Here is a 93,188-nt window from a genome sequence, read left to right as displayed (position 1 = left end):
AACTGGCCGTCCGAAGGGGGTTATGGTCGAGCATCGCAATGTGATCAGACTGGTGAAGGACACCACCTATCATCCCTTCGAGCGGGGAGAGCGCATCCTTCAGACGGGCGCGCCTGTATTCGATGCCTGTACGTTCGAAATTTGGGGGGCGCTCTTAAACGGCTTGTCCCTGTACATCACAGATCACTTCACCCTGATTGATCCTGACAAGCTGGGAGCCATGATTCGAACCAGCGGGATTACGACGATGTGGCTGACGTCCCCGCTGTTTAATCAGCTGGCGCAGCAGCAGCTGGCCCTGTTCGAGCCGCTGAGGTATTTGCTGGTTGGGGGAGATGTCTTGTCGCCCAAGCACATCCAGGCCGTACAGGCACAGTGTCCGCAGCTGCGCATCACCAACGGGTACGGGCCGACCGAAAATACGACCTTCTCCTGCTGCCATGCGATCAAGGCGGAAGAGGCAAAGACGGGTGCGTCGATTCCGATTGGCAAGCCAATCTCCGGTTCCACCGCCTATATCGTGGACCGGGGCGGTCGCTTGCTGCCGGTCGGAGCCGTCGGGGAGCTATGGGTTGGCGGCGAAGGAGTCAGCAGAGGGTACCTCCATGACGAGGAGCGGACGAGGGAGACGTTTATACCGGACCCTTTTGCAGCAGGCAAACGGATCTACCGGACAGGCGATCTGGCGAAGTGGCAGCCTGACGGGACCCTCGTCTTTATGGGCCGCATGGATCATCAGGTGAAAATTCGGGGCTTTCGTCTGGAGATCGGAGAGATTGAGCAGGTGCTGATAAAGCATGAGGGGATTCGGGAAGCGGTGGTGATCGTCAAGGAGAGCGAGGATGAAGCGAAGCAGCTGGTGGCGTACCTGGCCTGTGCCGAGGAGATTCAGGAACAGGAACTGCAGCAGTATGCGGTGAAGCAATTGCCAGAATACATGGTTCCAGCGTGCTGGGTCAGACTGGAGAAGCTGCCGCTGACCCCTAACGGAAAGGTTGATCGACAGGCGTTGCCAGAACCGAAGTGGACGCGTGAAGACGAGCAGATCGATACGCCGTTCCACAATGACAGGGAGTCGCTCATCGCATCGATCTGGGAGTCTTTGTTGCAAGTACCCAAGGGCTCCATTTCCCGAAAAGACAACTTTTTTGAACGGGGCGGCCATTCGCTGCTGGCGATGCAGATGGTCTCACAACTGGGTCAATACGGATGGAACGTCAGCATCCAGCATGTCTTTCAGGCGCAAACACCTGCTACCTTGGCCGAGATTCTGCACAAGCAGGAACAAACCGTCGAAGATAAAATTCGAGACTTCGCGCTAGCTGAAAACGTGTTATCTGAGCTTCTCCGTCGTCCTTGTCGATTCAGAACCTATTCGGTTGCCGAGCGTGATGAACGTGTGCTCTTTATCGGCAGAGACGGTTCCTCTTCCTCTACAAATGACGGAGATATGCGACCAGTAAGGGCCTGGATTCGATGGAAACTGGATGCCGCCCTTCACCCGCATCATATCGTAGTCGGGGATGAAGACTTCTCTCCGAACGATGAGAATGAGGCCGAGTGGGGAACGTACCTGAACTTGCGATCGGGGTGTGAAGACGCAGAACTGGATGTGATGCTGGCTGATGTGTGCAACATGCAGGAGCAATTGGCAGCCTGCTTGATGGCGGAAGGTATCGAGCAGGAATATGAGCCTTCACCCTCGCAAAGGTATCATATGAAGCACAGCGATGTATCGGGAACTTATCTTGTGTTTGACCATGCCATCGACGAGCTTCGATTGCGTGACGCCTTGCAGCTGACGATTCAACAAGAAGCGGTCATGCGGAGCAGATGGGCAACGGCAGAACATGAGCGCGCAGCGCACAAAGGTTGCTGGCAATTGTATCGAGCGCCCAAATCGCTACTGCTGCCGACGCTGGACTTGACCCCATTCACACGAACGGTACAATCGCACATATTGAAGCAGCTGATGGCCCGCTTTTTTATCAAGCCTTACCATCTGACCGATTCCATGTTGTACAGGCTGCTGTGGGTGAAGTTGAATGAAAGAGAGTCTGTGCTGCTGCTGCCTTTCTCACATATGCTATTTGATTATATGAGCAGTGAAGTGCTTCGAAATGCCATTCTGACCCGTTACGAGGAGCTGCATACAGAGACAGACAGGAAATCTGAAAAGCCGAACAAACCTGAAAAGGCCAATGCATACTTGCGTTTTATTGAGCAAATTCGCAAAGGCCCGCAGCACACTCATGACAGTGAGCTGTATGAAAAGTTTGAGATCGATTTGTTTCAGCAATCTGTCAATGAATTGAATGCGCGTGTACAGAATGGTTCATTTGACACGTCAACGGTTGTCTATGTGGAGCTGGACGTGCGCCAGGAGAAAGAAGAACCGGATGCGACATGGATGTGGGAGAAGGCGCTGGACGTCTATACGGCATTTTTTGAGACGTATCTGGGACTGTCTGTCGTACCGACGTGGCTCACGCATTATGGCAGAAGCTACGAGGATCAGACTTTTTACGAAATGGTGGGAGAATGTGTGGACTATCTGCCTGTGTGCCTCAAGCATGCCCATGCATCCAGAGAGAACGCAGCAGAAATCAAAACAAAGTTGGACTGGATTTCCCGGCACAATACCCATTTCACTGGCCTGATCTATGATGAATCGATCCGTTCGCGATTCCCCGTGAGCGGCAAGGGATTGCATGATGCCTTTCAACAGTTACCGATCAATTTGAACTATCTGGGTGAAATGAAACCGGAGGACGGAAATCTGGACGGTCTGGACATAGGCGGGGTGAACAGCCATGAATATGACCGGATATTGTATATGACATGGCATCATCAAACGAAGCTCTGTATCTCCTTGATCCTGCCATTCAGGGAAAGCAGGGAAAAGCTTGAACAATTGTTGAGAAAAGCGTCCAAAGCTCGCATGTTCAGCTCATGATACTTCAACTAATGGGAGGCAAGGATTGATGAGAGATACACGCAACATCATATTGTTCAGTCTCAGTCGTTTAATTTCCGAAATTGGAACCTCTGTTTTTCGTTTCGCCTTGAGTTTGTATATTCTGGATCTCACCGGATCGGCGACCATGTTTGCACTGATTCTCAGCTTTACATTTATTCCGGGTGTGCTGGTGAATATTTTTGCCGGGGTGTTCGTAGACCGGGCAGACAAGAAAAAAGTGCTCATTTACAGTGATTTGTTAAGCGGGATTTCCATTTTTCTGTTCATGATCCTCTATCATTTTCAGCCGACTGAAATTTGGCTGTTTGCGGCCTATGCCATTGTACTGAGTACGTTTCAGGCCTTCTTCACGCTGGCTGTCAATGCGTCTGTTCCGAATCTGGTATCGGAAGAAAAGGTGGCTGCGGTCAATTCGAGCAACCAGAGTATCGGAGCCTTAATCAGCATTATCGGTCCGGTAATGGGGGCGGTGGCCTACAGTATGCTCGGGCTCGGCATGATTTTTTTGCTGGATGCCATATCCTTTATCCTCTCCGGCTTTCTAAATATGCTTCTGCTGTTTAGAAAATCCGAAATCGATCCGGATGAACCACAGAAATCGTATATGGAAAGTATGAAGGAAGTGTATCGCTACATTCAGGATCGGGCTGCAATCAAGTACATTCTCGGTATTTTCGTGGCATCCAATTTTGTCATTACCCCTGCGGTATCGCTGGTTCTTCCGTATATTGTGTACAATCAGCTGAAGCTGTCGGCTTATCATCTTTCCTACATTGAGGCCGCGCTGGCAGTCGGGATTATTGTTGGGGCGCTGATTGTCGCGGTACACAAGGTCAATCGATTTGTCATCAATAAAATCTTTATCCTGATTCAGCTTCAGGCGCTTATGATTGTGTTGTGGGTCTTTCCGAAATTTTCATTTTTACCGGACGGAGCAGTGTGGCTCACCTTGGGATATATGGGGTTGCTGGCACTGACAGGTATCTTTAATGCCATGGGCAATATCCCGATGATTTCGTTCGTACAGCTGCAAATTCCAGAACGCATTAGAGCGAGCATTTTCGGCGTCGTAGGAACCGTGACCACGCTGGCTGTTCCGATCGGCATGTGGGTGTACGGGGCCATGCTGGACATCTTTGATTATTCCTACATTCTGGTTGCTTCCGGGCTGTCACTCATTGTGCTGGGTGCTCTCGCGCATCGAAACCGGGATTTACGAGAATTTTTCAGACAGACTCCGCCAGCAGAACCTGCTCCAGCGGGTGGTCAGGTGGAATCCAAGACGGTGGAAGTGAATTAGCTGGCGCTGGTCGGTGTCCATCATTGTTCGGTGATAGATATGGAAAGGGAGGGAAGGAAGATATGCACATTTTCGAACAAGTTGAATCCAATGTTCGTTCATATTGCAGAAGCTTTCCGGTTGTTTTTGACCGGGCAAAGGATGAGTGGCTGTACACCGATTCAGGTGATCCATACCTTGATTTTTTCTCAGGTGCAGGTGCGTTGAATTATGGTCATAATCCGTCTTATTTGAAGGAGCATCTGATCGAATATGTTCAATCAGACGGTATTGTCCATGGTTTAGATATGTATACGAGAGCCAAGGAAGCATTCCTGGAAGCGTTCGTATCCGGTGTTTTGGAACCGTCAGGACTGCATTATAAAGTCCAGTTTTGTGGAGCCACCGGGACAAATGCTGTAGAAGCCGCCCTGAAACTGGCACGAAAAGTGAAGGGGCGAAACGGCATTTTCTCATTCATGGGTGGCTTTCACGGGATGTCCCTGGGGAGTCTGTCTGTCACGAGCAACCAAGCTCATCGGGCCGGTGCGGGAATGCCGCTTCATGATGTTACGTTTTTTCCCTATGATGACGCGGCCCAGTTAAACGGGCTGGATTCTATGGCATACATGGAATACGTTCTGACGGACAGTCATTCCGGAGTGGACAAGCCCGCTGCTGTTATTTTTGAAACGATACAAGCAGAGGGTGGTATTCGTGTAGCGAGTGCAGCTTGGATGCAACGGCTTAGAAAGCTATGCGACGATCATGATATTTTGCTCATTTGTGATGATATTCAGGTTGGCTGCGGCAGAACAGGCCCTTTTCTTTCGTTTGAACGAGCAGGGATTGTGCCGGACATCGTGATGCTGTCCAAATCGATTAGCGGTTATGGGTTGCCGATGTCCATGCTGCTGATGAAGCCGGAGCTGGACATTTGGAAGCCCGGGGAGCATAACGGGACTTTCAGGGGCAATCAACTCGCCTTTATAACCGGGAAAGCTGCACTCGAATGGCGAAAAGAAGTCAATCTGCAAGCCCTGACGGTACATAATGAAACCGTCATTCGTGAGTTTCTCTCCCACAACATTCAGTCGCTGCATCCAGACATTGAAGTTCGGGGTATGGGCATGATTTGGGGCATTGACTTGGCACGCCTGGAGGGTGAGGATCGGTATCATGTGTTGACAGCCTCTATTGCAGCGGCCTGTTTCGAGCAGGGTTTGGTGATCGAACGAGCAGGCAGAAACGGAAGTGTGCTGAAGATCATGCCTCCGCTGACGATTGAGAAGGAGTCGCTGAAGCAAGGCTTGACCATGATCGAGAGCGCGATCACACTGGTGATGAACGAGCGAAGCCTGCCTCATCTGCACCCGGAACCATCGATAAACATGTAACGGATATGAATAAGGTTCATTGACCTCCTCTTCTCCTCTTTACAGAAAGGTGAAGCAGGAGGTTTTTTTATTTGGCATAACTTTTCAGTCAATCGCTTATCCTAACGGAAATAGGAGGAGGTGTGGCCGATGAATGCCAAACGTCCAGCCGGACAGGCAACGCAGGAGCAAAAGCTCCCCATTTCCAAAAATGAAGATGTTGAATTTTCTATGGATCAGGCGGACGCAGCAGATTTGGAAGCGTTGAAGCGGGCAGATGCTGCGGACAAGCGTCAGGAGGAAGGATAACAGGAGGTGGAGAGAATAATGGCAGATAAACCGATTACCGCTTTTTTTACTGACAAGGATGCCGCAGAAGGAGCAGCCACCGACCTGCATACCCTGCGGGTGCGAGATATCTCGATAGAGCGAATGGAAGATGATCGTCCGGAGGGCTACCATCCATTTGTGGCCGGTACTTTCGGCGTGCCCCAAGGAAGTGCTCCGATGAATATGGGGGCGTATAACGGACAGAATCTGGTCATGATGAGTGCGGGTATCGACGGGTATCTGGAGGAAACCTCGTACAAGAATGAAACGGGGGATCGCAAGGATGAGCAGCGGAAGGTCATGCTGTCCTTCCATGTCGATGAGCAGGATGCCGATCAGGCGATTGCGATGATCCAAAAGGCGCGAGGAGACATACAGGATATCTAGCCGAGCCGCAAACAGACAGGGGGACATCGATGGAAAAAAACATATTGGCTTATTTCAAAACGCCGGAAGAAGCAGAAGGGCTGATGCGCAAGCTGCAGGCATTGAGAGCAGCAGACGTTCGTATCGATCGCTTCAGCAAATATCCGGGGGGTGGCGGAGACAGGGTGATGAACACGATGGCAGGGAATGACGCGAGCATTGGCAATCTCACGAGTGATGCCAGCTTTACGAATCCGTCTGCCGGAATCTTATCCGCAATCGATCCGAGTGTCAGCGGAATGAGTGACGGCAGCCACGATGGACCTACCGGACGGGATGTTTTGCTTACGGCGGTCATGCCGGAGGCAACGTTTCATCAGGCGCTGCAACTGGTCGAGCAGTCTGGCGGGCTGGTTTAAGCCTTATTACGGGGTGCTGTTCGTCATCGAAGTTTTTCGGGATCGAATGCAAGGGTAAGGTCGAATGCAAGGGCAACTGTCCGCTTGTATTCGGCCTTTTTGCCGTGTTGTGATCTTTATTATAGCAACGCGTTAAATGAAAAGATAAAATGCTCCCTATATACCTATCCATATTCAGCACTGGCTGGAAAGGGGGAGGCTATGCGGTACAAATCGCTGGAGCTTGAACCGGCCGATCGGCCCAGCCTGGAGAGTCTGGAGATTGGCCTGACCTCAACATGCAATTTTCGCTGTTCGTTTTGCTGTGCCCATGAGCGAAACCGGGAAGAACAGAAGCTTTCTTTTACCGTCATTCAACACATGATCGAGCAATTGCCTGATTTGAAGCGCATCAAACTTTCAGGGGGAGAGGTGCTTCTCTATCTGGAAGACTGCATTCAGGTGGTAGACTATTGCCGTCGCAAAGGGCTGGAGGTACAGATCAATTCCAATGGCAGCATGCTCAATGCATCAAGTATATCTGCACTGGAGCAGGCCGGGCTCAACACCCTGCATATTTCCTTGCATGTAGAATCAGCACCTCAATTTTCCGAATTTTCAGGCATGAGCAGCGAATGGTATGCACGTGTATTGGCGGCCATCAAGCTTGCAGCGCAGAGTGAGATTGAATGTGTCGTAGAGACCATCATTAGTCAAGATACAAAACCGCTGCTAGTTGAGGTCTATCAATTGGCTTATGAGCTGGGAGTTCGCAAGCATGAATTTCAATACGGCATCTCTGTTGAACAAGAACAGCGAAGGTGGAAGCAGCAGTTGAAGCCATTCGATACCGAGCAGACCCTATGGTCTCTGATACAACACAAGGCTTACGATTCCGAGATGTATTTCACCTGTGTAGACCTTGATCCTTCACACCCCCTGACTCCGCTGATCCTGCGTACAGAAGGGGTGAATTTCCCGCGCTGCATGGAGGGTATGAAACAGCTTCATATACACAGTAACGGGGATATTCTCATCTGTGAGCTCGGCTATCCGAAGAAAATCGGCAATGTCTTGGAGGGGACGCGTCTGGATCAGTTATACACGCAGATGCCGGAAGCGCTGTCTTCCTTTTTGAAACATCATCGATGTCAGAAGTATACGGATCATTTTGCTTGAATCGGGACCATTCAAACCAAATGGGAGGGGATGTATAAATGGGACACCCGTATGGATTTTTGGATTATGAGCGGGAGAAGCCGTGTGAGGTGGAACCGCAGCAGCGCATTTACAGCTGGAATGAGTTTACGTTGCCGCTTGATGAGGAGCGGATGACCCAACAGGGAGCAAGATGTATGGATTGTGGCGTGCCCTTTTGCCAGATTGGACAGCTGTCGGAGATGTCGATTGGCTGTCCGTTGAACAATCTCATTCCGGAATGGAATGATCTCGTTTATCGCAAACAGTGGCGGGAGGCGTTGAAGCGACTGCACAAAACGAATAATTTCCCGGAATTTACAGGCAGTGTATGTCCGGCCTTGTGTGAAGGTTCCTGCACCCTCGGTTATGTGGACGCAGCGGTAACCAATAAACGGATGGAGAACGCGATCGTCGATAAAGGCTTTCGGGAAGGATGGATTGTGCCGAAGCCTCCTGCACAACGAACCGGAAAAAAGGTGGCGGTGGTCGGATCGGGTCCCGCGGGATTGGCCTGTGCAGCCCAGTTGAATCAGGCAGGCCACCAGGTCACCGTCTATGAACGGGCAGACCGGATCGGGGGACTGCTCACGTATGGCATACCGAATATGAAGCTCGACAAGAAAAAGGTTTGGAGAAGAGTCAATATGCTGATCGCGGAAGGGATTAAATTTGTGACCAATACCGAGATTGGCAAGGATATTCCGGCAGATGAGCTGGAAAGGATGTTTGATGCCGTGGTGCTCTGTGGCGGGGCTACCCGGGCGCGTGAGCTGGACGTAGAGGGACGGGCCCTGGCAGGGGTTTATCAGGCGATGGACTATTTGACGGATACGACCAAGAGTTTGCTCGATTCAGGTCTTACCGACGATAACTACATTTCAGCCCGGGACAAGGATGTGATCGTCATCGGTGGGGGCGACACCGGAAATGATTGTGTGGCTACGGCGATTCGTCATGGATGCCGCAGTGTACAGCAGTTTGAGATCATGCCCCGGGCCGGTACGAGCAGACTCGCAGGCAATCCCTGGCCCGAGTATCCACGCATTCACAAGGTAGACTATGGGCAACGGGAAGCAGAGAGCCTATACGGACATGATCCGAGAAGGTACGCAATTTCCACGAAACGATTTGCAGGGGAAAATGGACGTGTCAGCGACGTGCATACCATTCAAGTAAAATGGGAGCCAAATGAAGAGGGGCGCATGGTCCCGGTGGAGGTTCCCGGCAGCGAACAGGTTCACCCGGCTCAGCTCGTTCTGATTGCCACGGGATTCACAGGCCCTGAAGCTGTTCTGATCGAGCAGCTCGATTTGGAGCAGGATCAACGCTCCAATGTACAGGCAGAATTCGGTACACACATGACCAGCCGCGAAGGGGTGTTTGCAGCAGGTGATATGCGCAGGGGCCAGAGTCTGGTCGCCTGGGCGATCAAGGAAGGCAGGCAGGCTGCACGGGAAGTGGACCGCTACCTGATGGGCTTCACCCATCTGCCTTAATCCGTCATCTCTGGACTGCGTTGTATGCATGACGATCATTCTGACAGGCGAAGACCAGTTTGGGTTTATCGCAATCACGCTATGGGGCTGTGCCACAAGATCTGAAACTTGTGGGCGGCCCCATTTTTGCCGTTCCTGCAAGTAATCCTTTTCTCTTCGTGAACAGACCTTCTGTGCAGATCGTACGATTGCGCAGACCAGTTGAGACCGTACTGTCGCGCAGGCCTGTGTGGCTCATCCTGAAATGATGGAAAAAGGGTTGAAAAAGAGGGGGAATTAGTTATACGATAGGTTTTGCAGCAGGAAAAACACGACAAATGATACAGGGGATAAAGAGATGCGATTTACACCCATCCAGCACTGCTCGGAAGGCATGGTGCTGGCGAAAACGATATTCAGTGAAAGCGGCCAAACTCTCATTCGCGAGGACGTCAAGCTGACCCGGCGTATGATTGATACCCTGCAACATTTGGGGATCAATTTTGTGTATGTTCGGGATGCGCGCACTTCCGATGTGGAAGTCAAGGAAATGCTCACCGAGCAGACTAGAATGAAGGCAATGAAAACGATCAAGGAAGAGTTTCACAAGATCGGGATCAAGGATCGCAAGTTTACGTCCTCGATCATCAGTCCGGAATTCACCAAATCGTTCAAATCGACCGTACAGGATATTTTGAATGACATTATGAACAGTGAAGGCGCTGTTCATTTTCTGACGGATATTTACATATTCGATCATTATATTTTTCAGCACTCATTGAATGTGACCTGTTATACTCTGCTATTGGCCCGTTCCCAGGATTACAATCAGCAGCAGCTGGCAGAGATCGGACTGGGTGCAATTTTGCATGATATCGGCAAGCTGAAGTTGCCCATGGACATCTTGCAGAAGCCGGGCAGCCTGACGGATGAAGAATATGCCCTGGTGAAGGAACATACGGTTATCGGGTTTGACATGCTTCGCAAAATGCATGATATTCCGCTTCTGTGCTCGCACTGTGCCTTTCAGCATCATGAGCGCATGGATGGAACGGGGTACCCGAGAGGAATTAAAGGGGATGAGATGCATCCTTATGCAAAAATGATCGCCATCGCAGATGTGTTTGATGCGCTGACCACCAACCGGTCTTACCGCAAGGCGATGCTGCCTCACGAAGCCATTGAGGTTTTGTATGCCGGGGCAGGAACGTTGTTCGATCTCGATTTGGTAGATGCCTTCAAATACGTCATCACGCTGTATCCAACCGGCATTCCGGTAAAGCTCAATGACGGCACGGAAGGCATTGTCGTCGGACAGAACAAGGGCATGCCGAGCAGACCGGTCGTACGGGTATTCAAGGATGAATCCGGACAAGAGCTGGACACCTACTATGAGATCGATCTGGGCAAACAATTAACGATGACGATTCAGGACTGCAATCTCGAATTGTATGGGAATGAAGCAGGGACTGACGAATCCGGGCACTGACTCGCATTCGCCGGTCTCTTTTCTTTTCCAATGGCTTTGTAGTAAAATGAAGGTTATGGTTTCCGCTCGAAAGTGTGGCTAGGCTGGCATTCGAACGGATAGAAAAATGGAGGTGGCTTCATGCAGTGGCATGAGATAACCATATACACGACCGAGGAAGCGTCGGAGGCGATTTCTCATTATATGCACGAGCTTGGTGCCGGAGGAGTGTCGATTGAAGAGTCCGGTTCGCTGGATCGGGAGCGGGATACCTCTCTGGGACAATGGTACGAAAAACCGCTGAACAATATTCCGGAGGGTGAGGCGGAAATCAAGGGGTATTTCTCTGATCTGTCCGATGTTTCCGCCATTGTCGATCAGTGCAAAACCTTTGTCGCATCCCTCCAGGAATTCGAGCTGGATGCCGGGAAAGGAACGGTTTCCGTGCGTCAGGTAGATGAAGAGGACTGGGCGACTGCATGGAAGCAATACTACAAGCCGGTTCGCGTTTCAGAGCGCTTGACGATCAAGCCGACCTGGGAGCAGTATGAGCCGGCACCAGAGGAAATTGTACTGGAGATGGACCCGGGCATGGCATTCGGAACCGGTACACATGCGACAACTTCCCTTTGCTTGCGGGCGCTGGAGCAGGTGGTTCAGCCTGGTGATCACGTCATTGACGTAGGGACTGGCTCGGGCATACTGGCTGTTGCTTCGGCGAAACTGGGTGCTGCACATGTTCTGGCCATCGATCTGGACCCGGTAGCGGTGTCTAGTGCAAACGAAAATGTGCGTCTGAATGGTATGCAGGATCACGTGACGGTCAGAGAGAGTGATTTGCTTCAAGTCTTCCATGATCAGACGGAGGAACAGGCGTCTTCCACGCTGGGAGTACGTCTGCCGGTGCGTGTCGTCGTTGCCAACATACTGGCTGACATCATCCTGCGCTTTGTAGATGATGTCCATCAGGTACTCCAGCAGGATGGCGTATATGTCATTTCCGGCATTATCGGGAGCAAGGAAGCCGAGGTGTGCACCGTACTGGAGCAAAAGGGATTTCATATTGATGATGTACAGCGCGAAGAGGACTGGGTTGTGCTGATAGCAAGAAAAGGATAGGGGAGAGCGACGATGGCCTTTCTTCATTTTGATCTGGACGTCTTGCCGTTTATATTCCTGGTCATTCTGATTGCCTTTACCCTGCATGAATTTGCCCACGCCTACGTAGCCTACCGATTCGGAGATGACACGGCGTACCGTCAGGGGCGTGTGACGCTCAATCCGATGGCTCATCTCGATTTACTCGGAACGCTGCTGATTTTTTTAGCGGGATTTGGCTGGGCGAAGCCCGTGCCCGTCAACCGCAGCAACTTCCGCAATCCCAGGATGATGAGTGTCATCGTATCGGCTGCAGGACCTCTCAGCAATTTGATCATTGCGTTTGTGGGCCTAATACTTATGTATCTCTATTTTCAGTTCGGGTGGAACGACGCGCTGTCACCTGGCGGGGCTGAAGCGATTGAAACCTTTCTCGGCTATTTGATTGATCTGAATTTGCTGCTGTTTGTATTTAACCTGATCCCGCTTCCTCCGCTGGACGGATTTCGTATCTTGGAGGATGTGGTGCCCAGATCGGTTCGATTGCAGCTGACACAGGTATCGCAATGGGCGGTATTTATTTTTCTGCTGGTGGTATTTATTCCGCCTCTCAACACCAAGGTGCTGCAGCCGATTCTGAGCTTGCGATATGATATTTTTAACGCCATGAACGTGGTGATGGAGTCGATATTCGGATTTGTTATATTTAACCGTATCTAGTGGATCATGACAATCACTGGCGAACGGCTGTTTTGGGGTGTAAGATAAGGGGTAGCCGATATATGTCATGGTGATTTTGATGGAAAGGAAAGCGGAACGTATGCAGCGATATATGATTGCACCGGAACAATGGGTAGCGGATACCGTGACCTTGACCGGAGATGACGCCCATCACCTGATGAACGTGATGCGTGCGGCTGTGGATGAGAAAATATGGGTCAGTGACGGTGAACAGCGCGAGGGGCTTGTGATCATTACCGACATTCAAAAGGGCAAGGTAACCGGACGAGTGGAGGAAGAAAGAGCGCTGGAAGGCGAGCCGCAGATCGAGGTGTGGATTGCCCAAAGCTTGCCGAAAGGGGATAAGCTGGAGACGGTCATCCAAAAAGGCACCGAGCTTGGAGCGACCCGGTTTATTCCGTTTCAGTCTGCCCGCACGATCGTGCAGTACGATGCGAAGAAGGAAATCAAACGCCTGGAACGATGGCGTAAAATTATAAAAGAAGCTGCAGAGCAAGCTCACCGAAGCTGTATCCCGGTGATGGAGCGACCGCTGAGCTGGAAGGAAATGCTGGAAGCTGTTCAGCCTGCAGATGCGATCTATTTCTGTTATGAACGGCCGGACGGGGCGGGATTGCGCACGATGCTGAGCGAGCTGCGCGCCAAATGGTCGAACAGCGGGTCCGCGACAGAACGGCTGAAAGTGGCGGTGATCGTCGGTCCTGAGGGCGGCTTTACCGAAGCGGAAGCAGAGGAAGCGAAGAGGCACCGCGCCAGCTGGATTACACTCGGCAAGCGTATATTGCGAACCGAGACTGCGGCGATGGCCGCTTTAGCGTGTATCCTGTATGAATTTGATGAGATGGGAGGACCTGAGTAATGCCAACAGTTGCATTTCATACATTGGGTTGTAAAGTGAATTTTTATGATACGGAAGCCATTGGCCATATGTTCAAGGAAGCGGGCTATGAGCAAGTCGATTTTGAGGCAGAGGCCGATGTGTATATTATCAATACCTGTACCGTGACGAATACCGGAGACAAAAAAAGCCGTCAGATCATTCGCAGAGCGATCAGACGAAATCCGGATGCGGTTATTGCCGTAACCGGATGCTATGCCCAGACGGCACCCGCAGAAATCCTGGATATTGCCGGGGTCGATCTTGTCGTCGGTACCCAGGATCGAGACAAGATTCTGACCTATGTGGAGCAGTTTCAGCGTGAGCGTCAACCGATTAACGCCGTGCACAATATTATGAAAAACCGGGAATTTGAAGAGCTGCACGTGCCGGAATTTCAGGATCGCACACGCGCTTTCCTGAAGATTCAGGATGGATGCAACAACTTCTGCACGTTCTGCATCATTCCATGGACACGCGGACTGAGCCGCAGCCGCAAGCCGGAAAGTGTGCTGGAGCAGGCGAGGGAGCTGGTTGGCAACGGGTTCAAGGAAATCGTGCTGACCGGCATCCACACAGGAGGATACGGGGATGATCTCGAAAATTATGATCTGACCGATCTGCTGTGGGATCTGGACAAAATTGAAGGGCTGGAGCGCATTCGGATTAGTTCCATCGAAGCCAGTCAGATTGACGAGCGGATGATCGAGGTGCTGAACAGCTCGGAGAAAATGTGCCGTCATCTACACATTCCGCTTCAGGCAGGCCATGATGAGGTGCTCAAGCGCATGCGCCGCAAATACACGACCGCGGAGTTTGCAGAGAAGATTCAGCGCATCCATGAAGCGATGCCGCAAGTTGCCATTACGACGGATGTGATCGTCGGCTTTCCAGGTGAGACGGAGGAGATGTTTGAAGCGGGCTACCAGTTCATGAAAGAGCTGCAGTTTGCAGAAATGCACGTCTTCCCGTATTCGAAACGGACCGGCACGCCTGCCGCACGGATGGAGGACCAGATCGACGAGGAAGAGAAAAATCGTCGGGTCCATGAACTGATCGACTTGTCGGAGCAAATGCAGCTGGCTTATGCGCGCAAGTTCGAGGGCGAGGTTGTGGAAGTCGTTCCTGAAAGAACATACAAGGGAGCGCCGGACAGTGGCCTGATCATGGGAACATCGGACAACTATCTGAATGTCGTCTTCGAAGGATCAACAGACCTGATCGGACAAATCTGCCGCGTGAAAATCGAGCAGACAGGCGTCAATGAAAATAGAGGTGTGCTGGTACGAGTGCTGGAGCACCCGTCCAAGTCCGCAGCCGGACAGACCAAGCAAATGATCAGCTAAGGATGACTGAAAATGATACCGCCCGTTGTGGCGGTATTTTTGAATTTGAATTCAAATTCTGGATGCAGCTTCCTTCCGCCAAACGGGCAAATAGCACAGGGGTAGCACAAGCAGAGAAGAGATGACGTTGAACAACGTCTGGAAATGAGCGAGTTGATCGGAGGGGCTGTCTGCTGACCACATAACCTGCTGGCTGAGCAAAGGAATGAGCGGAAAGAAAAGGAGGGCCCCGCCAGCATTAAGAAAAAAATGAGACCAGGCGACAAATTGACCGGAGCGGCTGCCGCCAATACTGGCGATAAATCCGGTCACACAGCTCCCGATATTGGCCCCCATGATGATGGCCATGCCCAGCTCGAAGGAGATCGCCTGCACGGAGGCAAGTCCCATCGTAATCGCGATGGAAGCCGAACTGCTCTGAATGACGGCAGTCAGACAAATGCCCGCGAGCAGGCCGAGCAGCAGACTGCGCTGGGCAAGTTCCAGAAACCAGATAAAAAAACCGGTATGCTGCAAGGCAATTCCAATCGTGCTCATCTGTTCCATACCCAGCAGGACACAGGAAAAGCCTGCCAGTGCAATGGAGCCAAATAAACTGGCATGAACGAATGAGGAGACGGGAAGTCTGTGTGGTCTTCGAGCGGACAACAGCTGGTGGAGCACAGACAGTACGATGGCGACCGTGCAGCTCCCGCAAGCAAAGAGCAGCAGCGGCACCGCAGAACGGCTGACCGGATGGCCGATCAGTTCGGTTGTGATGGCGGCTCCAATATTGGTACCGAGAATAATGCCCAGTGTACGGGGGAAGCTCAGCAGACCCGTATTGACCAGACCGATAGAAATAGCCGTAATGGCGCTGCCGCTTTGCAGGAGGGCCGTCATGCAGCCGCCTGTGAGCAGGCCTCTCAGCGGTGTGGCAGTGAATCGTTTCAATACGTATTTCAGGATGTTGCCTGCCCAGTAGAAGAGGGCAAGTTCCATCAATTTCATCCCGAACAAAAAAACGGACAATCCCATACAGAGTGGGATCATGATAGAATGGAACATAGCGGACAGGCTCCTTTATCAGCGATTGCCACAGGCAAGGTTTGGTTCATATATATGAATGTGCATGTCCAGCCATGCGGCTGAAATGTACATAGCAGAAAAACAAAGTTTTTATCTCATTCGAAACGGCACGATGTCCAGCATACTTTGAAAAGGAGAATCGATGACAGATGACAACAATGGCACAGGTCATGATGAAACAAAAACGCAAAAAGAGAGTGGAGCAGGGACATCCCTGGATTTTTGGCAATGAGATCGAGCAGATCACCGGAGAGGCAGAGCCAGGTCAGTTGGTCCATGTGTACAATCATCACGGACATTTTCTGGCGACAGGCTATTACAACCCCCATTCACAGATCCGGGTCCGTGTCATCAGTTATGAGCCGCTTCAAGAGATGGATGCTGCTTTTTTTGAAACCAGAATTCGGGAGGCCAAGCGTCTGAGAGAGCGTTTCTTGCCAGATCAGACTTCCTTCCGCGCGGTGTATGGCGAGGCGGATTTCCTGCCGGGTCTGGTCGTGGATAAATTTGCAGACGTGCTGGTCGTTCAGATTCTGTCGATGGGCATGGAAGCGCATAGAGAGATCTTGCTGAAAGCATTCGTGAATGTATACGAACCGAAGGGGATTTATGAACGAAGTGATGTGCCGGTGAGAGAGCTGGAAGGACTGGAGCAGCGAACCGGATTGCTGTATGGCACGGCTGAAAGATGGGTGGAGATTGAAGAGAACGGCATCCCGATGCAGGTAGACATTGAGCAGGGACAGAAGACAGGCTATTTTTTCGATCAGCGGGAAAATCGCGCCTTTTTGCAGCATCTGGTTCGCGGCTGGGGAGAACGCAGCGGCATTCAGTTGCAGGAGATGGAGATCGATGGGGACATACAATCGGTCCCTGTCAACAAAAATGGAAAAGTGGTGCAATTTCCTTACTGGGATGGCGCTACGGTCCTGGAATGCTTTGCCCATACGGGCAGTTTTACGCTGCACGCCTGTCAGTACGGTGCGAAGAAGGTCACTTGTCTGGACGTGTCGGCTCACGCCATTGAGACGGCCAAGCAGAATGTGCAGCGCAACGGGTTCGAGGATCGGGTTGAGTTTGTGGTGGAGGATGCCTTTGAATATCTGCGCCGTCATGCAAAGGTGGTCGATGAGAAGCAACGCAGAGCAAGACTGCTTCAGCAGGGGGCAGAAAAGGTGGATACGTCCAAGCCTTTGACGGAGGAAGGCAGAACGTGGGATGTGGTCATTCTCGACCCGCCTGCCTTTGCCAAAAACCGAAAAGCGATAGAGAGTGCATGCAGAGGATACAAGGATATTAATCTGCATGGCATGAAGCTGGTGAATGAGGGAGGCTATCTGGTAACGGCCAGTTGTTCCTTCCATGTCGCGCCGGATGTATTTTTAGCAACGATTGAAGCGGCGGCCGTGGATGCGGGCAAGCAGCTGAGACTCATCCATTTTGATGGGGCTGGCAAGGATCATCCGAGAATTCAGGGTGTCGATGAAGGCCATTATCTGAAATTTGCAGTGTTCGAGGTGCGAACCCGAAAATAATCAGGCAAGAAGGGGGAATAACCGTGACGGTTCAATTGATTGCGGGGAGAGCCGGCAGCGGCAAGACCTACACGGTGCTGACGGAAATAACGGAAAAACTGAAGGACAAGCCTTTAGGCAGCCCGCTCATCTATCTGGTACCGGAGCAGGCGAGTTTCCAGGGTGAGCTTGCACTGACGGCACGGATGGGTCTGCAGGGTATGGCACGGGCCCAGGTGCTCAGCTTTCGTCGTCTGGCTTACCGGGTTATGCAGGAGACGGGGGGCATTGCGCAGCCGCCTATTGATGATCTCGGCAAGACGATGCTGCTTCATTATGTGATGAAACAGCATGAGCAGGAGCTGGTTCATCTTCGGACTTCTTCCGAGCAAATGGGTTTGCTGGAGCAAACGCTGGAACTGTTTGATGAATGCAAGCGATATGCGGTGAAACCGGATCGTCTTCATGCCCTGCTGGACAAGCTGAACCAGTCATCGGATATCACCCGCAGACAGGATGCCGGATTCGCACGCAAGCTCCAGGATCTTGCGCTGATCATGGAAAAATATGAATCGCTGCTCGTCTCCTCCTATCTGGACGGAGATGAAGCACTGAACCGACTGACCGAGCAAGTAGGGGATTCGGCTTATCTCCAGGAAGCAGAGATTTGGATCGACGGTTTTCACGGCTTTACCCCACAGGAATATGCCGTCCTGCTCGCACTGATGCAGACATGTCGCTGCGTGACGATCACCCTTTGCACGGACAAGCGGTATGAATCAGAAGCGCAGTTGCATGAACTGGATTTGTTTCACCCCACCGCTGTGACGATGCTGCGGCTGAAGCAGATGATGCAGGAGCATGGCATTGCGGAAAAGCCGATTCGATTTCTGTCTGATCCGGGTACGGTTCCACCTCGTTTTCGCGATGAACCGCTGCTTGCTCATCTGGAAGCGCATTATGACGCACGCAAGCCCTATCAGGGACAGGCGTTGCTAGGAGCGGATCAGATCGGCGAGCAGAAGCTGCCGATTCAGATTTATGCGGCTGCCAATCCGAAGGCGGAAGCAGAGGCGGTTGCGCGGGAGATGGTTCGACTGGCCCGTGAGGAAGGGATGCGCTGGCAGGACATGACGGTTCTCTCCCGAAACTTGGCTCATGACGAGGATTTGCTGACAGATGCGCTGGACAAGTATGATATCCCGTATTTTCTGGATCAGACGCGATCGGTGATGCAGCATCCGGTCATTGAGCTTATTTTGTCTGCGCTGGAGGTCATTCAGCGCAACTGGAAGTATGAAGCCGTATTTCGCTGTGTGAAAACGGATTTTTTGCTGCCGCTAAACCGGCATGAATATGAACAACTGGCTGCAGAGGAGCCATCGTCCACCGGGCAGCAGGCCTGGTTTGCCTCGTTCGAGGACAAGGAAGCAGGCAGTGAGAATTTGGATTCCGATTCGTGGGAACTGATGGCCCGCAGAGGAATGGACGAGCTGGAAAACTATGTGCTGGCTTTTGGCATTCAGGGCAGTCGCTGGCTGGATGATGACCCGTGGCGTTTCCGTTACCGGATGTCCGCTATCTCAGATGAGTCGGATGAGAAAGAACAAGATGAAGCCGAGCGCAAGTTTCTCTCTCGCATTCATCGCTACCGGGAACAGGTGCGTCTTCCCCTTCTTGCTTTGCAAAAGCGGATGAAGCGGGCGAAAACCGCGCAGGCTCAAGTTCATGCGCTGTATGTGTTTCTCGAAGAGGTACAGGTGCAGGCCCGACTGGAGAGATGGAGCCATCAGGCAGCCGAGCAGGGCATGCCGGAAAAAGCCAGAGAGCATCTTCAAGTATGGAACAGTGTCATCGATGTCATGGATCAGATGGTTGAGGTGCTGGGAGCCGAGGAAATGACGCTGGAGTGGTTCTCCCAGCTATTGACGACAGGACTCGAGAGCATGAAACTGGCGCTGGTGCCGCCCGCGCTTGACCAGGTGACACTGGGCAGTTTTGACCGGACTCGCCCAGGTGAGGTACAGGCTGTGTTTATTATCGGGGCCAATGACGGCGTGCTGCCAGCCAAGCTCACGGAGGATGGCATGATCAGTGAGCAGGAGCGGGAGTGGTTGCTGGAGCAAGGGGTGGAGCTGGCTCCAACGAGCAAACGCAGATTGCTTGATGAACAGTTTCTGATTTATACGGCGCTGACGGTTCCTTCCCGATGCCTGTACATGTCTTACCCGTTTGCTGACGGGGAGGGCAAGTCCCTGCTCCCGTCTGAGGTTATCAGACGGTTGCAGCGCATGTTTCCGATGGTGGAGACCCAACTGAAGGTGCAGGAGCCGGATATGAATGAAACACTTCACCAATTGTTGTCCTTCCTGTCCAGTCCCGATTCAGCCATGTCCTTTCTCGTCGTTCAGCTGCGCAGATGGATGCGGGGAGAAGAGATTCACGATCTGTGGTGGGATGTCTACAACTGGTACGCCAGCGATCCGCAATGGCAAGAGAGGCTGCGTCAGAAAATGATCGGACTGTTCTATGCCAACCAGGAGAAGCCGCTTGCCAGAGAGACCAGTCGCAAGCTCTATGGCAAACGACTTCGTGCCAGTGTGTCGAGAATGGAGCGATTTGCTTCCTGTCCGTTTGCTCATTTTGCGAGCTATGGATTGAAACTGAAGGAGCGGAAGGTTTACCGGCTCGAGGCACCGGATATCGGGGAGCTGTTTCATGCGGCGCTCACTTATATTGCCGTCGATCTCCAAAAACGCGAGATTGAATGGGGACAATTGACGACAGCGCAGTGTTATGAAGAAGCTGTCAAGGCGGTTGAGCATCTGTCTCCGAAGCTGCAAAGTGAAATCCTGCTAAGCTCCAAACGCTATCATTTTATATCCAAGAAGCTGAAAGAAATTGTCGGCAAGGCATCCGCTGTACTGGGGGAACAGGCGCGCAGAGGCTCGTTTTCACCAGTGGGCATGGAGATCGGATTTGGGCCCAATCAGGCGTTGCCTCCACTGGTATTTGATCTGGAAAATGGCGGTCAGGTGGAGCTTCTCGGACGAATTGACCGTGTAGATATGGCACAGGGGGATGGCAAGCTGTTGCTGAGAGTCATTGATTACAAATCCAGCTCCCGATCTCTGCTTCTGCCCGAAGTGTATTATGGCCTCTCCTTGCAGCTGCTGACGTATCTGGATGTGGTCGTCACGCATGCCCAGCAGTGGCTTGGCCAAGAAGCAGACCCGGCAGGCGTGCTGTATTTCCATGTCCATCATCCCATGCTGCAAAAGCAGAACGGCCTGAATGCGGACGAGGCGCGTACGGAAATTTTCAAGCGATTCAAAATGAAGGGGCTGGTGCTGTCCGATCTGGAGGTTGTGCAGAAGATGGACCAGCAGCTTGACAAGGGGCATTCGGACATGCTGCCTGTTGCGGTAAAGGCGGACGGTGCGTTCTACAAGTCGTCTTCTGTCTTTAGCCTGGATCAGTGGGAGCAAGTACGCTCATATATTCGGGGACAGATCAAGGAGATGGGAGAGCGCATTCTGGACGGTGAGGTCGGTATTGAGCCGATCAAATTCGGCAAAAAAACGCCATGTCAATTTTGCCCGTATCACGCAGTCTGCCAGTTCGATCCATTGTTTGAGCAAAATGACTATCGTTCGCTGTATGGCCTGCAGCGTGAGGAAGTGTGGGCGAAAGTACAGCTGGACCCATCAGAAGGAGAGGCAGGTGATCGGTAATGGAGACGGGAAACAGGCTGACCAGGCCGGAAAACAGCATATGGACGGATGATCAGTGGCGGGCTATTGCCACCAGAGGTCATGATCTGCTTGTGGCAGCGGCGGCGGGATCGGGGAAGACAGCGGTCCTTGTGGAACGGATCATTCGCACCATCACCAATCCCGATGATCCTGTCGATGTCGATCGATTGCTCGTAGCCACCTTTACGAAAGCCGCTGCCGATGAGATGAGACAGCGTATTCGTGAAGCGCTGGAGAGCCGCTTGGACGAAGAGAAAGCCGGCTTGCCAGAATATGAGCATATTCGCAGACAAATCGCCTTGATTCATCGGGCTCCCATCACGACGCTTCATTCCTTTTGCCTCGATGTGGTGCGCAAGCATATTCAACAGCTGCAACTGGACCCCAAGTTTCGCATCGCCAACGAAACGGAGATCGAATTGATCCGTCGAGAGGTGATGGAGGAACTGTTTGAGGCGAAGTACGAGGAATTTGCCGAAGATCTGCAAGCCCCCTTTTGGGCATTTGTGGATCGCTACAGTTCCGAACGCAGTGATGAGGGGCTTTATTTTCTTGTAGAGCAAATCTATGATTTTGCCCGCAGCCATCCGGACCCGACTGGGTGGGTGACAGAGACAGCTCGCGCATTTGGCTCAGCGGGAGCGGCAGACGGGGAACAATGGCTGAATAGCTTGCGGCTGGATATGAGGTTGCAGCTGGAACAGGCAACGGATGGACTGAAATCGGCCCTCCTTTTATGCCAGAAGCCCGCTGGCCCTTTGCCATACAAGGAACAGCTGGAGCAGGAACTGCAAGACCTTCAGCGTCTGATGAACCTCGCTGACCCGAATAAGGGAGAGGACTGGGATACGCTTCATGCAGCTTTCCAGCAAAATGTGTTTGCCAGACTCCAGGCTATTCGCGGAGATGAGTATGATAAAACGTTGCAGGAAAAGGCAAAAAAGCTTCGCGATCAGGCCAAGGAAACGATGGCCAAGCTAAAGGAACAGCTCTTCGAGCGAACGAGGGAGCAGTACATGCACGAAATGGAACAACTGGCTCCGCTGATGGAGGTGCTGTCCGGACTCGTGCTGTCGTTCGCTGACCGTTTCCAGGAGGCTAAGCGGGAACGGAATATCGTCGATTTTAATGACTTGGAGCATTTTGCGCTGGCTATACTTCGCGAAGAGGAAACCGCAGGGAAGGACGTCTTGCCTTCTTCGGTGGCTCTTACGTACCAGTCTCACTTTGTAGAGATTTTGATCGATGAATATCAGGATACGAATCGCGTGCAGGAAACCATTTTACAGCTTATTGCCAAGCCAGCGCCGGGCAACCGATTTATGGTGGGGGATGTCAAGCAGAGCATTTATCGTTTCCGGTTAGCCGAGCCGTCTCTGTTTCTGGCAAAGTATCGCAGCTACCGCTCCGCGGCACAGGAGCCGTCCGATCTGCCATCAGGCAGCGTGACAGAGGGCGAGAAGATTGATCTCTCACGCAATTTCAGAAGCCGTCACGAGGTGCTTGATGCGGTCAATTACGTTTTTCGGCAGCTCATGAACGAAGGGATTGCCGAAATTGCGTACGACAAGCAGGCCGAGCTGGTGCCGGGTGCAGATTATCCGCTTGATGAGGAGGGTACGTTCGATACGGAATGGTTGTTGCTGGAGCGCGATGGCGCAGCCGAGGAAGCAGACGATTCGATTGAACCGGATGAAGACGGGAATGAAGCAGCATCGAATTCTCTGGGCCTTGCACAGGAGGCACAGAAACCTGAGGCCGGCGAAATGGAAACGGCGCAAATGGAAGCAAAGCTGATGGCCATGCAGATACGGAGGCTAGTGGGTACAGACGGCGAGCCGTTTATGGTGTATGACCGCAAGTTGAAGGGCAAGCGTCCCGCTACGTACCGGGATATTGTCATTTTGATGCGCGCCACTCAGAGCTGGGCCCCCTTATTGATGGAGGAATTCCGGCAGGCTTCCATTCCTTGCTATGCGGATCTGAACGCGGGGTATTTCTCAGCAGGAGAGGTGGAGTTCATGCTTTCCCTGCTGAAGGTGATCGACAATCCGTATCAGGATATTCCGATCGCAGCCGTTCTCCGCTCACCGGTGTATGAGCTGAATGCAGAAGAACTCGCTCAACTTCGGATTCATGTTCCGAGCGGGCAGATGTTTGATGCTGTGGTGGCGTCCGCACGTGATGACGCGCCGCTCTCTCCGGAACTGAAAGGCAAACTGGGCCGCTTCCTGGCTGATTTGGAACGGTGGCGGGATGCTTCGAAGACCCAGACGGTCTCTCAGCTGGTAACGGATATATACCGGAGAACCGGCTACTATGACATGGTTGGCGGATTTCCGGGTGGCACACAGCGGCAGGCGAATCTGAGAGCGTTGTTTGACCGGGCCAAGCAATATGAGTCTACTTCCTTTCGGGGATTGTTCCGATTTTTGCGTTTCATTGAAAAAATGCTGGATTCCGGCGGTGACCTGGGCACTGCTCGTGCACTCGGAGAACAAGAAGATGTGGTCCGCATCATGTCCATCCACAAGAGCAAGGGGCTGGAGTTTCCTGTCGTATTTGTGGCGGGATTGGGCAAGAAGTTCAACCAGCAGGACCTGAACGGTCATTTTATCTTGCATAAAGAGCTCGGCTTTGGACCGAAGTTTGTTGATCTGGCGCATCGGGTCAGCTATCCTTCGCTGCCGAATCTGGCGATCAAGCGCAAGCTGAGATGGGAAATGCTGGCCGAGGAAATGCGTGTGCTGTACGTCGCGTTAACGAGAGCGAAGGAAAAGCTGTATCTGGTCGGCACAGTTAGACAACTGGACCGACACATTGAAAAATGGGCCACGGCACGGCAACTGGAGACCCTCCCGCTGGAGCAGGGGAGGCTGGCGAGAGCCCAGACCTATCTGGACTGGCTCGGACCAGCCCTGATGCGTCATCCCGCCGGGGAAGGATTGTTGAATCGTCTGGCTTCCTCAGAGGGCACCCATTCTTCCGGCTTCCAGCAGGGGGCTTGCAGAGAAGCGACGGATGATCGATCCAGCTGGCGGGTGCATCTGCTGGATGCCCAGCAATTTCTCCAGGCCGCTGCGGCGCTGGAGGATCGCACCCAAACGATTATGGACAGTCTCAAATCGGCTTCTCCGCTGCCGCACATGAGCGGTGGGCTGCAGGCAGAAGTTGGTGAGCGGCTTGGATGGACCGATCCGAATCGCCGGGCGGCAGAGCTGTTTGCCAAAACGTCGGTCACGGAAATGAAGCGAATGGCCGAGCTCCATCATGAACCCCACGATTCCGCCGTGGAACTGGACTGGGATGAAGATAGAGGTTCTTTTACACCGAAAACCCAGACGGGCCGACTGCTCAGAAGACCCCGCTTCAAGGAAGAAGCCGGGATGACCGCTGTAGAGCGCGGAACGCTGTATCATGCGGTTATGCAGCATATTCCTCTTCAGGGGACGGTCGATGAGCAGGTGGTGCAGGAAACGCTGGCGATGATGCTTCACAAACGGCTGATCCATCGCTCCCAACATGATGCGGTTGAGTTGAATGAAATTACGGGATTTTTCCGGCATGAGGTAGGCAGAAGACTAATGGAGAGCAAGCAGGTTTATCGGGAGCTGCCGTTCAGCTATCTGCTCAAGTCGGGAGAGGTTTATGATATAGAGGAAGCGCATATGCGGGCCGAACCGGTATTGATTCAAGGGGTCGTAGACTGTCTGTTCGAGGATGGAGACGGCGGCTGGGTGCTGATCGATTACAAGACGGATACCCTGGCGAGAACAAGCCCTGAGCAGCTGCAGGAGCGGTACCGCATTCAGATCCAGCTTTACCGCAAGGCGCTGCAGGATATCATCAGGGAGCCGATACACCAAGCCTATTTGTATTTGTTTGACAGTGGCGAAGTGATCGAGATGCCATAAAGTGTCCATAGAGTGCCTATAAAGCGCCGTCTGGTGGAACTCGCTAAGGGTTTTGAACAACGATCAGACAAGGCAGATGGTCTTGGGCAGGTATCGGAGAGAAGAAAAGAAAATGCCAGGGAATGAAGATTTCTGAGATAGAAGAAAAGGATATCTCTGAGCATGCAAATAGCAGGAAATGAAAGTAACAAGAAATGAAAGTAGATAGTAAGAAAAGAAATTGGCAGGGGAGAAAGGGGGAAATCGAGTGCGAATACTGCACACCGCAGACTGGCATCTGGGCAAGACGCTGGAAGGACGAAGCCGTCTGGAGGAACAGGCTGCTTTTCTGGATGAACTGGTGCTGTTGATCAAGGACGAGCAGATTGATCTCATCTTGATGGCAGGGGATGTCTACGATACCGTGAATCCGTCAGCTGCGGCTGAACAGCTGTTTTATGATGCGATCGTGCGAATGACGCAGGATGGCAACGTACCGATCGTCGCGATTGCGGGCAATCATGACAATCCGGACCGATTGACCGCGGCTCATCCGCTGTCTCAGCGCTATGGCATTCACCTTAGCGGCCTGCCGTCTATCCAGCCGGTCGAACTGGAAGTAGGTGCTTATGGGGAGCGGGCGGTCATTATTCCGTTTGCATATCCTTCCGAATCCAGGCTGAAAACATTGCTTGCCAGAGAAGCAGACGAGGCACAGCTCCAGCAAGCGTACGCGGATCATGTGGGGATGCTGATGCAGCAGGCGTCGCGTTCTTTTCAACCTCAGGCGGTCAATGTGATTATGAGTCATTTGTTTGTGCTTGGCGGTCAGGAAACCCAATCCGTCGAACGACCAATCCAGGTAGGGGGCGCCTATACGGTTTCTCCGCGTGCATTTGAGGTGGGCGCACACTACACGGCACTTGGGCACCTGCACAGGCCGCAGACGATGAAAAGTGAGACCCCGATTCGCTACAGCGGCTCGCCGCTTGCCTACAGCTTTTCGGAAGCAGGTCAGGCCAAGTCTGTGACGATTGTGGAGGCGGTGGCGGGCAAGCCCGTACAGGTATCGGAGAGGGTGCTCAGTGCGGGCAAGCCTCTTGTGAAATGGCATGCGCCAGAAGGCCTGCCTCAGGTCTATACGTGGCTGCTGGAAGGCAGAGATGCTGAAGCCTGGATCGATCTGAGCGTTCATGTGACAGAAGCGCTCCATATGGAAGAGATCCATCAACTTCGCAAGAGTCATGCCGGACTGATTCACATTCGACCCATTTTCCCGGAAATGGTTGCTTCATCCAGGGAGCAGCAGCGTACCGGACTCCCCTTGCCGGAGCTGTTCCGACAATTTTACCGGCAGCAGACGGGTGGCGCGGAAGCAGAAGATGCCTTGGTCGATCTGTTTTTGGAACTGATTGATGAAGAAAATGAGGGTGAAGAACGATGAGACCGGTCTATCTGAAATTGAGCGGACTGCAGAGCTATCGACAGGAGCAGGAGATCGATTTTTCCATGCTGTGTGACGGCGGTGTCTTCGGCATCTTCGGTCCGACCGGAAGCGGGAAATCGACGATTCTGGATGCGATGACACTCGCGCTATATGGCAAGGTAGAGCGTGCGATCAATGGCACGCAGGGGATTATGAACCAGAATGAGAAGAAGCTGATGGTTGCATTTACATTCGAGCTCGCTTCTGCGTCGGGCAGAGACCGGTATACGATCGAGCGGCAATTCAAGCGTACAGGTGAGATATCGGTGTCTACCGTTCTCTGCCGCCTGATCCGGGTGACGGCCAATAGGGAAGAAGTACTGGCTGACAAGCAGACAGAAGTCAATGCAGAGATTGAACAGCTCATTGGCTTGACCATGCACGATTTTACGAGGGCGGTTGTGCTTCCGCAAGGAAAATTTGCTGAATTTCTGTCACTGAAGGGCAGTGAGCGCAGGCAAATGCTGCAACGATTGTTCGGACTGGAACGCTATGGGGATCAGTTGCAGCAGCGTCTCAGTCAGCGTCTGAAAGACAGCGATGCACGTCGCAAACAATGGACAGCCAGGCTGGAAGGTTTGGGAGATGCGTCCGCAGTCGCTGTGGAAGCAGCCAGGGAACAACTGCGGACAGAGGAACGAGCGTTGACCCAGGTCCGGACCGAGCTGAAGAGGCTGGAAACCGACATCGAAGAAAAACGTGAGGTGCGAAGGCTGCAGCAGGAGAGGGATGTCCATATACAGAGTTTGGAACAGCTGAAGCAGCAAAAGCCGGAGATGGACACGCGCAAGCGGCGATATCAGCTCGGTCTGGAGGCCCGGCAGCTGGAGCCGGCATGGCGGCAATGGAAGGAAGAACAGGAACGGCACAAGGAAGCGGAACTGCGGCTTCAGCAGCGGCAGGAAAGACAGGAAAAGCTGCATCGGCAACTGGAAGAGTTCGAAGGCAAGGCAAAGCGTGTCAGACAGCACTGGACAGAACAGGAACCGCTCATGACCGCCAAGATGAACACCTTCCAGCAGGCTATCAAGCTGGAATCAGAGATTGCTGACATGCAGGAGCAGATCGCCAAATGGACAGAGGACCAGACCGTTTGGCAGAACAGACAGCGCATGCAGCAGCAAGAAATGGACAAGGCCGCAGAGATGCTGCGGCGGGCAACAGAGAGACAGGAGCAAATCAAGCAAGAGTTGGTGCAGACCCGGATGCCCCAGGATGAGAAACAGCGATTGAAACAAGCTTGGCAGCAAATGAAAGAGATGCAGCCCCTGCAGCAGCAAGTGGAAGCATGGGGACAAACGGTCGAGCAGGCTCAACAGGCCTGTAGGAAGCAAGAGCAGGCGTGTGAGTCGCAAGGTCGTCTGCTGGGTGAAACTTTTGCACAGGTAGTGCGGCAGTCTGCGGAACTGGCTGAATGCCGTGATCAGGGACTGCTGCTGGTACAGACGACCGCCTTGTCTGTCACGCGATTTAACGAGTGGATCGGGATGCAAAAGCAGTTCCGGGAAGAAAGAGGCCTGCAGGCGGCAGCGGTTCAGCTAGCCGAACGATTGAAACAAGATGAAGCCTGTCCGGTATGCGGTTCGATTCACCATCCTCAACCGGCGACGGAGGAAGAGCAGGAGGAAGTGCCTGCTACGGGGGAACAGATGGATGCTGCCTATCAGGCTCTGCGTGAGCTTGAACACGTCCAGCATCAGTTGCAAACTCAGGTGGAGGCCTGGCAAGCAAAGCTGGATGAGGTGCATAACCTGGCCGCACGACTGAATCAGGCATCCTCGGCTTTAGGAGAACAAGCAGATGCAGAAGATCAGACTGATCGTACGCCTGCCTGGCTAGCATCCATACGGGAAGCTGCGGCGAATCGTATACCTGCTTCGCTTCAGGAAAAGGACCACCTCGAAACAGTTGGCGCCATGTATGGCTGGGGCTCCTGGATGGACCGCCTCGCTCATTTGCAGAACGAAATGACGCAATGCATGCAACGTCCTGCCGCTCAGCTGTCTGTAAAATCGCTGGAAGCAGAGCTACGCACCTATGAGCAGAGTGTATGGCAACTCACTCAGTTCACGGACAAGCTAACTGCCGATCAGATGAAGGCAAGGGAACTGGATCGCCAGCTCCTGGAAGCGAAGGAACAGTGGCGAACTCGTTTTGTGGATGACGAACTGGAAACGATCGATCAGGCTCACAGAAAATGCGAGGAGCGTGAACAACAGGCTGAAGAGCTTCAACAACGCCTGGATAAAAGCTACAGCTATATCGAGGAGCAGCGTAAACATTCAGAGCAGGCTACACAAGCGCTTCATCAGCTGGAAAGACAGCTTATTGAGACGGAGACGACGTTATCCAATCGCAAAGAGCTGTCTTCTGAAAAGAAAGAGCGACTTCATGCCCTGTGCGGGGATCGCGATCCGCAGGAAGCCTATCAGGAGCTTCACGAGCAATATCAAAGGATGAAGCAGGAAAATGAGCAGGTGGCCCAGTCACTTGAGCATCATAAGCTGGAAATGGCAAAGGTCAGTACAGAGGTACAGCATGCCGATGCGGCTTGCAAGGAATATGCAACCAGAGCTGAAAAACTGACGCAGCAGTGGCAGCAGCGTTTAACCGAAAGCTGCTTCGAGACGGAGGAAGACATGATCGACGCGATGGCAGATCCTTCCGAGCTGTCCGTCTGGTCTGAAGAATTGGAGAGGTATGAAGCCCGGTGGCAGCAAGTAGAAGGCTTACTGTCAGAGCTGCTACAGCAGCTTCAAGCACGTTCGATTGATGAAACAGCCTGGACAGAGCTGCTGGACGAGGCAAAGGCGGTCAAGGCTCGATTTGAGGAAGGCCTGCAGAAACAGGGCAAAGCGGCCCGGGATTATGAAGAATTGACCAGACGGAATGAGAGTTGGGCGGAGGCTCACCAGCAGCTGGAAGCAGAGGAGCAAGCCTGGAGACAGCTGACTGCCCTGCAAAGCGTGTTCAGAGGAAACGGTTTTGTCGAGTTTATTGCGGAGGAGCAGATGATGCATGTCAGTCGGGCAGCCTCAGAGCGGCTGGGTGAGCTCACGAGACAACGGTATGCCATTGAGGTCGATTCCAGCGGAGGATTTGTCATGCGGGATCAGACGAATGGCGGGGTGAAGCGTCCGGTCAGCTCGCTAAGCGGAGGCGAGACGTTCCTGACCTCTCTTGCGCTTGCGTTGGCATTGAGTGCACAGATTCAGCTAGGTGGAAAATATCCGCTTGAATTTTTCTTCCTGGATGAGGGATTTGGTACACTGGATGGTGACTTGCTGGAGACTGTTGTGGATGCACTGGAGAAGCTGCAGCTTCAGAAGGTGAGTGTCGGTGTGATCAGTCACGTGCCTGAAATGAGAGCGCGACTGGCCAGAAAGCTGGTTGTGGAACCGGCAGCCCAAACCGGTCAAGGCAGCAGGGTTTATCTGGAGCAGATGTAGCGGCTCCGTAAATTTCAAGAAATATAGGGAACAGACCGAGGGGTGTCCGACTGGACACCCCTTTTGCTCCTGTGGCATCAAAAAAAGGCTCGGAGTGTTTCGGCTAGAGCGTTGTAGATAAAATTTAGCTAATGAGATTGACTTTCGGCTAAGGAGTTTCAACTAGCGTTTCTTGGTTTTTGCAGTCAGATCATCATCGTTGTTCCCTTTTTCTTTTTGTTTAGCGCGATGATTTACATTTCGGCTCAAGGAAACCCCTCCTTGACTCAATGTCCGGGCAGGGTGCCCAGCCATGTTAGTATGACCGTTTTTGCTGGTTTTGTTTCTGGCTAAGCATGCGGATTTCCTGCTGGATCACATCTGCCAGATCGGTATTGCCATACAGATCGAGCACGCCCAGCAGGGTGGCGTCTGCGATCTCTTCCGATTCATGCTTGGGCACAGCGAGCTGGATCATGGCTTGCAGCCTGGCATTGGGCAATTGATCCGGATAGGCTTTTAGATAAACTTCCATCGGGTCCAGATCGTGATTGACACACCACTGGGCGAAAACGAGAATCATCATTTCCTCGTCCTGCTGAAACTGCTCGATAATCTGTTTTTCAATTTCTTTTTGATTCATGTGATTTCCCCTTTTCAGTACCCGATGATCGAGTAGGCGAATATACTGCTGTTGGAGGTGATCATATGCACAAACAACAGGCATATGAAATGTGCAAGCATCATTTGAACCAGATGGTGATGGTGCAAACAAAGGACGGTCACATGATCCAGGGCATGATCGCCCACGTCGATCATGAGCATGTATATTTGATGACAAATCCATACGCAGACCACAACCAATCCCCGGCTCTACAGGCAGCAGCGATGCAGCCTCAGGCCGATCAGAGACCGTTTATGACAGATGAGCAGGGTACGCCACAGTCCGGCACGGGTGACAGACAGCCCTACGGAGGGGGCTATGGTGGCGGATATGGCTACCCATACGGTGGTTATGGCGGTTACGACGGCGGTTTTGGTCCTTATGGCGGTGGCTATGGATATGGCGGCTATCCATATGGCTACGGTTATTATAACCCCTATGCCTATGTATTGCCATTGGCTGCTCTCACCGCACTTGCGGTGACACCGTTTTTCTTTATTTGATCTATTAGCCTGGCTATTAGCCTAGCCCTTAGCGTAGCCCTTGGCTTGGCTCCTACCTTGGCCCTTGGAACATGCCGGGCGAATACATTCAGAGGCTGCAAAAAACGGATGGGAGCGAATAAGCCCCATCCGTTTGCATGGTATTTGCATATGTGTATGATGACGGTCAACTGGCTGCGTTTCGATTGTTCAGCCACTGCTCCATTTCGTCAACAGGCATCGGCTTGGCGAACAGGTAGCCTTGAATTTCTCTGCAATCGTTTGCTTTCAGAAAATTCAGCTGACCTTCCGTTTCTACTCCTTCTGCCGTAACATGAAGCTCCATCGTTTTGGCAAGCGTCAGCATCGTATGAACAATCGCCGCATCCTGAGTGCTGTTCTCTACACCGTGAATGAAACTGCGGTCAATCTTGAGGGCATCAATCGGAAAGGTTCGCAAATAATTGAGGGTAGAATGACCGGTGCCGAAATCATCAATACTGATTCGAACCCCAAGTGCCTTGAGCTCCTGCAAAATTTCAATGGTGGTCGTCATATCCTGCATGGCTGCATTCTCGGTAATTTCCAACTCCAGCTGGTTTCCTTCTACACCCGTTTCATCCAATATGGCTTTAACCTTTTGCGGCAAATCCGGTTGCAGCAATTGTCGCGGTGATAAATTCACGCTTACGGCACGCAGCGGGTAGCCGCTCGTCATCCAGCCGCGTAGTTGGCGGCAAGCTTCTGCAAGCACAAATTCTCCGATGGGTACAATCAGCCCGGTTTCCTCGGCAAGCGGGATAAATTCAGAAGGAGGAATCAGACCCTGCTCCGGATGAATCCAGCGAATGAGTGCTTCCATCGAGGCAATGTCTCCGGTCTCCGCTACGATACGAGGCTGAAAATATACTAGAAACTCCCGGTTGTCCAACGCTTTGCGCAGCATGGTTTCCTGCTCGACACGGTTGTGATGTTTCTGGAGAATCGGACTGTAAAACTGGAACTGGTTTCTTCCGCGATCCTTGGCGTGATACATGGCGGTATCCGCATTTTTCAATAAATGCTGCTCGTCCCGGCCATCGTCAGGAAATACGGCGATGCCGATACTGGCTGTGGTGTACAATTCCTTGCCATCTATGTATACCGGTCGATTTAACAGATGAATGATTTTGCGTGAAACATCGAGCGCTTCCTGTTCATCCTGAAAGTGGGGGGTGAGCAGAACAAATTCATCTCCTCCCATGCGGGAGATGAAGTAATCATGAGGCAACTGCCGGGTCAATCGCTGAGACACCTGCCTGAGCAATTCGTCTCCAGCCCAGTGACCGAGTGTGTCATTGACGTATTTGAACTGGTCGAGATCCAGCAGCAGCAGGGCGAAACGTCTGTTCTCCCGTTCGGATTCATGAATCAGCGTTTCCAGTCGAATATTGAGGTCGTACCGATTCGGCAGTCCGGTCAGGGTATCCTTATAGGCCAGCTTTTGCAAGCGGTCGGTATTGATGCCAATTGAAAATACATAACTGAACATCCCGATGCTGATGAAGAGCGTTTCCAGCGACCAGAATGATCCTTGCTGGAAGAAATCAAATAAATAAATATTCCCGATACCTAGCAAGGAATACCATAATGCGGATCTAAATCCGATTTCATAACAGTAAATGGGCACATAGAACAAAACGAGCCAGATGGGAAGACGATAGTCCTGCCAGTCAGGAAAGATAAAGATCAGAGAAAGAATCGCGTGGTCAATCAGGAGAAAACACCATAGATTTTTTTGCTTGAGCAGCGCGTACAGATTGGATTGAATAAAGGCATGCCAAATCACATACAGGCTCCATAAAGAGGCGAGTCCAAACAGATACAGCAAGCTGGACTGACCGAGGGAGAGGTAGAAAATAAAGAGCACAACGGGTGTGGCAATATGGGTTAAGGCGAATAGCTTAGCGTTTCTTTGATTCATGTCGCACCTCATCTGAAACCGCACAAAATATGAAACGATCGCTTATCACCTACAAGTATAGTATAAAAATTGTCGATCGCCTAGCAAAAGATACTAATCAATAGACAATTGCAACAATAAACAGGAAATAAAAAGAAGTGCCGGAAAGAAATATTCGGCACTTCTTGTCAGCAGGCTTATTTTTATGAATCTGCATGGAATTGCTTGGGTATTTTCTTCGCTGCACCAGATCGAATGGCCGCCTTGATGACAGCCTGGCGAATGGAAGGGACGATCTTCTCATTGAATACACTCGGAATGATATAGGACGCATTCAGCTCATGCGGCTGAACGACATTGGCAATCGCCTCGGCGGCTGCCAGCTTCATCTCCTCGTTGATGGTTGAGGCCCGGCAATCGAGTGCTGCGCGGAATATGCCCGGAAAACACAGTACGTTATTGATCTGATTCGGATAATCGGAGCGTCCCGTCGCGATGACGGCTGCAATGTCTTCGATCAGATGCGGCTGTATTTCTGGTACCGGATTAGCCATGGCAAACACAATCGGATCGTTTGCCATCTGCATGACATCCTCGCGCTGGAGCAATCCTCCCCTGGACAGGCCAATGAATACGTCTGCTCCCTTGATTACTTCTTGCAGGGAACCGGTCTCTTGATGCGGGTTCGTATGCTGGGCATACCAGTTCCACATTTCCTGTTCGTACGTCTCCCCGCGGTGGATAGCCCCGTGGCGATCGACACCGATCAGGTTCTGAACCCCGCCGGCAAGCAAAATCTTGCTGCACGCCACACCGGCTGCTCCCACGCCGTTTACGACCACCTTGATTTCATCCATTTTCTTGTTGACGGTACGCAGGGCATTGATCAATGCGGCGTACAACACGACAGCGGTACCATGCTGATCATCGTGGAAGACCGGAATATCGAGCTCCTGTTTCAATCGTTCCTCGATTTCAAAGCATCTCGGAGAGGCGATATCCTCAAGGTTGATGCCGCCAAACGCCGGGGCGATATGACGAATCGTTTGAATGATCGATTCTGTATCCCGGGTATCCAGGCTGATTGGAAAAGCATCCACGTCTGCCAGCTGCTTGAATAGCATGGCCTTGCCTTCCATGACGGGCATTGCGGCACAAGGGTGTATGCTGCCCAGACCCAATACGGCACTGGAGTCGGTAATGACAGCCACCGTATTGCGCTTGATCGTGAGACTGAAGGCCTTGTCCGGTTCTTCTTCAATCGCCTGACAGACCCGGGAAACTTCTGGCGTATAAACACGGGAGAGATCATCACGATTTTGAATCGGCGTTTTCGGCCGGGTCTCAATCTTGCCGCCCAGATGCAGTAAAAAGGTGCGATCCGAGACATGCACCAGCTTGGCTCCCCTGAGCTGCTTGACCTGCTCGACAAGTGGATCGATATGCTCGGAACTGGTTACGTTGACAGTCAAATCCCGTACACTTGTCGTGGAGCTTGTGGAAATGACATCGATTGCAACAATATCTCCGCCGGCTTGTGCGATCGCGGCTGTAATCTCAGCGAACTTCATTTGCTCGCCATTCAGTTCAATTCGCAAAATGATGCTTTTTCCTCCTAGTGCGTGCATAGGCGTGTTGCCTCCTTCGTTAAGTTGATCCGCCGGGCCAAAATGGACGGGGCATTAACTTTAGGGTAAAATATTCCTTATCAAAGATAAAGGGGTAATTTCAAATGAGTGATTGTCTTTTTTGCAAAATTGTAAACGATGAAATTCCTGCGAGAAAAGTGTTTGAAAATGAACATGTCCTCGCTTTTCACGATATTGCACCACAGGCGAACGTACATATTCTCATCATACCCAAAAAGCATCTGGCTACCATGAATGATCTGACAGCTGAAGATGCACACTTGATGGGAGAGATTCATTTGGCTGCCAAACAGCTGGCCGAAGAAACCGGCATCAGCGAAAGCGGCTATCGGCTGATCAACAACTGCGGGGAAGATGGCGGGCAGGTTGTGTTCCATATTCATTACCACTTGATGGGCGGGGAAAAACTGGGACGTTTAAATGGTTGACCTGCTTGCTACTTTCACATATAATATGGTTTGATATACCGTTTTTCTTTGGACGGTCTGCTCGGAGGGAGGGAAAGCTGGTGTCTGAAACTAAAGTTCGCAAAAATGAATCTCTTGATGCCGCACTTCGTCGCTTTAAGCGCACGATCGCGAAAGATGGAGTTTTGGCAGAAGTGAAAAAGCGCAAACATTATGAGAAGCCTAGTGTGAAACGTAAGAAAAAGTCTGAGGCTGCTCGTAAGAGAAAGTTCTAGGAGGATCAACCGGTCATGAGCTTAAGCGAACGATTAACTGAAGATATGAAGCAAGCGATGAAGAACCAGGATAAATTCAGGCTCTCTGTAATCCGAATGATTCGGTCCTCGGTGAAGAACGTGGAAATCGAGCAAAAGAAAACCCTGGATGACAACGAAGTGCTTGATATTCTGAATCGCGAACTCAAGCAAAGAAAAGATTCCCTCCAAGAATTTGAAAAAGCAGGACGAGATGATTTAACTGAAAATCTCCACAAGGAGATCGAAGTTATTACTCAGTATATGCCCGCGCAATTAACGGAAGAAGAAATTAAAACGATTGTACAACAGACCATCCAAGAAGTCGGTGCCTCTTCCAAAGCGGACATGGGTAAGGTCATGGGCGCTGTTTTACCAAAAGTGAAAGGCAGAGCCGACGGCAAATATGTCAGTCAGCTTGTTCAGCAGTCACTTTAATCGACTATTTACATGCAGGAGCATTTCCCTTACGGGAGGTGCTCTTTTTATTATCTGCAGACGTGCACGCTAGTGAGGAGGGATTGCATGCATCACCTGTTTCGTGTCGGAGAAGTGGCGAAGCTGTTCCAGATTTCGGCCTCCACTCTCCGTTATTATGATGAAATCGGCATTTTCAAGCCGAAACATACCGATCCGGACAGTCGCTATCGCTACTATACGGTTGAGCAGTTTATCGTGCTCGATACCCTTATTTTTTTGAAGAAGAACGGATTTTCCATCCAGGAGATCCAGCAGCAATTCCAGCAGCGCACACCGGAAAACACGCGGGAGCTGTTTGCAGCAAAATTGGCCGAAACGGAACAGGAAATTGAGAGACTGAAAAAAGTGTCCGCTAAAATCGAGCATAAAATGGCTACGATTGAAGAAGGACTCTCTTTGCGTGCTCAATCTAGCTTAAAGGTTCAGTGGTTTCCAAGACGCGCCATCTCTTATCTGTACAATGATGCGCCGATCGATTTGAAGGAAGATTCAGAATCGTTATATGTGCAGGATTTGCAGAAATGGTTCGCGTCCGGACTGGGTTATGAGGGATTGTTTACAGGTGATTTCGGTGCGGTTGTGGACATAAACAGTCTGTTTACGGAGGGAACAGTGAAATTTGGGGCTGTTTTCGAACTTCTTTATGCTGACAAACCCTCTTTAAACAAAAGCTATTTGGAAGAGGGAACATACGCCTGCTATCCGCACCATGGGAATTACGAAACGATGAAGAAAAGCTGCTTGTATATGCTGGGTACACTGGAGGAAGAAGGCTACCAGATGATCGGTCCTCCATTAGGCATTGCGATGCTGGACGAGTCTGTCACTCAGCATAAATCAGATTTGCTCACCTGGGTACAAATTCCCGTCAGCAAAACCAGAGAAAACCATTGACCTTCAAGTTGCTTGAACCTTTATCATTCGCTTATAGAGATTTGCTGGAGGAATGAATGATGAAGGGTACACATGACAACTTGAAGCAATTACCAGTTAAAAAAGTGTTTATGCAATATTTTGTGCCGTCCCTGATCGGCATGATGCTCATGTCTATCAATATATTGATCGACGGGATATTTGTCGGAAACGGAGTCGGTGCGGAAGGATTGGCTGGTGTGAATCTCGCCATGCCGGTTTTCTCCCTCATCTTTGCCATTTCGTTATGGATTGGCATTGGCGGGGGAACCTTGTATTCCATGTATATTGGTGAGCAGAATTTCATCCAGGCGCGACGTGTTTTCTCACTATCCATCGCCGTGGCACTGGTGCTGCTGTTTGTTCTGGGTGCAGCTGGCTGGGTGAATGTGGATCAAATAGCCGAATGGCTCGGAGCGAATGCAGATACGCGCGCTCATACCATCGAATACTTGACCATTCTGTTTCTTCTCGGCTGGGTGATCGCGCTTCAGCAGTTGCTCAGTATCTTTGTTCGCAATGATGGCAGTCCAACCTTGTCTATGGTCGCACTCGGATTAACGGCACTCGTCAATATCGTTTTGAATTATGTGATGATTTTTGTGCTAGACAAGGGGGTGCTGGGTGCAGCCCTCGCTACGGTTATAGCAAGTGTTCTCGGTGTGCTCGTTCTGTTGCTTCATTTTCGGAAGAAGCAATCTACCTTGAGGCAATTTTCCTTTCGATGGTCCTGGCCCATGCTGAACCGGTTATGTTCGATCGGTTTCCCGAGCTTTTTGGCGGAAGCAGGCGCACTCGTATTTGTCGCCGGCTACAATCTCTCGATTGTCGCATTACTCGGTACGGATGGCGTTGCGGCATTTTCTGTCGTTAACTACTTGCATGGATTTATGTTTCTGTCTTTTTTCGGCATTGAATCTGCCTTGCAGCCCATGATCAGTTATTATTTCGGGGCGGGAGAGAAGGAGCGCCTGATCGAAAGTGTAAAAGTAGGGGAGAAGGCCTCGCTGCTGCTAGGAGGAATTTTACTTGTGGCAGGTTTGGCAGCCGCTCCATTGCTGGTTTCGTTTTTTGGATTGGACAATGAAGAGGTACGCGATCTTGCCGTGCAGGGCATTCGATTGTTTTTCACAGGATATCTCTTTCTCGGGTTCAACTTCGTCTATATGACTTATTATCAATCGATCGGACAGGTGCGTCCCTCGATGATGATTATCCTTCTGAGAAGCTTCGTGTTTTTACTGCTTCTGCTATGGCTCCTGCCAAAAGTGATGGGAGTGACGGGTGTCTGGCTTGCCGTACCTGTCTCGGAGATGCTCGTCTCGGTGCTACTTGTTCTGTTTGTGAGAAACCAGATTAAAAGATAAGATAGACGATTCGGAGGCGCACGCCTTCCGGATCGTCTATCTTCGCATTTCTATCACTTATATCCCAAAACTTGTGTATATTGTGTGAACAAGAAAAGAAAACTCTTCCAAAAAAGAAGAAGGTATGTTTAAATCATTAATGATATTGATTCTCATTTGCAACGAGTGAGCGATACGCATACATACTTTCAAAAGCAAAGAACAAAGAGCAAAGAGCAAAGTTTCAAAATAAAAGGAATGGGATGATCTGTCGAATCCAATGAATAAATCGGAAGGTTACATGTGGTACCCAATCCTATGATTCGTACACATGTGATACCTACTCACGTGATGCGTACGGAAATTCGAATAAAAGGGATCGTTCTCAATTCGGGTGAAAATCCCTTTCTTTTTTACACTATATTGATAATGATAATCAATGAAAATAAATGATGAATCGACAAATGAAAACCGTTAAATTCTTATAAGGAAAGGGAAACTAAGAAAATATGTATGCGTGTGAAATAGAAAATAAGAGAAAATGAGAATCAGTATCAAATATAAATAAATTCAAATGGGCGTTCATAAGGAGGAGGAGGATGGATGTAAAGCAGTCTTGGGGGACCTATACCCTCCTCAGTTGCTTGTTTCTGGGGTTATTTACGGAAGTGCTGCTTGCACCGTATTACCCTCAGTTTTTCAGTCAGGTCTTTGGACTGGAAGGTTACGCGTTTATCGGGTTGTATTTGTTTGTATGCCGGCTGGTCGTCGTCATGTTTTCACCGATATGGGGTTGGCTCAGTCGATATGTGGAAGCCAAGCAGCTGCTTTTGATTGGTCAGGCGGGGACGGCATGGTTTACGTTTATGCTGGCCTCAGCGGAAAACGAGACCCAGTTCCTTTGGCTGACGGTGGCCCTGCTGCTCTTTAAATCTAGCTACATGCTGATTTACCCGCTGATCATTGAACAATCTGGCGCGTCTCAGATGAGTCATGCCGCTGCAAAGTTTCATGCGGTGTACCATCTTGCCGTTGTCATGTCAACGCTCGCAGGGGCCTGGATGATGGAGCTGAATAATCCGCTTCAACTGTTTTACTGGGCAGCGGTGGTGGATGTGTTGCAGCTCGTGCTTTGTCTGTTCGTCTTCAAGAAGGTTCTCTTGCAGCGACCTGGCAAAAAAGTGACAGAGGAAACAGCGTCTTCTACCCACCCGGATTCGCAGATTAAGGCTATGGGGAAAAGAAGTCATTTCATATTTATGTGCGTACTTGGCGGCCTGTTTTTTACCATCACCATTTTAAACAACGTCATACGCCCGTTTTTCACGACGTATATACAGGATGCGTTCTCTTTATCGATTCAGATGAGTGGTCTGTTGTTTCTATTGCCGAGTATTCTCGCAATTGCATCCATGCCCTTTATCCGCAAGTTCTGTGTGCCTGCGCATGTCCATTCGGTTTACGGTATCGGCCTGATCGTCATGGTGATCGGCCTGTTTCTGCAAGCTATTCCTCATGTGGGTTGGATGCTGCTCGGCAGATTGATGTACGGCGCCTTTTTGGCTATGACGATGGCCGCTCTGGATATGTACTTGTTTCAACGGTTTCAGGGACGTCGTCTTTCATTTTATTTTAGTATGATCGTTTCTTTTCAGACGGCAGGTGAATTGGTGTCTCCGTTGCTGGCTTCTGTTCTGGTTGAGCAGGTGCATGCAGTGGCACCATTGGTAGCCGCTTCGTTAATCGGAGTGCTGAATTTCCTGATTTTTCTGACATTCAGACGAGAGCTGAAAGGAGAGAAGAAGATTGCAACAGAAGTCACATCCCTCGAAGTTCTGGATGGTTCAACAAGCCGTTCAGTCTGAGGAATATCAAGCAGTCAAACAGCGCGTCTGGCGCCAATGGCTGGAGAGTATGCTGTATGAACAGGTGGTTGTCCCTGAGGAAACCCACGTTACCCAAGATCGTGTCCGTTACCGTCTGAGGGGGAAGGATGAATGTGGAAATCAGGTTACTTATGAAGCAGTGGGGAGGAAACGCTTCAGCTATGATCGGGTTCGTCTGGATCGTGCGCCGGTCGTGCGAGAGAATGAGTGCGGCATACGAACAGAGGTGCCACTCAGACAGGCCATTTCTGAATTACTCAGAGCGGTGATTGAAAATGGACTGGCGGACGCAAATGGTATCGACTTGGCTCGTGTTCAACCATTCTCTAATGAACTCATGCAGACGCTCCTTCATGATGCGATCGATCAGCATGAGCAGAAACGCGCAAGCGATGGACCGTATCACATGCCTGATCTCTCGATGGATGAAATGGATGTTGACCACTGGGAGAGAAAGATGACAGAAGGTCATCCCTATCATCCTGCTTACAAGTCCAGAATCGGATTTAACTATCTGGACCATTTGACTTATGGTCCCGAGCAGTCTGAACCCTTCTCGCTGCTTTGGCTTGCCGTTTCACGGAAGGTGGGCTGGTCGGTCATCGACGAGGGGATGGATGAGGGCGACTGGCTGAAAACGGAGCTTGGTGATGCCTGTTTGGATCGATTTCATAAGATGCTTCAAGAACAAGGGGAAGATGCGGATGACTACCTTTTCATGCCTGTTCATCCGTGGCAATGGCTGCATGATGTCGCACCGGGTTATGTAGAGGAACTGGCAGCAGGTTTCATTCGGCCCCTGGATGTCGCACCAGATCTGTACCGTCCCCAGCAATCAATTCGAACACTGAGCAATGTGAGTCACCCATCGAAGCCATATGTGAAGCTGTCACTGAATATGGTCAATACGTCTTGCTCCAGACATATCGATCCGCTATTCATTGAGCTTGCTCCACGCGTAAGCCGCTGGCTGCAAGATACCGTGCAAGCGGACCCGTTCTTGCAGCAGGAGAAGCAACTCGTCCTCTTGGGGGAATTCGCGGGGGCTTGTTGTCCGCTTCCTGCATACAACAAGCAGGAAGACGCAGCTCGACAAGGAATGCTGGGTTGTCTGTGGCGTGAAAGCCTGGCTGGTTATTTGAAACCAGGCGAAAAGGCGATTCCATTTAATGCCTTGTATCGGCGAGACTCAGAAGGAATGCCGATGCTGGATAGGTGGATGCAGCGTTATGGCGTCAAGGAATGGCTGGAGCGGATGCTGGACGCCTGTGTGATTCCGGTGGTGCACTTGCTGGTCGCACATGGGATTGCCCTGGAAACGCATGGACAAAACATGATCCTGATCCATCAGGATGGTCTGCCGCTTCGGGTCGCACTCAAGGATTTTCACGAAGATGTGCTGTTTTGCAGAAACAGCTTGGCCGATCCTTCCAGTTGCCCGGCATTTCCAGCAGAGGCTGGCTATGAAGTGGATCAGCCTTCTGAGGTTACCCAGTTGACGCTAGGTGCATTGTTCTTTATCAATGTTTCAGAGCTGGCCCTGATGCTGGGAGAGACTGGACAGCTCGATGAGTGGTCCTTCTGGGAGCTTGTCGTACAGGTACTGGAGCGTTATGAAGCCCGTTTTCCGGAGCTGGCCCTGCGAAGAGCGCAGTTTGATTTGTTCATGCCGCGTCAGCGAGTGGAGAAATTGATGCTCAGACGATTGGCAGTCCGAGAACGTGCATGCAAGCATTGGGTGTCCAATCCACTTTACGAGGCACGCAAGCAACAGGATAGAAAAATGACTGTGCAGAACGATGAACGTTCACTTGTCCATGAATCGTAAACTGTGATGAAGATACATGAAGGAGGTAGATGATGTTTACTGTAAATCGAGAAGCTGTGTCCGAAGCGGCTGTGCAGGCGCGCATGCTGGCTTACGGACAAGCGGAAGGGGCAAGCCATCTGCCAGGAAAAAGGGTGGCGGTCTGCACCTCTAACCCGGTTGAACTGGCAGCCTTTGTGTTGTATGCCAAACAGCTTGGCATTTCTGTTTTACTGATCCATGGCGAAACCCCATTTGTGACGGCACGCGAACGAGCTGTTGAAGCCGGTTGCAGCCTGTTGCTGCATGGTGATCCGGTGCAGGAGTGGGTGCTGCCTGCGGACGGGGCGGGCACTTATCCGGCCTCTTTATTGCAATACAGCTCTGGTACATCCGGCGATGCGAAGCTGATTGCGCGGAGCTGGGATGAAATAGATACCGAAATTCGCAGCTATAATGAGGCGCTGCAAATGGACCCGCTGATTCGACCGATTGTGCTGGCTCCAATCAGCCATTCCTATGGCTTGATATGCGGTCTGCTGGCTGCGATAGAACGCAAGAGCAAGCCTGTGCTCATTACGAGTTCCAACCCGAAGGTGGCTTTGGGTCAAATTCGAGATATTAGCCATCATCTCGTCTACGGGGTGCCGATGCTCTTTCACGTCCTGCTGAGCCTGGCTGGAGAAAATCTCCGATTTCATCAGTTGATCAGTTCGGGCGCTCCGTTGCCAGAACCGCTCTTTGACCGGCTGTACGAACGGGCTGATCGCATGCTTCAGCAATACGGCTGTACGGAAGCAGGCTGCCTGGCATTAAGTCCCCAGGCAGAAACCCATACAGAGGTAGGTCGTCCCCTCTCGCACTTGAGCTTGGAGGCTGGAGACCAGGTCGATCACCCTGGGGAAATTGTCGCCGTCACCGCAAAAGGTCGGATACATACCCGAGATTTAGGGTACTGGTCGGATCTTGGACGACTTCATTTGCTGGCCAGAATGGATGATGTCATCAACGTATCCGGTCTTAAAGTCTATCCGGTGGAAGTGGAGAATGTCCTGATGCAATGCCCGGGTGTCGAGGATGCGGTTGTATTCAGAGGCCATCATCCGATTATGGGAGAACGGGCGGTTGCCCTTGTGAAGAGCTCTGGTACCTTGACATCAGCATCAGAAGCCATGTCGTCGGACGATCCAAATTCGGGGCATTCGATGTTAACGGAAGCAAGTGTGCTGAAAGCATGGTGTGCGAGTAAACTGCCGCCTTACAAGGTTCCGGGCGAATTTCGGATGGTGTCAGATATCCCGAGACAACCCAGTGGAAAAATCAGTCGTCGCATGCTTGAGGAAGGAGAAATAGCGCCATGAATCATCAAGTGCTAAACCGGGAACATAGCAGAGTCCGGCTGTGCGAAATCCTGAAAGATCGCCTACATGTCACCCTTCTGGAAGAACAGGCCAGCCTGGCCGATTCCCTTCGCCTCAACGAAGATTTGAGTCTGGATTCGGCGATGACGCTGCAATTGATGGTGTACATGGAGATGGAGTTTGGACTGGTGATCCCAGAAGAAGAAGTCGATCCGTATGTATTTGATACGGTGGGCTCCCTGCTCGATTTCATGGCAGAACTGTCTGAGTCTGAGTACCTGCAGCAGACAGAATCAATCCTGGCAACTAATCAAACAGAATCAATCCCGGGGGCCAAGCAAACGGAATCCGCAGCACCAACTTGCAAGCACCATGTGGATGTTTCCGACTATATGCCTGTTGCCAAACCGGCTACAGTGGAGGAAGGATTGCGATTTGGCTGGAAAACCCAGCGAATTAAGGTGCACTGTATGTTGAGTTGTTTGTGTGAATCATTAAAGCGATACAGTGACGTGGATTATCGTCCACTTTATTTTGGGGTATGGGATGCGGCTTTTGGTGTGAATGGAAGAGGCGCCCTTTCCTACTATGACAAGGGCGATGATTTTCAGGCATATAGGCAAGGCTTTGAAGATTTGTATGGCATTCGTGTTCAAAGCTGGAACGAGAAACTGCTGGAAAGTCGGCCTGAAAAATGGCATGAACAACAGCCTGTCATATCTGGCTCTGCTTCTCGCCTTCAACAGTTGATGGCAGACCGTGAGGAGACGGATATGATCATGGCCCAGATTGATTTGTCACGATTGCCGGAAAGGGAGAACAAGTTCAATCTTTCCCCGTTTCCGCACTATGTCATGCTGTTCCCAAGCCGTCATCCAGCTCAATGGTTGATGTTTGATCCGGATTTTCGATGGGAGGGACTTCTGGACAAAACACAGATTATGGCTGCGCTTCTGGAAAATGAAGCAGGAGGAGGGTATTGCTGGAATATGAGTCAGGTCAAGCGACCTGCGACGGATACATTGAAGGACTATGTGGGCGCAGCAGTTTCTCATGATTCCAATCCCTTGACCGATTATTTGCGTCATCTGCTGACTCAAGCAAGAGACGGGAAAGAGGGAAGTGTGCCTATCCATGAACTGGGTGAGACCATCAAGCAGTTGCATGTGCTGGTGATCCGGAAATGGGGCTATGATTATGCACTGATGTATTTTCATGATGAGCTGGAGCTTCCACGGGATCATTATGAGCACTGGGCCCAGCACATACGTGATGTGGTGCAGGCTTATACAACCTTCCAGTTTGGGACGACAAAAATGTCCATTTTGCAGCAACCGGACATGATGGCAGATTTGTTGCGCCAGCTGGATGATCTGGAGCAGCTCGAACAGAGGCTTAAGCTGGAAATGGAGCGATTGTTCCTAAATTGGTGCAAAAAGAAAGAAGGGAGCTTGGTATGAAGATCGCCCTCTGTTCGATTTCATTTCGCCATCAGCTGATTTCTTTTTCTGAGATGCTTGCCTTTGCGGAGCAAAACGGATTTGAAGGTCTGGAATTGTGGGGCGTTCATGCGAGATCTCTTTTCCAGCGTACAGGAAAATATGAACGACTCATTGACGAATACGCCCAGCGATTGCAGCAATCCCGTATTTCGATTTCCATGCTGAGCGACTACATGGACATGCGACCCGTTCGTACGCTGAAGGACATATTGAAAAAAGGGGAGCCGCTTATTCAAATGGCTTTGTTACTCCAAACAAGGAATATTCGCATCTTTGCAGGGGATATACCGAGTGATCAGCTAACCCCTGAGGAACAGGCGCACCTGGCAGTTTGTATACGGGCATTATGTGAGCAGTGTGCGGCTCACGGTCTGCATCTGCTGCTGGAGACGCATCCGAATACTCATTGCGACCGGGTCGAAGCTGCGTTACAACTTCTGGAACATGTTGATCATCCTGCCTTGCGTATCAATCTGGATTTTCTGCATATCTGGGAGTCCGGATGCGATCCGCTAGAGGGCTATCGACAGCTGAAACCCTGGGTAGGTTACTTTCACTTGAAGAATGTTCGATCTCGTGATGAGCTCGACGTATTCCGTCCTGAGCAGGTCTATGCACCTGGAGCCAGTCGGGATGGCATGGTTTCCCTGGGAGAGGGTGCTGTGAACTACCAGGCGATCTTGCAGGAGATTGCCAGTCAGCCGTACTTTGCGGCACTGGAGTGGTTTGGGTCACGTCCGTTCGACATGCTGGCAGCAGATCGACAATGGATACAGGATGAGATGAACGTCAAGATCGGTCCATGAATGACAAATAAAAGGAGTGACACACGGCTATGACCAGGATGGAAACGAATGAATCATACTTGACCTATCAATCAGGCAGAGAGTCCAATGCTCGTTCGTATCCGAGACGGATTCCCATTGCGCTCCGCGAAGGAAAAGGCATCGTTGTCAAAGATGTGGAAGGAAAAAGCTATTATGATTGCCTGTCAGGAGCCGGTACGCTGGCACTAGGTCATCACCATCCCGCTGTGACTGAGGCGATGCAGGATGTTTGGAAGAGTGGTGTTCCTCTCCACACGCTTGATCTGACTTCGCCTGTGAAGGAGGCCTTTATGAAAGAGCTTCTCGCATTCTTGCCCGCATCATTTGCGAGGGATGCCCGTATTCAGTTTTGCGGACCGACCGGCGCAGATGCCGTGGAGGCAGCGGTGAAGCTGGTCAAGACGGCGACAGGTCGAACGGGGATGATGTCCTTTCAAGGGGGTTATCACGGGATGACGCACGGTGCCCTCAGCCTGACTGGGAATATCAAGCCGAAGCAGGCGCTCGGCAGCATGAATGATGTACAATTTTTGCCCTATCCTTATGCCTATCGCTGTCCGTTTGGACTGGGGGGAGAATGTTGCGATGAGACCGCGGCCCATTATATCGCACACATGTTGCAAGATCCGGAAAGTGGGGTCTGCAAACCAGCCGGCATGATCATGGAAATGGTGCAAGGAGAGGGAGGGGTGATCCCGGCTCCGAACCGTTTTGCAGCACGCATTCGTCAAATGACGAAAGAACACGGCATTCCGCTGCTGATCGATGAAGTGCAGACGGGATTTGGACGAACCGGAAAACGATTCGCCTTTGAGCATGCGGATATCGTGCCGGATGTCCTCATTCTTTCCAAAGCAATCGGAGGGTCGCTGCCACTGTCTGTCGTCGTTTACCACAAATCCCTGGATGTCTGGCAAAGCGGCGCTCATGCAGGCACTTTTCGCGGAAATGTGCTGGCGATGGCAGCCGGTACGGCTACGATGAAAGTCATTCAGCAGGAGAAGCTGGAGCATCATGCAGAGCAGATGGGGCTTCGCTTCGAATCTCATTTCCATACGCTTCGCCAAACGGTCACCTCTGTAGGAGACGTTCGCGTGAAGGGGCTGATGATTGGACTTGAAATTGTCAATCCTGATCAACCCGCAGACAGGCTCGGTCATTTCCCGGCTGATCCGAAGATGGCTGCGGATATACAAAAAATGTGCATCGAATCCGGACTGATTGTGGAGCTAGGCGGCCGACACGGCAGTGTATTGCGCTTGCTTCCTCCACTGATTGTAACCCCCGAGCAAGTCGATGATATCTGTACCATTCTAGAAAAAGCCATTCACCGTTGTGAACGCAACAAGCGCACATCCGTGATGCAGGAGGTGTAAGAGCATGCATACCGAACAGACGGTTATTCCGGGTAACTGGACCTCACGATTTTTGAATGGAGCACCGGAAAGTCAGGAGCAGCTCGAAGCAGGGGTTCAACTTGCACTGCAAAAACTAAGTGATCATTTCACCTCAGTGGATCAGCCTTATTCTGGAGCAACGGTGTCCCAACTGCGGGAACAAATCAGAGCCGAATCTTCCTTCCCCGTACACGGACGCTCGCTGGAGGAAGCCATGAAGTTGATAGAGCCGCTGTTACAGCATGCCGTGGCCGTTCATCACCCGAAATGCGCTGCGCATCTTCATTGTCCACCACTCATTCCTGCGATTGCTGCGGAATTGCTGGTCGGGGCCACGAATCAATCGATGGACTCCTGGGATCAAAGCCCTGCCGCAACGCTACTGGAGCAAGAGCTCGTCCAATGGCTGTGTGCGCTCTTTGCCTATGATTGTTCGGTTGCAGACGGTGTATTTACAAGCGGGGGAACGCAATCCAATCTGATGGGGCTGCTGTATGCGCGGGATGCATTTACTGCCAGACACTGGAACTGGAACGTTCATCAACAAGGGCTGCATCCGGACAGTCATCAGCTTCGAATTCTCTGTTCCCACACTGCCCATTTTACGGTGCGTCAGTCCGCTTCACTCCTAGGTCTCGGGGAAGCAGCGGTCATTCCCATCCAAACGGATCATACCTATCGCATGTGTATGAACGATTTGGATCTGAAGCTGGAGGAAATGGCGCGTTCAGGTGCGATTCCGTTTGCAATCGTGGCGACAGCGGGAACGACTGATTTTGGGGCCATTGACCCGATTGAGGAGATCGCGAGACGGACGCAAAATCGGGGAATATGGCTGCACGTCGATGCGGCCTATGGCGGAGCACTCATGCTCAGTGAGAAGCATCGGCACAGGCTGCAAGGCGTGGAAGCGGCGGATTCCATAACGGTGGATTTTCACAAGCTATTTTACCAGCCGATCAGTTGCGGTGCATTCCTGATGAAGGATCGGCAACATTTTCGGCTCAACCAGATTCACGCCGACTACCTGAATCCCGTGGAGGATGAATGGTCGGGGATTCCGAATCTTGTGAACAAGTCATTGCAAACGACTCGCCGATTCGATGCCCTGAAGCTGTATCTGTCCCTTCAGGTTACCGGAACGAGCGGGATGGCCGAAATGATCGAACACACGATGGATATGGCTGGTGTGGCAGCACGTGAGGTGGAGGCCGATCCTGTTTTCGAATGGCTTCATACACCGGCTCTCAATGCCTTGACCTTTCGATATCGATGCCAGGGAAATGCCAGGCTAGCGCGTGAAGTAAGCGTGAGCAACGAGCTGGAGAATGCGGTCAATCACCAAATTCCTGAGCGGTTGATTCATCAAGGGGTTGCCGTGATCGCGCAGACGAAAGTCGGGCAGAAGGCCTGCTTGAAATTGACGCTGCTAAATCCATTGCTGACCCGGCAGGACGTGCTGGAGCTGCTTGATGCCATCAAATCAGCTGGATGGAATCTGGAGCAGCAGTTGGAGCGAGATATCGATTCCATTCATAAAAGAGAATGGATAAACCATTCATAGCGCATGGATAGAGCGTTCACAGTACGTTTACAGCCTGATCATAGCGCTTGGCTTGTTACATGACAAACAAAGGAGAGATTTGATGTTGAAGCACAAAGCGGAAGAGGCAACGATGCAAAGCTTCTTGAACTGTTACGTCCGGGAGACAGAAGGCTCGACAATGCTGGATCGGAATCAGGTTTATATGGACGATTATCGAGAGGAATGGAGACGTTATGAACAGGATGATCAGGCTGTGGCCGTCCTGATTTGCCCTCTGCCTAATCTGAACCTGATCATGACGGCTCCGGTATACTACCGATCGCGGACAGGCAGACATCGTTTTGGATTCCCGATGCATGTCCGCCCTGAAGAGGGAAATACCGTGACGGAGCTGGACTATGTGACCTTGACGGCGCTGCTGTCCAAGGAACTGACCTTGTCCAGCAGCCGGGCCAGTCAACAGGATGAATTGATGCTCCGTGTCATTCAGAGCTGCCAGTTGATGTCTCAATTCATTCAGGGACGAAGCGGAGACGAACACGAGCTGTATGGCTATGATCAGCATTATTTGCAGGCAGAGCAGGCACTCGTGCTTGGTCATCTGCTGCATCCCACGCCGAAGAGTCGTCAGGGCATACCTGATGCTGAACAGGCGGTCTATGCGCCAGAGCTGAAGGGGAGCTTTCCACTTCACTATATGAAAGTCCATGAATCGATTGTGAAACAGGATGCGGCAGGTTCGAGAAGTGCCAGTGACTGGGTGTTGGATGAACTTCGACAAGATCCGGAGATCGAAGCCGGAGTAATTGAACGGGAGGTCCGGCAACCAGGCTATGTCATTCTGCCTCTCCATCCAATCCAGGCTGCGGAACTGTTAAAGAAGCCTTACGTGCAGCAGTGGATCACCGAAGGCAAGATGGTGGATATGGGACAAATGGGAAGAGCGTACTATCCGACTTCTTCCCTGCGTACCGTCTATCATCCCGACGCCAGTATGATGCTCAAGCTTTCTGCACCAATCAAGGTGACCAATTCCTTGCGTCTGAACAAAATGAAAGAACTGGAGAGAGGGGTTGAAGTCGCTCGTATGATGAACAGCCCGATCGGGAAAGAAATGAAAAGCCTGCACCCTTCATTTGATATTTTGCTTGATCCGGCCTATCTGACGGTGGAAGTCCCCGGTCAGGAGGAATCCGGGTTTGAGGTGATGCTTCGAGATAATCCATTCCAGCGTGAGAAAGGCAATCAGGTTACGCTGCTGGCAGCGCTTTTTCAGGAGCCCATTACCGGCAATCATTCGCGTCTACGCACGATTATTGAACAGTTGGCTCAGAAAGAAGGAAGATCAACGGAAGCAGTAAGCCGGGACTGGTTTGCGGCCTATCTGAATGTGTCTTTCAAACCGATGATGTGGCTGTTTCTAACGTACGGGATTGCTCTGGAAGCGCATCAGCAAAACAGTCTGCTGCAACTGTCCGAGGGTGGTTATCCGTCCCATTTCTATTATCGGGATAATCAGGGCTATTATTATTGCCACTCCACCCTGGAGCGATTGAAAGCACTGGTACCTGGACTGGATGAGAAAAGCCACACGGCCTGTGAGGATGCGGTAGGAGATGAGCGCTTCCGATATTATTTCTTCCTGAACAATCTGTTCGGTGTGGTGAACGGGTTCGGAAGTGCCGGTCTTATACGCGAGGAAGAATTGTTGGACATGCTGCGTGAAGAGCTGCAAAAGCTGCGCCCGGAAAATCGGGAGCCTTCCCGCCTGATTGCCAGCTTGCTGGATGATGAGCAGTTGCCGTGCAAAGCGAATTTGCTGACCCGCCTACATGACATGGATGAATTGGTCGGACCGATGGAAAGCCAGTCCGTCTATGTCCGAATTCCGAATCCGCTGAAGCAGGAGGTGCCGGTTCCACATGCTTGATATGCAACCTCCTGTCTGGCGCAGTGAGCTGGCGGAGCGAATTTCCTTCCAGCCCGTCCGCAAGGAGCGGGATCTGACCATGCTTCACCAATGGATGCATGAACCCCATGTCGTGCCGTTCTGGAATCTGGCACTTTCGATCGAAAAATATGAAGCGCATCTGGATCGTTTCTTGCAAGACCCGCATCAACAGCTGCACATCGGTTCAGTTGACAGCGTGCCGATGAGTTACTTTGAGACGTACTGGGTGAAGGATGATGTCATCGGTCGTTGCTATGATTTTCATCCGGAGGATCAGGGGGTCCATCTGTTGATCGGCCCTCCTGCTTACCTTGGGAAAGGCTATGCACAACCCTTGCTGCAAGACATGACCACCAGACTGTTTCAGCACGAAGCGACAGAAAAGGTGATCGCCGAGCCGGATGTTCGCAATCATAAAATGATTCATATCTTTCAAAAATGCGGCTATGTCCCGCAGCGCGAAGTAGCGCTGCCAGACAAACAGGGATTGCTGATGTTCTGTACGCGTGATACATGGCGAGCAGCGCTGGAAGGAGGCAATCAGTCATGAACGCTTCGATCCATGAAAAAAGGGAAGAAAGTAAAGAATGTAATCTTCTCGATGTCATTGGCATCGGCATCGGCCCCTTCAACCTGGGGCTTGCTGCCCTGCTGGACACAAAAACAAATGTGAATGCCTTGTTTCTGGAGCAGAAGACGTCTTTTTCCTGGCATGAAGGGATGCTGCTGAAGGGTACGACCTTGCAGGTGCCTTTCTTTGCAGATCTGGTCACGATGGCCGATCCGACCAGTCCTTACAGCTATTTAAACTATTTGCATGTTCACAATCGGTTGTATCATTTTTATTTTCTGGAAAAGTTTCTGATTCCGCGCGCGGAGTACAACCATTATTGCAAATGGGTAGCCGATCAGCTGGACAGCTGTCAATTCGGTCAACAGGTGATCGATATTCGCTGGATCGAGGGTGAACAGGATACCTGTTATGAGGTAACGGTGAAAGGAACTGCCGCGGACGACCAGTCCCCCCCGACTGGCGAGAGAACAGGTACTGCATCGGTTTCTCCGGTTGAGCAAAGAACGTATCGCACCCGGCATATTGTCCTCGGGGTGGGGAGCACACCGCATATCCCTGAGGCACTTCTTAGTGCGGGTGGAGACGGTGCAGGCATCTTCCATTCATCAGCGTTTATGCACCGTCAGCAGTCGTGCAGACAGGCTGAATCGATCACCGTGGTAGGCTCCGGTCAAAGTGCGGCAGAGGTTTACCTTCAACTGCTGTCCGAACAGTCTGACTATGGATATCGTCTGGACTGGCTGACCCGTTCCAAAGGCTTTCTGCCTATGGAATATTCCAAACTTGGACTGGAGCATTTTTCTCCAGACTACATGCAATATTTTCATCGTCTGCCCCAGCAGGTCAAGGACGATCTGCTGAGCAAACAGGATTTCATGTATAAAGGGATCAGCAGCAAGACGATTGCCGATATTTATGATCTGCTGTATGAGCTCACCGCTTGCGGGCAGCAGGTTCCGACTCGCTTGCTGTCCAATATAGAAATCACGCATATGGAACCGCATGCTGGACGCTATCGTCTGTATGGCTTTCACCGTGAGCAGGAAGCACGGTTTACCCATGACACCGACATCATCATCTGTGCTACGGGGTATAGGCACGGGATTCCAGACTTTATGGAAGGAATTCGCGCACAGATTGATTGGGATAGCCAGTCCCGGTATCAGCTGGATGCCTCCTTCCGCTTGCAAATGAAGAACGACATACCAAATCGCATTTTCGTTCAAAACGGAGCCTTGCACAGCTTCGGAATTGGCACGCCGGATCTGGGTCTTGGCTGTTATCGGAATTTGGTGCTGCTCGAAGCCATTACGGGTCAGGCCATCCAGCGTCCTGAACGGCATGTCTTTCAGCAATTCGGTTTATCCTGAACAGAATGGCACGAGCCAAACGGGCCTAAGTGAAGACTGCTTCTCATCGGGACGATGAGGGGCGGTCTTTTTTGTGATTAATGTTGCAGTTCTTTTCACCCTGTTGCATTACAGTAGTCTTGATTACATGGGAGACGAACGCTAGCTGGCGTCGACTGTGGCAGAACGAATTCGGACAGGAGGCGTGGACAATGGGAACCATCATAGAGAATCGACAACTGGCAGCAGATATGTTTCTTTGCAAGGTGTCCGGCTGCTATGCGGGTGACATGGGCCAGTTTTATATGCTCAGGGGTTGGACGGATTACCCCTTGCTGTCGAGACCAATCAGTATTCATGATGTTCATGAGGATGGGATAACCTTTTTATATCGGGTACGGGGAGTAGGGACAGCGAACATGTCACAGCTGAGAATCGGGGACGAATTGCAATTGGAAGGCCCTTATGGCAAAGGTTTTCCTCAGGTCAACGGCCGGGTAGGCCTGGTCGGAGGCGGTATGGGAACAGCCCCGTTGCTCTATGCAGCCAAGCAGCTGATACGGGCAGGGACCCGCTGTGAAGCCTATCTCGGTTTCCAGGATGCGCCCTTTCGGGTGGATGCCTTTGAAAGGGTACTGGGCGCTGAGCATGTGCATGTTCAGCAGGGTGGCAGTGTCGTGGACATCGTGGACATAGCGGGTTGTGACCATCTGTTCGTCTGTGGCCCGACTGGCATGATGGAGGCACTGTGGCAGCAGGTGAGAGGGACGAACGCGATCCTGCATGTTTCCGTTGAAAAGCGGATGGCGTGCGGAGTGGGCGCCTGTCTAGGCTGCTCAGGTGTACGCGCAGATGGGGGAAGGTACAAGGCGTGTACAGATGGTCCAGTATTTCGGGCAGAGGAGGTGGATTTCGATGATCTCTATGTCTTGTAATATCGCGGGCGTTTCTTTCAAAAATCCGATTATTATGGCCTCCGGTACGTACGGCTTTGGCAAGGAATACAGCCGTTACTATGCCCTGGAGGAACTCGGCGGGTTCTGTACAAAAGGCCTGACCCTGCATCCGCGCGTTGGTAATCCGGGCGTGCGACTCTATGAAACGCCCTCCGGTCTATTGAATAGCATCGGGCTTGAAAATCCGGGAATCGCTTCCTTTATTACGAATGAAACGGACAGCTTGCAACAAGTGGATACGGTAAAAATCGTCAATCTGGGTGGAGGCACGATCGAGGAATATGTGGAGGGCGCGAGCCAACTGGAAGAGCATGCGAGACATGAGCGCGAAAAAATGTCCGCAGTATCGCCTGTTCCGCGTTTTCGCAGTGTGGACATGATTGAACTGAACATTTCCTGTCCGAATGTGAAGCAGGGAGGCATGCAGTTCGGGATCGAAACGGCCTCCGCGAGAACCGTAGTCAGAGCGGTGCGGCAAGTGACCCAATTGCCCCTGATCGTCAAGCTGTCTCCCCTCGCACATGATATAGGTGAAATGGCTGTGATGTGTGAGGAAGAGGGGGCGGACGCAATCTCCCTGATCAACACCTTTTCCGGCATGAAAATCGACATCAACAACCGCAAGCCGGTCTTTCACCATAAGTATGCAGGCATGTCCGGTCCCGCTATTCGTCCGCTGGCACTGCGACTGGTGCATTTGGCGGCACAGGCAGTCCGTATTCCGGTGATCGGCATGGGCGGGATCGTGACCGCTGAGGATATTATCGAATTTACGATGGCAGGAGCGGCGGCCGTACAAATCGGGACGTATAATTTTGTGAATCCGCGTGCCGGGATAGAGCTGAGAGATGGGCTGGAAGCGTGGATGAAAGCGCACCAGGTGTCGGATCTTGCCGAGATTCGGGGAATTGTATGAACCTTTCATAGCAGAGAGCCAAGCCTTCACAATATCTTTTCTTTCCTCTTACATCGTGTTGACCTTTCTATCAACGATGTCTACTACAATGAATAGCGAGTACATAGATGGAGGGGAATGAATGTGATGAAGAAATGGGTAAAAGGCTTGCTCGTATCCGGGTTGGCGCTGTCTCTCATTCCAGCGGTGAATCAGACCGCTGATTCGGTGGGAGCACAGGAAAACACACCAGCTTCCAAAAACCTGATTGTGCTGATCGGGGATGGCATGGGTCCGGCACAGGTGACCGCAGGCAGAATGTATCAGCATTATTTTCATCAGAAGCCCTATCTGGCACTGGACGAGATTTTTGTAGGCAACTCGACGACGTTTGCAGACGCTTCGGAGTCTGGCGGGAATACCGTGTCCGGCCTCGTGACGGATTCTGCTTCTTCTGGTACCGCATTTGCTACAGGAAACAAAACGTACAACGGCGCGATTTCCGTATCCAATGAAGAAGTGGCCAAGCCTTATGCATCGATTATTGAAGCGGCAGAAGAGGAAGGAAAAGCCACGGGAATTGTATCGACAGCCCGTATTACCCACGCGACGCCAGCGGTATATGCGTCACATGTTCGCAGTCGAGGCAATGAAAATGCAATTGCTGCTCAATATGCAGACAGTGGCGTGGATGTTTTATTCGGAGGCGGTGAGCGTCAATTCAAGACTTCGGAAGAGGGCGGGAAACGTTCGGACAAAAACCTGATTCCGGAATTCGAGTCGAAAGGCTATGAAATTGTTCGTGGTCGCAGTGAACTGATGGCTCTGGAAGGTTCAGAGGAAAAAGTGCTGGGATTCTTCGGACATTCACATATGGACTACACATTGGATCGCGACGCTGACGTGCCAAGCCTGGCAGAATTGACTGACACGGCCATCGACATTCTGTCCAGGGACGAGGACGGATTTGTCATGATGATTGAAGCCGGACGGATCGATCATGCTGGACATGCCAATGATTTCCCCGGCATGGTGCAGGAGATGCTGGACTTTGATGCGGCGGTGAAAGTGGCGCTGGATTTTGCCAAGGAAGACGGAGAAACTTCGGTTGTTATTACCGCTGACCATGAGACGGGTGGACTCTCTCTGTCTCGCGATAATATTTATGAGCTGAATATTGCGATGTGGGACGATGCCAGGCAGTCTTCTGAAGTCGTTGGAAAGGCGTTGAACGGGGCTGAAACAGCAGCAGACATACGCAAAATTGTAGCCGATAATATGGGCATAACGGACTTAAGTAACGTGGAAGTACAGTTCATCATGGACGGTGACGGTACTTCCTATGGCCGGGAGGGCGGTTATAATGCCGTTATCTCCAAGCGTTTGCTAGTCGGATGGTCCGGACATGGTCATTCTGGTGTAGATGTTGGGGTATGGGCATACGGCCCCATTGCGGATCTTGTACGTGGACAGATTGACAATACGGATATTGCCAAGTCTGGCGCTGAAGTGCTTGGACTGGATCTCGATGCTGCAACCCGGAAGCTGCAGCAGAAGTATATGTATCCGAAATTCAAGATGAATCGCACCAATGAGGTGCTCTATCCGGCCAGAGCGCTCGCAGAAGCGCTGGATATTGAGCTGGGTTTCGATGCGGAAGAGAAAACGGTGTCCTTGATGAAGGAGGACCAGATGCTGAGGGTGGAGATCGAAACCTTGCAAGTGGGAGCGAATGAACAGCGAGAAGCGTGGACAGCGGAATTAGATCGCGGCACCTTGTACTTGTCGATAGAAGCTTTCAATTTGCTGAGCGGGATGGAAATGAAGTGGGATGCACTCTCTGAGCGCCTCCTAATCGACGCTGTCGGTGAATAGGACGTCTAGCTGGTCGAGCGGAAAGCAAATACAAGTCAAACGGAGAACAGGGGATCACGAAATCTCCTGTTCTCCGTTGCCGTGAGGTGTGATAAATCGTGATTAAACTGGAAAAGGTGAAAATAAGCTATCGGATGGAAGGGCGGGCACTGTCCATTTTGGATATACCGCAATGGAAGGTGCAGAAGGGGGAACAAATGGCTCTGCTGGGTGCGAGCGGGAGCGGGAAGAGTACGCTGCTTCATGTCCTAAGCGGAATATTGTCAATTGACACTGGCTCTGTGGTCGTGATGGGGGAACCGATTCATTTGTGGAAAATGGCAAAACGGGATCAATTAAGAGCAACTCGAATGGGGTATGTGATGCAGGATTTCCATCTGCTGTCTGCTCTGACTGCCAGGCAAAATGTAGAACTGGTCATGGCGGGCAAGTATAGCCGCAAACAAAAGCAAGAAAAACTGAATGCTTTGTTTGAGCGAATCGGCTTGCAGGATCGGATGCATCATCGTCCCGATCAACTCTCCCGGGGACAGCAGCAGAGAGTCGCCATTGCCCGAGCTCTGATCAACTGTCCAGAACTGATTTTGGCTGATGAGCCAACCGGAAGTCTTGACGTGTCATCTGCCAGAGAAACCATGTCCCTTTTGCTTGAACTAGCCAATCAGACAGGCGCAACCCTGATCTGTGCCACTCATGATCTGGAGCTCGCTACCCGGTTTCCCAAAATGCTGCACATGCAGGAGATTAATCAGGTGCTAGCTGCTCATCCCATTGAACAAATTCCGAATCAACAGAGTCATCCAGACTTACATGACAGGCAAAAGGTGGGGGTGGCACCATGAATGCATGTTCCCTGATTTGGCGACAGGTCATGCACCGCAAAGCGTTGTCCATCCTGACTGTTGGATCGGTGGCCATGACGGTGGCCTTGATCGTCTTTCTCATTTTGACTTATCAGGGGATGGAGGAAGGGGCCAAAAAGGGATACGGTCCCTTTGAACTGGTGATCGGAGCCGATGGAAGTGAGACCCAACTTGTGCTCAATACGTTCTATCATACCGGTGTTCCAACTGGAAATATAGATATATCGCTCTATGAACAGCTACAAGCTCAGCCGGAAGCGAAGCATGTTCTGGCGATCACGACCGGTGACAATCTGAATGGCTATCCCATTGTCGGGATAGATGCCCCATATTTTCCTGTCAGGTATGGAGAGCAGCAACTGCAGGAAGGCCGTTTATATACCCGAACAGGTGAGGTGGTCATCGGTTATGCGGTAGCGGAGGCGCTGAAGCTGGAGATTGGAGACCGTTTTGTCGGTGGGCATGGCATTGTGCATGCGAGTGAGGATGGTCATGTTCTCGAAGACAACCATCTGCAAGCGGACGGTCACGAGAAGCAGGGCGAACATCATGATAAAGACTCTGATGAACATCATGAAGGGGAATTGGAATCGAATGCCCATGGAGCTGAAGTCCACGACGAACATGATGCCTTTGTCTATGAAATTGTGGGCATCTTGCCCAGACTAGGCACCGCGGATGATCGCGTGCTGTTTACCACACTGGATTATGCTTGGGCCGTTCATGGGCTTGAAGAATCCGAGCGTGAAGTGACGGCCATCCTGATCGAGCCGTCTTCCCTGACCGATTTGCAACAACTGAAGCTGACATATGATGCACTGGTGGGGGTGCAGGCTGTCTATGCCAGTAAGGCGATCGCAGATGTGGTCAATCTAGTGGACAAAGGAAGCCAGGGTTTGACTTTTTTACTGATTCCTTGTGTTTTGCTCGCTGCCATTTCGATCCTGTTGTCGTTGCTAGCCGCGGTTCATGAACGAAAACGGGATGTCGGTCTTCTCCGGCTGGTGGGCAAGTCCAATCGCTATGTCTGTCTGATTCTGATTGGAGAAGGATTGTGTCTGACGGTTGCAGGAATGGTTGCAGGGGTTGCAGCCGGGCATGCGGGCAGCGATATCGTGTCAGACTGGATATTTGCCTATAGCGGATTTCAGGTGCAGCCGTGGTCCTTTTCAGCAGCTGAGCTGCAACTATTGACAGGGACTATCCTGATTGGCCTTGTGTCTTCCCTGGGGCCGGCCTGGACAGCCTTCCGAGTCGATCCATTAAAATTGTTTCGTTCATAAGTACAGGAGGGAATTGGAATGAAACGATGGCATGAGACGGGTGGTGTTACGTTGTGTATAATCCTATTGGCTGGCATGTTGTCCGCATGCGGAAATGGCAATGAGCAGGCCAGCGGTGAATCATTTTCCGCCGCTGCACCTTCTTCGTCTGTCGCGGAAACCTCTGAGAGGTCTGAGGGGCAGGCAGAGCAAGCGCAAGCGAATCAAACCGGGTCCAGCTCATCTACAGAGACTCGGGCGTTGCACAGTCCGTATGACGAAGCGAAGTCCATCGAGGTTGCAGACAAGCAAACGGATAAGGAAATAGCAGCGGAAACAGACAAGCAGACGAACAAGGAAATGGATCAGGAAAGATACAAGTCAACGGATGAAGAAACAGACAAGTCAACGGATGAGAACCCAAGCGGGGAAATGAAGACAAGGGGGAGCCCTCATGATACGCTAGAGCCATCCCAGAATAGTGCGACTAAACAGGCCCGAAATGAGGCGACCGAACAACCCAAGGAGGAAGTGTCCAAGACTTCCGAAAAACCAGCGATTGCGGGCAAGAGCCATCAGACTTCTGCTCCTTCCTCCAGCAAACCTGCACGCCAAGACGGCAATCGACTGTTGTGGGATGGATTTTTTGACCATGGAGACCAGACAACGCCGTCGGAACGCTTTTGGAACTTGTCCGGCAAACAGGTTGAAATCAGAGGATATATGGGAGAGGTGCTGTCTCTTGCAGACAACTGGTTTCTGCTCATTCCCGAGCCAGGAGCGGAATGCCCGTTTGACAACGGGGATGAAACATACTGGAACAAAATTATGATCGTATTTGTACCTGCTGATGAATCTTTGCGGTTCACGTCCGGAGCGTTGTCTGTCAAAGGGACGTTGGATGTGGGGATCAAGGTAGATGAATCGGGATACAAAACGATGTTTCGTCTTTATGATGCAAGCTTTACGTCCATCAAGGAGTGAGCAGTCATCAGGCCAATCTCGCCTCTCTGCACAGTGGAGAGGCTTATTTCATGTATGTCGAAAAAATCTCCTCAAAATGGTATTGTCGGTCAGGAAGTGCTATATTTATAAGGGAAGTGTAAGCGCTTGAGGACCTTGTCAAATGCTCATATACATAGGGTGAGGGGGTGACACAATTGAATCATAGAAACAAGCTTCATGATGGGCCGGCCAGACGTTTGCTGGCAATCGGTATAGGGATACTGCTTTGTCTCAGCTTTCTGCTGCCGACCAGCATGGAGGCTGCGGATCAGACGTCAGATCGTACGGAAGGGAACAAGCCGAAACTCATTTATATGATTCCGGTTGAGAATACGATCGAGCAGGGATTGCAGAGCTTCCTGGAACGATCCTTCAAGGAAGCAAAGAATGCGGGAGCCGATCAGATTATTCTGCGCGTGAATACGTTTGGCGGCAGGGTGGATTCAGCCATTGAAATTGGCCAGTTGATTCGGGAAAGCGATATCCCCACGCTGGCTTATGTAGAAGGAAAGGCGCTTTCCGCAGGCAGTTATTTGTCTTTGAATGCGGACCAGATCGTGATGTCTCCCGGATCGACGATTGGCGCCGCTGCGGTCGTAGATGGAGCAGGAAACCGGGTAGAGGATTCCAAGGTGATTTCAGCCTGGGTGGCCTTCATGAGAGCGGCTGCCGAGCACAGTGGCCGGAATCCACTCTATGCGGCAGGTATGGTAGATGATCAGCTGGTGGTGGAAGTGCCGGAGATTGACAAAACGTTCGAAAAGGGCGAACTGATTGCTTTCTCGGCTGAACAGGCTCAGCAGGTGGGTTTTGCTGAGGCTAAGGCAAGCACAATGGATCAGGTGCTGGATTGGCTGCAAGCCGATGAGAGTCAGATTGTGGAACTGGAGTTGACCTTCTTCGAACAGCTTGCCACCTGGATTACGAGTCCGATCATCGCTACACTGCTCCTGTTTATCGGGCTGGCGGGTGTAGTCATGGAATTGCTGATACCTGGATTTGGCATCCCCGGTATTGCGGGACTGCTTGCGTTTGGTCTGTATTTCTTCGGTAATATGGTGGCAGGCTTTGCAGGTTTGGAGCACATTGTGCTGTTTGCGGTCGGCGTCGTCCTGCTGATTGCGGAAATGTTCATCCCCAGCTTCGGAATTCTCGGTACTTCAGGGGTGGTGAGTCTGATGACAGGCGTTGTATTTGCTGCGTATGATACGGGTCAGGCCTTTGTATCACTCGGGATTGCAGCAGTGGCTGCCGTGATTTTCCTGGCGGTGATGATTCGTATTTTCAAACACAAAGGCATTTGGAACCGGTTCATTTTGCGTGATGAGTTGCAGTCCCAAAACGGATACGTTTCGCAGATGGACCGAAAGCATCTGCTGCATGTTGAAGGAAAAGCTCTGTCAGATCTGAGGCCATCTGGTGTGGCCATCATCAATGGTGTACGAACCGATGTGGTATCCAGTGGCGGTTACATTGACGAAGGAAGTGCCATTCGCGTCATTCAAGTAGAAGGGACACGAGTGGTGGTTGAGCTGATTTCGGATCAAGCGTAAAGGTTCGGTCATCTCCGTCAAGCTGTGCAACAGCTATATCAAATTAGGAATAGATGAAACAGGAAAGGTGTGTCGATGGGTATGGAAGGATTTATCGTGTTGGTATTGGTCGGTTTGGGGATCGTTTTCCTGGCTCTGTTTTTCAGCTTTTTCCCGGTTATGCTCTGGGTGTCCGCGATTGCATCCGGTGTCAGAGTAGGCATCATTACTCTGGTCGCCATGCGTTTGAGAAGGGTTATTCCAAGCCGGATTGTCAATCCGTTGATCAAGGCCACGAAGGCGGGCTTGGGGCTAACGATCAACCAACTGGAAAGTCACTATCTGGCTGGTGGGAACGTCGACCGCGTGGTGAATGCACTGATTGCAGCACAGCGGGCGAATATTGATCTGATTTTTGAGCGTGCTGCTGCGATTGATCTGGCAGGGCGAGATGTGTTGCAGGCCGTACAGATGAGTGTCAATCCGCGTGTCATTGAAACGCCGATCGTGGCAGCTGTCGCGAAGGATGGTATTGAAGTGAAGGTTCGCGCCCGGGTGACTGTACGGGCCAACATCGATCGTTTGGTCGGGGGTGCCGGAGAGGAAACCATCATTGCCCGTGTCGGTGAAGGGATCGTTACAACAGTCGGTTCTGCGGACAATCACAAGGCGGTTCTCGAAAATCCTGACATCATTTCCAAGATGGTGCTTCAGAAAGGACTCGATTCCGGTACGGCGTTTGAGATTTTATCGATTGATATTGCGGACGTCGATGTAGGCCGTAACATCGGCGCTCAATTGCAGACTGATCAAGCCGAGGCTGACAAGCAAATTGCCCAGGCAAAAGCGGAAGAGCGCAGAGCGATGGCGGTAGCCTATGAGCAGGAGATGAAAGCAAAAGTATCGGAGATGAGAGCCAAGGTCGTCGAAGCTGAATCGCAAGTTCCTTTGGCGATGGCGGATGCGCTTCGCGAAGGTCGGATTGGCGTCATGGACTATCTGAATTTGCAGAACCTTGAAGCTGATACAGATATGCGAACATCATTTGGCAAGGCCAATGATAAGGATCAGCCAAATAAAGGCTCCGATTCGTGAGGGGAGGGTCCATAGATGGACGGCTTGTTCATTTTAGTGATCATTGCCTTTGTGATCTTTTACCAACTGTCCAAGAAAAATGAAAATCGTCCTGGAAACCGCAGACCCACACTACCGCCCATTTTTTCTCCTCATTCAAATCAACCAGAACGGGAAGACAGGGATGGGAAGAGAAGCTTAGGGGATTGGCGTGAACAAAGGGAAGAGCGCAACCAACGTGAGCAGCCGGGCATGTGGGAGACCGACACGACCACCTATGCCAGAGACAATGATAAGAGAGATACGAGAGATTCCTGGGATACGAGAGATACAAGGGATACAAGGGATATGAGAGATTCGAGGGATAATCAGGCACGAGGATATAGCTCAAGCTATGAGAGGACTACCTTTGATCGATCTTCCGCTTCACGGGAACCAAGTCCGGTTCGTCAGGAGGAGATCGGGGATGTCGTGCTTCTTCAGGGGAGTATTTCTTCCTCACCACGTATTTATGAGGGTGTCACACAAAGTGAAATCGGCAAGCGGACATCTAGCTCTCTAACCTCTTCGCAACGTGCTGGTCTGCGCAATGCGATGAATGTAGACCCTGCACAGGGGATGATGTGGGCGGAGATTTTCGCTGCTCCACGTTCCAGGCGGCCTTATCAGGCGAGAGGGCTCACGGTACAGCAAGTGCCTTCAAAGGGACATCAAGAATCATGATCTGACAATTTCAGAAATATGTTCATAAACAAACACCTCCGATGCAGATTCCCGTTAGCCAGATGGGAATAGATGCCCGGAGGTGTTTATTTGTTGCCATACATGATTTATCTCACTCGGTGCACCCCAACGATCTCCTTGGCCAGACCGATGATGTTCACTTCTACCACCGCCTGTTTCGTCACCCCGTTCGCATATTCGATCTCGAACACGATGTCCTCCAGCCCTTCCTTCAGTCCGCGTTCCATTGACATTAAGACCTTGTCATACAAATCGCCGCGGTAATGCTGCGGGGTGCCGCTTGCGGTTAAGGTGGTGTCGATCCGAATCACATTGTTCTGCCGGCCTGTCCCGGTCAGCTTGGCCGTGATTTCCACGACCGGAGCTGGTGAGGTGACCGCTTCGAGCTTGAACAGCTCGCCACTGTAAAAGTCTTTCGGATCGTGCTCCGTCTCGTGTCCACGATCGTCATGTATCTGCTTCCACTCCGGTGTATGATAGACCGAGGGCTCCAGTTTCAGTTCCAGCGCCTCAATCGTGCGCGTCACCGTATCCTGTTCTTCTCCGTCGCTGACCGTCAGTTCCACCCGATACCTGCCGATTTGGTTGAACAAAGCTGTGACATGCCTGCTCGTATAGCTGCGCGTTTGACCCGACGGATCGGTGATCCGCCACTGGTATGTCAGCGGATCACCGTCGGGGTCTGTGGACTGGTTCGTCAAGGTGACGGTATCGCCTTCCCACACGGGCTTCGGTGACCAGTCAAACTGTGCATCGGGCGGCTCATTCGTATGAATGTACATATACGCAGGCTCACTGTCCAGGCTCCACGCATAGCCGTCATGCACACGTACGATCACATACAGGTTCGTCTTGTCGGGCAGAGCGGTGGTCGGGGTCCAGCTCTTGCTGCTGGATGTGACCACACCCGAATCCTGCAGCAGTACCCCGCCATAGCGATAGATCTTCACCTGATAGCGCTGCTGCGAATCGCTGTCTGCATCGCCATAGGTCCAGGTGATCGTCGGCGTATCGTCTTTGACGACCGTCGGATGGTTTTGATCTCGGCTCGCCGGATACGTGATGACGGCCGAGGGCAGACGGTTCAGAATGTTGACCGAGCGGGTCATCTCCGCTTCCTGGCCCACGCTGTCACGTACCACTTGCCGGATCTGGAACGTGCCGAGTGAGCTGAAGGATTTCTGCCAGCTCGTACGGCTGTTGCTTTGGTAGCTTTCCACGCCGGTGCTGGTGTTCCGGATATAATAGGCGTGATCAAGATTCGTACGGCCCCCGTCCTCGGGATCACTGGCGGAGGAGTTGATCGTGATCGGATCGCCGCGGTGGGTGCTCGTTTTGTTCAGCGTAAACCCGGGATTTGGCGGCGCATTCTGCGGTACGTCGGTGATCGTGACGGACTGAATGTTCCATTCACTCCACGCTCCGTATTCATCCTTTACGGCCAGACCCACCGTATACACACCAGCTTCGGTCGGGACGATCAGCCGCTGCATGACTTCTTCTCCGCTCGGGGAGATATAGAAATAGGTGCGCTCCATGATGCCTCTGGTCGCAAGGTAATCAATACCGGTTGCTTCGGTGCTGTAGACGGTGCTGCTTGCATACCGGTCGGGATCATAGCTGCTGTCAGTCCAGTATACTTTGTCATCACCACCGACGATGACGCTGTACTTGCTCACCGGACGGCGATGCACGATCACGTTGCGCTGAAACGCATTCGAAGCTTTTCGATAATCGGCAAAGGTATCATCCGGATAAAGGTAGGCGGAATGCGGATCATCTTCGGCTTGCAGTTCAATGGTGTACAGTCCAACCTTGTCGAGTTGCAGTTCTGCTGACGCGACCTGCTGACCGTGCAAGGCAGATATTCCCTGGTGCTGAATAAACTTCGGGGTATGGGTATATGTCCAGTTGAACGTACCGGCCATCGGATCGAGCTCGGGATCTTGGAAGTGCAGATCCGTATAGTCCACCGTGGCAAATCCGGTCCCTTCATCCCAAATAGCCAGTCCTGAGATCGTTTGGATCGTCGGATTTTCCAGTCGTTTGACCGTCAATCCAGAAAAGGTGGCATACGGCCTCTCTGAGAATGGTCCGTAGGTTCCTGCTGTATACGTGCCATCCGTGACATCAAAATAAGGAACGCCATCTACCCGCACTTGAATACGATCTTCGATCACTTGAAGCTTGAACGAATACGGCTGCTCATCTTGAACCGGAAAATGTGTCTGTTTCAGAATGGTTCGTTCGCCCTGCGCATATCGAGTCAGGTACAGCTTATCGCCATCTGTTTCAACGGCATATTTATTGTTCACATCCTGTATGCGAAAGGCAAATCCAGCCAGTTGACGATGGGCATCCGTTTGATCCATCTCCAGATCAAAGGAAAATGCCACATCCTCTATGCTTTCATTCGATACAAACTGACCAAACGAATATGGGCTTTTCACAAGCGGCTGAGTGGACGGCTGCCCGATGAGAAGCCAGGGTGAATAGTGAGTCGGATTAGTAGTTCCGCTAGATGTGATAGATTTGAAGCTGAGGATCGTCCCATCATCGACAAGCATGCCTTTATGTGGATCTGATGCTGTGGTCGCATAGTATCCACTTGCGTCCAATACAGCAAAGGTATCCGGATAGCTTGTAACCAGTTGATGCGATGCGTCAAATACTGCATAATTCTTTCCCGAGCTGCTGGGTTGAACGACGGTATAATACCCGTCATGGGAAACATGTGAAGGTCTGACATTCCAGTTGTTTGCATATGGATGGTAAGCGCCAATCGCATCCATGTAAAAATCGAATCGATGATACGAGTACGTGTACGGAAAGGAACGGACCGCTCCGGAATCCAGGTCAATCTTTTCATAATAGGACGTTACGTAGTAGCCGGAACCACGAAAGCTTCGAACCACGATTTCATTGCTTTCCGGATTGACAATCATGGTCAAGATATTGTTCGGACTGTCTGCATCTGCTTCCACGCCCGTACTGTTGAAGCTGTCCCCTGATACATCCACTTTCCACACTTGCTTCAGGTCTGTGTTGATTTTGATCAGTCTGGCCTGATCCCACAATTCCAGATTTTCATCTGGCCGGTCACAATACATTTGTTCAGCCAGGTAGAAGTTGCCTTTTGCATCGCGATGCTTTTCCAAAGACAGTCTGGGGGAGCATTCATAATCTCTTCCATAACTGCTGAATTCCCGTTTGTACGGATCACTGAGTGGGATGGACGAGGAGGTGATCACCTGCCCTTTTCGATTAATCTTGATCATTTCCATCTTCTTTTTACTCTGGTAAGAAGTGATATTTTCATAGGATACATAGGAAAGAACGACATCATCTCCGATTGTAGAGAGATCGATGGAATTGGAATGATACACATTCGTTTGAAGCGGCAACAACGACCCGAAGTCCGCATAAGTGCCACCCAAAAATGAACCTGAAAAAGCATCATAGGCCCGAATCTCCCAAATCGTATCGGTCGCGTATCGATATTCCGGGTTATACCGGTACTGGGTGCAGTTGCTGCATGACCACTGTACTAGCTGATAAATGGTTTTGTCGGATACTTCATACCCCTGCACCTGGGCTTCATTCATTTGATAAGACTTGATTTGATTGGCTTTATGAAAGTCGCCATTGTACCAATCCATATATTTTTCAAATCTGCCTGTTTGATAAACCGGCCCTTTTCCGTCCAGATCGAAGGATCGGAGAATGAAAGCATAGGGTTCATCGATATAGGTATGTTCTGCTCTTTGGACGAGATAATGAGGGGCGGGCCCATGGACATAGTTCATTTCATAATTGTTGGCCACCAGTTTTGATTTATCGATGGCATAGTAGTCCTGACCCCCAAATGTCGTGCCATAGTCTTCATAGTGATTGAAGTATAGATACGAATGATTCGTTTTAATTTGTGACGGCTTATCCTCTGAATATCTCGGGACGTTATACTGCCCCATCAACGTCTTGTACATGAGGGGTTGATTGCGATTGTCATCCGGCATCAGAAGGGACCGATAGGGACTGATATTGTTATGGCCATAGCCGTAATTTCCGACGAGCATCATATAGGCATCGACACGGCTTCCATTGTTGTATTCATAAAAGTTTTGATCTTCCGTCAATCTGCCAAGTCCTGTGGAAAGAGATCCGTTCTGACTATGCCATGCCACACCGGGCTGGATCTGCTGCGCCGTGCCCTGGCTGTACAGCTTCCAGTTTTTTAGGATGTCTTCACCCGTATATACATCTGGAATGGTCAGGTCCGGATTGGGATTCTCGCCCTCTACCGCAAAAGAAACGGTCGGTTCCTGATTGACCACATCCAGGGTTAGCAAAGCCGGATCTTCGGACAAGGTATCATCGCACTGCCCATAGTCTTCACAGACCGTGGCATCAAACCGATACTTGCCTACTTCTGTTGGAGCAAAGAGCGCTTGGGTCAGGTCTCCCTGCAGGCTTGTCCAGTTGTCGTCCTCAAAACCGTTGTTGTGGGCATCATATTTGTAGCGGTACTGGATACTGACGATCACATCCCCGTCCGGACTGACCGATTGATTATGGATGGTATACGACTGTCCACGAATGCCGAGCGGCGGCACATCCAGGCTAGCTAGCGGTGGCAAGTCCGGCAGAACGGTAATCTCACATTCGTCTGGCTGCAAGGATTTTAAGCCGGCTGCATCATAGACATGCAGTTGTAACCGCTCGATAATCGGGTCTGTGGCGGGGTTCGTGTAGGTGGTCTTTTTGTTTGTCCACTCGTCCTTTGTATGATCGATGGCTCTTCCCATTGGGCTGTAAGATTGATGGCTGCCAAACAAGCTGGCGTCCACAGGACGGTTATGTTTCACCTCAGCGGGACACTGTGCAACCGGAATCGGATTAGGTGGTACGACCCGGACATAGGTGCATTTCCGACTCTCTGCGCCAAATTCATCTCGCATGATTGCGCAAGCAGATTGATAGCCGAGTTCATTCATCTCGATCTGGTGGTAGCCGTTGGTATAGGCACTGTATTGATTCGGAATATTTTTGACCCAGCGATTCGAGCTGGAGAAGTCCCAAATGACATCCTCAATCAAATCCCCGTCCGGATCTGCAGGAGCCGGTTCATCCAGGTAGACAAGATCCAGATGGGTACCCTGCACGACTTCCGTTTGCTTGCCTTCCAGTGTCCAGTCTCCAGGTGTCGTCCAGCCGAGGTCAAAGGTTGGAGGGCGATTGTCTGCCGGACCGTTTACGGTCAACGTTTTGGGTCCGATCCAATCCGATTCCCCGCAATCGGCGATGATTTTCATGGACACTTGATGACTGCCGATGCTGATGATCCAGGGATAGGTACTCTCGGAATAGGCACTGTTTGTCGTCTCTCCGGATACGTTTGGTGTCGTATAGCTGCTGCTTCCTCGCTGAATTCGGTATTGATGCGATTGATAGGAACAGGTTCCGGTCTCAATATCTTTTGGCTGGAAAACAAAAGGATCACGCCAGTCGATTTCCGACGGAACAATATCAAAATCTCCGGTGATGTATACGGGATCAGGGTCTGGATCAGGCGGGGGTTCATCGGGATCGACCACCCGAACCTTGGCGGAAACCGAAGCATTTTGTTCTGCAAAGTAGGCGGTGATGCTTGCATGGCTCGTTCCAGGTGTAGGTTCTTGGCCGTTGACAATGCCAAAGGCATCGACCGGGGCTTTGGCAGAAGCATTGGAACTCCAGCTCAACTTGTTGTCGGACACCTCATATTTTTTTGTCGTGCCATTTTGTTTCCAACTCGCATGAACCGTGAAATGCTGAGATTCCCCCACATTCAGTGTTTTCTCCGTGGGGGTAATTTCGAGTCCCATGAATTCATCGGATATTTCTACTTCAGCCTGCCAAGTGACGAGAATCTCAAAAGGATACATCATACCTGGTTGTCCACCACATGTATTAGTTGGCTCTCCAAACACTCCTTTACCAGAATATCCTTCAATAATTACTTGGCTTGACCCCTCTACAATATCTACTATTCCTTCAATTGCAGGGTCTGATTCAGGATGCATAATAACAGGTTTAATAGCATGTATATTGGTTACTTCACTTGTTTCATATTTATTACCGTTACTATCTATCCATATTTTACCTGTCGGTTGTTCTAGCGTTGTTTTAGTCCTCACCTTTTTCTTAGCTGGTTCCCCACTCGCATTAAGTGCTACTTGTATGCCGTCAATTGTACTGTATGTACTCCAAGTACCGTCTGTATGCTGACACCAATAATAACCTGGTTTATGTTCTTTTTCTGCCGTTACGATAATTGAATAGGTATTTGCTTCTGATGTAGAGGGCCAAATAAAGAATGGCAATAGAAGAGACATAATAAGGAGTCCAATTACAACTTTATTTCTCCGTATCTTCACATTGATCACTTTCCCTTTCACATGCCTTTATTGGGGTTATGCAATACTGGAAAACCACTATTTTTATACGCGGTATTCGTAATGAGATCAATGCCAAAGTATTCTTTAGAATAAATGCCATGAAGAACAACTTCAAATGTTTCTCCCTTTTTAGCTTCGAATATATCACTCATATATGATTGAACATATCCAAAGTTCTTACGTGCTTCTTGATATCTAAAAAGTGAACTTGGACTTAAATACATTGCATTTCTAAAAATCGTATGACTACCATCTTTTTTATAAGTCACATCCAACACAGCAGTTATATAACCTGTCCTGTTCTTTAAAAACCGTTCTTCAAGCTCATCCCTATCCCACAAAAACTTCCGCTCGTAGAAGCTTACTGTATCGCCTTCAATAGGGATCACATAGACGCGCTTCAGCTTGGCATCAAAATTGTAATGCTCGATCACCTTTTGCTCTTCGATCAAGTTCAATAGCGGCTCCAGTTCAGAGACTGCGGTGGCATTCATGCCGGTTTCGGCCAGTTCTCTCAGCTCCTGCAAATATTGAAAGTCACTTGGATGTTTAGAGCTTTGGGTCGTAATCAGGTTTTGGATGATCGCCACCGCTTCGGCACGGGTCGCATTCTTTTTCAGACCGAGAGATGCATCCGGAAAACCATTCATGATCTTGGAACCGACTACCAAACCGGTGTAAGGCACATCCGCTTTCTTCAGTTCCTTGTAGTCCACAAACGGGATATCGCCGTTATACAATCCTTCAAATGCCTTCAGGTACGCCTCATACTTCTCACTACGGGCAAGACTTCGAGCCGCTAGTCGAATCATCTCTAATCGTGAAATCGGTTCGTTGTAGGATTTAAAATCGGCTTGGCTATGAATCTTGCTCTCTACTGCTTCATGCACATATGCCTGATACCATGGTGTACTGCCACTGGAATGGGGTAGATGTAGCGCATCTACCAGCATCTTGATAAACTCGGCCCGCGTGACGGATTTACTTGGCCTGAAGGTTGCATCGGGATAACCGGCTACGATGTTCTCTTTGACCGCCCAGGTGATGGCAGAGTTCGCCCAGTGACTGGTAGACACATCTTTAAATCGGGTAACAGACTTGGCTTCTGCTGCTTTTGCAGCGGGTTCCAAAGAGGAAGGTGTTAGCAAACTGGTTACGGTTAGGGACAGCACAGCTGTTAAGGTTATCATGATTTTTTTCATTTTCAACCACCTCATTTAATATATGTATAAAACTATTTTCTTCCAGCTAAATTTTATTTGCATTTATCTGCACCATTGCATCGGCAATGTTAGGGTTAATGGTCTCATGGCTCGTTTCAAATATAGCTTTTTGGACGGAGCATTTTGATTATCACTCGTGGCATATACCGTTAAGGTAGCTGCTTGTACGGATGAAGCAGACGGCCAGATCACGAGAGGCAACAGTAGAGATAAAATGAGTACCAAAATAATGACTTTTTTTCGTTGTCTCCTCAATGTAATCACTTTCCTTTATTCGGATTTTTTAAAATAGTAAATCCGCTATTTTTATATGCCATATTCGTTTGTACTCCTATATCCCAATCTTCATTGGAGTATTCTCCATAAAGTACAAACTCTATAGTGTCTCCTTTTTTAGCTTCAAAAATATCACTCATAAATACTTGTACAAAACCAAATTTATTTCGAGGTTCAGAATATGTGAAGAAAGAACTGGGATTTAAAAAGCTGTAATTACTAAACGTCAATTCATTTCCGTCTTTTTTATAGGTCACATCAAATACCGCGGTCACATACCCCGTCTGCCCCACCCAGAAATAGGCGGGATGCTCATCCCTATCCCACAGGAACTTGCGCTCGTAGAAGCTGACCGTATCGCCTTCGGTCGGAATGACGTATACGCGCTTCAGCTTCGCATCAAAATTGTAATGCTCGATCACCTTTTGCTCTTCGATCAAGTTCAATAGCGGCTCCAGTTCAGAGACTGCGGTGGCATTCATGCCGGTTTCGGCCAGTTCTTTCAGCTCCTGCAAATATTGAAAGTCACTTGGATGTTTGGAAGATTGGGTCGTGACGAGGTTCTGGATGATCGCAACCGCTTCGGCACGGGTCGCGTTCTTTTTCAGACCGAGGGATGCATCCGGAAAACCATTCATGATCTTGGAACCGACTACCAAGCCGGTGTAAGGCACATCCGCTTTCTTCAGTTCCCTGTAGTCCACAAACGGGATATCTCCGTTATACAATCCATCAAATGCCTTCAGGTACGCATCATACTGATCACTACGGGCAAGGCTTCGGGCCGCTAGTCGTATCATTTCTAATCGTGTAATCGGTTCCTTATAGGATTTAAAATCGGCTTCGCTATGAATCTTGCTTTCAATCGCTTCATGCACATATGCCTGATACCATGGCGTACTGCCACTGGAATGCGGAATATGTAGCGCATCTACCAGCATCTTAATAAACTCGGCCCGAGTGACAGACTTGCTTGGCTTGAAGGTCTCATCGGGATAACCGGCTACGATATTCTCTTTGACCGCCCAGGTGATGGCAGAGTTCGCCCAGTGACTGGTAGACACATCTTTAAATCGGATAACAGACTTGGCTTCTGCTGCTTTTGCAGCGGGTTCCAAAGAGGGAGGTGTCAGCAAACTGGTAACGGTTAGGGACAGCACAGCTGTCAGGGTCAGGATTTGTTTTTTCATTATCATTTACCTCATCGAATATCCATCATTATGTAACTAGTTTAATGATGACAGACTAGTAGTTTGATTATGACATAAACGCTATAGATTCTCCATGTCTTTCCATAGTCCTTCATGCTTCGGCTTTCCATGTATTCTTACCTTCAAAAAATCATCAAAAAAAGCACCGTTTACACACAGGCGGCATGTCAGGCAGGCTCCTTGTGTGTAAACGGTGCTTCCGTTTCTCATGTCCTATATTATACCATATCCAAAATCCGTGGCAACGGGAGCAGGGCGAATAATTGCGATAGGCTGCGCATAAAGTGTAAGAGCCTGCTATGAATGCATACCCGGGCACAGGTAAGGAGGCACGTGTAGAGAATGCTTGGCATACATCGGAAAATGAAAAAATGGACGGCACAGCTGCTTGATCTGCCACAGGACCTCGTGTTCGACCTGCCTCGGGTAACCATGATCGGCAATATGCAAATATATATCGAAAATCATCGTGGGGTGATCCATTTTTCCCCTCAATTGCTGGAGTTACGTTTAAGCACAGGCAGTATGGAGATACGAGGGACGGAGCTGGTCATACGCGGCATTTTGAGTGAGGAAGTCTTTATAGAAGGCCATATTCATGACATCCGTTATGTGCAGGAATAGAGATGAGGGAGGTCAGTGTCGTTGCGTAGAAAATGGCAGCACAAGTTGCAGGGGACGGTTCAAATCGAAATCAGGGGAAAGCAGCGCTCGGCATTCATCAATGCAATGGCGAAGCGAGGCATACAGGTATGGAATGTTCACTACCAAGACGCAGATCGGATGTTTGCAGATATTTATGTGAAGGATTATTTCCGTCTTCGGCCGCTCTTGAAGCAGACAGGCTGTCGCGTGCAGGTGCGACAACGAAAAGGATGGCCATTTCGATTCAGGCGAATCCGCAAGCGCAAAGGCTGGCTGGCTGGTCTGGGTTTGTTTTTTGTTTGTCTGTACGTGCTCTCTTCTCTCGTATGGGACGTGCAGGTCGAAGGAAATGAACAGCTTTCGAGCGAGCAGATCCTTGAGGCAGCGAGGCAGAAGGGGCTGTATGAGTTTCAGTGGCTGTTCAGACTGGATGACCCGGAAAATATCTCCAGACAGCTGCTGAAGGAGTTTCCTGGCGTGTCCTGGATTGGCATTCGTCGGGAAGGGGTGCAGATTACGATCAAAGTCGTAGAGGCCACCCTGCCCGAGCCGGAAATCTTGCAAAATCCGCGAAACCTGGTCGCCTCATATGATGCGGTCATTACGAATATCTTTACGGAGCAAGGAGTCCCCAGGGTAGGAAAGGATGACCGGGTGAAACGCGGCGACGTTCTCATTTCGGGCGTTCTGGGTGATGAGGAAAATCAGGAGATTGTGGTCGCGGACGGCAAGGTCATGGGACTGGTTTGGCACACTATGCACATCGAAGTCCCTCTGAAGGCGCAGGTCAAGACTTATACGGGCCAGAAAAAAGAGCGCAAGTACCTCGTTCTGGGAGATCGGGCGCTCAAGCTGTTCGGATATGGGGGCAAGGCATATGAACAGGCGGAAACACAGCGGGAACAGCAGAAGCTTTCCTGGCGGGAGTGGACACTTCCCATCAGTTGGATGAGTGAAGAAGTGCGGGAAAGCGAGTACGTTACCTTGACTCGTACCCCTCAGGAAGCCAAGGCGCAGGGGTTGGAGCAGGCGCGTGCGGAACTGCTCTCGGAAGCCGGAGAGGACGCTTCGATTGTCCAAGAAAAACTTTTGCATGAAAAGACAGACAGTGGTAAAGTTTATATGAACGTATTTTTTGAAGTGGAACAAAATATCGCGAAAGAACAAGCAATTATCCAGATCGATCAAGGAGAATGAGGCCTGTTGGTTGAAGAAACAAAATCCATCAAAATTGAACTCGCAAACGCAGAAGAGGGACTGGCTCTGTTTGGTCCACAGGATAAGCATCTGCAGATTATTGAAGCACAGACGACAGCAAAAATCATGTCGCGAGACGCAGAGATTGTCATCGAAGGGGTGCAGGGGGAGCTTGAATCCTTGCAGCAATTGTTCGATGTATTGCTCAAGCTCGTTCGAGGCGGTTTCGCCATTAGTGAACGGGACGTGCAGTATGCCTTTGATCTCTCCCGAAACCTGCAGGCAGATCAACTGCTTGACCTGTTTCATGATGAAATTACGAAAACCTTTAAAGGCAAGTCCATTCGGGTTAAAACGATTGGTCAGAGAAAATATATCGTCACCATCCGTAAAAAGGATGTCGTCTTCGGGATCGGACCAGCCGGGACAGGCAAAACGTATTTGGCTGTGGTCATGGCGATTGCCGCTCTTAAAGACAACAAGGTGAAACGAATTGTCCTGACACGTCCAGCTGTGGAGGCCGGTGAGAATCTCGGATTTCTGCCCGGTGATCTGCAGGAAAAGGTCGATCCTTATCTGAGACCGCTCTATGACGCTCTCCATGACGTACTGGGACTGGAGCAGGTGGCCAAGCTGATGGAGCGGGGCATTATCGAAGTGGCACCTCTTGCCTATATGAGAGGACGCACGCTCAATGATTCATTCATTATTCTGGATGAAGCTCAAAATACAACGCCGGAACAAATGAAGATGTTTTTGACACGTCTCGGTTTCGGTTCCAAAATGGTCATCACCGGAGATATTACGCAAATCGATTTGCCAAAAGGAAAAAAATCCGGATTGATGGAAGCCCAGCGCATATTGCAGGAAGTAGAAGAAATCGGATTTATTACGTTCGCACAGCAGGATGTCGTCCGTCATTCTCTTGTTCAAAAAATTATCAACGCCTATGAGCAGCAGGATTCACGTGAAGTGTGAGAAACATGAGCAGCGTGAAAAGAGTGGTAGGAGAGGGCTGACCTTACATGTTTGCAAAAGTATCTGGTAAATCCAAATGGACCTTGAAGCTGAACGGTTGGCAAAACAGCATTGTCATCCGTTCTCTTTTCTATTTCATCCTGGTACTGCTTTTCTTCTTTACGGTCAGAGACTCGGTTATTCCGCCTACATACAATATTGAGGTGAATACGAGAAGCGAGACCTCGATTACGGTTCCGAAGAAAATGGAAGATGGGATTGCAACAGAAAAGGCTCGCGCTGAAGCCAAAACCCAGGTGCAGGATGTGTATACGACTCTCTCGATCAGAGAAGAGGATTTAATAGAAAGTGTTTACGACAAGCTGGAGCAAATCAACGGCGATGAGCAGTTCTCTTCCAGTGAAAAAGTAGAGATTTACCTCAACTTCTTTCCGACGGAATATCTGAGCTTTGTAGAGAAAACCACAGATTCACTGACGAATCGTCCGGAACTGAAAGCGGAAGCAGAGAAAAAAATGACGGAGCAGCAGTACCGGATTCCAGAGGAGATTTATTTCAAATTCCCTCGGGTGGACCTGACCGCTCTGTCAGATATGGAACAGGTGACCAAAGAGATTGTCAACCGGCTCACCAATGATCCACTGCTCGATGCAACCAATGCCCGTGCCAAAGTGGCTGAACTGGTCAATGCCTCTGAGCTGACCTCCAATACGGCCCGTGAGCTGGTACAGGAAATTTCCCGCTATGTGATTGTGCCGAACCGTTTCTATGATGATCAGGCGACAAGAGAAGCGAAGGAAGCAGCCGGCAATGCGGTAGCGACGATCTACGTGGAGCAGGGAGAAGAGATCGTAGCCGAGAATGAGCTGATTACCCAGGAATTATATAATAAACTTGAATATTTTGGACTCCTTGATGCGGAAAATAACTACTGGTCCGAGCTTGGCCTGTTGCTGGTTGTCCTGCTGCTGGTAAGTGGCATTTACATGTTCAATCGGCAAAGTGACCTGAATATTCGGTCACAGAACCCGGCCTTGCTTATGTTGTTGCTCATCTACGGGATTAATATTATCGGAATGAAAATCGTCTATCTGGGACAGAACCTCGATTATCCGTACATCGGATTTTTGGCGCCAGTAGCGGTGAGCAGTATGCTGATTACGATCTTGCTGAATAGTCGTCTGGCTATTGTGTCTGTCCTGATCTTCAGTGTGCTTTCCAGTATGCTGTACAGCATGGAGGGCGGACAGGCCGTCTTTGATTTCCGCTTTGGCTATGTGACGCTGGTCGTTGGACTGGTTGCCGTGTTTACCATCAACCGGGCGAGTCAGCGTTCTGCCATCTTGAAGGCGGGCATGATGATTTCCTTGTTCTCGATATTCGCTGTCGTCTCTCTCATCTTGCTGGATCAGACGTACACGACCAGAGAAATGATCATGGCGCTCAGTTTTTCATTTGCCAGCGGTTTGTTGACCGCCGTGCTGGTCATTGGCTTGCTGCCGTTCTTTGAAGTCTCATTTGGCATCTTGTCTCCCCTGCGTCTCGTGGAACTGTCTAATCCGAACCATCCGTTATTGCGAAAGCTGCTGACCGAAACTCCGGGGACTTATCATCATAGCGTAATGGTGGGTAATCTGGCTGAAGCGGCTGCCGAAGCAATTGGGGCCAATGGCTTGCTGTGCAGAGTGGGCTCATTCTATCATGACATTGGCAAAACGAAACGACCTAGCTATTTTATTGAGAATCAGGTAAACATGGAGAATCCGCATAACCATATTGAGCCAAGCTTGAGCAAGTCGATTATTGTGGCACATGCGAGGGACGGCGTGGACATGCTGGAAGAGTATAAAATTCCGAAACAGATATCTGATATTGCAGAGCAGCATCATGGTACGACTTTGCTGGGCTTTTTCTATCACAAGGCGATGAAACAGCAAGAGGAACTGCCTGAGGAAGAACGGGAAGAAATTCTGGAGTCGGACTACCGTTATCCAGGTCCGAAGGCACAGACGAAGGAAGCGGCCATTGTCGGCATTTCGGATTGTGTGGAAGCCGCTGTTCGCTCCTTGCGAAATCCGACGATCGAGCATATCGATTCCATGGTCGACAAGATTATCAAGTCACGTCTTGAGGATGGTCAGTTCAATGAATGTGACCTGACATTGCGAGAGCTCGATATGGTGGGCAGGTCCTTGAAAGAAAGCCTACTCGGTATTTTTCATTCCCGGATTGAATATCCGGAACTGCCTAAGAAGCCGTCCTGATGTCCTGTTACAGGGTAAGAGGGATAGTCGTGGACAAGCCGGAGTATGTGCTAGAACGAGATCGAAGAAGCTAGTTCAAGCCATAACAAGCTAGGGAGTATGCATTGAAAAGGAGAGAATGCACATGGAAGTGTTGTTGGAATGGAGCAATGAACAGGAGCAACTGGAGATTCCGGAGACGCTGATCCCCAAGCTGGAGGAACTGCTGCGAATTACAGCGGAAGTTGAGGGTTTGGAAGCGGGAGAAGTCGCGCTCACTTTCGTAGATGACGAACGGATTCATGAGTTGAACAACGAATATCGGGGAATAGACCGACCGACCGATGTGCTGTCCTTTGCGATGATGGAGCAGCTCGATGGCGAGCTGGAAATCATTTTTGAAGAAGAAGCCCCTTCGGATATGTTGGGCGATATCATTATCTCCGTTCCTCGTGCACAGGCACAGAGCGAAGAATATGGTCATTCATTCGAGCGGGAGCTTGGTTTTCTGTTCGTTCACGGCGTGCTTCACTTGCTTGGATATGACCATGAGAGTGAGGAAGAAGAAAAAGCAATGTTTGCCCGACAGGAGCAGATCCTGGAAAAAGCCGGTTTAACCCGATGACAGCCTGGTGGAAGGGGCTCATTTCGAGCTTCCGCTATGCCTGTGAAGGAGTAGGCTTTGCCTTGCGCACCCAGCGCAACATGAGAATCCACTTTTTATCCGGTTTTTCTCTAATTGTGCTTATGCTCATACTGCCCTTTACTTTTGTGCAACTGGCTATGCTGTTCGCTTGTATGGCGCTGGTCATTTGTATGGAGCTGATGAATACAGCGGTTGAACAAATGATTGATCTCGTTCAGCCGAGCCCCCATCCGCTTGCCAAAGCTGCCAAGGATACGGCCGCTGCCGCTGTGCTCGTTGCAGCGGTTTTTGCCGTATGTACAGGAGGATTGATTGTCATTCCCGTCTGGCTGGAGCTTCATACTGAGGCGGAGACGGTCTGGAAATGGATGGTCACTAGCGTGCCGGGCATCCTATTTCTTGTGGGCAATGGATATGTCATGATGCATCAATTGGCCTGGTTCCAGGCCAAATATGAACCCAAACAGGAGGACTCCAATTGAGTATAGATAGAGGTTTGCGAGATGAGTTACTGGCAGCAGCAAAGCAGGCCAGAACACGTGCTTATACTCCCTACTCCGGCTTTCAGGTCGGCTGTGCGCTGCTGGGTGAGGACGGGCAGATCTATATGGGCTGCAATATTGAGAACGCAGCATATGGTCCTACCAATTGTGCAGAGCGTACGGCCTTGTTCAGTGCGATTGCAGCAGGACAGCTTCCACGCAGTTTTCAAGCGATCGCGGTTGTCGGAGATACGAATGAACCGATTACGCCATGTGGCGTGTGCAGGCAAGTGATGGTGGAGCTGTGTCACCCCGACATGCCTGTGTATTTATCCAATCTGCACGGACAGCAGCATGAAACGACGGTAGCGGCCTTGCTGCCAGGTGCTTTTGGCTTGAAAATGTGAACGGTAACGGTAACGGTAACGGAATCGGAAGCAGAAACAGGAAACGAAAATGGGAAGTCAAATTGAATTGTAGATATGAATGTGAAATTTAAGAACAATTTGTCATTACGAAAATTCTGAAAAGAATGAAGTGAAAGTAATAGAAATAGAGAATGGAAAGACCAGAACAGAAGTAAATGCAGAAGCAAAAACAAAAACAAAAACAAAAACAAAAACAAAAACAAAAACAAAAACAAAAGCAGAAGTAAAAGCAAATGCAAAAGCAAAAGTGAAAGCGAAGGGATGGCAAACTGTCAATGAAGTTGCTATCCCGAAGAGGAGGAGCAAGATGTCAACGTCAACATCAAATCAAGCGTATCATTCCGGCTTCGTGTCCATTGTGGGAAGACCCAATGTAGGGAAATCGACCCTGATGAATCACATGATCGGACAGAAAATCGCCATCATGTCCGATAAGGCCCAAACGACACGCAATAAAATCCAAGGGGTCTATACCACCGACCAGGCACAGATTGTATTCATCGATACCCCGGGTATTCACAAACCGAAATCCAAGCTGGGTGATTTCATGATGAAGGTTGCTCAGAGCACCCTGAAGGAAGTCGATGCGGTTTTGTTTCTGATCGATGCGTCCCAGGGACTGGGAGCTGGAGACCGTTTTATTATCGATCAGCTTCAGCAGGTTCAAACACCTGTCTTCCTCGTCCTGAACAAAATCGATCAAGTGCATCCGGATGAGTTGTTGCCGCTGATTGCCACCTACAAGGATCTGTATGACTTCGCAGAAATTGTGCCCATATCCGCACTGCATGGCAACAATGTACAGACGCTGCTCGATCAAATTCTGAAATATATACCGGAAGGGCCGCAATACTATCCGGACGATCAGGTGACAGACTATCCCGAGCAGTTCATATGCGCAGAGCTGGTTCGCGAGAAAATCCTTCATATGACCCGTGAAGAGATTCCGCATTCCATCGCCGTCTACATCGAGGATATGAAGGTTCAGGACAACGGGGTCGTGCAGATTGGCGCGGTCATTTATGTCGAGAGGGATTCTCAGAAAGGCATCATCATCGGCAAAAGAGGGGCATTGCTCAAAGAGATCGGTCAGCAAGCTCGACAGGATATGGAGGCACTGCTCGGATCGAAGATTTTCTTGGAGCTGTGGGTAAAGGTGAAGAAAGACTGGCGGAACCAGGAACATGTGCTGAAGGATCTCGGTTTCAGACACGACTGATCCCGTAAACAGGGGTGTACCACTAATTTCTAGGATAGGTGCTGATCTGTCAACACATTCTATAGATAGCTTCTTGTTCAACCGAATCTGATTCATCGCTGATCTGCTATCGAACTGCATCGAAAACTGCATCGAAAGGAAGGAATACGTATGCGAGACTTTTCGTGGAAGTATTTTGTGTTGTCTGGAGATGTGGATGCCTACATGCTATACAAGGAATCACTGGATTCATTTTCAAATGAAACGGAATTCATGGAAGCGGCAGCGGCTGGCGAGGAATTAAGGGCAGAACAAATCAACGATCAATCATGAGATTTAGAATGTGGAAGAAGCCTTCTGGGAGATCACATCACTTAGGGAGATCAAGTGAAATGGGGAAAACCGGATATGATCAAACGAATCGAAGGTATTGTCATTCGTTCATTCGATTATGGTGAGGGAAACAAGATTATTCGACTGCTCACGGAACAAGGAAAAGTCACGCTCATGGCCAAGGGAGCCAAGAAAGTGAAAAGCCGTCATGGGGCGGTCTCCCAGTTGTTCACACAGGCTGATTTTGTGTTCTATCAATCAGGAGAAATGGGTACGCTCAATGCGGGAGAAACCATTCACTCCTTTCACGCCATTCGCTCAGATTTGCTCAAATCAGCCTATGCGTCTTATCTGACAGAGCTCGTGGATCGGATGATGGAAGACAACGAGGCAAGCCAGGCGATTTATCAGCAGCTTCTTGCCGCTCTGACCGCCATTGAGTCTGACAAAGATCCGGAGCTGATCATACATGCCTTTGAACTGAAGATGTTGCACCTGGCCGGCTATACGCCGGTATTTTCGCATTGTGTGCATTGTGGACAGCAGGAGAAGGGATTGCCAGCTTTCAGTCCGTCTCTGGGCGGCATGCTTTGTCCGGACTGTTTGCAGCAGGATGCCTATCGGCTGGCAATGAATGAGAAAACGCTGAAAATACTCGCTCTCTTGCAGCGTCTGGATTTGCGAAGGTTGGGCGAGACGAAGGTGTCTGCGCAAACGAGGAAAGAGATGAAAGCGTCCATGAATGCATTTATCGATACCCATATTCAATTGAAGCTCAAATCCAGGTCATTTCTGGAGCAGATGGAGAAATACGGGTTTCATGAATCGTGAGCTTGAAATTGGCTTGAATTCGTGATATCATTTTCTATTATTTTAACAGAATCCTTGCATGCGTCGATGAAAAGGAGTAACCGTTGATCAGATTGCAAAGCGAGCCGGGGATGGTGGGAGCCTGGCCAATTGCAGCGGCGAAGGCATTTCGGAGTATGCAGATTACGATCAGAGTGGGTGCGGATTTGCGAACAGGCAAGTTCTGCTGCCAAATAGGGTGGAACCGCGGGAGCAGCCTCTCGTCCCTATGCCTTTGTTTAGGTATAGCTGGACGGAGGCTTTTTAGGTTGCATAAATTGAAAATGGAAAATGAAAGGAATGGTGGAGCATGAATTTTCAAACCATGATTCTGACGCTGCAGGATTTTTGGGCGAAGCAAAATTGTATCATTGTGCAGCCTTATGATGTGGAAAAGGGTGCAGGCACGATGAACCCGATGACCTTTCTGAGAAGCATCGGTCCAGAGCCTTGGAATGTGGCATACGTAGAGCCTTCCCGCAGACCGGCTGACGGACGTTATGGGGAAAATCCCAATCGATTGTATCAGCATCACCAGTTTCAAGTGATTCTCAAGCCGTCTCCTGACAACATCCAGGAGCTCTATCTGGACAGCTTGAAGGCGCTCGGCATCAATCCGCTGGATCATGATATCCGATTTGTAGAGGATAACTGGGAATCTCCAACGCTTGGAGCATGGGGACTTGGCTGGGAAGTATGGCTGGACGGCATGGAGATTACGCAGTTTACGTATTTCCAGCAAGTTGGAGGCATTGACGCCAGCCCAGTTTCCGTCGAAATTACGTACGGACTGGAACGACTGGCTTCGTATATACAAGACAAGGAAAATGTATTTGAACTGGAATGGGTAGACGGCATCCAGTATGGAGATGTCTTCCACCAGGCTGAATACGAGCATTCCAAATATACTTTTGAGGTGTCGGACACCAAAATGCTTTTTACCCTGTTCAACATGTATGAGGAAGAAGCAAAGAAAGCGATGGAGCAAAACCTCGTCTTCCCCTCCTATGATTATGTACTGAAATGTTCGCATACATTCAATCTGCTGGATGCCAGAGGGGCGATCAGTGTGACGGAGAGAACCGGATACATTACCCGTGTCCGCAATTTGGCAAGGAAAGTGGCAGCCGTGTATCTGGAAGAGAGAGAGAAGCTCGGATTCCCGCTATTAAAAGGAAAGGAAGTGGAGTAAGATGGCAAAGGATTTTCTTTTGGAGCTCGGATTGGAAGAAGTGCCAGCTCGTTTTATTCCGGGTGCTATCGACCAACTCTCAAAAAAGTTCGAGGAATGGTTGAACGCTTCCCGAATTTCCTATGAATCGCTGGAAGCTTATGCGACGCCGAGACGCCTCGCACTCAACGTGACCGGCATGGTCGAGAAACAGGAGGACATGCAGGAAGAAGCGAAGGGTCCGGCCAAGAAAATTGCTTTGGATGCGGACGGACAATGGACGAAAGCAGCGCTCGGTTTTGCACGCGGTCAGGGAGTCGATCCGGATCAACTGTATATGAAAGAGATCAACGGGGTTGAATATGTGCATGCTGTCAAAAACAGCATCGGACTCCATACCAAGGACTTGCTCGCCAAAGAATTGACCGCGATGATGACAGGTCTGCATTTTCCGAAAAATATGCGCTGGAATCAGTATGAATTGAAATTTGTGAGACCAATTCGCTGGATGGTCGTATTATTCGGAGAAGAGATTGTACCGATTGAGATCACAGGTGTGACGTCCGGCAACCAATCGGAGGGTCACCGTTTTCTCGGCAAACCGACTGCCATTGAACAGCCGAGTGTGTACACGGAGCGTTTGGCAGAACAAAAGGTGATCGTGAACCAGCATACGCGTCAGGAAATGATTCTGGAGCAAATTGATCAGTTGTCCAAAGAGCAAGGCTGGCGCATCGATATTGACGAAGGATTGCTGGAAGAAATTGTGCACCTTGTTGAATATCCCACCGTCTTATACGGGACGTTTGAAACCGAATTTTTAACTATACCCCAGGAAGTATTGATTACATCCATGAGAGAGCATCAGCGCTATTTCCCGGTCAAAAATAACGAAGGTCAGTTGCTGCCTTATTTCGTTACCGTACGGAACGGGGACGATCGAAATCTTGCGCAGGTGGCCAAGGGAAATGAGAAAGTGCTGAGAGCCCGTCTGTCGGATGCCCGTTTTTTCTATGAAGAAGATCAAAAGCTGTCGATTGATACGGCACTGCAAAAACTGGAGAAAGTCGTGTTTCATGAGGAGTTGGGCACGATTGGCGACAAGGTGCGAAGAGTTCGCAGCATGGCCAAGAAAATCGCCAGAGCGCTGGATCTCAATCCGGAACAAATTGAGCGGATCAAACGTACGGCCAACATTTGCAAGTTTGATCTCGTGACACAAATGGTCTATGAATTCCCGGAATTGCAAGGCGTCATGGGTGCCGATTATGCGGGCAAGGCAGGCGAAGAGGAAGAAGTGGCGCAGGCCATTTTCGAGCATTATCAGCCAAGGTTTTCCGGCGATGCCTCTCCAGCTTCCATCACTGGCGCTGTAGTCAGTGTGGCTGACAAGCTTGATACACTGGCTGGCTGCTTCTCGATTGGCATCATCCCGACCGGTTCCCAAGATCCTTATGCCCTGCGCAGACAAGCCGCGGGCATCGTGCAGATTCTACAGGACCACAATCTGGCCATTTCGTTATCCGGGTTGTTCGCTATTGCCAGCGAAGTATTGCAGGAAGCAGGATTGGCTCACCAGTCAGCGGAAACGTTGAATAAGGAATTGACGGATTTCTTCGGCCTCAGAGTGAAGAACGTGCTGTCAGATGCGGCACGTTATGATGTGGTCGATGCGGTCATGGCAGCTGGATATGATCACATTGGTGACGTCATTGGCAGAACGAAAGCTCTGTCTGCGGCGGTTCAGGGTGATGACTGGAAAGGGATTGCAGAGGCCTTCAACCGGGTGAGCAACCTGGCAGCCAAAGCGGAGCACGATCATGTCAGCGATGAATATCTGGAAACTTCAGAGGAACAAGCACTTGCCCATGCATGGCGGCAGGCAGCTGTGGAATTTGAATCTTTCCTGCAGCAGGGCAAACAGGAAGAAGCCCTGCAGGTTCTTTCGGAGATGACAGGAACGATCCATCAGTTCTTTGAAAACGTCATGGTCATGGCGGAAGATCAGGCTGTTCGTGAAAACCGTCTGGCCTTGCTGAAGAACATTGCCAGCCTGACCTCACGCTTTGCGGATTTCAAAAAGCTGGTCGGTGCCTAATGCAGACACCTATCTCCCCCTCAGACAACTTGAAGGTGTATGTGATTTCGGATTCCGCCGGGGAAACTGGCGAATCGGTTGTCCGGGCTGCTGCTGCTCAGTTCCACCCTGTTCATCTGGAAATCAAGCGATTCCCTTTCATTGATTCCATCGATATGATTGATCAAGTGCTGAAGCTAGCCATAAGACACGAAGCGGTCATTGCCTTTACACTCGTCGTTCCTGAGCTGAGAAGATACATTCTCGATCAGGCGCTGAAGCTTCAACTGGTCTGTATCGATGTGCTGGGTCCGGTGGTCGATCGCTTCGAGAAGAAACTCGGACTGACCTCCAAGCATCTTCCCGGCATGGTTCACCGCCTGGACGAGCATTACTTCAAAAAGGTTGAAGCGGTGGAATTCGCGGTTAAGTATGATGACTGCCGAGACCCTCGTGGCATATTGAAAGCAGACGTTGTGCTGGTTGGTGTTTCCCGCACATCGAAAACACCGTTGTCTATGTATCTGGCCTACAAATCCTTTAAGGTAGCCAATGTACCGCTCGTGCCGGAGATCAAGCCGCCAAATGAATTGTTTGAGGCAGATCCGAAGAAAATCGTTGGACTGAAAATCAGTACCCGCAAGCTGAATGCCATACGCAAGGAACGTCTGAAGTCGCTTGGTTTGAACGAAGATGCGGATTATGCGAATACCAATCGGATACAGGATGAACTGGCTTACGCCGTAGATTTGATGGACAGACTCGGTTGCAAGGTCATCGATGTTTCGGACAAGGCCGTAGAGGAAACAGCGAGTGTCATCCTCGAATGGTTTTCCCACCAGAACCGCTAGTGCTGCACGCAATTGCTAATGCGCTTGCCGTTTCAGCTTGATCGGCTTGGGTAATGGAAGAAAGACAAGAAAAGCATGCAGGATTTTTTTTGCGGGTATCGTATATAATAGTTAGAAATTGATGACAGAAACGGAGAACATCTGATTGAATGCTGCGCCCTGTATTTATGTAGATGCGGATGCCTGTCCCGTCAAAAAAGAAATTATAGCGGTAGCGGAAAAATGCCAGGTGGAGGTGTTCATGATTGCCTCTTATGATCATCACCTGGAAAAACCCGCCGGTTCATCGCTCATTCACACCGTTCAGCTTGATCGCGGGTTTCAGTCTGTCGATATGTACATCGCCAACCATACTTCACCTGGAGATGTCGTCATTACACAAGATCTGGGACTTGCCGCGCTGATCCTCGGCAAGAAGGCTACAGCGCTGTCCAATCGCGGGGAAACATACACACCGGATCAGATAGACTTTTTGCTGGCTGTCCGTCACACTCATGCCAAAAAAAGGCGGGCTGGAGGGCGGACAAAAGGGCCAAAAGCGATGACGGAAGCAGATCGTCAGCGCTTTCTACAATCTTTGACAAAAATTTTGGTAGAATTGCAGGAAAATCATTCATCACAGCGAAATACTTAAAGTGCAAAATGACGAAGGTGATCTCCGCATGAACAGTGGGTTTATCCCGGAAGAAGATGTCAATGAAGTCAGAAAGCAAAGCGATATCGTGGAAGTGGTTAGTCGGCATGTTCATCTGACGAAGCAAGGTCGGAACTATATGGGTTTGTGCCCTTTTCATTCCGAGAAAACACCCTCGTTTACCGTTTCTCAGGAGAAACAGATTTTTCGTTGCTTTGGCTGTCAGGCCTCGGGAGATGTCATTCGATTTGTGATGGATATAGACGCCCTAAGCTTTCCGGAAGCTGTAACCCAGCTTGCTGAGGAAGCAGGCATGAATGTCCATTGGAGTGTGCGGCCCGAACAGGATACGCCCGAGCAGCGCAATAAATTAAAGCTTCGGGAAGCGAATGAATGGTCGGTCAAGTTTTACCAGCTTGTCCTGACGGGAACGGAGCAGGGCAAGCCTGCAAAGCAGTACATGAATGAAAGAGGCATTACAGACCGCCTGATTCAAACTTTTGAGCTAGGCTATGCTCCCCCTTTCTGGGATAAGCTCGTACAGGTATTGGACAGCAAGGGTTTTGAATTGGAGCAGCTGGATGCGGGAGGATTGGTACGCAAAACAGATCGCGGTTATATCGATTTGTTTCGGGATCGAATCATGTTCCCCATTCATGATGGGAAAGGGCAGGTGATTGCCTTTGCCGGCAGGGTTCTAACATCCGAACAGCAACCGAAGTATATGAATACACCGGAAACAATCCTGTTTAACAAGAGCCGGGTGCTGTACAATCTGCATCGGGCGAAGACAGAGATCCGAAGAACCAGTCAGGTCGTCTTGTTTGAAGGGTATATGGATGTGATGAAAGCATGGGAGGCCGATGTCAAAAATGGCGTCGCCACGATGGGAACAGCTCTGACTCAAGAGCATGCGGCGATGATGAAGCGTTATGCAGACGAGGTGCTGATCTGCTATGACGGCGATGAGGCCGGTCAAAATGCAGCGGCCAAAAGCATCGCGATTCTTGAGCAGGCACGGCTGAGAGTAAAGGTGGCTGTGCTGCCCAATCAAATGGACCCGGATGATTATATCGCCCGATACGGTCCAGAGGCTTTTCGTCAGCAGATCATAGAAGTGCCCTTGACCAGCACGCAGTTCAAGCTCAAATGGGTGAGAAAGCGCTGGAACAGACGTGATCCTGACAGTAAAATCAAATTTATTCGATCATCTTTGCAGATTATATCCAAATTGTCCACCCCAAGTGAACGCGAATTGTATTTGAAGGAACTGTCTCAGGAGAGCGAGATCGAAATCGGGACATTAAAGCAGGAAATCGAGCAAATGAGGCAGGAAATCCAAAAAAAACAGCGAATTGGGGATAATATACAAAAACCGTGGAATACTGTAATGAATGATAGAAACCGTACTGTCTCCCCGTTGAAGCCCGCCTATTATAATGCGGAACGGACCTTGCTGTACATGATGATGCATCATCGTGATGTAACGCTAGAGGTACAGGCCAAGCTGGGAGATCAATTTCATGTAGAAGTGCATGCAGCTTTGGCTGCTTACTTATATGCCTTTTTTGCTCAGCATGAAGAGGTCGATTTGACTCGCTTTGTGTCAAGCCTGCGGTCTGATGAATTGGTGCAGACTGCAAGCTCAATCTTGTTGATGGAATCAGAACCGGAGGTTTCCCCCGAAATTATCGATGAATATATCCGTCATATCCGGATCGTGCCACAGTTGAGAGAAATCGAGCAAAAAAAGCGAGAAATGCTGCAGGCTGAGAAAAACGGCGATGTAGCAACCGCGATTCGTCTAGGAAGTGAAATCATAGCCCTGGAAAGACAATTGAAAGGCAAGTAGATCAATTGTGAAGATAGACCTTCCAGGGAGGAGGGAGTTGGATTATGGCTAACGAACGGCATTCAGACATCGAACCAGAGTTGACGCTCGATCAGGTCAAGGAACAGCTAATCGAAATCGGGAAAAAACGCTCGGTTCTCACATATAAAGATATCATGGAACGTCTGAGCCCTTATGAACAAGATCCGGAACAGATTGATGAGTTTTTTGAAAATCTAGCAGAGTTGGGCATTGAGGTCGTGAATGAGGCGGATGATATGAACACCACGTCCTCCAATAACGATGATGATGACTTTACTTTCGACGAAGACCTGAGTCTCCCACCTGGTATCAAGATCAATGACCCGGTTCGGATGTATCTCAAAGAAATCGGAAGAGTCCCGCTTTTGTCCGCAGAAGAAGAAGTTTCCCTTGCCAAGCGCATTGAAGAGGGCGATGAAGAGGCAAAGCGCCGACTGGCTGAAGCCAACTTGCGTCTCGTCGTCAGTATCGCCAAGCGCTATGTAGGTCGAGGCATGCTGTTCCTGGATCTGATTCAGGAAGGAAACATGGGTTTGATCAAAGCCGTTGAGAAATTTGACCACACAAAAGGCTATAAATTCAGTACCTATGCGACATGGTGGATTCGTCAGGCCATTACACGAGCGATTGCGGACCAGGCCAGAACGATCCGTATTCCGGTTCATATGGTAGAGACGATCAACAAATTGATTCGCGTTTCCCGTCAGCTTCTTCAGGAATTGGGTCGTGAACCGGCACCGGAGGAAATTGCCAAGGAAATGGAGCTCAGCGTCGAGAAGGTACGGGAAATCATGAAGATTGCCCAGGAACCAGTATCCCTGGAAACGCCAATCGGGGAAGAGGATGATTCCCATCTCGGTGATTTCATTGAGGACCAGGAAGCGCTGGCCCCGTCTGATGCAGCGGCTTATGAACTGCTGAAAGAACAACTGGAAGACGTCCTCGACACCTTGACAGAGCGTGAGGAAAACGTGCTTCGTCTTCGCTTCGGACTTGATGATGGTCGAACACGCACGCTGGAAGAAGTTGGAAAGGTGTTTGGCGTCACACGTGAGCGAATTCGTCAAATCGAGGCGAAAGCACTGAGAAAATTGAGACATCCGAGTCGAAGCAAGCGCCTGAAGGACTTCCTCGAATAGGTTTCATTCAGGAGAGACATCCCATTAACTTCATTTTATATTCAGCAAAACCTTTTCTGCTTGCAGTTAAGGTTTTTTTTCTCCATTTCCAGGTGATTGATGAAAATGAGAGGCGGTGGACAGGGTGGATGCGCAAAAAAGGAATATACTGCTGCACGAAATCGAGCATTGGCGAAGAAGTAAACTTCTCCCGGAGCAGTACTGCGATTTTCTGTATAATCTGTACACGGACAAGGAAGAGACGAGCGGTCATGTCATAGAGAGCTCGGCAAAAAAAATTCGTGAGAGTCGTCCTAAAGTGTGGATTTTCATTTCATTGGCATGCGCTCTGATCAGCATCCTGTCTGTTCATTTTCTGCATTTGTCATGGGAGATACAGGCAGGTATCGCCGGTCTTACCGGACTGGGTCTCTATGTGTATGGCTGGGTGAAGAAGGACACGCAGCCTTTATTCGCGCAAATGATGATCGGGATTTCCTTTATCGGAGTCATGTTGTTTGGATTACATATCTTAAATCAGTTGGAGACAGAGGGGAGTATCCCATCCTGGGTGAAGGGCGCGTGGCTTGTCTGTTGCTGTTTATGGTGGATGGCTACGGGGATCGCCGCCAAAATGCCCATCTTTCATTTTAGCGGAGTGGCTGTTCTGCTGCTGGGCTATTCCTGGGTCCTGCACCAGCGATTCGAATCGGAAACCTCATGGATCCTGATTCAGGGAATGTGGGTACCGTTGTCTCTGCTTCTGATCTGGGTGGGCTGGATGTTCGGTATGCGAATCAGATCAATTGGCATGGTCTATATCGCAAACGGACTGATTCTCTGGTTCGTCCCTGAATTGTACATGCTGTTTATCCGTGATATGATTACCGAAGTGACACAGGCTGTCCTGCTGCTGAAAATTTTGATAACAGCGGTTAGCTTGTTTATGTCAAGAAAAAAGTGGACGGAATGGGTTGTGAATTCATGATTCGTATTTCCCGCCGATTGCTGGCGATTGCTTCATATGTAAAAAGGGGAAGCCGAGTGGCAGACATTGGTTCTGACCATGCCCTGCTTCCCATTTATTTGATCCAACAGGGGATCGCGCTTCATGCATGGGCCGGAGAAGTCAACCTGGGCCCGATGCGAGCAGCCCGGCGAAATGTTCAGGCCTACGGCCAGAGTGAGCACATCGAGGTGCGTCACGGCAATGGCTTGGACGTTCTAAGTGAGGACGACCAAGTGGATTGCATCACGATTGCGGGCATGGGGGGCGGCTTGATCGTAGAGATTCTGCAGGCAGGGCGTGAGAAGCTTGCAGCCGTGAAACAGCTCGTACTGCAACCCAATGTGGGTGAAGAAGCCGTACGCAGATGGCTCGTGCAAAACGGCTGGAAGCTTGAAACTGAAGAGATCTTGAAGGAAGACGGAAAAATCTATGAGATTCTCAGTGCGGTTCGGGCTGAAGATGCAGAAATCGGGGACGTGTATCCAGATTCACTGACCTTGTCCTGCGGTCTCGCTGTCACACAGGATGAGCTGTTCCAGTACGGCCCCTATCTGATTCAGCATCCTGCCAGCGCCTGGTTGGAAAAGTGGCAATCCGAAACACACAAAATGGAGAAGATTCTCGTGAATATGGCGCAGTCAGAGCAACCGGAGGCGATCTCGAAAAGAGAGCAATTTGCCCATAGACTGCAGCGAATCAAGGAGGTTGTACATTGTTTGCAAAAGGAGCAACGCTGATCCAGTGGCTGGAAGAATGGGTGCCCAAGTCTATCGCGGTGCCGGATGACCGGATCGGATTGCAGCTAGGAACGTTGCAAAAAGAAATAAAAAACGTCATGATCACCCTGGAAGTGACGGATGCCGTTATCGATGAAGCCATTGCCAGGTCCGTGGATCTGATTATCGCCCACCATGCGATTATGTTCAGGCCGCTCAAGCACCTGCAGACGGATACCCCGGCAGGACACAAATACGAAAAGCTGATCAAACACGACATTGCGGTGTATATTTCACATACGAATTTGGATATCGCCGAAGGCGGTGTCAACGATATGATGGCGCAAGCGCTAGGTCTTCAAAAAACCAGGGTACTTGCGAAAACGGGTGAAGAAGAACTGCAGAAACTGGTCGTGTTCATACCGAAAGCGCAGGAGGAGGAAGTACGCTCCGCGATCATGCGTGCAGGAGCAGGATGGATCGGTTCCTACAGCCATTGCAGCTTCAACCTCGAGGGAACCGGCACCTTTCTCCCGGAATCCGGTACCCAGCCGTTTATTGGGGAGCAAGGAAAGCTGGAGAGTGTAGCCGAAGTGAGGATGGAAACCATCGTGCCTGTAGCCATTCGCAATCAGGTGCTCGCCGCACTGAAAAAGGCCCATCCTTACGAAGAACCGGCCTATGACCTCTATCCACTGAAGCTGGAAGGAAAACCGCTTGGACTTGGTCGAGTGGGTGAATTGTCGGAAACGATGACCCTTCGGGCATTGAACGATCAGGTCAAGACAGCATTTGGCCTATCCATGTCTCGTGTTGTCGGCGAACTGGACACCCCGGTGAAGAAAGTGGCGGTGCTTGGCGGCATGGGGGCTCGTTATCTGTCCAGTGCCCTGTTCGCAGGCGCGGATGTCTATATTACGGGCGATATTGATTATCATACGGCGCAGGATGCACTGGAAGCCGGGATGACTCTAATTGATCCCGGACATCATGCGGAGGAGATCATGAAAGCTCCGGTGGCCGCCTATTTGGAAAAACGACTGGCAGCCAGCAAATTTTCTTCTACGAACGTGCTGGTATCGGAGACGAAAACCGATCCGTTTCAGTTCGTCTAGCGGTAAATACAGGTATGAAGCCCCATTAATTAGTGGTTGAGTTTCGTTCTGGTTCACAGTATACTGTTGTATGCAGCTGAAAGTTTGACGGACAATCGCCGGTGGCATGAGCCACGGGAGGAAAGTCCGGGCTCCACAGGGCAGGATGCTGGATAACGTCCAGTCAGCGCGAGCTGAAGGATAGTGCCACAGAAATGGACCGCCGATGGCGTGTTTCACGCACAGGCAAGGGTGGAACCGTGGTGTAAGAGACCACGAGGGAATCTGGTGACTTTTTCCCTGGTAAACCCCATCTGGAGCAAGACCTAATGGACGCCGTACTTCGCGTACAGCCTTAGCCCGAGGTGCGTCAGGTTGGTCGCTTGAGCCATCCAGCAATGGATGGCCTAGATAGATGATTGTCACTTCAACGGTGGGAGGGTGGTTCCCGTTACGACCACTGGAAGGACAGAACCCGGCTTACGGCAAACTTTCAGGGAAACCATTGCATGCAGCGCAGAATCAACTTAATCTTTCATTTATTTCTGTTCGTGAAACGATATCGATGGCAGAATCCGAGACGGGTTCAACAAAATGCTGTCGATTTTTTTCATTTTAAGAATAGAAAAAAAGTGGTTGATCATGTAAAAGATTGTTTGATATAGTTAAATTGACTCTGGTTATGATGGATATCATCCAGGTAAATGGAGCGAACGCAGCCATCAATAGCAGGAAGGTGGTGAATTAACGAATAAGATATTAATCAAACGCAAACGATTGCATGCTGTTTGTGCACGATAGCCGTTAGAGGTTAGTTACAGGTTACAGGAACTATGATGATCGTTGTTCACTATGAAAGCGATTACGATATAATTTTCTAAAAATTCGGAATATTCATTTCATTTCAATGTGGAAGGAGGAACGGCGGACGATATACACGAGGTATCGGATTCAGGGATCTGCATGATGGAGATTGAGGATATGTTTACAGGAGTGCTTTGTATGATTACCACCGTTTCGCAACATCAAAAACTGATGGACCGCCTTGACCATGCGGTGCAATATTATCCTTACTACCGGTCATTGTCACATATGATGAACAGGGAAATGGATGCAGAGAAACTGCTTGCACAATTTCCAATCATGGACAAAAATATCCTGCATGTACACCGAGCAGAATTGGAGTTGCCCATTACCGGAACCACAGGCGAGTCATTCACATCCGGTACTACAGGCGTTCCTTTTCGGTGTGTCAAGTCAGTCGACGAAATGATGAAGCTGTCCCTTGTGATGTACAAGCATCGCGAAAAATGGGGATTGCCAGTCAGGCATCGTATGCTGCTTGTCAGCAACATGATGACCTGTGCGCCCTCGGACTGTGAGCGCTATCTGAAACAAATGATGGAGCAACAGCCACATTTTATACAGGGGCCTGCCTCAGCATTGTCCGCCATCGCAGATTATATCGTCTCAAGAGGAAAATCTTTGCGATTCCCTTCTAATCTTCAGTTTATTCAAAATTGGGGTGAAAGTCTTCATCCTCAACAAAAAGAAAATATTGAACAGGTGTTTCAGCGTCCCGTTGTGAACTACTATGGCCTTGAGGAGTTCTGGTGCGTTGCGTTTTCCAATCGGAATGGAAAGCTGGAGATAGACGAGGAAGCCGTTTATGTCGAGGTGCTGGACCCTTTGACAGGATCGCAGGTTGGTGATGGAGAGATGGGCGAAATTATCGTCACATCTTATTACATGAAAAGTCTGCCGTTTATTCGCTACCGAACTGGCGATATGGGCGCGATGGTGAAAGAGAAAGACGGTCAAAAAATACTGGATCTGCTGC

General features: G+C 50.4%; 70 protein-coding genes, 1 other RNA gene and 1 pseudogene (1 of these 72 cut by a window edge). 65 read left to right on the top strand and 7 right to left on the bottom strand.

Annotation, left to right across the window (positions count from 1 at the left end; all coding sequences use genetic code 11):
• The 13 genes from ACFSUC_RS12720 to mtaB all read left to right on the top strand — a co-directional run.
• Positions 1–2,956 (top strand): AMP-binding protein (locus ACFSUC_RS12720; protein ID WP_379929991.1); only part of this gene is annotated, 2,956 nt, incomplete at its 5' end.
• A gap of 28 nt (positions 2,957–2,984) precedes the next feature.
• Positions 2,985–4,280 (top strand): MFS transporter, encoded by a 1,296-nt coding sequence (locus ACFSUC_RS12715; protein ID WP_379929990.1) that lies wholly within the window; start codon positions 2,985–2,987, stop codon positions 4,278–4,280.
• Positions 4,281–4,342: 62 nt separating this feature from the next.
• Positions 4,343–5,656 carry a diaminobutyrate--2-oxoglutarate transaminase gene (gene ectB, locus ACFSUC_RS12710; RefSeq protein ID WP_379929989.1) on the top strand — a complete coding sequence of 438 codons (1,314 nt, stop codon included), beginning with the start codon at positions 4,343–4,345 and terminating at the stop codon, positions 5,654–5,656.
• A gap of 129 nt (positions 5,657–5,785) precedes the next feature.
• The gene (locus ACFSUC_RS12705; protein WP_379929988.1) at positions 5,786–5,944 is read left to right on the top strand and encodes a YfhD family protein; all 159 of its coding nucleotides are present in this window, start codon (positions 5,786–5,788) and stop codon (positions 5,942–5,944) included.
• Between the two features lie 18 nt (positions 5,945–5,962).
• Positions 5,963–6,352 carry a hypothetical protein gene (locus tag ACFSUC_RS12700; protein WP_379929987.1) on the top strand — a complete coding sequence of 130 codons (390 nt, stop codon included), beginning with the start codon at positions 5,963–5,965 and terminating at the stop codon, positions 6,350–6,352.
• Positions 6,353–6,381: 29 nt separating this feature from the next.
• Positions 6,382–6,750, top strand: a complete 369-nt coding sequence (locus ACFSUC_RS12695; protein ID WP_379929986.1) for a hypothetical protein — start codon at positions 6,382–6,384, stop codon at positions 6,748–6,750.
• Between the two features lie 201 nt (positions 6,751–6,951).
• Entirely contained in the window at positions 6,952–7,908 is a 957-nt protein-coding gene (locus ACFSUC_RS12690) for a radical SAM/SPASM domain-containing protein (protein ID WP_379929985.1), read from the top strand.
• A gap of 38 nt (positions 7,909–7,946) precedes the next feature.
• Positions 7,947–9,425 carry a glutamate synthase subunit beta gene (locus ACFSUC_RS12685; RefSeq protein ID WP_379929984.1) on the top strand — a complete coding sequence of 493 codons (1,479 nt, stop codon included), beginning with the start codon at positions 7,947–7,949 and terminating at the stop codon, positions 9,423–9,425.
• A 337-nt stretch (positions 9,426–9,762) separates the two neighbouring features.
• Entirely contained in the window at positions 9,763–10,893 is a 1,131-nt protein-coding gene (locus ACFSUC_RS12680; protein ID WP_379929983.1) for an HD-GYP domain-containing protein, read from the top strand.
• Positions 10,894–11,013: 120 nt separating this feature from the next.
• A complete protein-coding gene (prmA, locus tag ACFSUC_RS12675) occupies positions 11,014–11,991 on the top strand; it encodes a 50S ribosomal protein L11 methyltransferase (protein WP_379929982.1) in 978 nt (325 codons plus the stop codon).
• Positions 11,992–12,003: 12 nt separating this feature from the next.
• Entirely contained in the window at positions 12,004–12,690 is a 687-nt protein-coding gene (locus ACFSUC_RS12670; RefSeq protein WP_379929981.1) for a site-2 protease family protein, read from the top strand.
• Between the two features lie 100 nt (positions 12,691–12,790).
• On the top strand, positions 12,791–13,570 hold the full coding sequence (locus tag ACFSUC_RS12665) for an RsmE family RNA methyltransferase (RefSeq protein WP_379929980.1): 780 nt from the start codon (positions 12,791–12,793) through the stop codon (positions 13,568–13,570).
• Positions 13,570–14,934 carry a tRNA (N(6)-L-threonylcarbamoyladenosine(37)-C(2))-methylthiotransferase MtaB gene (gene mtaB / locus ACFSUC_RS12660; RefSeq protein ID WP_379929979.1) on the top strand — a complete coding sequence of 455 codons (1,365 nt, stop codon included), beginning with the start codon at positions 13,570–13,572 and terminating at the stop codon, positions 14,932–14,934. Before ACFSUC_RS12665 ends, mtaB begins: the two co-directional genes overlap by 1 nt.
• A gap of 51 nt (positions 14,935–14,985) precedes the next feature.
• Here mtaB and ACFSUC_RS12655 read toward each other — a convergent pair whose 3' ends face one another.
• On the bottom strand, positions 14,986–15,981 hold the full coding sequence (locus ACFSUC_RS12655) for a Na/Pi cotransporter family protein (RefSeq protein ID WP_379929978.1): 996 nt from the start codon (positions 15,979–15,981) through the stop codon (positions 14,986–14,988).
• 179 nt (positions 15,982–16,160) lie between these two features.
• On the opposite strand from ACFSUC_RS12655, the gene ACFSUC_RS12650 reads away from it, so the two are divergent.
• The 5 genes from ACFSUC_RS12650 (at position 16,161) to ACFSUC_RS12630 (ending at position 30,099) form a co-directional block, all read left to right on the top strand.
• The gene (locus ACFSUC_RS12650; RefSeq protein WP_379929997.1) at positions 16,161–17,537 is read left to right on the top strand and encodes a class I SAM-dependent rRNA methyltransferase; all 1,377 of its coding nucleotides are present in this window, start codon (positions 16,161–16,163) and stop codon (positions 17,535–17,537) included.
• Positions 17,538–17,560: 23 nt separating this feature from the next.
• Positions 17,561–21,250, top strand: coding sequence for a helicase-exonuclease AddAB subunit AddB (gene addB, locus ACFSUC_RS12645; protein WP_379929977.1), 3,690 nt, complete (start codon positions 17,561–17,563; stop codon positions 21,248–21,250).
• A complete protein-coding gene (addA, locus tag ACFSUC_RS12640; protein ID WP_379929976.1) occupies positions 21,250–25,185 on the top strand; it encodes a helicase-exonuclease AddAB subunit AddA in 3,936 nt (1,311 codons plus the stop codon). The genes addB and addA overlap by 1 nt, the downstream gene beginning before the upstream one ends.
• 247 nt (positions 25,186–25,432) lie before the next feature.
• Positions 25,433–26,608 (top strand): exonuclease SbcCD subunit D, encoded by a 1,176-nt coding sequence (locus ACFSUC_RS12635; RefSeq protein ID WP_379929975.1) that lies wholly within the window; start codon positions 25,433–25,435, stop codon positions 26,606–26,608.
• Positions 26,605–30,099 carry an SbcC/MukB-like Walker B domain-containing protein gene (locus tag ACFSUC_RS12630; protein WP_379929974.1) on the top strand — a complete coding sequence of 1,165 codons (3,495 nt, stop codon included), beginning with the start codon at positions 26,605–26,607 and terminating at the stop codon, positions 30,097–30,099. Before ACFSUC_RS12635 ends, ACFSUC_RS12630 begins: the two co-directional genes overlap by 4 nt.
• Positions 30,100–30,394: 295 nt before the next feature.
• Here ACFSUC_RS12630 and ACFSUC_RS12625 read toward each other — a convergent pair whose 3' ends face one another.
• Positions 30,395–30,721: a hypothetical protein gene (locus ACFSUC_RS12625; protein ID WP_379929973.1), complete on the bottom strand. Its 327-nt coding sequence runs from the start codon at positions 30,719–30,721 to the stop codon at positions 30,395–30,397.
• 65 nt (positions 30,722–30,786) lie between these two features.
• On the opposite strand from ACFSUC_RS12625, the gene ACFSUC_RS12620 reads away from it, so the two are divergent.
• Positions 30,787–31,245, top strand: coding sequence for a hypothetical protein (locus ACFSUC_RS12620; protein ID WP_379929972.1), 459 nt, complete (start codon positions 30,787–30,789; stop codon positions 31,243–31,245).
• A 166-nt stretch (positions 31,246–31,411) separates the two neighbouring features.
• Here the strand turns inward: ACFSUC_RS12620 and ACFSUC_RS12615 are convergent, their stop codons facing one another.
• Both ACFSUC_RS12615 and ACFSUC_RS12610 read right to left on the bottom strand, forming a co-directional pair.
• The gene (locus ACFSUC_RS12615) at positions 31,412–33,187 is read right to left on the bottom strand and encodes a putative bifunctional diguanylate cyclase/phosphodiesterase (RefSeq protein WP_379929971.1); all 1,776 of its coding nucleotides are present in this window, start codon (positions 33,185–33,187) and stop codon (positions 31,412–31,414) included.
• A gap of 182 nt (positions 33,188–33,369) precedes the next feature.
• Positions 33,370–34,794 carry an NAD-dependent malic enzyme gene (locus tag ACFSUC_RS12610; protein ID WP_379929970.1) on the bottom strand — a complete coding sequence of 475 codons (1,425 nt, stop codon included), beginning with the start codon at positions 34,792–34,794 and terminating at the stop codon, positions 33,370–33,372.
• Positions 34,795–34,898: 104 nt separating this feature from the next.
• Between ACFSUC_RS12610 and ACFSUC_RS12605 the strand changes: the two genes are divergently transcribed.
• The 25 genes and pseudogenes from ACFSUC_RS12605 (at position 34,899) to ACFSUC_RS12485 (ending at position 62,638) form a co-directional block, all read left to right on the top strand.
• On the top strand, positions 34,899–35,243 hold the full coding sequence (locus tag ACFSUC_RS12605) for a histidine triad nucleotide-binding protein (protein WP_379929969.1): 345 nt from the start codon (positions 34,899–34,901) through the stop codon (positions 35,241–35,243).
• An 80-nt stretch (positions 35,244–35,323) separates the two neighbouring features.
• Entirely contained in the window at positions 35,324–35,497 is a 174-nt protein-coding gene (gene rpsU, locus ACFSUC_RS12600; protein WP_379896368.1) for a 30S ribosomal protein S21, read from the top strand.
• A gap of 15 nt (positions 35,498–35,512) precedes the next feature.
• Complete coding sequence (locus tag ACFSUC_RS12595) at positions 35,513–35,953, top strand: GatB/YqeY domain-containing protein (RefSeq protein WP_379929968.1); 441 nt, start codon at positions 35,513–35,515, stop codon at positions 35,951–35,953.
• An 87-nt stretch (positions 35,954–36,040) separates the two neighbouring features.
• Positions 36,041–36,889, top strand: coding sequence for a MerR family transcriptional regulator (locus tag ACFSUC_RS12590; RefSeq protein WP_379929967.1), 849 nt, complete (start codon positions 36,041–36,043; stop codon positions 36,887–36,889).
• A gap of 56 nt (positions 36,890–36,945) precedes the next feature.
• Complete coding sequence (locus ACFSUC_RS12585; protein WP_379929966.1) at positions 36,946–38,274, top strand: MATE family efflux transporter; 1,329 nt, start codon at positions 36,946–36,948, stop codon at positions 38,272–38,274.
• Between the two features lie 578 nt (positions 38,275–38,852).
• Complete coding sequence (locus ACFSUC_RS12580) at positions 38,853–40,118, top strand: MFS transporter (RefSeq protein WP_379929965.1); 1,266 nt, start codon at positions 38,853–38,855, stop codon at positions 40,116–40,118.
• On the top strand, positions 40,060–41,967 hold the full coding sequence (locus tag ACFSUC_RS12575; protein WP_379929964.1) for an IucA/IucC family protein: 1,908 nt from the start codon (positions 40,060–40,062) through the stop codon (positions 41,965–41,967). The genes ACFSUC_RS12580 and ACFSUC_RS12575 overlap by 59 nt, the downstream gene beginning before the upstream one ends.
• A gap of 32 nt (positions 41,968–41,999) precedes the next feature.
• Positions 42,000–43,307 (top strand): AMP-binding protein, encoded by a 1,308-nt coding sequence (locus ACFSUC_RS12570; protein ID WP_379929963.1) that lies wholly within the window; start codon positions 42,000–42,002, stop codon positions 43,305–43,307.
• A pseudogene (locus ACFSUC_RS12565) lies at positions 43,304–43,570 on the top strand (phosphopantetheine-binding protein); the annotation flags it as partial. The gene ACFSUC_RS12570 and the pseudogene ACFSUC_RS12565, both read left to right, overlap by 4 nt.
• Positions 43,559–44,767: a DUF6005 family protein gene (locus tag ACFSUC_RS12560; protein ID WP_379929996.1), complete on the top strand. Its 1,209-nt coding sequence runs from the start codon at positions 43,559–43,561 to the stop codon at positions 44,765–44,767. The pseudogene ACFSUC_RS12565 and the gene ACFSUC_RS12560, both read left to right, overlap by 12 nt.
• Positions 44,764–45,615 (top strand): sugar phosphate isomerase/epimerase family protein, encoded by an 852-nt coding sequence (locus tag ACFSUC_RS12555; RefSeq protein WP_379929962.1) that lies wholly within the window; start codon positions 44,764–44,766, stop codon positions 45,613–45,615. The genes ACFSUC_RS12560 and ACFSUC_RS12555 overlap by 4 nt, the downstream gene beginning before the upstream one ends.
• Positions 45,616–45,644: 29 nt before the next feature.
• Positions 45,645–47,012 (top strand): diaminobutyrate--2-oxoglutarate transaminase, encoded by a 1,368-nt coding sequence (locus ACFSUC_RS12550; protein WP_379929961.1) that lies wholly within the window; start codon positions 45,645–45,647, stop codon positions 47,010–47,012.
• Between the two features lie 4 nt (positions 47,013–47,016).
• Positions 47,017–48,597, top strand: coding sequence for a pyridoxal phosphate-dependent decarboxylase family protein (locus ACFSUC_RS12545; protein ID WP_379929960.1), 1,581 nt, complete (start codon positions 47,017–47,019; stop codon positions 48,595–48,597).
• A gap of 82 nt (positions 48,598–48,679) precedes the next feature.
• Positions 48,680–50,509 carry an IucA/IucC family protein gene (locus ACFSUC_RS12540; protein ID WP_379929959.1) on the top strand — a complete coding sequence of 610 codons (1,830 nt, stop codon included), beginning with the start codon at positions 48,680–48,682 and terminating at the stop codon, positions 50,507–50,509.
• Between the two features lie 28 nt (positions 50,510–50,537).
• A complete protein-coding gene (locus ACFSUC_RS12535; protein WP_379929995.1) occupies positions 50,538–51,080 on the top strand; it encodes a GNAT family N-acetyltransferase in 543 nt (180 codons plus the stop codon).
• Positions 51,077–52,474 (top strand): lysine N(6)-hydroxylase/L-ornithine N(5)-oxygenase family protein, encoded by a 1,398-nt coding sequence (locus ACFSUC_RS12530; protein ID WP_379929958.1) that lies wholly within the window; start codon positions 51,077–51,079, stop codon positions 52,472–52,474. The genes ACFSUC_RS12535 and ACFSUC_RS12530 overlap by 4 nt, the downstream gene beginning before the upstream one ends.
• 191 nt (positions 52,475–52,665) lie before the next feature.
• Positions 52,666–53,388 carry a dihydroorotate dehydrogenase electron transfer subunit gene (locus ACFSUC_RS12525; RefSeq protein ID WP_379929957.1) on the top strand — a complete coding sequence of 241 codons (723 nt, stop codon included), beginning with the start codon at positions 52,666–52,668 and terminating at the stop codon, positions 53,386–53,388.
• Positions 53,369–54,325 (top strand): dihydroorotate dehydrogenase, encoded by a 957-nt coding sequence (locus ACFSUC_RS12520; RefSeq protein ID WP_379929956.1) that lies wholly within the window; start codon positions 53,369–53,371, stop codon positions 54,323–54,325. Before ACFSUC_RS12525 ends, ACFSUC_RS12520 begins: the two co-directional genes overlap by 20 nt.
• Before the next feature lie 126 nt (positions 54,326–54,451).
• Positions 54,452–56,179, top strand: coding sequence for an alkaline phosphatase (locus ACFSUC_RS12515; protein ID WP_379929955.1), 1,728 nt, complete (start codon positions 54,452–54,454; stop codon positions 56,177–56,179).
• 98 nt (positions 56,180–56,277) lie between these two features.
• Positions 56,278–57,021 (top strand): ABC transporter ATP-binding protein, encoded by a 744-nt coding sequence (locus ACFSUC_RS12510; RefSeq protein WP_379929954.1) that lies wholly within the window; start codon positions 56,278–56,280, stop codon positions 57,019–57,021.
• Positions 57,018–58,325: an ABC transporter permease gene (locus tag ACFSUC_RS12505; RefSeq protein WP_379929953.1), complete on the top strand. Its 1,308-nt coding sequence runs from the start codon at positions 57,018–57,020 to the stop codon at positions 58,323–58,325. Before ACFSUC_RS12510 ends, ACFSUC_RS12505 begins: the two co-directional genes overlap by 4 nt.
• An 18-nt stretch (positions 58,326–58,343) precedes the next feature.
• Entirely contained in the window at positions 58,344–59,288 is a 945-nt protein-coding gene (locus ACFSUC_RS12500) for a hypothetical protein (protein WP_379929952.1), read from the top strand.
• Positions 59,289–59,464: 176 nt separating this feature from the next.
• On the top strand, positions 59,465–60,862 hold the full coding sequence (locus ACFSUC_RS12495) for an NfeD family protein (protein WP_379929951.1): 1,398 nt from the start codon (positions 59,465–59,467) through the stop codon (positions 60,860–60,862).
• 81 nt (positions 60,863–60,943) lie between these two features.
• Positions 60,944–61,936, top strand: a complete 993-nt coding sequence (gene floA, locus ACFSUC_RS12490) for a flotillin-like protein FloA (RefSeq protein ID WP_379929994.1) — start codon at positions 60,944–60,946, stop codon at positions 61,934–61,936.
• Positions 61,937–61,951: 15 nt separating this feature from the next.
• Positions 61,952–62,638, top strand: a complete 687-nt coding sequence (locus tag ACFSUC_RS12485; RefSeq protein ID WP_379929950.1) for a hypothetical protein — start codon at positions 61,952–61,954, stop codon at positions 62,636–62,638.
• A 107-nt stretch (positions 62,639–62,745) separates the two neighbouring features.
• Here the strand turns inward: ACFSUC_RS12485 and ACFSUC_RS12480 are convergent, their stop codons facing one another.
• The 3 genes from ACFSUC_RS12480 to ACFSUC_RS12470 form a co-directional block, all read right to left on the bottom strand.
• A complete protein-coding gene (locus ACFSUC_RS12480; protein ID WP_379929949.1) occupies positions 62,746–68,586 on the bottom strand; it encodes a PKD domain-containing protein in 5,841 nt (1,946 codons plus the stop codon).
• Between the two features lie 506 nt (positions 68,587–69,092).
• Positions 69,093–70,298 carry an S-layer homology domain-containing protein gene (locus ACFSUC_RS12475; protein ID WP_379929948.1) on the bottom strand — a complete coding sequence of 402 codons (1,206 nt, stop codon included), beginning with the start codon at positions 70,296–70,298 and terminating at the stop codon, positions 69,093–69,095.
• Between the two features lie 281 nt (positions 70,299–70,579).
• Positions 70,580–71,785, bottom strand: a complete 1,206-nt coding sequence (locus tag ACFSUC_RS12470) for an S-layer homology domain-containing protein (protein WP_379929947.1) — start codon at positions 71,783–71,785, stop codon at positions 70,580–70,582.
• A 363-nt stretch (positions 71,786–72,148) separates the two neighbouring features.
• Between ACFSUC_RS12470 and yqfC the strand changes: the two genes are divergently transcribed.
• The 21 genes from yqfC to ACFSUC_RS12365 form a co-directional block, all read left to right on the top strand.
• The gene (gene yqfC, locus ACFSUC_RS12465) at positions 72,149–72,430 is read left to right on the top strand and encodes a sporulation protein YqfC (protein WP_379929946.1); all 282 of its coding nucleotides are present in this window, start codon (positions 72,149–72,151) and stop codon (positions 72,428–72,430) included.
• Between the two features lie 21 nt (positions 72,431–72,451).
• Positions 72,452–73,648 (top strand): sporulation protein YqfD, encoded by a 1,197-nt coding sequence (gene yqfD / locus ACFSUC_RS12460; protein ID WP_379929945.1) that lies wholly within the window; start codon positions 72,452–72,454, stop codon positions 73,646–73,648.
• 6 nt (positions 73,649–73,654) lie between these two features.
• Complete coding sequence (locus ACFSUC_RS12455) at positions 73,655–74,626, top strand: PhoH family protein (protein WP_379929943.1); 972 nt, start codon at positions 73,655–73,657, stop codon at positions 74,624–74,626.
• A 47-nt stretch (positions 74,627–74,673) separates the two neighbouring features.
• Positions 74,674–76,890 (top strand): HD family phosphohydrolase, encoded by a 2,217-nt coding sequence (locus ACFSUC_RS12450; RefSeq protein WP_379929942.1) that lies wholly within the window; start codon positions 74,674–74,676, stop codon positions 76,888–76,890.
• A 124-nt stretch (positions 76,891–77,014) separates the two neighbouring features.
• Entirely contained in the window at positions 77,015–77,494 is a 480-nt protein-coding gene (ybeY, locus tag ACFSUC_RS12445; protein WP_379929940.1) for an rRNA maturation RNase YbeY, read from the top strand.
• A complete protein-coding gene (locus ACFSUC_RS12440; RefSeq protein ID WP_379929939.1) occupies positions 77,491–77,997 on the top strand; it encodes a diacylglycerol kinase family protein in 507 nt (168 codons plus the stop codon). The genes ybeY and ACFSUC_RS12440 overlap by 4 nt, the downstream gene beginning before the upstream one ends.
• Positions 77,994–78,404 (top strand): cytidine deaminase, encoded by a 411-nt coding sequence (locus tag ACFSUC_RS12435; protein ID WP_379929937.1) that lies wholly within the window; start codon positions 77,994–77,996, stop codon positions 78,402–78,404. The genes ACFSUC_RS12440 and ACFSUC_RS12435 overlap by 4 nt, the downstream gene beginning before the upstream one ends.
• A 328-nt stretch (positions 78,405–78,732) precedes the next feature.
• The gene (gene era / locus ACFSUC_RS12430) at positions 78,733–79,644 is read left to right on the top strand and encodes a GTPase Era (protein WP_379929936.1); all 912 of its coding nucleotides are present in this window, start codon (positions 78,733–78,735) and stop codon (positions 79,642–79,644) included.
• A 150-nt stretch (positions 79,645–79,794) separates the two neighbouring features.
• Positions 79,795–79,956 (top strand): YqzL family protein, encoded by a 162-nt coding sequence (locus ACFSUC_RS12425; RefSeq protein ID WP_379929935.1) that lies wholly within the window; start codon positions 79,795–79,797, stop codon positions 79,954–79,956.
• Between the two features lie 75 nt (positions 79,957–80,031).
• Complete coding sequence (gene recO, locus ACFSUC_RS12420; RefSeq protein ID WP_379929933.1) at positions 80,032–80,787, top strand: DNA repair protein RecO; 756 nt, start codon at positions 80,032–80,034, stop codon at positions 80,785–80,787.
• Between the two features lie 328 nt (positions 80,788–81,115).
• Entirely contained in the window at positions 81,116–81,997 is an 882-nt protein-coding gene (glyQ, locus tag ACFSUC_RS12415) for a glycine--tRNA ligase subunit alpha (protein ID WP_379929932.1), read from the top strand.
• Between the two features lies 1 nt (position 81,998).
• The gene (gene glyS, locus ACFSUC_RS12410; protein ID WP_379929931.1) at positions 81,999–84,074 is read left to right on the top strand and encodes a glycine--tRNA ligase subunit beta; all 2,076 of its coding nucleotides are present in this window, start codon (positions 81,999–82,001) and stop codon (positions 84,072–84,074) included.
• Positions 84,074–84,904 (top strand): pyruvate, water dikinase regulatory protein, encoded by an 831-nt coding sequence (locus ACFSUC_RS12405; RefSeq protein WP_379929930.1) that lies wholly within the window; start codon positions 84,074–84,076, stop codon positions 84,902–84,904. The genes glyS and ACFSUC_RS12405 overlap by 1 nt, the downstream gene beginning before the upstream one ends.
• Positions 84,905–85,049: 145 nt before the next feature.
• Positions 85,050–85,538: a YaiI/YqxD family protein gene (locus ACFSUC_RS12400; protein ID WP_379929929.1), complete on the top strand. Its 489-nt coding sequence runs from the start codon at positions 85,050–85,052 to the stop codon at positions 85,536–85,538.
• 28 nt (positions 85,539–85,566) lie between these two features.
• On the top strand, positions 85,567–87,390 hold the full coding sequence (gene dnaG, locus ACFSUC_RS12395; protein ID WP_379929928.1) for a DNA primase: 1,824 nt from the start codon (positions 85,567–85,569) through the stop codon (positions 87,388–87,390).
• Between the two features lie 44 nt (positions 87,391–87,434).
• Entirely contained in the window at positions 87,435–88,550 is a 1,116-nt protein-coding gene (gene rpoD, locus ACFSUC_RS12390; protein ID WP_379929927.1) for an RNA polymerase sigma factor RpoD, read from the top strand.
• A gap of 124 nt (positions 88,551–88,674) precedes the next feature.
• Positions 88,675–89,517 carry a hypothetical protein gene (locus tag ACFSUC_RS12385; RefSeq protein WP_379929926.1) on the top strand — a complete coding sequence of 281 codons (843 nt, stop codon included), beginning with the start codon at positions 88,675–88,677 and terminating at the stop codon, positions 89,515–89,517.
• The gene (locus tag ACFSUC_RS12380) at positions 89,514–90,275 is read left to right on the top strand and encodes a tRNA (adenine(22)-N(1))-methyltransferase (RefSeq protein WP_379929925.1); all 762 of its coding nucleotides are present in this window, start codon (positions 89,514–89,516) and stop codon (positions 90,273–90,275) included. Before ACFSUC_RS12385 ends, ACFSUC_RS12380 begins: the two co-directional genes overlap by 4 nt.
• Entirely contained in the window at positions 90,251–91,369 is a 1,119-nt protein-coding gene (locus ACFSUC_RS12375) for a Nif3-like dinuclear metal center hexameric protein (protein ID WP_379929924.1), read from the top strand. The genes ACFSUC_RS12380 and ACFSUC_RS12375 overlap by 25 nt, the downstream gene beginning before the upstream one ends.
• A 79-nt stretch (positions 91,370–91,448) precedes the next feature.
• Positions 91,449–91,846, top strand: an RNA gene (gene rnpB / locus ACFSUC_RS12370) — RNase P RNA component class A.
• A 504-nt stretch (positions 91,847–92,350) separates the two neighbouring features.
• A protein-coding gene (locus tag ACFSUC_RS12365) for an AMP-binding protein (protein WP_379929923.1) crosses the window boundary here: on the top strand, positions 92,351–93,188 show its 5' portion. It continues 326 nt past the right edge of the window; 838 of the gene's 1,164 nt are visible here — the first part of the coding sequence; it begins with the start codon at positions 92,351–92,353; the stop codon falls past the right edge of the window.

The sequence above is a fragment of the Marinicrinis sediminis genome (genome assembly GCF_042685085.1).
GTDB classification, from domain to species: Bacteria; Bacillota; Bacilli; order Paenibacillales; family KCTC-33676; genus Marinicrinis; species Marinicrinis sediminis.
The sequence above is the reverse complement of the archived record's forward strand: the minus strand, read 5'-3'. Positions and strand labels throughout refer to the sequence as shown.

What these genes read in the sequence shown, in the direction of transcription:
- ACFSUC_RS12715 (WP_379929990.1), top strand. Translation starts at nt 2,985, where the DNA reads ATGAGAGATACACGCAACATCATATTGTTCAGTCTCAGTCGTTTAATT.
- ectB (WP_379929989.1), top strand. Translation starts at nt 4,343, where the DNA reads ATGCACATTTTCGAACAAGTTGAATCCAATGTTCGTTCATATTGCAGA.
- ACFSUC_RS12705 (WP_379929988.1), top strand. Translation starts at nt 5,786, where the DNA reads ATGAATGCCAAACGTCCAGCCGGACAGGCAACGCAGGAGCAAAAGCTC.
- ACFSUC_RS12700 (WP_379929987.1), top strand. Translation starts at nt 5,963, where the DNA reads ATGGCAGATAAACCGATTACCGCTTTTTTTACTGACAAGGATGCCGCA.
- ACFSUC_RS12695 (WP_379929986.1), top strand. Translation starts at nt 6,382, where the DNA reads ATGGAAAAAAACATATTGGCTTATTTCAAAACGCCGGAAGAAGCAGAA.
- ACFSUC_RS12690 (WP_379929985.1), top strand. Translation starts at nt 6,952, where the DNA reads ATGCGGTACAAATCGCTGGAGCTTGAACCGGCCGATCGGCCCAGCCTG.
- ACFSUC_RS12685 (WP_379929984.1), top strand. Translation starts at nt 7,947, where the DNA reads ATGGGACACCCGTATGGATTTTTGGATTATGAGCGGGAGAAGCCGTGT.
- ACFSUC_RS12680 (WP_379929983.1), top strand. Translation starts at nt 9,763, where the DNA reads ATGCGATTTACACCCATCCAGCACTGCTCGGAAGGCATGGTGCTGGCG.
- prmA (WP_379929982.1), top strand. Translation starts at nt 11,014, where the DNA reads ATGCAGTGGCATGAGATAACCATATACACGACCGAGGAAGCGTCGGAG.
- ACFSUC_RS12670 (WP_379929981.1), top strand. Translation starts at nt 12,004, where the DNA reads ATGGCCTTTCTTCATTTTGATCTGGACGTCTTGCCGTTTATATTCCTG.
- ACFSUC_RS12665 (WP_379929980.1), top strand. Translation starts at nt 12,791, where the DNA reads ATGCAGCGATATATGATTGCACCGGAACAATGGGTAGCGGATACCGTG.
- mtaB (WP_379929979.1), top strand. Translation starts at nt 13,570, where the DNA reads ATGCCAACAGTTGCATTTCATACATTGGGTTGTAAAGTGAATTTTTAT.
- ACFSUC_RS12655 (WP_379929978.1), bottom strand. Translation starts at nt 15,981, where the DNA reads ATGTTCCATTCTATCATGATCCCACTCTGTATGGGATTGTCCGTTTTT.
- ACFSUC_RS12650 (WP_379929997.1), top strand. Translation starts at nt 16,161, where the DNA reads ATGGCACAGGTCATGATGAAACAAAAACGCAAAAAGAGAGTGGAGCAG.
- addA (WP_379929976.1), top strand. Translation starts at nt 21,250, where the DNA reads ATGGAGACGGGAAACAGGCTGACCAGGCCGGAAAACAGCATATGGACG.
- ACFSUC_RS12630 (WP_379929974.1), top strand. Translation starts at nt 26,605, where the DNA reads ATGAGACCGGTCTATCTGAAATTGAGCGGACTGCAGAGCTATCGACAG.
- ACFSUC_RS12625 (WP_379929973.1), bottom strand. Translation starts at nt 30,721, where the DNA reads ATGAATCAAAAAGAAATTGAAAAACAGATTATCGAGCAGTTTCAGCAG.
- ACFSUC_RS12620 (WP_379929972.1), top strand. Translation starts at nt 30,787, where the DNA reads ATGCACAAACAACAGGCATATGAAATGTGCAAGCATCATTTGAACCAG.
- ACFSUC_RS12615 (WP_379929971.1), bottom strand. Translation starts at nt 33,187, where the DNA reads ATGAATCAAAGAAACGCTAAGCTATTCGCCTTAACCCATATTGCCACA.
- ACFSUC_RS12610 (WP_379929970.1), bottom strand. Translation starts at nt 34,794, where the DNA reads ATGCACGCACTAGGAGGAAAAAGCATCATTTTGCGAATTGAACTGAAT.
- ACFSUC_RS12605 (WP_379929969.1), top strand. Translation starts at nt 34,899, where the DNA reads ATGAGTGATTGTCTTTTTTGCAAAATTGTAAACGATGAAATTCCTGCG.
- ACFSUC_RS12595 (WP_379929968.1), top strand. Translation starts at nt 35,513, where the DNA reads ATGAGCTTAAGCGAACGATTAACTGAAGATATGAAGCAAGCGATGAAG.
- ACFSUC_RS12590 (WP_379929967.1), top strand. Translation starts at nt 36,041, where the DNA reads ATGCATCACCTGTTTCGTGTCGGAGAAGTGGCGAAGCTGTTCCAGATT.
- ACFSUC_RS12585 (WP_379929966.1), top strand. Translation starts at nt 36,946, where the DNA reads ATGATGAAGGGTACACATGACAACTTGAAGCAATTACCAGTTAAAAAA.
- ACFSUC_RS12580 (WP_379929965.1), top strand. Translation starts at nt 38,853, where the DNA reads ATGGATGTAAAGCAGTCTTGGGGGACCTATACCCTCCTCAGTTGCTTG.
- ACFSUC_RS12570 (WP_379929963.1), top strand. Translation starts at nt 42,000, where the DNA reads ATGTTTACTGTAAATCGAGAAGCTGTGTCCGAAGCGGCTGTGCAGGCG.
- ACFSUC_RS12560 (WP_379929996.1), top strand. Translation starts at nt 43,559, where the DNA reads ATGGCAGAACTGTCTGAGTCTGAGTACCTGCAGCAGACAGAATCAATC.
- ACFSUC_RS12555 (WP_379929962.1), top strand. Translation starts at nt 44,764, where the DNA reads ATGAAGATCGCCCTCTGTTCGATTTCATTTCGCCATCAGCTGATTTCT.
- ACFSUC_RS12550 (WP_379929961.1), top strand. Translation starts at nt 45,645, where the DNA reads ATGACCAGGATGGAAACGAATGAATCATACTTGACCTATCAATCAGGC.
- ACFSUC_RS12545 (WP_379929960.1), top strand. Translation starts at nt 47,017, where the DNA reads ATGCATACCGAACAGACGGTTATTCCGGGTAACTGGACCTCACGATTT.
- ACFSUC_RS12540 (WP_379929959.1), top strand. Translation starts at nt 48,680, where the DNA reads ATGTTGAAGCACAAAGCGGAAGAGGCAACGATGCAAAGCTTCTTGAAC.
- ACFSUC_RS12530 (WP_379929958.1), top strand. Translation starts at nt 51,077, where the DNA reads ATGAACGCTTCGATCCATGAAAAAAGGGAAGAAAGTAAAGAATGTAAT.
- ACFSUC_RS12525 (WP_379929957.1), top strand. Translation starts at nt 52,666, where the DNA reads ATGGGAACCATCATAGAGAATCGACAACTGGCAGCAGATATGTTTCTT.
- ACFSUC_RS12520 (WP_379929956.1), top strand. Translation starts at nt 53,369, where the DNA reads ATGATCTCTATGTCTTGTAATATCGCGGGCGTTTCTTTCAAAAATCCG.
- ACFSUC_RS12515 (WP_379929955.1), top strand. Translation starts at nt 54,452, where the DNA reads ATGAAGAAATGGGTAAAAGGCTTGCTCGTATCCGGGTTGGCGCTGTCT.
- ACFSUC_RS12505 (WP_379929953.1), top strand. Translation starts at nt 57,018, where the DNA reads ATGAATGCATGTTCCCTGATTTGGCGACAGGTCATGCACCGCAAAGCG.
- ACFSUC_RS12500 (WP_379929952.1), top strand. Translation starts at nt 58,344, where the DNA reads ATGAAACGATGGCATGAGACGGGTGGTGTTACGTTGTGTATAATCCTA.
- floA (WP_379929994.1), top strand. Translation starts at nt 60,944, where the DNA reads ATGGAAGGATTTATCGTGTTGGTATTGGTCGGTTTGGGGATCGTTTTC.
- ACFSUC_RS12485 (WP_379929950.1), top strand. Translation starts at nt 61,952, where the DNA reads ATGGACGGCTTGTTCATTTTAGTGATCATTGCCTTTGTGATCTTTTAC.
- ACFSUC_RS12480 (WP_379929949.1), bottom strand. Translation starts at nt 68,586, where the DNA reads ATGATGTATCCTTTTGAGATTCTCGTCACTTGGCAGGCTGAAGTAGAA.
- ACFSUC_RS12475 (WP_379929948.1), bottom strand. Translation starts at nt 70,298, where the DNA reads ATGAAAAAAATCATGATAACCTTAACAGCTGTGCTGTCCCTAACCGTA.
- ACFSUC_RS12470 (WP_379929947.1), bottom strand. Translation starts at nt 71,785, where the DNA reads ATGAAAAAACAAATCCTGACCCTGACAGCTGTGCTGTCCCTAACCGTT.
- yqfC (WP_379929946.1), top strand. Translation starts at nt 72,149, where the DNA reads ATGCTTGGCATACATCGGAAAATGAAAAAATGGACGGCACAGCTGCTT.
- ACFSUC_RS12450 (WP_379929942.1), top strand. Translation starts at nt 74,674, where the DNA reads ATGTTTGCAAAAGTATCTGGTAAATCCAAATGGACCTTGAAGCTGAAC.
- ybeY (WP_379929940.1), top strand. Translation starts at nt 77,015, where the DNA reads ATGGAAGTGTTGTTGGAATGGAGCAATGAACAGGAGCAACTGGAGATT.
- ACFSUC_RS12440 (WP_379929939.1), top strand. Translation starts at nt 77,491, where the DNA reads ATGACAGCCTGGTGGAAGGGGCTCATTTCGAGCTTCCGCTATGCCTGT.
- era (WP_379929936.1), top strand. Translation starts at nt 78,733, where the DNA reads ATGTCAACGTCAACATCAAATCAAGCGTATCATTCCGGCTTCGTGTCC.
- ACFSUC_RS12425 (WP_379929935.1), top strand. Translation starts at nt 79,795, where the DNA reads ATGCGAGACTTTTCGTGGAAGTATTTTGTGTTGTCTGGAGATGTGGAT.
- recO (WP_379929933.1), top strand. Translation starts at nt 80,032, where the DNA reads ATGATCAAACGAATCGAAGGTATTGTCATTCGTTCATTCGATTATGGT.
- glyQ (WP_379929932.1), top strand. Translation starts at nt 81,116, where the DNA reads ATGAATTTTCAAACCATGATTCTGACGCTGCAGGATTTTTGGGCGAAG.
- glyS (WP_379929931.1), top strand. Translation starts at nt 81,999, where the DNA reads ATGGCAAAGGATTTTCTTTTGGAGCTCGGATTGGAAGAAGTGCCAGCT.
- ACFSUC_RS12405 (WP_379929930.1), top strand. Translation starts at nt 84,074, where the DNA reads ATGCAGACACCTATCTCCCCCTCAGACAACTTGAAGGTGTATGTGATT.
- dnaG (WP_379929928.1), top strand. Translation starts at nt 85,567, where the DNA reads ATGAACAGTGGGTTTATCCCGGAAGAAGATGTCAATGAAGTCAGAAAG.
- rpoD (WP_379929927.1), top strand. Translation starts at nt 87,435, where the DNA reads ATGGCTAACGAACGGCATTCAGACATCGAACCAGAGTTGACGCTCGAT.
- ACFSUC_RS12380 (WP_379929925.1), top strand. Translation starts at nt 89,514, where the DNA reads ATGATTCGTATTTCCCGCCGATTGCTGGCGATTGCTTCATATGTAAAA.